The organism is Sphingopyxis sp. 22461, from assembly GCF_052044915.1.
Lineage (GTDB): Bacteria > Pseudomonadota > Alphaproteobacteria > Sphingomonadales > Sphingomonadaceae > Sphingopyxis.
Genome location: NZ_JBQENY010000003.1, coordinates 229,994 through 341,732, shown reverse-complemented (window position 1 = coordinate 341,732; position 111,739 = coordinate 229,994). Strand labels below are relative to the sequence as shown.

Sequence of the window (111,739 nt, the reverse complement as noted above, 5' to 3'; positions counted from 1 at the left end):
CACGCAGATCGTCCATGCCATATTTCAGCATCGCGAGCCGGTCGACGCCGACCCCGAAGGCGAAACCCTGCCACTCGTCGGGGTCTAGCCCGCAGTTCGCGATCACGCGGCGGTTGACCATGCCGCTGCCGAGCAGCTCCATCCACGCATGGCCTTCGTCGTCGCCATTGCCGCCGACGATGCGGCGGCCCTTTTCCTGCTTATAGCCGACATCGACCTCGGCCGAGGGTTCGGTGAAGGGGAAATAGGAGGGACGCAGGCGGAGCACGATGTCGTCGCGCTCGAAATAGGCTTTGAGGAAGGTTTCGAGCGTCCATTTGAGGTGGCCCATATGGATGCCGCGGTCGATGACGAGCCCTTCGACCTGGTGGAACATCGGCGTGTGCGTCGCGTCGCTGTCGCTGCGATAGACGCGGCCGGGCGCGATGATGCGGATCGGCGGCTCCTGCGACATCATCGTGCGGATCTGCACCGGCGAGGTGTGCGTGCGCAGCAGCATGCGGCCGCCTTCACCCGGACCGGCGTCGGCGCCCCCGCGCATCTGGTCGGGGAAATAGAAGGTGTCGTGCATCGCGCGCGCCGGATGCGTTTCGGGAATGTTGAGCGCGGTGAAGTTGCGCCAGTCGTCCTCGATCTCGGGGCCCGTCGCGACGGCAAAGCCCATGTCGGCGAAGATTTCGGCGAGCTCGTCCATCACCTGGCTGACCGGATGCACGCTGCCGCGTGGGCCTGCGTCGGCGGGCAGCGACATGTCGATCGCTTCGGCGGCAAGCTTGATGTCGAGCGCCGCGGCATCGAGCGCCGCCTTGCGCGCGCCGAGCGCCGCGGTAACCGTTTCGCGCAGCGCGTGGATTTCGGGGCCTTTCGCCTGCCGCTCATCGGGGGTCATCCCGCCCAGCGTCTTGAGCAGCGCGGTGATCGCCCCCGCCTTGCCGAGCGCCGACACGCGCAGTGCCTCGATCGTATCGAGGTCGGCCGCCGCCGCTATCTCGTCCACCAGCCGGGTCTGAATGGCCTGAATGTCGCTCATTGTCGTTCGTCCTGTTCCGGCGGCGCTGGCGCTGCCGGCCTGCATTTCTCTGGTTCTATGGATAGGGCGGCTAGCCGCGCGTCCGTCGCCTGCCGCTTGCACCGAACGCGCCGCGCGGGTCAAGTCACTTGGCGGAAAACGGGGCTATCCGGCCGGCTTGTGCAGACCCTGCACCGCGGCGCCGGCAGCGGCAGCCCGCGCAAACGCCGCAGCGCCCAAGATCGGCTTGGCGCGCGCGGCATAGTCGCGCGGGCTCATCCCCATAAAGCGCTGGAAGTCGCGCGTGAACTGCGCCTGGTCGTAATAATGGTGATCCATCGTATCGATCCACGCCATCGACGGGTCGAGCATGAAGCGACCGAGCGAGCGCAGGAAGCGCTGGCGCCGCAACAGCAATTTGGGCGAAAAGCCGAAGGCACGGTGGCACAGCCGCTCGATCGAACGTTCGGAGAGCGACAATTTGGCCGACAGATCGGCGACACTCGTCACCTCGTCGTCGACCAGCGCCCGATGCGCGGCAAGGATCGCCGGGTCGTCGGGCGGCGCATCGGCGAGGAGGGTGCAGGCATGGCCGTCGATCAGCGCCGCCGCGGCGTCGACATCCTTCACTTGCCGCAAGGCGCCCAGCAACGGCGCGAAGGGAGCAAAGGCCGGATGGGTGCCGCCGTCGGTCATGCGGTCGGCCAGGTCTTCGGCGGACAAGGGAATGAACTTGGCCCAGCCCATCGGCAGGATGCCGATACCCCAGGCACGCATGTTGCCCGCCGCGAAATAGGTCGCGGTGCTTGTCGGACCCGTGGCGACGAAGCGGGGTGCCTTGATCACCGGGCTGTCACCGATCGCCGCGAGCGGCCGGTCGCCCTCGATGAATCGCAGGTTCGCCCATTCGGGGTGCAGATAATCCTCGACCCGGCTGCCGTCGGTTCCGGCGACTTCGCTCAGATAGATGGTGCTGACATAGGGGCGTAAGGCGGGCGACAGCGGAAAAAAGCGCGTGGCGACGCGCGCGCCGGCCGGAAGAAGAGGAGATGCGTCGCTGTGCGGCATGCTGTCCCATTCCTAGAGGGCGAAGTGCATGAAAAACAATGCCCCCGCGCCAATATTTGTCGGGTTCTTACAATTTTATACGCGGCTGCTGCTGCATAGTTGCGCGGTCCGCTCCGAAGGGGGCGTGTGAGGAGAATCGCCGCGTGACGCCAAGGGATGGGGCTTGGCGGGGACCTGAAATAAACGACTGATTTTCCGAGCTTCGTTCCGGCCGTCAGCTTTCTGCGACCCACGGCTATTCGGATCGGGCGGGGGGGCGATGGTTTCCACTGGAACCATTGTCGAGGCGGCGCGGGGCGAGAGCCCGGCGCCGCCTCTTCGTTTGGGCGGGTGACGGTAGATTTCCGCTTCGGGTGGGAAGCGGACGGCGCTTCATTTTCCTTCGTCATCCCGGACTTGATCCGGGATCCCGCTTTTTGACGCACAGGCTGGCTTCGACCTCAAGCGGGACCCCGGATCAAGTCCGGGGTGACGATGATGGATAGGACATCGTTAGCCGCCATTGCGATCCCAAAGAAAAAGGGCGGCCCCGGCGGGACCGCCCTTGTTTCGTTTGCCTTGGCTGAAAAGCGTCAGGCTGCCTTGGGCAGCGCCGCCTTTGCCTGGGCGATGATCGCCCCGAAGACATTGCCTTCGTTCATCGCGAGGTCGGCCATGACCTTGCGGTCGAGTTCGATCCCGGCCAGCTTCACGCCGTGCATGAACTGCGAATAGGTGAGGCCCTCGGCGCGGACCGCGGCATTGATACGCTGAATCCACAAACCGCGGAAATTCCGCTTCTTAACCTTGCGGTCGCGATAAGCGTACTGGCCGGCCTTTTCGACCGCCTGCTTGGCGACGCGGATGGTGTTCTTGCGACGGCCATAATAGCCCTTCGCCTGTTCCAATACGCGTTTATGCTTGGCGCGCGTGGTGACGCCGCGTTTGATGCGTGACATGCCTTAGCGCTCCTTACTTCAGGCCGTAGGGCGCCCAGAGGCGCACATGGGCCACATCCGAATCGCTGAGCACGCTGGTGCCGCGGTTGGTGCGGATATATTTTGCATTGTGGCTGCTCAGGCGGTGACGCTTGCCGACGACGCCGTGCTTCACCTTGCCCGAAGCGGTGAATTTGAAGCGTTTCTTCACACCGCTCTTGGTCTTCATTTTGGGCATTTTGGTCTCCTTTGGAAGTCCGTTTGCGTATCGGCCTGGCAGCCCTTTCAGCCAGCCGACACAATCGGAAGCGGGGCGCTTAGGGGGATTCGCCCGGAAATGCAAGCGATTCGGGGATTAAAAGCTGGCGCCGTCGACCTTCTGGATATTGAGTGCATCAAGGTCGGCGTCGGGGACGCAGCGTAGGTTGACCGCGGCCATCTTTGAGCCGTCTGGACCGGTGCCGACAGAGAAACCCTGGCACCCGCAATCGGTGCAGAATTGATGGTCGATATTATGCTTGTTGAACTTGTAGCTCCCGAGCTTGTCGGCGCCGCTCTCCAGCCGGAACTGGTCGATGGGCACGAAGGCGAGCAGGAAGCCTTTGCGCCGACAGTGCGAGCAATTGCAGCTCATCGCCGTGCCCGGAATGTCGCCCTCGACCGTATAGGTCACCGCGCCGCAATGGCAGCTTCCTTGAAAAGCCATGTCCGTTCCTCTCCTTGTCAGTGGTGACAGGCGAGTCCCTCTATCACATCCTCGAGCCGTGCGGGGTCGCCGATTGCGATGACATGCCCCGAACTGTCGGCGCTCAACGGATCGCCGTTCCAGTCGCACATTGTCCCGCCCGCGCCTTCGACAATGGGAGCAAGCGCGGCGAAATCATGGAGCTTCAACCCCGCCTCGACGACGAGGTCGATATGACCGCTCGCGAGCAGGCCATAATTATAGCAATCGCCGCCGAAGACCATGCGCTTGTGCGACGTCTTCGCCGCGAGCGCCATGAAATGCTCGGCGTCATGGTCGGCGAAATATTGCGGGCCGGTCGTCGCGAGCACGGCATCGGCAAGGGTGCGGCAGGGGCGCGTGCGCGCCGGCGTCCCATTGAACAAGGTCGGCTGTCCGAGTGCGCCGACCCAGCGTTCGCCATTGATCGGCTGGTCGATGATGCCGAGGATCGGCCAGCCATCCTGGAGCAGCGCGATCAGCGTGCCGAAGATCGGGCGACCCGCCATGAAGCTGACGGTGCCGTCGATCGGGTCGAGCACCCATTGGCGCGACGCGTCGGGGCGCTCGGCGCCATATTCCTCGCCGATGATCCCGTCGCGCGGCGCCTCGGCATCGAGCAGGCGGCGCATCGCGGCCTCGGCGGCGCGGTCGGCCTCGGTCACGGGCGAGGCATCGGCCTTGGCCTCGTGCGTCCAGTTGGAGCGGAAGAGCGGACGGATCGCTTCGCCGGCGGCGTCGGCAAGGCGATTGGCGAGGGTAAGGTCTGATGTGATCGACATGGCCCTGCGCTAGCTCAGCCGGCCTCCGGCCGCCAGTCCATGCAAACCTATTGCACCGACCGAAGCCTGATTTTATCAATTTTACAATATTGGTATAAACTGTAAAATCACTCATATGCCGGGTGACTTTCCCCTCGATCCGATTGTCGCGACCTTCGCGCGCTACGGATTGCGCAAGACGTCGATGGAGGACGTCGCGCGCGCACTCGGTGTGTCGCGGCAAGCACTCTATAACCGGCATGGATCGAAGGGGGCACTGGTCGATTGGGCGACCAAATGCCTGATCGACAGCTCGCTGGCCGCCGCGCTCGCCAGCATCGACCAGCCCGCAAAGACGCTCGTCGAACGTCTGACCGACGCGCTCGACGCATGGGCAGGCCGGCACATGGACGCCCTTCACGCCTCGCCACAAGGCACCGAGATCGTGGCGACGCTCCAGCGCGATCCGCCGGAGGCGGTCCGGGCGGCCGAGCGCCGACTCGTCGCCGCGATGGCCGAAGCGATCCGCTTCAGCGGGCCGGGCTCGGCGGTGTCGCGCGCGGGCAGCATGGCGCAGGCTCTATGCTGGACGGCGCGCGGGCTGGTGCATGCCGTGCCCGATCATGCGACCTTCCGGCGGCAGCTCGATCATATCGTCGGCGCGCTCGTCGCGCGCTGACGCGATCAGTCGAACAGCGAGGAGACGCTCGATTCGTCGGCGATGCGCTTGATTGCTTCGCCGAGCAAAGGTGCGACGGTGAGCGCGCGAACCTTGCTGCTGTCGTTCACCGCGTCGGTCGGCTGGATCGAATCGGTGATGACGAGTTCGGTAAGCTCGCTCGCATCGACGCGCGCGACTGCGCCGCCCGACAGGACGCCGTGCGTACAATAGGCGACGACGCCCTCGGCGCCCGCGGCCTTCAGCGCGGCGGCGGCGTTGCAGAGCGTGCCCGCCGAATCGACGATATCGTCGATCAGGATGCAGAAGCGGCCCTTCACGTCGCCGATGATGTTCATCACTTCCGATTCGCCGGCGCGCTCGCGGCGCTTGTCGACGATCGCCAGCGGCGCGTTGTCGAGCCGCTTGGCGAGCGCGCGCGCGCGGACCACGCCGCCGACGTCGGGCGACACGACCATCAGATTCTTGCCCGCAAAGCGCGCCTGGATGTCGGCGCTCATCACCGGCGCGGCATAGAGGTTGTCGGTCGGGATATCGAAGAAGCCCTGGATCTGCCCGGCGTGCAGGTCGATCGCGAGGACGCGGTCGGCGCCCGAAGTGGTGATCAGGTTCGCGACGAGCTTTGCCGAGATGGGGGTGCGCGGGCCGGGCTTCCGGTCCTGGCGGGCATAGCCGAAATAGGGGACGACCGCGGTGATGCGTTTCGCCGAGGCGCGGCGCAGCGCGTCGTTGATGATGAGCAGCTCCATCAGATTGTCGTTCGCGGGGAAATTCGTCGGCTGAACGACGAAGACATCCTGACCGCGGACATTCTCATGGATTTCGACGAAGACCTCTTCGTCGGCGAAGCGGCGTACGCTGGTGTCGGTCAGCGGCAGTTCCAGATAGTCCGCGATCGCGCGGGCGAGGGGGAGGTTGCTGTTGCCGGAGATGAGTTTCATGCGCTGCGAAGCCCTTTCGCGCGGAGTGGGATTGCGCGCCCCCTTAGCCAGCGCGGGCCGATAGGGGAAGGGGTTAAAGCCCGATCCGCCGCGCGCGCCGCAGTTGAAATCGGCGCGCGTCGGCCTAAACCACCGGCATGACACAAAAGCTCACCATCGTTCTTTCGCAAATGACGCAGGTCGTGGGCGACCTCGCCGCCAACGCCGCCGCGATGCGCGACGTCCGCGCGCGGCATCCGGGCGCCGACCTGATTCTGTATCCCGAGCTCCAGCTGATCGGTTATCCGCCCGAGGATCTGGTGCTCAAGCCCGCGCTCGCGGAGCGCGCCGCGACGATGCTCGCCGAACTTGCTGCCGATACCGCCGACGGCGGCCCGGCGATTCTCGTCGGCTCGGTCGAGTGGGAGGAGGGCAGCCTCTATAATATCGTCGCGTTGCTCGACGGCGGCCGGATCGTCGCGACGCGGCGCAAGCACGAGCTCCCCAATTACGGCACCTTCGACGAAAAGCGCGTCTTCGTCCCCGGGCCGCTCCCCGATATCGTCGAATGGCGCGGCGTGAGGCTTGGCCTGCCGATCTGCGAGGATGGCTGGTTGCCGAAGGTTTGCCAGCACCTGGTGGGGCAGGGCGCCGAACTGCTCATCTCGGTCAACGGCAGCCCCTATGAGATCGACAAGGACGAGCGGCGTCTGACGCAGGTGTTCGCGGGCCGCGTCGCCGAAACCTCGCTGCCCGTTATTTTTCTCAACCGCGTCGGCGGGCAGGACGAGATCGTGTTCGACGGCTGCTCGTTCGTGCTGAACAGCGACGGGACGACGGCGCACCGGTTGACCGACTGGGAGCCCGAGGAGCGGGTCACGCACTGGACCAAGGGCGCCGACGGCTGGACGTGCGCGACGGGCGCGATCGCCGAATGGGAATCGCATCCCGCCGATATCTACAGCGCGATGATCATATCCTTGCGCGATTATGTCGAACGCAACCGTTTCCCCGGCGTCGTGCTCGGCCTGTCGGGCGGAATCGATTCGGCGATCTGCGCGGCGATCGCCGCCGATGCGCTCGGTCCCGACAAGGTGTGGTGCGTGATGATGCCGAGCCGCTTCACCAGCCAGACCAGCCTCGACGATGCCGCGGGCTGCGCGGCGATGATCGGGTGCAAGCTCGACACCATCTCGATCGTCCCCGCGGTCGAGGCGTTCGACGCGATGCTCGCGGGCAGCTTCGCCGACAAGGACGTCGACATCACCGAGGAAAATGTCCAGTCGCGCATCCGCGGCGTCACCCTGATGGCGCTCAGCAACAAATTCGGCCCGATGCTGCTCACGACGGGCAACAAGAGCGAGATGAGCGTCGGCTATGCGACGATCTATGGCGACATGGCGGGCGGCTATAATCCGCTGAAGGACGCGTATAAAATGACGGTGTTCGCGGTGGCGAAATGGCGCAACGAAAATGTGCCGCGCTTGTCGCGCAACCCGGTGACCCCCGTGATGCCCGATACCATCATCACCAAGCCGCCGAGCGCCGAGCTGCGCCCCGACCAGAAGGACGAGGACAGCCTGCCGCCCTATGCCGACCTCGACCGCATGCTGCATATGCTCGTCGAGGAGGAAGCGAGCGTCGATGATGTCGTGGCGAAATATGGCTTCGATCGCGATGCGGTGGCGCGGATCGAACGCCTGTTGATGCTCGCCGAGTATAAGCGCCGCCAAGCGCCGCCGGGGGTGAAGCTGTCGACGCGTAATTTTGGGCGCGACCGGCGCTATCCGATTACGCACGGCTTCCGGACGGCGTAGCGCAGCGTGGCGAACTGGCTCACCGGGATTGGGTATGCGCTGTCGATCGTCAGTGTGGCGCTGCTCGCGTGGGCCGCATGGCCCGCGCCCGATGAGGATCGCGCGTTGGTCGGCGCCGTGATCGCCGGCGCCGCGCTATCGGTCGTCGGCATGGCGCTGCGCTGGGCCGCGCACATCGTCCAGAACCGCAAGATCGCGGAAGACGACTGACGGCGGCCGAATATGCGGTTATAGGCGCGGCGCATGACCGTCGTTACCCGTTTCGCCCCTTCGCCGACCGGCACCCTGCATGTCGGCAATGTCCGCACCGCGCTGCACAATTGGCTGTGGGCGCGAAAGCATGGCGGGCGTTTCCTGCTGCGCATCGACGACACCGACCTCGAACGCTCGAAAGAGGAATATGTCGACGCGATTCGCGCCGACCTCGCGTGGCTCGGCTTCGACATCGACGGCGAGGAACGCCAGTCGGCGCGTTTCGCGCTCTATGAGGCCGAGTTCGAAAAGCTGAAGGCGGCGGGGCGCGTCTATGCGTGTTACGAGACGCCCGAAGAGCTCGACATTCGCCGCAAGATATTGCTCTCGCGCGGCCTGCCGCCGGTTTACGAGCGCAAACCCGAGGGTGCGCCGATCCCCGAGGGCGCTCAGCCGCACTGGCGCTTCCGGCTCGACCAGGACGCGGCGATCGAGTGGACCGACATGGTCCGCGGACCGCAGCATTTCGAGCCGAAGACGATGTCCGACCCGGTGGTGCGGCGCGCCGACGGCAGCTGGCTCTACCTGCTGCCGAGCGTGATCGACGATATCGCGATGGGGATCACGCATGTCGTGCGCGGCGAGGATCACGTCTCGAACACCGCTTCGCAGGTCCAGATGTTCGCCGCGCTCGGCGCGACGCCGCCCGCCTTTGCGCACGAGGCGCTGCTCGTCGGGACCGAGGGCAAATTGTCGAAGCGGCTGGGTTCGCTCGGCATGGCCAGCCTGCGCGAAGACGGGATCGAACCGATCGCGCTCGTTGCGTTGCTCGCGCGGCTCGGGACAAGCGATCCGGTCGAGCCGGTGACGCAGGTTGCGCCGTTGGTCGAAAGCATCGATTTCGCGCGCTTCGGCCGCGCCCCCGCGCGCTTCGACGAGGCCGAGCTGGCGCTGCTCAACCAGAAGATATTGCATCACATCGACCATGCGGCGATCGCGGACCGCCTGCCCGCCGCGATCACCGAAGCGCGCTGGAATGCGATTCGCCCGAACCTGACGACGGTGGCCGAGGCAGCCGAGTGGGTGCCCGTGTTCGATGGCCCCTTCGCGCCGCCACCCGTCGAAGCGGCCGACCGGGCGGTGCTGGGCGCCGCGGCGCAGGCCACACCCGCGATCGACTGGGGCTCCGACCCCTGGCATGCGCTCACCGGCGCGGTGAAGGAGGCGACGGGGGCAAAGGGCCGCGCGCTCTTCCTGCCGCTGCGCCGCGCGCTCACCGGGCGCGACCATGGCCCCGACATGGCCGAGCTGTTGCCGCTGATCGACAAGGATCAGGCGGTGGTGCGGCTTTCCGCCGCCTAGGTCTCCCACAGCATCGCGTGAAAGCTTGTTTACCGATCCACTTGACATGTGACGTGATGTTATAATATCACTTCATTCTGACCTGGCCGACAACAACGGTCGGAACGCGGCGGGGCCGGGTCATACAGGCAAGGAGAGAGGCCATGACCCTGATACCCCTGATTTCGGCGATTATGACGGCGCCCGAGGCGACCACCGCGCCCGCCGGCGCGGCGGTGCCGCTGCCCCGCAACAGCTATGGCAGCGACGCCCGCCACCACCCCGTCGCGGCGCTGTTCGCCGTCGGGCTGCCCGCCGCGCTCGTCGTCGCGGTCGCGCTGTCGCCGATGATTATTGAGATGGCGCCGAAGAGCAAGCCGATGACCGGCACGCTGGTCGAGCTCCAGAAACCGATTGATCCGCCGCCCCCCAAACAGGCCGACGATGTCGAGCCAACGCCGCGGACCGCATCGACGCCCGACGTCGTCGTCCCGGTCTTTCCGACAACACCGCTGACGGAACCCTGGGCCGATACGGGCCCCTCGATACCCGACGTCGGCCCCGTTGATCCCGGCCCGCCGGCGCGCGCAGCCGATCCGCCAACGATACCCAAGCTGGTGCTCGCGCAGCTCGACCAACGTTATGCGGATCTCTTCCAGCCCGATTATCCCGCGCGCGCCCAGCGCGAGGGGATCGAGGGCGTCGCGGTCGTCCGCGTGCTGATCGGCACCGACGGACGGGTGAAGGCGGTCGAGCTGATCAGCGCCGACGATCCGGCGTTTTTCGAGGCGACGAAACGGCGTGCGCTGGCCAAGTGGCGCTTCAAGCCCGCGACGCGCGGCGGGGTGGCCGAGGAAAGCTGGAAGGAAATGCGCGTCCGTTTCGAGATCAAGAACGCCTAAGGCCATAAACCTGACCCCTCCGGACGGGCGGCCGATGTGCCGCCCGTCCTTCCTTTCGCTTGACAGAAAGGCCGAATCCCGCCAAAGGCGCCCGGATATTGAGGGGCGGCGCGGCGTCGCGCGGCCCTTTCATGTTTTTCACACCAACGTCGGGGCCCTAGTCCCGCCGCATCCCTCGGACCTCCGGTGGATGTGCAGTTAATTCGAGGAACAGGGCCATGGCCAAGCCGACGACCGTCAAGATCAAGCTGGTGAGCACCGCCGACACGGGCTTTTTCTATGTCACGAAAAAGAACCCGCGCACGATGACCGAAAAAATGTCGGTGCGGAAGTACGACCCGCGTGTCCGCAAGCACGTCGAGTTCAAGGAAGCCAAGATCAAGTGATGCATTTCCTCGTGCGCTGAAGCGCGCGGGTTAGAAATGCGTCATCCCGGCGAAAGCCGGGATCCCGAAGGGCGGCCGCGTGCCGCCCTTTTTCGTGCCCGGAGAATGGCGGCTTTGGGTGGGAAGCGGCCACCCCAACGTTCGTCATTCCCGCGAAAGCGGGAACCCAGTAGCAACGGCAGCTCGCTGGGTCCCCCGCTTTCGCGGGGATGACGAAGTAGAGGTGGAGCGGCAACTAACGGCCGTTCGCCCGGCGCCGCCACGCCCCCGCCCGCCCGCGGTCGGCGTCAGAAATCGCGCAGCGGCCGGCGCGCGACGTCATTCTCGATGATGTGCCGGATCGTGATCAGCGTCTTGAACGAATGCACACCCTTGTCCTCGCCCAGCGCGCGGCGCGTGAAGGCGTCATATTCCTCCATTGAGCCGATCTGCACCTTCAGCAGGAAATCATCGTCGCCGGTCACGTCCCACGCCCCCGTGATTTCGGGGTGGCGGGCGATCTCGCGCGCGAATGCGTCCATAGTCTGCGGCCCGGCCTGTTGCATCCGGACGAGGATATGCATGGTGAGCGCCGATCCGGTCAGCGCCGGATCGACCACCGCGATATCGGCAACGATCACTTTTTCCTCGCGCATCCGGCGCAGGCGGCGGAGCACCGCCGACAGCGACAGCCCGACCTTGTCGGCAAGGATTCGCGCGGGCTGGAGATTGTCGTGCCGCACCAGCGCGAGCAGCCGGCGGTCGAAATCGTCGAGGTCGATCATTTTTCGCATGAACTAAACAATAGCGCGAAAATTGGTCGCCCGCACGATCAATTTCGGCGCCGATCGCCGCATTTGCCGGGGTAGATGGGATTCGTCCGGGCCGCCCCCTCCCCATCTTCCGCGGACCCGGATGAAGGAGACATAAGATGACCCATAACACCCCCGAAACGCGCTGGATCACCCGCATCTGGACCGCCGCCGTCACGGCCTCGGAGGCCGCCGTCGCTATCCACTATTCGGCGCCGTGGCTGCGCACCGCCGCACCGCGGCGTTCGGAACGGACCGCCCGCGACGCTTGCGCCGCCTGACGGTCCTTTCCTTCCCCCGCGGCGGTCAGCAGCGACGCTTGCGGTCGATCTCGCGGCCGAGCAGCGCGCCGCCGGCGGCACCGAGGATCGTGCCCGTCGCGCGGTCGCCCCGGCTATCGATTTCGCGGCCCAGCAGGGCGCCGGCGGCACCGCCGACGATCAGCCCCGTCGTGCCGCTGGTACGGCAGTTCCGATAATATCGGCCTTCGCGGTGACGCCGATATTCGCGGCGATCCTGCCAGCGGTCATGGTCGCGGTCGTAATGCCCGTGCCGATGGTGGCGGCTGCGCGCCTCGGCTTCGGTCGGCATGGCGGCCAGCGTCGTCGCGCCGATCAACGCCGTCAAGGCCAGCCTCTTCATCAAAAACATCTTATGTCCTTCCATCCTGAACCCCCGCGATCAGGATTAGGAAAAGAAAGCTGGCCGGTGGCTGAACCGGCCGTGCGCTCACCGCCCGCGCCAGCGACTCGCCGATGATTTTGGGCGGCCCGTCGCAATCGACGTCGGGCGATCGAAAAAAGGCTAGGCGAAGGCTCCGACGCTTTCGATGAACTTGATCACCGAAATCGGTTTGGACACATAGGCTTCGGCGCCCGCCGCCTTGATCTGCTCCTCGTCGCCCTTCCCCGCATAGGCGGTGACCGCCATGATCGGCACCGCGCGCAAGGTCAGGTCGGCCTTCATCTGGCCGATCAGGTCGAGCCCGCTGACATGCGGCAACTGGATGTCCATGATGATCAGGTCGGGCGACACTTCGCGCGCCTTGGCCAGCGCGTCGCGTCCGTCGCGCACCGGATGCGCGCTATAGCCATGGGCGTTGAGCAGGTCGCAGAAGAGGCGAAGGTTGAGCTCATTATCTTCGACGACCAGGATGGTCTTGCCCATGTTACTTATGTTCCCCACCTTGCGTACGCGGCCCGTTTAGGCGAATCGGCGGCATGACACAATTAGGGACACACGACTTGCACGATGGCGATGCCGCGCTGGCGCTTCAGGCGCTCGGCTGGATTTTGAGCGACGAACCGCGCGCCGAACGGCTGCTTGGCCTGACCGGGCTCGCCCCCGACGAACTGCGCGCCTCGCTCGGTGAGCAGGCGACGCTCGCGGCGATCCTGTCGTTCCTCACGGGCCACGAAAACGACCTTGTCGCCTGCGCCGATGCGTTGCAGGTGCCGCCTGCCAGCATCGCTGCCGCCGCCCAGAGACTTGAAGGAACCACCGCATGAACCGCCCGCTCGTCATCACCGATTGCGACGAGGTGCTGATGCACATGGTCGTCCCCTTCGCCGAATGGGTCGACGCCGAACATGGCGTGATCTTCCGCATCGAAGACGCGAGCTTCGCGAACGCGCTGAAACGCAAGGAATGCGGCACACCGCTCGAGGCCGCCGAAGTGTGGCCGTTGCTCGATGGTTTCTTCCGCCGGGAAATGACGCGGCAATATCCGATCGCCGGTGCGCTCGCGGCGATGGCGGCGATCGGCGCCGAGGCCGATATCGTTGTGCTCACCAACGTCGGCCCCGAACATCAGCAGGCGCGCATCGAACAGCTCGCGCTCCACGATTTCCACGCGCCGGTTATCGGCAGCCGCGGGGGCAAGGGCGAACCGGTGCGCCGCCTGATCGAGCAATATCAGCCTTCGGTCGCTGTCTTCATCGATGACCTTGCGGGCCATCATATGTCGGTCGCGCAGGAGGCGCCCGACGTGTGGCGGCTCCATCTCGTCGGCGAGCCGGCGATCGCGGGCAAGATCGCGCCCGCGAAGCACGCGCATGCGCGCATCGACGACTGGACGGCGGCGCGCGACTGGATCCTGGCGCGCCTCGCCGAAAACATCCCCGCCCCGGCCCCCGAACCGGTTTAAGACAAGGACAGATCATGGATATCGCCGCCAAAATCGCCGAACTCGGCCTCGAACTCCCCAAGCCCGCCGCGCCGGTCGCCGCCTATGTGCCCGTCGTCGAGCATAATGGCCTGCTCTATGTCAGTGGCCAGTTGCCGTTCCGCGACGGGCAGGTCGTCACCGGCCGTCTGGGCGAAGATGTCGACGTCGCGGGCGGGCAGGATGCCGCGCAGCGCGTCGCGCTGATGCTCGTTGCCCAGATCGGGCAGGCGCTCGGCGGCGACTGGTCGCGTGTCGAGCGCGTCGTCAAGCTCGGTGTGTTCGTCAACAGCACCCCCGGCTTCACCGATCAGGCGAAGGTCGCCAATGGCGCCTCGGACCTGTTCGAAGCGCTGTTCGGCGAAGCGGGCCGCCACGCGCGCGCCGCGGTCGGCGTCACGGTGCTGCCGCTCGGCGCCGCGGTCGAGGCCGACGCGATCGTCGCGGTGAAGCCCGCGTAAGAATCCCGGTGGCAGAGGCCGACCCACCCGCGCGCACGATATCGCTCGGAACCGGCGTCGCCGCCATCGACGCCGCGGCATGGGACGCGTTGCACGATGGCGGCAATCCGTTCGTCGGCCACGCCTTCCTGTCGCTGCTCGAGCAATCGGGCAGCGTCGGGGCGGGTACGGGCTGGCAGGCGGCGCCCTTGCTCGTCGAGGATGCCGGCGGCGCGCTCGTCGCCGCGGCGCCCGCGTACCTCAAGTCGCACAGCCAGGGCGAATATGTGTTCGACCATGCCTGGGCCGACGCCTGGGCACGCGCGGGCGGCGATTATTATCCGAAACTGCAGATCGCGGCGCCCTTCACCCCCGTGCCGGGGCCGCGCTTGCTGTCCAACGACCGAGGGGACGCACTGTTGCTGCTCCGCGCCGCCGAGGCGGTCGTGCGGCAGAACGGGCTGTCGTCGGCGCACGCCACTTTTGTGGCGCCCGAGCAGATGCCGCTGTTCGAGGAAGCGGGCTGGCTCGTCCGCCGCGATATCCAGTTTCATTTTGCGAACGCGGGCTACCACAGTTTCGACGACTTCCTCGCCACGCTGAATTCGGCGAAGCGCAAGCAGCTCCGCAAGGAACGGCTGCGCGCGGTCGACGGTCTGCGGATCGAGGAGCTGACGGGCGACGCGATCGGTCCCGAACATTGGGACGCGATGTGGCTTTTCTATCAGGACACCGGTGCGCGCAAATGGGGGCATCCGTACCTCACGCGCGAAGCGTTCGACCTGATGGGCGAGCGGATGGCGGAGCAGATCATCCTGCTGATCGCTTATGACGGCGAGGAAAGGCCGGTCGCGGGTGCGCTGCACTTCGTCGGCGCCGACACGCTCTACGGCCGCTATTGGGGCTGTCTCGTCGAGATTCCCTATCTGCATTTCGAATTATGTTATTATCGCGCGATCGACATTGCGATCGCGCACGGCCTGCGGCGCGTCGAGGCGGGCGCGCAGGGCGGGCACAAGCTCGCGCGCGGCTATGGCCCCGTCGCGACATGGTCGGCGCATTTCATCGCCGATCCGGGATTTCGCCGCGCGGTCGCCGATTATCTCGAACAGGAACGCCGCGCCGAAGAAAGTGAAATGGAGTGGCTGGAAGGGCAGACGCCCTTCAAGCGAAAGGATTAGGCCGCGAAACGGCGCGCGGCAGGACGGCGGGCGGTCTCGTCGAGCCAGGCGCGCGCCTGGCGCTGCGCCTCGGCGATTTCGCCCGGCGACATCTCGTCCGACAAGTCGGCGCGGCACTGCTGGCCTTCGATATTGCCGCCGAGCGCGGCGAGGTTGAACCATTTATGCGCCTGGATCAGGTCGACATCGACCCCGCCGGTGCCGGTCGAAAAAGCGATGCCGAGATCGAAATAGGCATTGGCGTCGCCGCGCGCGGCGTCGAGCAGACGGCTCTCGATCAGATATTGGGCAGACTTCAGACTGTTCGCCATGATAACCCCCTTTGCCTCCACCCCACATGGAGACCTCGGGGTCCAAAGTTGCGGTTTATGGTCAACAAAGCGTTAACGGCGATCCGACTTTTTTGTGGATATCGTCCGAAGCTCCCGGAAATCCGTGGGTTTTGGCGTTAATCGCCGACCGGAAGATTGTCGATCAGCCGCGTTTTTCCGATCCGTGCCGCCGCCAGAAGCCGCGCGGGCTTGTGAAAAGCGTCCAGTCTCTCGAGGCTGTCGGCATCGGCGAGCGCGACATAGTCGACGCTGTCGAAGCCCCCCCCGACGATCACCGTCTCGGCCCTGGCGAGCGCTTCGTCGACATCGGCGCCGCCCGCGATCGCTTGCGCCGCGGTGTTCAGCGCACGCGGAAAGATGGTTGCCGCCGTGCGCTGTTCGGGGGAGAGATAGGCGTTGCGCGATGACAGCGCGAGGCCGTCGGTGTCGCGCGCGATCGGCGCCCCCAAAATGTCGATGCCGAAGTCGAGGTCGCGCGCCATGCGGCGGATGATCGCGAGCTGCTGCCAGTCCTTTTCGCCGAAGATCGCCACGTCGGGCCGCACCTGGTTGAACAATTTGGCAACGACGGTCGCGACGCCGTCGAAATGGCCGGGGCGCGCGGCGCCGCAATAATCGGCGCCGAGTTCGGCGACCTCGATATGCGTGCTGTGTCCGCCGGGATACATGACGCTGACATCGGGCGCCCAAAGCAGGCTGGTGCCTTCCTCGACCAGCATCGCCGCATCGCGCGCCTCGTCGCGCGGATAAGCGGCGAAATCCTCGTTGGGGCCGAATTGCGTCGGATTGACGAAAATCGACACCACCGCGTGGTCGGCGACGCGCTTTGCCATGCGCACGAGCGAGAGGTGGCCATCGTGCAGCGACCCCATCGTCGGGACCAGAGCGACGCTCTTTCCTCCCTGCTTTAGTGCCGTAACGGCACGGTGCAGCATCGCGATGTCACGGATGATTTGCACGGCTGGTCGCCCTCCGATATTGGCGCGACTATATCACTTCGCGCGCCGGCCGCCATGCCGCGCAAACAGGAAAATCGCAACGCCCCATGACGACCTCAGCGACGAAGCCCGCACCGCACCGCATCATCTTTGCCAATGAAAAGGGCGGGACGGGGAAATCGACTTGCGCCGTGCATTTCGCGGTCGCGCTGGCGAGCCAGGGCTGGCGCGTCGCAGGCATCGATCTCGACCCGCGTCAGCGCACCTTCCACCGCTATCTCGAAAATCGCGAGAATACCGCGAAGCGCCGCGAGATCGCGCTGCCGACCCCGCGCTTCGAGGTGTTCACCGGCTCGACGATCGAAGAACTCGACGACCAGGTCGCGGCGCTGAGCGAAGACGTCGATTATCTAATCGCCGACACCCCGGGCCGCGACGATGTCTTTGCGCGCCACCTCGCGACGAGCGCCGACACGCTCGTCACCCCGATCAACGACAGCTTCATCGATTTCGACCTGATCGGACAGGTCGATCCCGAAACCTTTCAGGTCACCCGCCCCAGCTTCTATTCCGAACTGATCTGGGACGCGCGCAAGACGCGCGCGAAGACCGACGGGCGGACGATGGACTGGATCATCCTGCGCAACCGTCTCCAGCATGTCGACGCGCACAATATGCGCCGCGTCGGCGAGGCATTGACCCAGTTGTCGCGTCGCGTCGGTTTCCGCGTCATCCCGGGGCTCGGCGAGCGCGTCATCTATCGCGAGCTTTTCCCGGCTGGCCTCACCCTGCTCGACAAGGCGCACCTTGGCGGCATGGGGATTGGCCACGTCGTCGCGCGGCAGGAACTCCGTGAGGCGATGGGTGGACTGAACCTCCCGGTGCGCGAAAGATTGCATCCGGACGGGGATTTGTTCGCCGCCGCCTGACCCTTTCTCTCCCCAAGAGGATCAAAGATGACGCACAATTTCCACCCGACGATGCTGCGCGAATATGACATCCGCGGGGTCGTTGGCGACACGCTGTCCGACAAGGATGCCTATGCCATCGGCCGCAGCTTCGCGACGCTGGTCCGCCGCGCGGGCGGCAAGCGCATTGCCGTCGGCTATGACGGCCGCCTCTCGTCGCCGATGCTCGCCGACGCGCTGATTGCCGGGATCAACGACGCGGGCGCCGACGCGCTCAATGTCGGGCTCGGGCCGACGCCGATGCTCTATTATGCCGCGTCAACCGAGGATGTGGAGGGCGGCATACAAATAACCGGCAGCCACAATCCCCCCGACTATAATGGCTTCAAATTTGTGATGCAGGGGCGTCCCTTCTACGGCGCCGATATCCTGGGCATCGGTGAAATGGCCGCCGCGGGCGACTGGGAGGCGGGCGAAGGCACGTCGCAGAGCATCGATATCGTCGACGCCTATGTCGACCGGCTGGTCGAGGGCTTCGCCGGCGGCGCCTTCCGCATCGGCTGGGACGCCGGCAACGGCGCCGCGGGCACCGTCATCGAGAAACTCACCGCGCGCCTTCCGGGCGAGCACCACCTGCTTTTTACCGACATCGACGGCCATTTTCCGAACCACCATCCCGATCCCACCGAAGAGAAGAATCTCGCCGATCTGCGCAAGCTCGTCGCGGAGAAGAGCCTCGACTTCGGCGTCGCTTTCGATGGAGACGGCGACCGCATCGGCGCGATCGACGGCGAAGGCCGCGTGATCTGGGGCGACCAGCTCCTGCAAATCTATGCCGCGGCGGTGCTGAAGGACCTGCCCGGTGCGACCGTCATCGCCGACGTGAAGGCGAGCCAGGCGCTGTTCGACCGCGTCGCCGAACTTGGTGGCAAACCGCTGATGTGGAAGACCGGCCACAGCCTGATCAAGGCGAAGATGAAGGAAACCGGCAGTCCGCTCGCGGGCGAGATGAGCGGGCATATCTTCTTCGCCGACCGCTATTATGGTTATGACGATGCACCCTATGCCGCGGTGCGGTTGATCGAGGCGGCGACGAAGCTCGGGCAGAGCGTCACCGAATTGCGCGGCAATATGGCGCCGATGGTCAACACCCCCGAAATGCGCTTCCAGGTCGACGAGAGCCGCAAATTCGCCATTGTGGATGAAGTCCTCGACCGGCTCACGGCATCGGGCGCGCAGGTCGACCGCACCGACGGCGCGCGCGTGCTCACCGACGACGGCTGGTGGCTGCTCCGCGCCTCGAACACGCAGGATGTGCTCGTCGCGCGCGCCGAAGCCAAGGACGAGGCGGCACTGACGCGGCTGCTCGCGGCGATCGACGAGCAGCTTGCGCTGTCGGGGATCGTGCGCGGGCCGCAGGCGGCGCACTAGGCTCCTGCTCCCCTCCCTTTCAGGGAGGGGTCGGGGGTGGGTATGCGGATGGAAAGAACGCCTTCGGCGACCCACCCCTAACCCCTCCCTGAAAGGGAGGGGAACGGCCCTGCAAAAATCTTGCCAGATTGACCTTGGCCGCGTCGCTGGGGTAACGCCGCCCGGGGGCTAGAAACGGAACCGACCGACCTATGACCGACGACGAATCCAATGCGGGCACGCTGACCGAGAGTGATCATGGCGTCACCGAGCACAAGGCGCATGTCCGCGAGGATGCCGCCGCGGGCAACGGTCTCGCGGTCATTTCGATCGCCAAAAGCTATGACAAGCGCACCGTCCTCTCCGACGTGTCGCTGTCGGTCGGCAAGGGCGAGGTGGTCGGCCTGCTCGGTCCCAACGGCGCGGGCAAGACGACCTGCTTCTATTCGATCATGGGGCTGGTGAAGCCCGACGCCGGGCGCATCATGCTCGACGGCGCCGACATCACCGCGCTGCCGATGTATCGCCGCGCGATCCTCGGCCTCGGCTATCTGCCGCAGGAAACCTCGATCTTTCGCGGCATGACGGTCGAGCAGAATATCGGCGCGGTGCTCGAACTCAGCGAGCCCGACAAGATCGCGCGCGAACGGCGCATGGAAGAATTGCTCGACGAATTCGGCCTCACGCGCCTCCGCGATTCGGCGGCGATGGCGCTTTCGGGCGGCGAACGGCGCCGCGCCGAAATCGCCCGCGCGCTCGCGGCCAACCCGTCGATCATGCTGCTCGACGAACCTTTTGCTGGCATCGACCCCTTGTCGATCAGCGACATTCGCGATCTGGTCGTGGACCTCAAGACGCGCGGCATCGGCGTGCTGATCACCGACCATAATGTGCGCGAGACGCTCGACCTCGTCGACCGCGCCTGCATCATCTACGACGGCAAGGTGCTGCTTGCCGGCTCCCCGGAAGAGCTCGTCGCCGACCCCGAGGTGCGTCGCCTCTATCTCGGCGAGGGCTTCTCTTTGTAATGTTATGACACGCTGATGGCGTTGGGACCGCGCCTCGATCTCCGCCAGTCGCAATCGCTGGTGATGACGCCGCAGCTGCAGCAAGCGATCAAGCTGCTGGCACTGTCGAATCTCGAACTCGAAGCCTATCTGGCCGAGGCGCTCGAAGGCAATCCGCTGCTCGATACGGCGTCGGCCGACAGCGACGGCAGCGCGGGCGATCCCGATGGCGTGCCTGGCGGCGACGCACCGGCGGCCGAGGCCGCGACGCTCGACGCCGATCAGGCGCTGGCGGCCGACGGTGGCACCGCGAACGATCTCGACGTCGACCTTGCCGCCGAAAGCTTCCACCACGACAGCGCGAGCGACAATGTCGGCCTGTCGGGGAGCGGCGAGGATATCGATTTCGACAGCTTCGCCGAGCATGAGGGCACGCTGCACGACCATCTGCTCGCGCAGGTCGGCGAACGTTTCAGCGGGATCGAGGCGATCGTCGCGGGGCAACTTGTCGCGCTGATCGACGAGGCGGGCTATCTGCGCGCCGACCTCACTGAACTCGCCGCGCAGCTCGGCGTTCCGCTCGCCTTGCTCGAAGAGATACTCGCGGGCATCCAATGCTTCGACCCGTCGGGCGTCGGCGGGCGCGACCTCGCCGAATGCATCGCGATCCAGGCGCGCGAGGCCGACCGCTACGACCCGGCGATGGCAACGATGATCGCGCACCTCGATCTCGTCGCGAAGGGCGCCTTTCCGCAACTGAAGCGCATCTGCGGGGTCGACGACGAGGATCTTACCGACATGATTCGCGAACTGCGCGGCTATGATCCCAAGCCCGGGCTCAAATTCGGCGGCGATGGCGCCCCGGCGGTCGTCCCCGACCTCTATATCCGCCAGACCGCGAAGGGCTGGGCGGTCGAGATCAACAGCGGCACGCTGCCGCGCCTTCTCGTCAACCGCCGCTATTATACCGAACTCGCGCAGGGCGCCGCGGCGAAGAACAAGGCGTGGCTCTCCGAACAGCTCGCGGGCGCCAACTGGCTCGTCCGCGCGCTCGACCAGCGCCAGCGCACGATCGTCAGGGTCGCGAGCGCAATCGTGAAGCAGCAGGAAGGCTTCTTCCTCCACGGCGTCGCGCATATGCGCCCGCTGACCCTGCGTCAGGTCGCCGAGGAAATCGGCATGCACGAATCGACCGTCAGCCGCGTCACGAGCAACAAATATCTGAGCTGCGCGCGCGGGCTGTTCGAGCTCAAATATTTCTTCTCGAGCGGCATTTCGGACACGCAAGGCGACGGTGCGGTGTCGGCGGAGGCGGTGAAGAGCCGGATCAAGGCGATGATCGAGGCCGAGGACGGCAAGGCGATTCTGTCGGATGAAACGATCGCGCAGAAACTCTCGGCCGAGGGCCACGACATCGCGCGGCGCACCGTCGTCAAATATCGTGAGGCGATGGGTTATGGCTCGTCGGTGCAGCGGCGGCGGCAAAAGGCGCTGGCGGGGTAGCATATCGTCGCCCCCGCGAAGGCGGGGGCCGCAGGCGGTGTAGCGCGAGGCCGATGGCGGTCCCCGCCTTCGCGGGGACGACGTTTTCTCCTCGCAGCCGGTTGACTTTTTACCCGCTTCCCCATAGTTGCGCCGCTTCGCGTCAATACGCCAAGATTTACGGACAGAGATCATGAAGATTCGCAACAGCCTGAAGTCGCTGAAGGACCGCCACCGGGATAACCGCGTTATCCGCCGCCGTGGCCGCACCTATGTGATCAACAAGACCAACCGCCGCTTCAAGGCGCGCCAGGGCTAATGCCCCTGCGCGGGGTGATTTCGCCCCGTTTGTTTTTGATGAACAGCGTTACGCCGTCGGAGGCTTCCGGCGGCGCTTTCGCGTGTCTGGAGGCTGCATGATTCGGCAGAGTGTGATCTTCGACGTCGGCCGCGTCCTGTTCGACTGGGACCTGCGCTATCTGTTCGCCAAGCTGATCGCCGACGAGGGCCAGCTCGAATGGTTCGTGACGAATGTCGTCACGCCCGGATGGCATTTCCAGCACGACGCGGGCCGCCCGCTCGCCGAGATGGTGCCCGAACGGAAAGCTGAGTTTCCCGATCATGCGCCGCTGATCGACGCCTATGCGACGCGCTTCAACGAGACGATTCCGGGGCCGATGCCCGGCAGCCTCCAACTCGTCGAGCGCCTCGACGCCGCGGGCGTGCCGCTGTTCGCGATCACCAACTTCGGCCATGAATTCTGGGAAGGCTTCTGCCCCACCCAGCCGATCTTTGACCGCTTCCGCGATATCATCGTGTCGGGCACCGAGAAGTTGATGAAACCCGACCCCGCCATCTACCGCCTCGCGATCGAACGATTCGGCATCGACCCCGCGGGTGCGCTTTTCATCGACGACAATGCTGCGAATGTCGCGGGTGCCGAATCGGTTGGTATCGCGGCCCATCGGTTCGAGGATGCGGCGACGCTGGAGGCCGAACTGGTCGCGCGCGGATATTTGCCGGCCTGATGAGCAGGGCGGATCGCCTCGAGCGCCTCGACACCCGCCGTGTCGAGCTGGAAGCCGAATATGAGGCCGTCCTGCTAGACGCGTTGCGCCGGGTTGCTGCCGGCTCATGGGGCTTGTTTGGCCACACCAAGGATCGCGCGGCGCACGCCAAATGGGAACCCGTCGTTATGGACCTGTGCGACCGGGGCGAAGAAATCGATCAAGTGCGCGATCAACTGGGCTTGCAGCCCTTCGCGCTGCACGAAGAATTCGAGGCGTCTCGCGGACCCGTCGCATCGAACGCGCCGGGCGAACCCAAGCAGGCGAAGGCATGGCTGGAGCGACTGGGTGAGGGCGTCTAGGCGCTTACGCGCCATCCAAAATATCGTCATTCCCGCGAAAGCGGGGACCCAGCGAGCAACCGTCTGAACTGGGTTCCCGCTTTCGCGGGAATGACGACGTTTGTGATTACTTCTCGACCCCCAACTGCGTCAGCACGAACGCAAACTCCTCGGCATCCTCGCGCAGCGCGCCCCAGCGGCCCGACTTGCCGGCGTGGCCCGCGCCCATGTTGGTGCGCAGCAGCAGCGCCGCGTCGTTGGTGCGCGTCGCGCGCAGCTTCGCGACCCATTTGGCGGGCTCCCAATAGGTCACGCGCGGGTCGTTGAGCCCCGCCGACACGAGCATCGGCGGATAGGCTTTCGCGGTGACATTGTCGTACGGGCTGTAGCTCAGCATATAGTCGAACGCCGCCTTGTCGGTGATCGGATTGCCCCATTCGGGCCATTCGCCGGGGGTCAGCGGCAGCGTTTCGTCGACCATCGTGTTGATCACGTCGACGAAGGGCACGCCCGCGAGCACCGCGCCCCACAGCTCGGGCGCCTGATTAGTGACCGCGCCCATCACCTGCCCGCCCGCCGAGCGGCCCTCGATCGAAATCTTGCCAGCGCTCGTATATTTCGCCGCGATCAGGCCCTTGGCGACGTCGATGAAATCGTTGAACGTATTCTTGCGCTCGGTCGTCTTGCCCGCGAGATACCAGGCGCGGCCGAGGTCGTCGCCGCCGCGGACATGCGCGATCGCATAGATCATCCCGCGATCGACGAGGCTGAGCCGCGTCGTCGAGAAGCCTGGCGGGACGCGATACCCATAAGAACCATAGACATAGAGGTGCATCGGCGCACTGCCGTCGCGCGGCGTGCCCTTCTTGTAGACGAGCGAGACCGGCACCGGCGTGCCGTCGCGCGAAGGCATGTTTACCAATTCGGTTACATAGTCATCATGATTGTAACCGGATGGAATTTCCTGCACCTTCAGCGTTTCGAGCTTGCCGTTCGCAAGGTCGTAATCGAACACGGTGTCGGGGGTGACCATCGATTCATAATCGAGGCGCAGCTTGTCCTGATGATATTCGGGATTGTCGCCGAGCCCCGCCACATAGGTCGACTCGGGGAACTGGATCCGGCCGGGGGTCAGCGGCGCGTCATATTGGCGGATATCGACCTGATCGACGCCCTTCTCGCGCGTTTCGAGCACGAAATAGTCGCGGAAGACCGAAAGCCCGGTGATGTAGCTCGCATCCGATCCGGGGATCAGCGTCTTCCACGTTCCCGGCGCCTTGATGTCGGCAGTCGCGACGCGGAAATTGGGATGCTCGTCGTTGGTGTAGACATAGAGCGTGCCGTTGCGCTCATCGACGCTATATTCGCGGCCCTTCTTGCGCGCCGACACGAGCTGCATCTTCGCTTCGGGATTGTCGGCGGGGAGCAGGTAAACCTCGCTCGTCTCGTTATCGCCCGTCGCGATCACGATATAATTGTCGGCCGCGGTCTTCCCGATCCCGACCCCGAAACCGATGTCGGCTTCCTTATAGAGCAATTTGTCCGCGCTCACCGGGGTACCCAGCTTGTGCAGCCGGACATTGTCGGTGCGCCAATTCTCGTTCGCGAGGCCATAGAGGATCGCATCGTTCTGCGCCGTCCATATCAGTGACGACAGCGTGCCGGGGATCACGTCGGGCAGCATTTCGCCGGTATCGAGATTGCGGATGCGCACCTCGAACCGTTCGGAGCCATTGTCGTCGAACGAATAGGCCATCAGCTTGCCGTTCGGGCTGACCGATACCTCCGCGAGACGGAAATAATCCTTGCCCGCGGCCATCGCGACCTCGTCGAGGATCAGGATCGCGTCGCCGCCCGCGGCGGGTTTACGATACCATTTCTTATATTCGGCGCCCTCTTCAAATTCGACCCAATAGACCCAGTCGCCGTCCTTCTGCGGCACGGAAGAATCGGCTTCCTTGATCCGGCCCTTCATCTCCTGGAAGATCGTTTCGACGAGCGCCGCATGCGGCTTCATCGCGGCGTCGAAATAGGCATTCTCGGCCTTCACATAGTCGAGCACATCCTTGTCATCGATCGTCGGATAGCTCTCGTCCTTCAGCCAGTGATACGGGTCGGAGAGTTTTTTGCCGTGCAGCGTCACTTCGTGCGGGCGCTTTTCCGCGACCGGGGCAGCGGGCAGGGCAGGGGTCGGGCTGGTCAATGCGGCATCTTTCTCTTTGGCGAACAGGGCAGGCGATGCGACAAGCGGGGTGGCAATTGCTGCCAGAAACATCCAAATAGCGCGCATCGAAAAATCCCCCGCGGTGTCGCCCGATTGGGCGGGATCGCCTACGATGTAGGAACAAGGAAGCGACCATGTCCAGCCCCGTCCCCCAATCGGTCTATGCAGAGCGCCTCGCCCGCGTCCGCGCCGAACTTGCCGCGCGCGGTCTCGACGGCTTCGTCGTGCCGATCAGCGACGAGCATATGAGCGAATATGTCGGCGACTATGCGCAGCGCATGGCGTGGCTGACGGGCTTCGGCGGGTCGGCGGGAACCGCAGCGGTGCTGCCGTCAAAGGCCGCGGTGTTCGTCGACGGGCGCTATACGGTGCAGGTCCGCGATCAGGTCGATGGATCGCTGTTCGACTATGTCGGCGTGCCGCAGTCGAGCGTCGCCGAATGGCTGGGCGTCAACGTCAGCGCGGGGCAGAAGATCGGTTTCGACCCCTGGCTCCACGGCATCGACTGGGCGCGCGGGCTGGGCAAGGCGCTCGCCGACAAGGGCGCGCAGCTCGTCGCGGTCGACGCCAACCCGCTCGACGCCGCGTGGGACGACCGGCCCGCGCCGAGCGCCGCCGCGGTGACGGTTTATGACACGCAGCTCGCGGGGCAGGCGGCGACCGACAAGCGCGCCGTGATCGCCGACTGGCTGAAGGCCAGGGGGCTCGACACGACGGTGATGACCGCGCTCGATTCGGTTGCGTGGACCTTCAACATCCGCGGGTCGGACGTCAGCCACACGCCGGTCGGGCTCGCCTTTGCATTGCTCCATGCCGACGCGACCGCCGACCTGTTCATCGCGCCCGAGAAGGTCACCGACGCGGTGCGCGCGCATCTCGGCAACAGCGTGCGCGTCCACGACCGCGACGCGTTCGAGGCCGCGCTCGCCGATCTCAAGGACAAGAAGGTCGCGGTCGACCCCGACCGCGCGGTTGCGGCGATCTTCACCGCATTGGAAGCGGCCGGCGCGAAGATCGAACGCCACCGCGACCCCGCGGTGCTGCCCAAGGCGATCAAGAACGACACCGAGCTGAACGGCACGCGCGCCGCGCACGTCCGCGACGGCGTCGCGGTGTCGCGCTTCCTGCAATGGATGGAGGATGTCGCGCCGCAGGGCGGGCTCGACGAACTCGGCGCCGCGGCGAAGCTGCGCGAATTTCGCGACCAGAATGGCGCGCTTGTCGATCTGAGCTTCGACACCATCTCGGCGGCGGGTCCGAACGGCGCGCTGCCGCATTACAAGGTCGACGCGACCACGAACCGCGCGATCGAGACGGGCACGCTCTATCTCGTCGATTCGGGCGGGCAGTACGCCGACGGCACGACCGACATCACGCGCACGATCGCGATCGGCGCGCCGACCGCCGAAATGCGCCGCCGCTTCACGCAGGTGCTGAAGGGGCATATCGCGCTCGCGACCGCGCGCTTCCCGAAGGGCACGCGCGGCAGCCAGCTCGACATTCTTGCGCGCCAATATCTGTGGGCCGACGGGGTCGATTATGCCCACGGCACCGGCCACGGCGTCGGCGCTTATCTGGCGGTCCACGAAGGCCCGCAGCGTATCGCCAAGCCGTCGGGCGGGCAGGCGGGGACCGAGGAGGCGCTCCACGCGGGCATGATCCTCTCGAACGAGCCCGGCTATTACAAGGCGGGCGCGTTCGGCATCCGCATCGAAAATCTGGTGATCGTGGTGCCGCAGAGCATCGACGGCGCCGAAGAGGATATGCTGGGGTTCGAGACGATCACCTTCGCCCCGATCGCGCAGAACCTCATCGACGCCGCGCTGCTGTCGGGTGCCGAGGCCGATTGGCTCGACGCCTATCATGCGGCGGTGTTCGAAAAACTCGCGCCCGGGATGGCCGGCGACGACCGGGGCTGGCTCGAAGCCGCGTGCGCGCCGCTCGACCGCGCCCCCGCGGCGCTCGCGGCTTGATCGCCACATGACCGACCTTCGCAGCGACGTGCCGCTCGCCGATTTCCGTGTGCAGGAGCGCGTCCGCGTCCGTTTCAACGAGATCGACGGCCAGAATATCGTCTTCAACGCCAATTATCTCGTCTACGCCGACATCGGCGTGACCGAATATTTCCGGGCGCTCGGCGAGGGGCAGCCCGGACCCTATTTTCACCAATATGGTACAGATATTCACGAGACGCATTGCGAGATCGACTATCATGCGCCCGCGCGACTCGACGAACTGATCACGATCGCGGCGCGAATCAATCGCTTCGGGCGGACGAGCTTCACGGTTCATTGCGGGATTTTCCGCGAAAACGAGCGGCTCACCGATATCGAGATCAGCTATGCCCATCTCGACACCGACAGCGGGACGCCGACGCCGCTGCCGGGCAGCTTCATTGCCGAAGTCAGGCGATTCGAAGCAAGGACGCCCGTACAGGACTGATTCGCGATCGCCCGATTCGAACCGGATCGTATTTCTCGACTAAAAAAGTCAGGTTTTTAGCCCGAAAATGGGCAAAAAAAAAGGGCCACCCGAAGGTGGCCCGTGAAAGTTTTGGGAGAGGATGCCTAAAAGGCATGCTCATATTGCACTGCACCAAAAATGTTGCAACTGCGAAATGGACATCTGCTATTGCATTTTTTGCAATCGAGAACGCTCCCATTCTTCATCTGACGCAATCCCTCGCGCGCGTCGCTTCCCCTCGCAAATTGCCGCGACATCGCCTAAATTGGGCCAATGGGAATGTTCAACAAAGTGGATGTCGGCGGCGGCCTGTCCGATTTCTGGGCCTATATCCGCGAACCGCGCCCGCATCGCTGGGCGATCTGGGGTGTCGCGCTGGCGCTGACCTGGCTGATTTTCACCGGGGTCGAGAAATATCTGATCCCTTATGAAAAGCCGAAAGAGCAGATTATCTATTTCGAAAACTGGACCGCGAACCGCAGCGCCGCCGAGATCCGCGCCGACTGGGTTGCGCGCGCCAAGGAAACGACGCTGCACAACGCCCAGAAGCGCGCCGAATATCAGCGTTTCGCCGACAGCCTCGGCATCGAATATGATTCGGCCGAGGCGGACAAGGTGACGCGCGAGACGCTGGGCGAAGAGGCGGCCGCGGCGGCGAAGAAAAAGCCCGAGCCGGTGGCGACGCGCTCGACGCTCGCCGAACGCGCGGCGCGCGGCGCGCAGCCCAAAGCCGCCGACTGACCATATGCAGCGCGGCCCCGCCGATGCCGACTGGATGGCGGTCGCCCTCGCGCTCTCGCGGCGCGGCCGCCCGGCGTCGGCACCCAACCCGAATGTCGGCTGTCTGATCGTCCAGCAGGGCAAGGTTCTCGCGCGCGGCTGGACCCAGCCCGGCGGACGGCCGCATGCCGAGGCGGCAGCGCTCGCGGCGGCTGGCGACGCGGCGCGCGGCGCGACCGCTTATGTCACGCTCGAACCGTGCGCCCACGCGAGTCCGCGCGGGCCGGCGTGCAGCGATTCGCTGATCGCCGCGGGCGTTGCGCGCGTCGTGATCGCGGCGCAGGACCCCGATCCGCGCACCAACGGCAAGGGCATCGCGCGGTTGCAGGCGGCGGGGATCGAGGTCGTCTTCAACGTCCTTCCCGCCGCAGCGCGCGCCGCGATGGCGCCCTGGTGGACGCGGCACACCGAAGGGCGCCCGTTCGTGACACTCAAGCTCGCGACCTCGCTCGACGGCTGTATCGCCCGCGCCGACGGGTCGAGTCGCTGGATCACCGGCGAACGTGCCCGCGCGCACGGCCATCTCGAACGCGCGCAGCATCAGGCGATCCTCGTCGGACGCGGGACGCTTGAAGCCGACGCACCGAAACTCGACGTGCGGCTGCCGGGGCTCGAAGGCCGCAGCCCCCGCAAATTCTTGCTCACCCGCGGCAAAGCGCCCGAAGGCTGGACCGCCGTCGCCTCGCCCGAAGCGGTGGGCGATGTCGATTCGTTGCTCGTTGAGGGCGGCGCCGGCGCGGCGTCGGCCTTCCTCGCCGCCGACCGCGTCGACCGGCTTCTGCTCTATCGCGCGCCGATCCTGATCGGCGGTGGCAAGCCCGTGCTCGGCGACATCGGGCTGACCGATCTTGCCGATGCGCACGGCCGCTGGCGCCTTACCGACAGCCGCCTGCTTGGCAGCGACCGGCTCGACGTCTACGAGCGCGTCAGAGAAGGATAACGCACCCCATGTTCACCGGCATCATCACCGACATCGGCACCATCCGCAGCCGTGAGGACCGCGGCGATACGCGGCTCGTCATCGACACCGCCTATGATGTCGGCAGCATCGATATCGGCGCGTCGATCGCCTGCTCGGGCGCGTGCCTCACCGTCGTCGAAAAGGGCGTCGACGACGGCAGCAACGGGCCCGGCGGCTGGTTCGCGATCGACGCGAGCGGCGAAACCCTCGCGCGCACCGCGCCGGGGATGTGGGACCAGGGGCGCCGCCTCAACCTCGAACGCGCGCTCAAGATCGGCGACGAGCTTGGCGGGCATATCGTCACCGGGCATGTCGACGATATCGGGCGCATCGTGTCGGTCGAACCCGTCGGCGACAGCGTGACGGTCACCGTCGCCGCGCCCGCATCGCTCGCGCCGCATATCGCGCCCAAAGGCTCGATCACCGTCGACGGCGTGTCGCTGACCGTCAACGAAGTGACCGACCAGCCGGACGGCGAGGCGCATTTCACGCTCAACATCATCCCGCACACGCAGGAGATGACGACGCTGAACGAAGCCGCGGCGGGGCGTCCGGTCAATCTCGAGATCGATATCCTCGCGCGCTATCTCGCGCGGATGCAGGCGCGGGGATAAAGGGCGCAGCAAACGGGGAAGGAAGGTCGGCTATGGTAACGGCGATACGGGGTTCCTGTTTGTGCGGCGAAATCCGTTTCGAAATCGACGGAAAAATTGGCCCCGCCGGCCAATGTCACTGCTCCAAATGCCGCAAGGTATCGGGCACGGACGGCAACGCCGTCTTCTATGCGTCGGCCGCCGGTTTCCGCTGGCTGGCGGGCGAGGATTTGATCGAGCGTTTCGCCGTTCCCGATGGCGGCGGCTGGACGTCGCATTTCTGCCGACGATGCGGCAGTCCGGCGCCGCTGAGTGACGCGAACGGCAAGTTTTTCTTCGTCCCGGCGGGCCTGCTCGACGACGATCCGGGCTTTCGCGGCTATGCGGCCCATATTTTCGTTGGATCGAAGGCGCCCTGGGTTTGTATCGCCGATTCCGCGCCGCAATATGAAGCGGGCTTTGATTCGGCACCGATCGACCGCAGCTAACCCTCGACCCAGCCCGCCGCCAGCTCGGGATCGGCGGCGATCATCGACCGCCGCATCGCGAGCCGCCCGATGCGCAGCAGCTCGGCCTTGCGCCGCGCGGGCGCAAGGTTGCAACTCGCCGCTTCGCGTACGACCGCCGCGCCATAACGGTCGGCGACGATCAGCCCCGATGTTTCGCGGCGATAGCCCTCGGTCTCGAGGATCGCGGGGTCGAGCCCCGACGCGAGCGCCCAGTAAAAACGGTCGCACCAGTCGCAATAGTCGGGCCATTTGCCGTCGCCGTGCAGGTCGGCGCGGCTGACCTTGATCTCGACGATGGTGATCTGGCCCCTGGCGTCGATCGCGGTGAGGTCGGTGCGCCGCCCGTTGGGCAGCGGCACCTCGGGGATCGCGACCAGCCCCGCCTGCGCGAACAGCCGGCATACGCCGCGCGCGACATCCGCGGCGGTGATCATATCCGTCATCGCTTAAAGTCCGTCCTCAGAACGGAACGTCGTCGTCCAGATCGTCGTCGAAGGGCGGGCGTCCGCCGCCGCTCGAACCGCCGCCAAAGCCGCCGCCGGACGATCCGCCCGACGAACCGCCGCCGCCCTGGTTCCAGCCGCCGCCCGAGCCACCGCCCGACGAGCCGCCGCTCCATTCGTCACCGCCGCCGCTGCCGCCACGCGATCCGCCGCCGCCCGGCGCACCGTCGAGCATGGTCAGCGTGCCGCCCATGCCCGCGATCACGATCTCGGTCGTATATTTGTCGTTGCCGTCGCGGTCCTGCCATTTGCGGGTGCGCAGCGAGCCTTCGATGTAAACCTTCGAGCCTTTTTTCAGATAACGCTCGACGACGCCGATCAGCCCTTCGCCGTTGATCACGACCTGGTGCCACTCGGTGCGCTCCTTGCGCTCGCCGGTCATCCGGTCCTTCCACTGCTCGGACGTCGCGATGCGGAGATTCGCGACCTTGCCGCCGTTCTGGAACGACTTGATTTCGGGATCGGCGCCGAGGTTGCCGATCAAAATTACCTTGTTGACGCTGCCAGCCATTGCCGCTCCGCTCCGCTAGAAAATGTGGAGGATCAGCCTAGTCCAAAGGCGACGGCTGTCCAGTAAGTGATTCCGGCAGCGGCATAGGCGAGCAGGAACAAATAGCCAACCATGAACATGGGCCATTTCCACCCATTGGTCTCGCGGCGGGTGATCGCGATCGTCGAAATGCACTGCGGCGCAAAGACGAACCAGGCGAGGAAGGCGAGTGCGGTCGCGAGGCTCCACTTGCCCTGCAATCGTTCGCCCAGCGACTGCGCCATCGCCTCTTCGTCGCCGCTGGCGTCGATCGCGTTGGCGGTCGCCATAGCCGACACCGCGACCTCGCGCGCCGCCATTGCGGGGATCAGCGCGAGCGCGATATCATGGTTGAAGCCGATCGGCTTGACGACGACCTCCAGCCCGCTCGCGATGCGCCCGGCGACACTATATTCGACCTGGCTTTCGCCCTCGGGTGCCTGCGGGAAGGTAAGCAACAGCCACAGTATGACGGTGGTCATCGCGATGATCGTACCCGCGCGGCGGAGGAAGATCCACGCGCGCTGCCACAGGCCGATCGCGATGTCGCGCCAGCGCGGCATCTGGTATCGCGGCATTTCCATCATAAAGCCGGCGCCCGCACCCTTTGCCACCGTGCGGCGCAGGACATAGGCGACGACGAGCGCGCCGACGATCCCCGACAGATAGAGGCCGAAGAGCACCAGCCCCTGCAGCCCCACCGGCGATCCGCCGACATTGGTGTTGGGGATGAAGGCGGCGATGATCAGCGCATAGACGGGAAGCCGCGCCGAACAGGTCATCAGCGGCGCGATCAATATCGTCGTCAGCCGGTCCTTTTCGTCCGGAATCGCGCGCGTCGCCATGATGCCGGGGACCGCGCAGGCGAAACTCGACAGCAGCGGGATGAAACCGCGCCCCGACAATCCGACCTTGCCCATCAGCCCGTCCATCAGGAAGGCGGCGCGCGTCATATAGCCCGATGCTTCCAAAAGCAGGATGAAGAGGAAGAGGATCAGGATCTGCGGCAGGAAGACGACGACCGCGCCGACCCCCGCGAGCAGGCCTTCGACGACCAGCCCGCGCAGGAAATTGTCGGGGAAGGTCGCGACGACCCATTGCTGGACCACGCCGATCCCGCCTTCGAGGAAGTCCGCAGGTGCCTCGGCGGCGGCATAGACCGCCTGGAACATCACGAACATCAGCGCGAGCAGGATGATCATCCCGGCGACCGGATGCAGCACGACATTGTCGACGCGCTGTGTCCAGCGGCGCACTGGCGTTTCGCTGAGAATCGCGGCGCGCGCGAGTGTGCGGGCGCGCTGGTGGAGCGACGCGTCATTGGCTTTGGCGGGCACGGCGACTTCGCCCGCGCTGTGCGACCGGATCGCGCCATCGACGGCGGCGAGCAGTTCGGCCATCCCGCGCTTGCGCACCGCGACGGTCGGGACGACCGGGACGCCCAGCTCCTTCGACAGGCGTTCGGCGTCGAGCGTCAGCCCGTCGCGGGTCGCGAGGTCGACCATGTTGAGCGCGACGACGGTGGGCAGGTTCAGCGCGAGCAACTCGAGCGCGAAGCTGAGATGATTGTCGAGGTTCGCCGCGTCGAGCACGACGATCAGCGCGTCGGGGCGCTTCTCGCCGTCCTGCCTGCCGAGCACGACGTCGCGGGTGACGGCTTCGTCAAGGCTCGCGGGGGTCAGGCTGTACGTGCCGGGCAGGTCGATCAGCGAGATCGGGCGGCCGTCGGCAAAGCTCGCGTGCCCCGCCTTTCGCTCGACGGTGACGCCGGGGTAGTTGGCGATTTTTTGCCGCGCGCCAGTCAGCGCGTTGAACAGGCTCGACTTGCCGGCGTTGGGATTGCCGACGAGCGCGATCGAGGGAATCGCGCCGGTCATGCGACGGGCTCGATTTCGATCGCCGCAGCCTGCCGCGCGCGGATGATCACCTTCATGCGTCCGACGATGAGCGCGAGCGGATCGCGCGAGAAGATGCTGCCGCGGTGGAGCGGGGTGACTTCGCATCCTTCCATCAGGCCGAATTCGCGCAGGCGGCGCCCCTCGTCCTCGGACATCGCAGTCCAATCGATGCGGGCGATCCGCACCGCAACACCCAGCGGCGCACGATCCAGCACATTTTCGAGCAAAGCAGTCATTTGCGAGCGATTATCAATAACAATCGCCGAGCGCCAGTCCTTTATCGAAACGCGTCACCGCCCCGGGTAACGCAGCCGCCCGACGAAGCGCGCGAGGCTCGGCCGTTCGATGCTGCGCGCGGCGCGGCGGTGCTTCCAGCTTTCGAAACGCATCACCTGGTCGATACGGCGTGCGAGGAAGGTGCGCGTATCGGTCAGATCCTCGCTTTCGTCGCTCAGGAACACCGCCATCGTCGAACCATAGACGGCGCCAAGGATCGCGCGCTTGCTATAGTGATTGTAGTCGGTCGCGGTGTCGCCCGCGAGCCGCCACATATGGTCGGCGGCGCGCCAGCCGAGCTTGGCGGCGTGCGGTGCATTGGTCGGCAGCGCGAGCAGCGCCAGTGCGCGGCGCAGCGATTCGCGATGCGGCGCGAGCAGATCGATACGCGTCTCGACGAGAGTGGTGATGCGCTCGCGAATCTTCAGCGTCGCGAGCTTCTCGGCGGGCCAGCGCGCTTCCATCGCCGCGTCGATATCGGCGAACCAGGCGTCGACCATGTCGCGGCCGCCGCCGGGAAAGGCGAGGCGTGCGACATCGGTGTCGATGCCGACGCGCGCCGCGGCATCGGCGAGCGCGGCGTCGCCAAAACCGTCGAACGCCGCCGATGCCGCAATCAGCGGCGCCAGCGCGGCGCGAATCTCGTCGAGGGTCGGGTCGGCGGGAAGGATCGAAGCCATAGCTTCAGATAGGCCGCGCCGCGCGGTTCGGCAACCGGATCAGCACCAGCGCCGCGCCGACCATCATCCCGCCGAAAATGTCGATCGCCGACAGCGTCTCGCCGAACCCGATCCAGCCGGTGAGCGCGGCGAAGGCGGGCTGGATCAGCAGCGTCAGCCCGATCACCAGCGGCGAGAAGCGCGGCAGCGACCAGATCATCAGCCCCTGCCCGATAACCTGGCTTACCAATGCGAGCAGGATCAGCGGGGTCCAGTTATGCGGCATCACCGTTTCGCCGAGCGCAAGCGCGGTGCCGAGCAGGATGGGAACGCAGACCGCCGAGGCGATGGCGAGCGCAGACCACGGCGCGAGCGTATCGCGCACCCGCTGCATCAGGATGACATAGACCGTATAGAGCACCCCCGCGAGCAGGCTGAGCAGGTCACCGACGAGATAGTCGGGTGACAGTTCGTAACTTTGCCCCATGAGCAGCGCCGATCCGGCGAAGGCGAGCAGGATCGCCGCCGCCTGCCAGCCGCGCGGCATTTCGCGGGTCAGGAAGATCGTCCAGAGGACGAGCAGCAGGCTGGCGCAATTGCCGAACAGGGTCGCGTTGGCGACTTTCGTCTGCAGGATGCCGAGGTGCCAGGCGGCGAGGTCGAGCGCGAAGAAGATGCCCGCCGCCGCGGCGATCAGCAGCGCGGGGCGCGGCGGCATCCGTCCGCCCGTTTCGCGCCATGCGAAGATCAGCAGCAGCGGCAGCGCGAGCGTCATCCGCCAGAAGGCCGAGGCGGTGGGCCCCACGCCGTCGGCTTCGGCCATCCGCACGAGCATCGCGCCGAGCGACAGCGCGATATTGCCGCCGAGCAGCGCGGCAAAGGCCCAGCGTCCGGCTCCAACGCCGGCGACCGATTCGCTGTCGATGCTGTCCATCTTCGCTGTCATTTAGATTTTCTTTTGATACTTACCATTGTGCCGGCGCCGCGGCGTCCATAGCTTCGCGGGCCATAGCGGCGACCAGTGGGGTCGCCCATGAAAAAAGTGCGACGTGGAGGAAAGATGACTCTATCCCTGTTCGATCCGATCAAATTGGGCGCCATCGAAGCGCCGAACCGCATCATCATGGCGCCGCTGACGCGCGGCCGCGCCGGGCCGGGTTTCGTGCCGAACGAACTTGCGCGCGACTATTATCGCCAGCGCGCGTCGGCGGGGCTGATCATTTCCGAAGCCACCGGCATTTCGCAGGAGGGCCTCGGCTGGCCGAGCGCGCCGGGCCTGTGGACCGACGCGCAGGTCGAAGGCTGGAAGCCGGTGACCGACGCCGTGCATGAAGCGGGCGGGCGCATCGTCGCGCAGCTCTGGCACATGGGCCGCGTCGTCCATTCGGTGTTCAACGACGGCAAGCCGCCGGTTTCGGCGTCGGCGACGCAGGCGCCGGGCAAGGCGCACACTCCCGTCGGCCGGATGGAATATGAGGTCGCGCGCCCGCTCGAGCTCGCGGAAATCCCGCGCGTGATCGCCGATTATGTCAAGGCCGCCGAAAATGCGAAGCGCGCCGGCTTCGACGGCGTCCAGCTCCACGGCGCGAACGGCTATCTGATCGACCAGTTCCTGCGCGACGGCAGCAACCTGCGCGACGATGATTATGGCGGTCCGATCGAGAATCGCATCCGTTTGCTCCGCGAAGTCACCGAGGCGCTGATCGGCGTGTGGGGTGCCGACCGCGTGGGCGTGCGCCTGTCGCCCAATGGCGACACGCAGGGCGTCGACGACAGCGCCCCCGAACGGCTGTTCCCGATCGCCGCGGCGGCGCTCGACGCGCTCGGTATTGCCTTCCTCGAACTGCGCGAACCCGGTCCCGACGGCACCTTCGGGCGCACCGACGTTCCGAAGCAGTCGCCGTCGATCCGCGCCGCGTTCAAGGGACCGCTGATCCTCAACAGCGACTATGACGTCGCGCTGGCCGAGGCCGCGCTGGTGAGCGGCACCGCCGACGCGGTCGCGTTCGGCCGCCCCTTTATCGGCAACCCCGATCTGGTCGAGCGCATCCGGAACGGCGCTGAATGGGCCGCCGACAATCCGCAGACCTGGTATTCGCCGGGCCCCGCGGGCTACACCGACTATCCTGCGCTGCAAACGGCGTAGGGTTTCCATGATCCGGGCGGCGCTGTGCTGTCCGGATCATCCCTTTTCGGCAATCGCCTTGTCGATGATCCCGGCGCCGATCGGCCCGAGAACATTGCCGCCGAAGCGGAACAGCACGAACGCGCCGGCGAAGAGTAGCAATGGCTCGATGAAGCCCACGACGATTGCCGCGATAACGAGCGCGACGAACAGCGTGACGAAGCCGTTACTCAATGCCTGCTGACCCTTGGGCCCCAGTTCGATCGTGCGCGGTCCTTTGGCGTCCCACCATTTGCCCGTAACAATCGTCTTGCGGGTGCTTCCGGCTTGCGGCGCCGGACGGCTCGCGATCTGCGCGGGCTCGGGGTTGGATTTCAGCGCGGGCCGGTCATTCGGCTGCGGATTCTTCCATGGCCGTTTGTTACGCTCGGCAACAGCCGCCGCCACGCGATCTTTGCCGCTATTCGCCGCAGTGCTGGGCGTGGCAAGCCGTTGTGTGGGCGCGGGCCGCGCGCTCAGCCCCGATTCGGTGCGCGCCGCGGCGGACATATCGGGGACGGCGCTTGTCTTCGCCGGCCGAATCGGCTCGACCCCCATCTTGCGGTCGTGAATATCCATGCGCTCGGCCGCGCTCAGCGGGGTCTGTCCGGTTTCCCTGTCGATCACCACCAGCCGACCGCCGCGCTCGACGACGGAAAAACGGCTGGGAGGCGGGCGATCAACCAATGCCGAATTGTTCCTTCAGCGCGAGCATGGCGAGCGCGGCCTTTGCCGCTTCGCCGCCCTTGTCCTTGCGCGTCTTGTCGGCGCGCGCAAGCGCCTGTTCTTCGTTCTCGACGGTGAGGATGCCGTTGCCGATCGCGAGCCCGTCGAGCGTCAACGCCATGATGCCGCGCGCGCTTTCGTTCGACACGACCTCGAAATGATAGGTCTCGCCGCGGATCACGACGCCGAGCGCGACATAGGCGTCGTAGCGGCCGCTGTCGGCGGCGAGCGAAATCGCCGCGGGGACTTCCAATGCGCCGGGGATGGTCACCGTGTCATGGCTATGCCCCGCGGCGTCGAGCGCGCTGCGCACGCCGTCGAGCAGCATGTCGTTGAGGTGAGAATAAAAGCGGGCTTCGACGATCAGAACATGTGCCATGACGGCCTCCTTAGGTGGATGGGGGAAGATGCGAAAGCAGCAAAAGCAATGCCCCTGCGGCAATCAGGATGGCGGCCGTCAGACTGTGCGGCGTGATGCGCTCTTTCATGGCGATCCACGCTATCACTATGCTGACCAGGATACATGTTTCGCGCAGCGCGCTGACGACGGCAACGGGCGCGTATCGCAGAGCGACAAGCGTCGAACCGAAGCTGACGATAGCGAGCGAGCCCGCCGCCAGGCCCGGCCGCAGATTGTTCCGCATACGCTTGGCGGCGGCGGAGCCCGCCGCCGCCCGGAACTGGATCACCAGCGCTATCCCGGTCGCGAAGAAGAACCAGCAGAGAAAGGGCAGAATACCCTCGCTCGCCCGCATCCCGCCCGCATCGACGATCGTATAGGCGGCGGTCAGGGTTCCTGCCGTCAGTGCGGCGACAAGCCCGGCGGTCCCGATACGACCGCCGGCTGATAGCGATAATATCCCGGCACAGATCGCAGCGACTCCGGCAATCTCCCCGAAACCGGGAATTTCGCTGAACAACAATGCGCCGCCGACCGTTGCGATGAGCGGCGCCGTTCCGCGCGCGATCGGAAAGGCTACCGAAAAATCGTTAAGCGTATAGGAGCGCGTCAACACCAGCGAATAGACGCTGTGCAGGACGACCGCTCCGCCAAGCCACGGCAGCATAGCCGGAGTGGGCAAGCCTGTGAACATCAGCGGAATGGCGGCGGCGCCAGCCCATGTTGCGCCGCACAGCGCGCGAACCGCTGCTTGATCCTCGCCCGATTTTGACAGGGCGTGAGAGGAAGCGGTGGTCAGTGCGGCGACAAGCGCGAAGCCGATGCCCAGCGACTGGCTCAATGCCCGATCACGCCTCTCCGGGGATGGGGCGTTCGCCGACGACCGACAGGCCATAGCCTTCGAGTCCGACGATATTGCTGTGGGTGGGGGTGAGCAGTTCCATCGCATGGACGCCAAGGTCGGCGAGGATCTGCGCGCCGATCCCGTAAGTGCGCAGGTCCATGCCGCCGGTCGGCGCCGGGAGGGCATCGGCCTCGGCCGACCCGGGAAGCGGACGCATCAGCATCACGATCACACCCGCGCCGGCTTCGCCGATCGCATCCATCGAACGCTGCAGGCGGCGCTTCTTCGGTCCGGGGCGGCCCATGATATCGTCGAAGATCGACACCGGGTGCATGCGCACCAGCGTCACCCCCTCGGGGTCGATCGCGCCCTTCTGGAGCACGAGATTGACCGTGCCGTCGATCTTGTTGCGATAGGATTTGAGGCGCCAGTCGCCACCATAATCCGATTCGAACGGGTCGTCGGACACGCATTCGACCAGCCGGTCGTTGCGGTGGCGATAGGCGATCAGGTCGGCGATCGTCCCGATCTTGAGCCCGTGGCGGCGCGCAAAGGGGATGAGGTCGTCGAGCCGGGCCATCGTGCCGTCGTCGTTCATGATTTCGCAGATCACGCCCGAGGGGTTGAGCCCCGCCAGCCGGCTGATGTCGACCGCCGCCTCGGTGTGGCCGGCGCGCACGAGCACGCCGCCGTCGCGCGCGATCAGCGGGAAGATATGGCCCGGGGTGACGATGTCGTCGCGGGTCTTGCCGGCGTCGATCGCGACCGAAACGGTGCGCGCACGGTCGCCCGCCGAAATGCCGGTGGTCACCCCCTCGCGCGCCTCGATCGAGGTGGTGAAGGCGGTTTCGTGCCGCGTGCCGTTGTTCCGGCTCATCAGTTCGAGCCCGAGCTGGTCGACACGCTCGCGGGTCAGCGTCAGGCAGACGAGACCGCGGCCGTGGGTGACCATGAAGTTGATCGCATCGGGAGTCGCCATCTGCGCCGGGATGACCAGGTCGCCCTCATTTTCGCGATCCTCGTCGTCGACGAGGATGAACATGCGGCCGTTGCGCGCCTCGGCGATGATTTCCTCTGGCGTAGCCATCGGCGACAGGTCGCTGCCGTTCGCGAGCCAGTTTTCGAGCTTGCGCAGCGTTTCGGCGGTGGGGTTCCAGCCGGGCGAATCGAGGTCGCGCAAACTGTTGGCGTGGAGGCCCGCGGCACGGGCGAGACCCGAGCGGGACATGGTCCCGTCGTCGACGATGGCGCGGATGCGATCGATGAGCTGTGTAGACATGATCGCCATGTCTCACATCATAATGTGATTGTCAATCCAGATATCACATTGCACTGATCAATTGGGCCCGAACTTCGGGCCGAGGTCGCGGATCGGGCCATCGGGCTTGGCGTCGAGCAGCGCGACAATCTGTCCGGTGCGGTCGTCGCGCTTGGCATAGGCGCGCGCCGACATGCCGGCGACATGGTCGGCCTTGTCGGGGTTGGCGCCGCGCTTGACGAGCAGGCGCACCATGCCGACATTCTTCGACTGCACCGCCAGGATCAGCGCGGTTTCGCCGCGCCGGTTGGCCTGGTCGACGGGCGCCTTTTCCTTGAGCAGCTCTTCGGCGCCGTCGGTGAAATTGATTAGCGCGGCGTGCATCAGCGGGGTTACGCCCTGGCGATCGCCGATCGAGGGATCGGCGTCCTTGGCGAGCAGGAAGCGCAGCCAGCTGATGTCGCGGCGTTTGGTGACGATGATCAGCGCGGTTTGGCCGGTGTCGGGATTGCGCGTGTTGATGAACGACGGATCGTCCTTCAGTGCCTCGGTCGCCTTGGTCCCGTCGCGGTTTTCGACCGCCTGCAAAAAGGCATAGCCGCCGCGGAACTGCGCCTGCGCGGGGCTGAGCAACAGACCCGTCGCGGCGACCAGCGCGGCGAGGAAAGCGGCGAAGCGGAATTCCGCACGGCGAAACATGATCGGCGACCCCTGGGGCAATTTGTCCGCCGCTGACGCGACGACAAAGGTTGATTTTCCGAGGCTAGCCGATCAAGGCTGGCCAGATGATGAATATCGCAAATATGGGACAAAGGTTCGTCCGCGCAAGCCTGATGATCGCTTTTGGCGCCGCGCTCGCGGGTTGCAGCGGCGGCGGCGATGCGCCCGCGGCCAAACCGCCGCTCGAAGGCGCGCGCATCGGCGGCGCCTTCACCCTCACCGACCAGGATGGCAAGACCGTCCGCGAAAGTGATTTTGCAGGCAAATATCGCCTGATCTATTTCGGCTACAGCTTCTGCCCCGACATCTGCCCGGTCGACCTGCAAAAGCTGATGCGCGGCCTGTCGCAGTTCGAAAAGGCCGACGCCGCGCGCGGCGCGAAGGTCCAGCCGCTCTTCATCACCGTCGATCCGGCGCGCGATACGCCCGCGGCATTGAAGCCCTTCGTCGCGCGCTATCATCCGCGCCTGCTCGGCCTCACCGGCACCCCCGAACAGATTGCCGCGGTCGCGAAAGCCTATGTCGTGACGTACAACAAGGTCGAGGGTTCGGCGCCCGACCGCTATCTGATGGCGCACAGCCAGCTCGCCTTTCTGATGGATCCCGACGGCAAGCCGGTTGCGCTGCTGCCGCTCGACGATCCATCGTCCGACGTTGACGAAGGCTCCCCCGACAATGTCGCCGCCGAGCTGGCGAAGTGGGTCAAGTAATGGCCCGCGAGGCGCAACCCTTCTGGGAAGCGCCGCTTGCCACTCTCGACGCGGGGCAATGGGAAGCGCTGTGCGACGGCTGCGGCAAATGTTGCCTGCACAAGCTGGAGGATGAGGATACGGGCCGCATCTATCCGACCAATGTCGCGTGCCGCCTGCTCGACCTCAAAACCGCGCGCTGCGGCGATTACAAGCATCGCCGCCGCCACGTTCCCGATTGCCTGACGCTGACCAAGGGCAAGATCGCCGACATTGAATGGCTGCCGCAGACCTGCGCCTATCGTCTGCGCGCCGAGGGCGAACCGCTGCCCGACTGGCATTATCTCGTCTGCGGCGACCGCGATGCGGTTCACCGCGCGGGCGAGTCGATCGTCGGCTGGACGGTCGGTGAGGACATGGCCGGGCCGCTCGAGAATCATCTTGTCGAACGCGTCGTTTGATCCTGCGGCCGAGGGGCCGCACATCTGGGTTGGCGACGAAGCCTGGCCGGTGCGCGTCGTGCGGCACGCCCAGTCGCGCCGCTACCGCCTCGTTTTCGACGGCGCGCGCGGCGAATTGCGGCTGACCGTTCCGCGCCGCACCAACGAGCGCGCGGCACTGAAATGGGCCGGCGAACAGCAGGCGTGGCTCGTCGAACAGGTGGGCAAGGCCGCGCTGCCGGTGATCGTCGGTCCCGGCGCCGCGGTGCCCGTTTTTGGCGTCGAGCGTCATATCGACTGGACCGCGACCGCGCCGCGCGCGATCCGTCTCGGCGGCGATAGCCTGCACGTCGGTGGCCCGCTCGAAACCGTCGGGCGGCGCATCGAACGCTGGCTGAAGGGACAGGCGCTGGGTCTGATGGAGCGCGAAAGCCACGAAATCGCGGCGGCTGCGGGCCTGTCGGTCGGCCGCGTCGGGGTCGGCGATCCGCGCAGCCGCTGGGGCAGCTGCACGCATGATGGCGACCTGCGCTACAGCTGGCGGCTCGTCATGGCGCCCGATCATGTTCGCCGCGCCACGGTCGCGCACGAGGTCGCGCACCTTCGGCATATGGACCATGGCGCGGCCTTCCACGCGCTCGTCGACGAGCTGCACGATGGCGATGTCGCCGCGGCACGCGGCTGGCTGCGCCGCGAAGGACGCGCTCTCCACCGCTACCGCTTCGCTGTCTGAGCGCTAGTCGAAATCGTCCGGTTGCGGCTGGGGTTGCGATCGCGGCGTGGGCGTCTTGACGACCGGCGGTGCGGTTTTCGGCACCGTCACGATCTTGGGCTGACCGCCATTCTTCGGCGCCCCGCCGTTTTCGGGCGGCGGCCGCCGCCCGGTCTGCTCCTCGATCCATTGCTGGTCGAGCACCGGTCCATCCTCGGTCGGCGGCGGTGCCGGGTCCGCGCCCTCGGGCGGGCGGCTGTCATAGGGCAGCTCGATCGGCATGCCATTCTCGTCGACGAAGCCCTCCTGGCCCGGCTCGCCCATATAGGCCTCGCCCTCGTCCTCGAGCTGCCATTCGGGCAGCACGACCTCGGTGTCGAACTGCTCGACCGGGCGCCGCGCGACCGCGACGCGCATATAATCGGCAAAAGCCTTCGCGGGTGCGCGGCCGCCCTGCAGCCCGCCGACGGCCTTCGCATCGTCGCGGCCCATCCACACCCCGGTTGTGATCCCGCTCGAAAAGCCGAGGAACCAGCCGTCCTTATTGCTCGACGTCGTCCCGGTCTTGCCCGCGACGGGGCGGCCGATCTGCGCCGCCTTGCCGGTGCCGGTGTTGACCGCGGTCTGGAGAAGATCGGTGATGCCCGCCGCGACCCAATGGTCGACCAGCGTCGTCCCGCGCTCGGCGGGGCGCTGATAGAGCAGCTCGCCGCTCGCGGTCGTCACCTTGGTGATGCCATAGGGCTGCACCGACACGCCGCCGCGCGACACCGCGGCAAAGGCCGCGGTCATGTCGATCACGCGCACCTCGGCGCTGCCGAGCACCATAGAGGGATGCGTATTGACCGGCGTCGTGATGCCAAAGCGGCGCGCCATATTGGCGACCGCCGAAAAGCCGACCTCATCGCCCAGCTTCGCCGCAACCGTATTGACCGAATAGGCAAAGGCGCTGCGCAAATCCATCGTGCCCGAAAAACGCCCCGATGAGTTGCGTGGGCTCCAGCCGTTGATCGTCACCGGCTCGTCGACCACCGGATCGCTGACCTTATAGCCCGCCTCGAGCGCCGCCATATAGACGAAGAGCTTCCACGCCGACCCCGGCTGGCGCAGCGCCTGCGTCGCGCGGTTGTAGTTCGACGACACATAATCCCTGCCGCCGACCATCGCGCGCACCGCGCCGTCGCGGTCGAGCGAAACGAGCGCGCCCTGCACATTCTTCGGCGTGTTCGCCTGGATCGACGCGGTCGCCGCGCGCTGCATGCCCAGATCGATGGTGGTATAGACGTCGAGCGCCTCGCTGCCCTCGTCGATCAGCATATCGAGCTGCGGCAGCGCCCAGTCGCTGAAATAGCGCGCGCTATTCTGTCCGGTTTCCTTGGCGAGCTGCACATTGGCGGGCTCGGCGCTGTCGGCCTGCGCGCGCGTGATGACGCCCGCGTCGACCATGACGTCGAGCACGACCCCGGCGCGGCCCAATGCCGCCTGCGCGTCGGCGGTCGGCGAATAGCGCGACGGCGCCTTGACGAGGCCCGCGACGACGGCCGCCTCGGACAGCGACATTTCGGTCGCGCTATGCCCGAAAAAGCTGTTCGACGCGGCGTCGATGCCATAGCTGCCGCCGCCGAAATAGACCTTGTTGAGATAGAGTTCGAGCAGCTCGTCCTTCGAGAATTTCCATTCGAGCGCCAGCGCGAGGATCATTTCGCGCATCTTGCGCGTCCAGGTGTAGCTGTTCGACAGGAAGATATTGCGCGCAAGCTGCTGGGTGATCGTCGAAGCGCCCTGCATGCGGCGGCCGGTGCCGTAATTCTGTACCGCGAACGCGGCGGCGCGCGCCATGCCGACCGGATCGACGCCGGGGTGATAGCGAAAGCGCCGGTCCTCGACCGCGACCATCGCGTCCTGCATCACCTGCGGCGTTTCCCTGAGGGTCAGCCAGCGGCCATAATTGGGGCCGAGCGACAGGAAGACGGTGCCGTCGGCGGCGCGGACGCGGATCGTCTGCCCCGCTGGCGATTTCTTGAGCTCCTCAAAGCTCGGCATGCGCTGCACCGCGATGCCGACCGCAACGCCCAGCGCGACGAGGACCACGACCGCGAGGCCGAGGCCCCAGCGAAAGGCGCGGCGCAGCCACACGCGCCAGCCTGACGGCTCGCCGCCGGGCGTGCCGCTGCGCTTGCTGGACGATGACGATTTATTCGACGAAGCCTGCTGTCTTTCACGGCGCAAAGCCGGTGTTCCTTCCCTCACTGCGCCCCTGATGCGTCAGTCCGGGAAGGAGGTTTCAGCCTTCGCCGGTCTGCGCCTCATCCGGCGAGCGGTCCGCGAAGTCAAGCGCCGCGCTGTTGATGCAATAGCGCAGCCCGGTCGGTCCGGGGCCGTCGGGGAAGACATGGCCGAGATGGCCTTCGCATTTGGCGCAGCGCACTTCGGTGCGGACCATGCCGTGGCTGGTATCGGTCAGTTCGATCACCGCGCCACCCTCGGCGGGCGCGGTATAGCTTGGCCAGCCCGACCCGCTGTCGAACTTGGTACGGCTGTCGAACAGGGGTTCGCCGCAGCCGGCGCAGCGGTACATGCCGTCGCCCTTGTGATCGGTATATTTGCCGGTGAACGCCCGCTCGGTGCCGCCTTCGCGCAGCACATGGTGCGCCATCGGGTCGAGCGTCTTTTCGGTTTTCGGGTCGGTCATGGAGGATCTCCTTCGGACGGGCTGTTTCGTTCCCATCGCTGTTGGCACCAATATCGGCGCGGCGCCGCACTATCGCAAGAGGGAGCGGGGTGAGCCGTTAGCGGGGCTCGATCCGCGTCGCCTCTGACATCATTCGCACCAACGCCGGAAAAAGTGACGCCATGCTCGTCATGGCTCCCGCTGTGTGCCGATTTTCGCCCATTCGCCAGATGAGATTGGCGAGTGCGAAGGGGCGCGTCATCCTCATCGCGAGGCGCTTCTGATATGTGGGCGCCGCATTGCCGCCGCCGTGACGCCACGCCGCCACCGCCGCCTCGGCGCTCGCTAGCGCGAGTCCCATGCCCTCGCCTGCAAGGCTGGGGATTACCCCGGCCTGATCGCCGAGCCGGAACAACCCCGGCGCCGTATCGCGTGCGCGCCAGCCATAAGGGACATGCCCGATCGCATCGACGGCGCGCGACCAGTCGGCATGCGCCAACCGTTCGCCGAGATGCGGAAGCGTGTCGCCCAGCATGCGCAGCAGTGCCGCCGGATCGCCCCCCGCGTCATCGAGCCGCGACTTGTGCACCGCGAGGCACAGGTTGCCGCTGCCATCCTCCTGCCGCACCAGTCCGGCATAGCCGCGATCGAACAGGTGGAGTTCGACCGCATCGCCAATCAGCCTATCGAGCGCGGGATGCGCGGGAAGGCGGAGGCGCAATCCGATCGCGGGGTCGGCGCGCTGCCATTCGGCGGGCTCGCGCGGAAAGCCGCGAAACCCGTGCTTGCCCGCGGCGAGGAAGATCGACGATGCGGCCAGCATCGCACCGTCGCGCGTCTGCACCGTGCCGCCTTCGAGCGCCGTCGCATGGATGCCGCGTTCGAGGCCGGCGCCCGCCGCCACTGCTGCCGCTTGCAAAGCGCCGTCGAGCCGGCGGCGCGACACCCCCATCGCCTCGCCGGGCAGCGCGGTCTCGCTCTGCCGCTGGCCCGCGAACAGGCGCACGCGGCGAACCGCCTGCCCGCCGAGCGCCGCGCGCTCGATCCCGAGCGCATCGAGCCGCTGCAACGTCTGCCAGCTCAGGAAACCGCCGCACAGCGCGTCGCCCGTTTCGCGCGTGCGTTCGAGTAGCAGTGTCGTGGCACCGCTGCGCGCCAGCCCGATCGCCGCGGCCGACCCGGCGGGGCCGGCGCCGACGACGATCGCATCGCTCACCGGATACGCTCGACGCAAAGCCGGTACGGAAAGCTGCGGAAGATCCGGCATTCGCTTGCCGCCTCGGGCAAGGCTTCGGCCAGCATCGCCCGCCATTCGGCGCGGCGAAAGCTGCGCCCGACCGATAGCTGTCCGTCGCGCCGCACGATCGGATCGACGAGAGCGAGAGTCGCGAGCAAGGGATAGCCCGCAAAGGGCAGGCGCCGACGGTGGAGGTCGTTGACCAGCCAGCCGCGCGCCGCCTCGCCTTCCATGAAGCGGAGGAATTCGGTGCGCTGCGCGGGCGTCATATGGTGGGTGACGAGGCTGGAGAGGATGATGTCCCACCCCTGCCCCGCGAGCGCGCGATAATCGCCGGTGATCAGCCGCGCCCGCGTACCCAGCCGCATCGCCGCCACCGCCTCGCTCTTGCGATTGAGGTCGACGCCGACCAGGTCGAGCGCGACCCCGCGTTTCTCGCCCCAGCGTGCGATCCGCGCGAGCATGTCGCCCGCGCCGAACCCGACGTCGAGAATGCGCCACGGCCGGTCGCCAACGCCGCGCGCACGCACCCGATCGAGAAAGTTCAGCGTCGGGCGCGGCGCCATCGTCAGACCGTTGATCCGCGACAGGTCGGCAAGCACGCGCGCATAGCGTTCGGGCGGCAGCTCGGCGGCGTCCATCTCCTCCTCGCGGACGATCGGGACACGAAGGCTGGCGAAGGGGTTCATGGCGCGGTGAAGCCGATCGCTTCGGCGGCGAGCCCGGGGCCGAATGCGATCGCGACCCCCTCGCCCGCCGCGCCGCGCGCCATCATGTCGGCGAGTACGAACAAGATCGTCGCCGACGACATATTGCCGAAACGCGCGAGCACCGCGCGGCTGTCGGCGAGGGTGTCCGGATCGACGCCGAGCGCATGCTCGACCGCGTCGAGTACCGAGCGCCCCCCGGCATGGACCGCGAGCAGGGGCGGCGGACCGGCCGCGCCGAACAGTGTGCGCTGCACATCGGGCCTCGCCAATGTTTCGCGCAGCCGCCCGGGCACTTCGCCCGATAGCTGCATCTCGAACCCCTTGTCGCCGATGTCCCAGCGGATCAGGTCTGCGCTGTCCGCGAGCGCGAGGCTGCGCCCTTCGCCGAGCTCAAGCCCGTGCGGCGCGGCCGACACGATCCCTGCCGCCGCGCCGTCGCTGAACTGCAGCATCATCAGCAGGGGTTCGGCCTCGTCGGCGGCCGACAGGTGCAGGCTCGACAGCTCGACGCTGACCACCAGCACGACGGCGCCGGGTTCGGACCGCACGATATGCCGCGCGGTGCGCAGCGCGGTGACCCCGGCGTAGCAGCCCATGAAGCCGATCAGCACGCGCTCGACCGTCGCGGGCAGGCCCAGCCGCTGCGCGATGATCTGATCGATCCCCGGCGCGACGAAGCCGGTGCAACTCGCGACGACGATATGCGTGACGCGCGCCGGGTCGAGCGCGTCGCCGAGCGCCGCGATCGCCTGCATCGCGAGGTCGGGGGCATATTCTGCATAGGCCGCCATCCGCGCCGAAGTCGGCGGCAGGCCGGGGACGTCGTAAAATCCGCCCGCGCCGACGGGCGATCCGCCGTCGGCAGTCGGCGGCAGCACCGACCAGCGGTGGTCGATCCCCGATCGCGCCGCCATCCGCGCAAAGAGCGCTCGCATGCGCGGGTCGGCGAGGCGCGGCGTCGCCCAGTCGATGAACGACTGATGGATGTCGTGCCCCGGCACCGCGGTGGCGAGGGCGTTGAGCCGGACGGGCGGAGGGCTGCTCATGGCGCGGGTTTGACCCAAAAGCGCGGCGCTGGCCAGCGGATAAGGTGCTGCGCCATTTTACCCGGGATTAACCATGCTGTGGCAAGGGGAAGATGTGAAACTGCGTCTTTTCCTTGGCTTGGGCCTGTTGTTCGGCGCCGCACCTGCCGCAGCGGCGCAATGCATGCTCTGCGCGCAGGACAGAGCGGCGGGAATCGCGGCGCGCAAGGCCGAGGTGCCGCTGCGCGTCGATGTCGAAACCCGGCTCGACATGGGCCGCGTCGCGGTCGGCGCGATGGGGGGCGAGATCGAAATCGATCCCGCCTCGGGCGTCCGCCGCGTGCGCGGCGATGTCGTCGATCTCGGCGGCTTCGCGCTGACCGGCACCGTCACCGTGCGCGGCGAACCGGGGGCCGAGGTGCGCGTGATCCTTCCCGCAAGCGTCGACCTCGAAAGCAGCCACGGCCGCACCGCGCGCGTCACCGGCCTCGTCACCGACCTATCGGCCGCGCCGCGTCTCGGCGCCGACGGCCGGCTTCAGTTCCGCTTCGGCGGCCGGCTACAGATCGCCGGGCTCGACGACGGCGACTATCGCGGGCGCGTCCCGGTTACGGTCGAATATCAATAGGGCGAGGTGGAAAGCGAACCGTCGCTTCCCCCCCCCCCCGGATCAACGCGATTGCCAGCCGCTCCACAACTCGCGCAGGCCGGCGATATCGCTGCTGCATAAGTGCGGCATCGCCTCGCGCAGTCGTTCATCGGGCCAATGCCACCATTGCATGTCCAGCAACGCCGCGATGTCGCCATCGGCGAAGCGCTTGCGAATCGGGGCTGCCGGATTCCCGCCGACGATTGTGTAGGGGGCAACGTCGCGGGTCACGACCGCCCGTGTGCCAATGACGGCGCCGTCGCCGATCCGGATGCCCGGCATCACGATCGCTTCCGAACCGATCCAGACATCGTGGCCGATTACGGTATCGCCTGCCGGGAGAAAGCCGTTCCCGGCACCGCCGAACGCCGGAACCTCGGGCATCCAGAAAAAGGGAAAGGTGCTGATCCAGTCGTTCCGGTGCCCCTGATTGCCCGCCATGATGAAGGCGGCGCCCGACCCGATCGAGCAGAAGCTGCCGATGATCAGCTTGTCGGCACCCTCGTCGGGAAGGATGAAGCGGGCGCAGTCGTCGAAGCTGTGTCCGTGATAATAGCCCGAATAATAGCTGAAGCGACCGACCCGAATATTCGGCTGCGTAACTTGTTTGTCGAGCGTTATCCCCTTGAAGGGGCTTTCGAAAAAATTGTCCATTGTGAACACCTGCGGTGTCGATGGCCTGTCGGCCAACGAAGGATGAAGATGATATTCATCAACAGGCGCGACCGGGCGGTGCGCCTTCGTCGTTCCTCGCGTCAGTGGCGCGGGAACCCCATGCAGGCGGTACACGGTGCGGACTTCATCGAAGACAAGCTAAAACGTCAGGAGCGCCGTGGCAACATCGCGGCACCGAAATTGGCATTCACTGGTTCAGCTTCGCGACCCGAACAGCGCCGTCCCGACGCGCACATGCGTCGCGCCCAGCATCACCGCGGTTTCGTAATCGCCGCTCATCCCCATCGAACGCCCCGTCAGCCCATGGCGTTCGGCGAGTTCGTCGAGCAGCGCGAAAAAGGGGGCGGGCTCGATCTCGGCGGGGGGGATCGCCATCAGGCCGTCGATCGTCAGCCCGGCGTGCTGCGCTTCGGCCAGCAGCGCCGGCAGGTCGCGGGTCGCGCAGCCGCCCTTCTGCTCCTCGTCGCCGATATTGACCTGGACGAACAGTTGCGGCTGCTTGCCTGCCTTTTGGCACGCCTTCGCGATGGCCTGTACCAGCGAGCTGCGATCGAGCGAGTGGATCGCATCGAACAGCGCCACCGCTTCCTCGGCCTTGTTCGACTGCAACTGGCCGATCAGGTGGAGCACGACATCGGGGGTTTCGGCGCGCAGTTCGGGCCATTTCGCCGCGGCTTCCTGCACGCGATTCTCGCCGAAGTGGCGCTGGCCCGCGGCGATCAGCGGGCGGATCGCGCCCGCGTCGTGGGTCTTCGACACGGCGATCAGGCAGATATCATCGGTCCGCCGCTGCGCGCGCTTTGCCGCGCCCGCGATATTGGCATTTACCTCGGCCAGCCGGTCTGCTGCTTCGCTCATCGTCTCGCTTCCATCCCGCGCGTTGCGCGCGCTCGCGACGCGCCTATAGAAAGGGCGATGCGCCCGCGCCACCCCCTGTCCCCCAAATCGCCAAACGCATTGCCGAACGCATGGCTGTTCAGCGACGAGCGGACCGCGGCTGGTATCGCCGAACTCGCGGCGCTGCTTCCGCCCGGCAGCGGCATCGTCCTTCGCCACGACAATATGGCACCCGGTGCGCGCTGGCGCCTGCTGCGGCGGTTGATGCGCACCGCACGCGCGCGCGGGCTTACGGTACTGCTCGCTGGACAGCCCGCGACGGCGCGCCGCTGGGGCGCCGACGGCGTCCACCTTCGCCAGCGCGATGTAAAGCGGGCGGGGCAGGCGCATCGGCTCGGCCTGTTGCTGACGATGCCCGTCCATGGTGCGCGCGAGGCGCGCCGCNCAAGGCCGGCGCCGGCGCCGTCTTCATCTCGCCGCTCCATCCGACGCGGTCGCATCCCGGCGCAGCGGTGCTCGGGCGCGCGATGTGGCTGCGGCTCGCGCGGCTATCGGACGCACGGCCGATAGCGCTCGGCGGAATGACGGCGGCGCGCGCGCGCGCGCTAAGCCGCGCAAGCGGAATCAGGCCCGGCTGGGCGGCGATCGATGCCTGGGCGGATAGGCGGGAAGAAAAGGCGACAAAGCGCCGACGGCAATCTGCGTCGATATTTGGGTCTGGGTGAGTCGAAAATGACGGCGTTCCGTGACCCCGGCGCGCAGCGCACTTAATGTGCGTGAGCACCGGAAGCGCGGAAGGTCGCCATTTGCAGGCCGCCCTGATCCAAATAGCGATGCAGATTTAGAAGCGGAACGCGGTTCCGACATAGACCGCCTGGCTGTCGCGGCGCGTATCGGTCAGCGGTTCGATGCGGTCGTCGCTCTTGTACCGAACGCCCGCGGTGACGTCGATGTTCTTGGTCAGGCGATAGCTGCTGACGACATCGACGGCCGACGCTTCGCCAGGAGCGGTGACGCGATCGGTTGCCCCGCTTGGGTCGCTTGGGCGGTTGACCATACGCGTGGCGAAGCGCGACTTTTTCTCGTCCTGTTCCGGGGCCTTCGCGACCGGCAGGTTGCGAAGGTCGGTGCCGCGCGGCAGCGCCGGCGTGACGAATTTCTCGAATCCGACCGAGGCGCCGAGATTATAGGCGACCGGAGTAATCGCAATCGGCGCGGTCCGGCCCGCAGCCAGTGCAGAGGTGCGCGCGGCGCTCGACGCGTCGTCGCGGGCGCGAATCACGACAGTGATCGCGCGATTCTTGCGCCCGTCGTCGGGAAGCGCGGGGGTGAAGCTGAAGCTGCCGCGCTGTTCGGCCGACATTTTGTTATAGCGTGCGATCAGCCGCTCATCGCCCGATGCTGGGGTGAACTGGCCAAGCAGGGTTTCCGAAAGATTGGTGTCGCGGATGCGGTCGCTGCTCGACATCGCGGCGAGCGCTGGCGGAAGCGCAAGCGAAACCACCGCCAAAGCGGTGAGGCTTCCTTTCCAAAAATGTCGCGATGTCCGCGCCATTGCCCTGCGACTCCAACCCCAATCGATTCTTCAGATAGGACTCCCGGGCCAACATTGCCAGTGAATCCCGTCAAATTGTTGCAACGATTCCGATTTTTGCCAAAATTGTTGCGGGATCGTCACAGTGCATTTCGAATCTGACCAGAATCTGAACCGCGGCAAAGCCGAAATTGCCGCGCTTGCGGGGCGGCGACAAGGGCGATAGAGACGCTGGCAATATCGTTCCGCGCGGCCGATTTTCCACGTCGGACGGGCTCAAGAGATAAGGTGTACCCGCATGTCCCAGCTTTCCGTCCTTGCCACGCTCGGTCGCCGTCCGGCCGCGCTCGCGCTGCTTGGGCTCGCGGCGCTTGGTCTTTCGGCCTGCGCGAACAAGGAACGGCCGCGCGCCGATCTCGCCGCCAGCCAGGTGACGACGATTGGCGTCAACAGCTATTTGTGGCGCGCCTCGCTCGACGCGCTGTCGTTCATGCCGCTGCTCCAGGCCGATTCGGCCGGCGGCGTCGTGATCACCGACTGGTATGCGAACCCGGCGAACCCGGGCGAGCGGATGAAGGTTACCGTCTCGATCCTCGACCAGGATCTGCGCGCCGACGCGCTGCGCATCGCGGCCTCGCGCCAGGTCGCGCAGGGCGGCAGCTGGGTCGACGCACCGGTACAGGCGGCGACGGTGCAGAAGCTCGAGGAAATCATCCTCACCCGCGCCCGCGACCTGCGTCGCTCGGCCATCAGGGACTAATCCGGCGGCGCGCTTTCCGCGCCTGCCCACACAGACTAACGGGGTAACCGACGAATGACCCGCGAACCGCGCTTTGGCGCCCTCGCCGCCGACGCCCGCTGGCAAAAGGCGTGGGAGGCGGCGAACAGCTTTGCCACGACCGATAGCGAAGATCGGCCCAAGGCCTATATCCTAGAGATGTTCCCCTATCCGTCGGGGCGCATCCATATGGGTCACGTCCGCAACTATGCGATGGGTGATGTCCTCGCGCGCTTCAAGCGGATGACGGGGCACGACGTGCTCCACCCGATGGGCTGGGACGCGTTCGGCATGCCCGCGGAGAACGCCGCGATGGAAAAGGGCGTCCACCCCGGCGGCTGGACGCGCGACAATATCGCGTCGATGCGCGCGCAGCTGAAGCGCCTCGGCCTCGCGATCGACTGGAGCCGCGAGCTCGCGACGTGCGAGCCCGATTATTACGGGCAGGAACAGGCCTTGTTCCTCGACCTGTTTGCCGCGGGGCTCGTCACGCGCAAGCACAGCTATGTGAACTGGGACCCCGTCGACATGACCGTGCTCGCGAACGAGCAGGTGATCGACGGCCGCGGCTGGCGCTCGGGCGCACTCGTCGAGAAGAAAAAGCTGTCGCAGTGGTTTTTGAAGATCACCGACTTCGCCGACGAACTGCTCGAAGGGCTGGGCGCACTCGACAGCTGGCCCGACAAGGTGCGGCTGATGCAGGAAAACTGGATCGGCAAGTCGCAGGGGCTGGAGTTCAGCTTCAAGCTCGCTGGCGGCGCGCCCGGTTTCGACGTCTTCACGACGCGCCCCGACACGCTTTACGGCGCAAGCTTCGCGGCGATCTCGCCCGACCATCCGCTCGCCGAGCGGCTGGCGAAAGATTCGCCCGAGCTCGCGGCGTTCATCGAGGACTGTCGCCGCCAGGGCACCGCCGCCGAACAGATCGACACCGCCGAGAAGATGGGATTCGACACCGGCATCGCGGTCGAGCACCCGCTCGATGCGAACTGGCACCTGCCCGTCTGGGTCGTGAACTATGTGCTGATGGACTATGGCACCGGCGCGATCTTCGGTTGCCCGGCGCACGACCAGCGCGACCTCGACTTCGCGCATAAATATGAGCTGCAGGTCCATCGCGTGATCGCCGATGGCGACGAGACCGCGCAGCATTTCACCGGAACCGAAGCCTACACCGGCCCCGGAAAGCTCGTGAACAGCCACTTCCTCGACGGCATGACGATCGACGAGGCGAAGGCCGCCGTCATCACGCGCGCCGAGCATGAGGGCTGGGGCAAGGGCACGACCGTGTGGCGCCTCCGCGACTGGGGCGTCTCGCGCCAGCGCTACTGGGGCACGCCGATCCCCTTCATCCACTGCCATGCGTGCGGCACCGTGCCGGTGCCCAAGGACCAGCTTCCCGTCATCCTGCCCGAGGATGTCGATTTCTCGGTCCCGGGCAATCCTTTGGATCGCCATCCGACGTGGAAACATGTCCATTGCCCCGGCTGCGGCGGTGACGCGGTGCGCGAAACCGACACGCTCGACACCTTCGTCGATTCGTCCTGGTATTTCCTGCGTTTCGCGAGCTCGCCGTCGGACAAGCCGTTCGATCCCGAGGTGATCCGCCGCTGGCTGCCCGTCGACCAATATATCGGCGGTATCGAGCATGCGATCCTTCACCTGCTTTATGCGCGCTTCTGGACGCGCGCGCTCAAGCATATGGGCATGATCGACATCGCCGAGCCCTTCGCGAGCCTTTTCACGCAGGGCATGGTGACGCACGAAACCTACAGCCGCGTGCAGGGCGAAGGTCTGCCGCCGCTCTACTTCACCCCCGAGGAGATCGAGCGTCGTCCCGACGGCGCGACGCTCACCGCCGACGGCTATTCGGTCGACGTCGGCCGCGTGATCAAGATGTCGAAATCGAAAAAGAATGTCGTCGATCCCGACGCCATCCTCGACCAGTATGGCGCCGATGCCGCGCGCTGGTTCATGCTGTCGGACAGCCCGCCCGAACGCGACCTGCCGTGGAGCGAGGCGGGCATCGAGGGCGCATGGCGCTTCGTCCAGCGCTTGTGGCGGATCTTCGGCGACACCGAAAATGTCGGTGACGGTGCCGAAGACCTGGGCCTTGCGCGCAAGCTGCATCAGGCGATTGCCGGCGTCGCCGCCGACATCGAATCGCTTGGCTTCAACAAGGCCGTCGCCAAGGTCCACGCGCTCGCGAACGAAATCGAGAAGGCCAAGCCCTCGGCGACCCGCGCCGAGGCGTGCCGCACCCTCATCCTGCTCGTCGCACCGATGCTGCCGCACCTCGCCGAAGAGGCATGGTCCGCGCTTCCCGCCGGCCAGCGCACGACCGCGATGATCGCCGATGCCGCATGGCCCGCCGCCGATCCGGCACTGCTCGTCGATGACGAGGTGACAATTGCCATCCAGATGGCGGGTAAGCTGCGCGATACGATGACGCTCGCCAAAGGTCTCGACAAGGATGCAGTGGAAGCCGCGGCGCTCGCGCGCCCGCGCATCGTCGAGCTGCTCGCCGGCGCCGCGCCGAAGAAGGTCATTGTGGTCCCCGACCGTTTGGTGAATATCGTTCCCTGATGCGTAATCTCCTGACCTCTTGCCTCGTCGCTGCTTCGCTGCTTGTCGGCGGCTGCGGGCTCCGCCCGCTCTACGCGAACGGCAGCAAGGGGGCGGTGGCGCAGGTGCTCGCCGACGTCGACGTCGCGGCGATCGAGGGACATAACGGCTGGCTCGTCCGCAACGCGCTCCGCGACCGGCTGCAGGCGACGCAGGGCGGCGCGGGTGCGGGCAAGCGCCTCCGCCTCGACGTTCGACTCGAGGATTCGATCACCGGCTTCGGCGTCCGCGCCGACGATACGGTAACGCGCGAGCGGCGGACACTGCGCGCACGCTACCAGCTCGTCGACGCGGCGACCGGCGAAGTGTTGCTCGACGCGACGGCGTTCTCCGACGCGGGGATCGACGTCGTCGGCAGCGAATATGCGACGATCGCCGCCGAATCCTCGGCGCTCGAACGGCTGTCCTCGGCGGTCGCCGACCAGATCGTCGCGCGCCTCGCCGTCTTTGCGAACCGCGGCGGCGGACAACCGGCTGCTGTGCCCGCCGGGCAATGAAGACGGTCAAACCGAACGAACTCGAACGCCTCTCGCGCCTCGACCCCGCGGTTCGTTTCACCCTCCTCACCGGCCCCGACGAAGCGACGATGGAAGCCGTCGCGAGCCATTTGATCGGGCTGGCGGGCAAGGATGCCGAACGGCTCGACCTTTCGGGATCGCAACTCTCGCAGGACCCGTCGCTGCTCGCCGCCGAAGCCGCGTCGATGTCGCTCTTTTCGTCCGCGCGCGTGATCAGGGTCGAACTGTCGGGCAGCGGCGACGACGGCCTTGCGGCGGTCGAGGCGCTGCTCGCCGCCGAAACCGCGATCAACCCGGTAATCGCGACCGGCGCGTCGGTCACCGCCAAGTCGAAACTCGTCAAGCTCGTCGAAGGCTCGGATCATGCCGTTGCGGCGATCTGCTACCAGCCCGACCGCCGCGCGCTCGTCGGCATCGCGATGACGGCGGGGCAGGAACAGGGGCTGCGGCTCGCCAATGCCGAGGCACAATTGCTCGTCGACCTCGTCTCGGGCGACCAGGCGCTGATGCGGCGCGAGATCGAGAAGATCGCGCTCTACCTCGACGCGGGGCCCGACCGCCAGCGGCAGGTGACCGCGGCCGACATCGCCGCGCTCGGCGCCGCGACGCACGAGGAGGATGTCAGCGAGTGCATCAATGTCGCGCTCGGCGGCAAGGTACGCGAAATGCCCGAGATGCTGGCCAAGGCGACGGCGGTCGGCGTCGCCGAAATCCGCATCATCCGCGCGCTCGCGATCCGCGCGATGGCGCTTGCGCGCCTGCGCGCCGAGGTCGACGGCGGCGCGCACCCGGCCACCGTGGTATCGGCGCGCACCAGCGGTATTTTCTGGAAGGAGCGCGACGCGGTGACCGCGCAGCTCCATATCTGGGATTCGGTCCGCATCGCACGGCTGATGAGCCGCTTGCTCGACTGCGAACGCGCGCTCAAGGCGTCGGGCACCGCGGGCGCCGTGCTGTTCCGCAAGCTGATGACCGACATCGCGCACCAGGCCGCGCGGGCGCGGTAGGTTCAGGCAGCTTTCGACCGGAGCCGCCCTTCCTTTCATCGTCATCCCGGACTTGATCCGGGATCCATAGCTGCGCCGTCGTCGTGGATCCGGGATCAAGTCCGGGATGACGACGCGGGGGTAGTTTGCCGTCTGCTCCCACCGTTGGGACATCACCCAAAAGGAAAGGGCCTGACGCGACAGTGCCCGGCCGCGGCAGGCCCTCCCTACGCCCTCCCCAAAGCGGGGAGGGGGAGAGACGGTCAGAACTGGCCGCGCAATGTCACGCCATAGGTGCGCGGTTCGCCGGGGAAGCCGACGAACAGCTGATTCGCGGTGCCCGCCAGCCCCGATGAAGCGGGCGCCGCGACGGCGCGGAAGGTGCCGCCGCCTTGCAGCGGCATGTCCGCGCCGATCTGGTAATATCGCTTGTTGAGCAGATTCTGGCCCCACAGCTCGATGCCCCAGCGCCGCTCGGGTCCATAGAGGCCGATGCGGCCGTTGAAGATCGCGAAACCGTCCTGGATCTTTTCGACGTCGAGGTCGGAGCCGGTGTTGGTGTCGCTTTGCAGGCGCGTGTCGAGATAGACGAGCGCGCTCATCCCCGAACTGCCGATCGGCGGCGTCCAGCTGATCCCCGCGGTCGCGACATAGCGCGGCGCGTTCGACACACCGCGGCCGGGAAGCTGGAACAGCACCGGCGACAGCGGCCGCCCGCCCGTGCCCACCAGATTGCGGCGATAGAGCGTGTCGACCCAGGTCAGCCCCATATTGACCGACACATAACGCGCGGGGCGCATGAATGCCTCGATCTCGATCCCCTTCGACCGCACGCCGGGTTTCAGCCGGTCGGACGGGCAGGCGCCTGTCGCCGCGAACCCGTCGGAATCGGCGCCGTTCAGATCGTCCTTGCACGCCTGAATGTTGGTGACCTCGAAATTGACGCCGTTGAAGGTGTTGAGCTGATAATTGCTATATTCCTGATAGAAAGCCGCGACATTGACGTCGATCCCGGGGCCGTCCCATTTGATGCCGAGTTCATAGGCATCGACCTTTTCGCTCGCGAACTGCAGGTCGCTCGCCTCGGGCCGGCCGTTGCCGCTCGTGTTCGCGGGCAGCGCCAGCCGCGCCGCGCAGGCCGGGTCGAAGGCCGTGTTGCATGTCCGGTCGAGCGCCGAGAAATCGAGGTTGAAGCCGCCCGCTTTATATCCCTTCGACGCCGATCCATAGACGAGCCATTCGGGGGCGGGTTTCCAGCTCAGCACCGCGGTTCCGGTCCATTCATTGTCCTTGAACTTCGTCCCCGCGCTGCCGCGCGGCAGGTCGGGCGCGGTGCTGTTGATGACGCAGGGCAAGGTCGCGAGCGACTGGAAGGGCGAATTGACGATCAGCGGGCAGATCGTATTGTTGAAATTCGCGTCGGCATCGAGGGTCTTGCGCTCGCTCGTGTAGCGCGCGCCGATCGTGAAGGTCAGCACGTCGGGCACGATATCGAAGCTGTTGTGCGTAAAGACCGCGAAGTTGCGGCTGCGCTGCGCAAAGGTCGATCCCTGATTGCCAGTGCCGTTGATCGCGAGCGCCGGCTGGCCGAGCGCCGCGGCGAGCGAGCCGAAGCCCGGGCGCGCGGGATTGGCGATCAGCGCCTGCAGCAGCGAGCGCGTCGCACCCGGGGGCAGGACGGCGATCGTCCCCTGCACCACGGGCACGTTCACGCACGAGGGGTTCGAGGGCAGCACCGCCGAGGGCAATGCGCTCGCGAAGAGCAGGCAGTTGGCGAATTGCTCGTAATTATTGCCGTAAACAATGTCGTCGTCGACATCGAGTTTCTCGTTCGCATAATAGCCGCCGACCAGCCAGTCGAGCCGCCCGTCGAACGCCTCGCCCTGCAACCGGACCTCCTGCGTGAACAGGCGGAACCGGCGGTCGAGGTCGGTGCGGCGCAGTATGTCGAGCGCGCTGAAGTCGGCGTCCTGCCCCTGCGCATTCTTGTAATCGCGATAGGCGGTGATCGAGGTCAATGTCGCCGCGCCAAGCTCCCAGTTCAGCTCGCCCGACACACCCCAGTCCTTGGTGTCCGAGCGATAGGTGACTCCGGGCGTCGTCGACTGCCGCCGGACGAAGGGCGTACCCGCCGGCGGGACCTGATGGTTCGCGCCCAAGGCTTGGAGGATCGGCAGCAATGTGTTCGCCGATGCGACGGGAAAGCCGTCGGGTCCGCGCGTCAGGTTGCGCACGGGGTTCAGCAGGACGCCGCCGCAGCAATTTTCGTTGCGCTTGCTGTAATCGGCGATCAGGCGGAATTTCAGCGTCTCGCTCGGTTCGAACAGCAATTGCCCGCGCGCCAGCCAGCGGTCGCGGTCGTTGATGTCGGGTTCGCCCGCCGTCGCATTGTCGATGAAACCGTCGCGCTTCTGCCAGACGCCGTCGATACGAGCCGCCACCTTGTCGCCCAGCGGCGCATTGATCATCCCGTCGACGCGCCAATAATCGTAATTGCCATAGGATATCGAACCCTTGGCGCCGAAGCGGCCGAGCTCGGGACCTTTGGTGACGATGTTGATCAGCCCCGCGGTCGAGTTGCGCCCGAACAAGGTGCCCTGCGGCCCGCGCAGCACCTCGACGCGTTCGATGTCGCCGAGTTCGGACAGGCCGACTCCGGTGCGGCTGCGATAGACGCCGTCGATGAACAGGCCGACCGACGATTCGAGGCCGGGATTTTCGCCGACCGTGCCGATGCCGCGAATACGCGCCGAGAAATTGACCTCGCTCGTCGCGCCCGACACGAGCAGCGACGGCGCGACCTGTCCCAGCGCACGCACGTCGGTCGCGCCGGTCTTTTCCAGCGTCTCGCCGGTGACCGCCGAAACCGCGATCGGGACATCGGACAGCGCCTCGCTGCGCCGCGTCGCGGTGACGATGATCGTTTCGTCATTCGCCTCGGCGCCGGCTTCCTGCGCCGCGGCGGGCGCGGCCCACAGGGCGAGGACAAGCGGCAGGCCCGCGGCGTTGCTACGCAGCAGGCGGGTACGGCGGGAACAGTTTTTCATGGGTCAGGCCCTCCTCCACAGGTGTTTTTTCGCGGGAGAGCGTCACGATATTCTATTTGTGCAGCAGCCTATCATGACCGGGCCGCGCCAAGCCAGCGCAACCCCGTTCGGTAACCTCATTGTCCGGCGTGCCGCGGCATTTATGTCACAGCTGTCAGATGTGACGGGTTGACTTGTCCGGCCAAAAGAAAGGGGGCGGAACAGCATGTGTCCCGCCCCCGATAGTCTGTCATTCGCTGGTGTTTAGAACTTACCGCGCAACGTCACGCCATAGGTCCTCGGTTCGGCAAGGAACTGCGAGAAGATCTGGCGGCCGCCCGGATATTGCGGGTCGGCAAAGGCGGCGGTCGCCGACGTCGCACCTTCCTGGAAGGGCGAGTTGAACGCGACCTGGGCATATTGCTTGTTGAAGATATTCTGGCCCCAGAATTCGATTCCCCATTTCTCGTCGGGGCCGCGAATGCCGATGCGCGCGTTGAACAGCGCATAGCCATTCTGTTCCTTCTGCGGGAACAGGTCCGAACCGGTGTTGTAATCGCCGGTCATGCGGCCGTCGACATAGACGAGGCCGGTCAGCCCGCTGCTGCCGATGTCGGGCGTCCAGGCGATGCTGCCGGTCGCGACCAGTTCGGGCGCGTTCGACAGATTGTTGCCCGGCAGCAGGCGCAGCGCCTGGTCGAGCGGGGCGCCCGAATTATTGCCGACCAGCTGACCGCGATATTTGGTCTTCGCATAGGTCAGGCCGGCGGTCATGCGGAAGCTGCGCGCCGGAACGAGCGAGGCTTCGAGTTCGAAGCCTTCCGACCGGACGCCATGGCTGACGTCGTCGCTGGGACAGGCGCCGGTGGTCGCCGCCGCGGCGTTGAAGTTCGGCGCACCGGTGAACTTGCTCTGGTCGCGGTCGCCGCCGTTCAGGTCGCTGTCGCAGCCATTGACGTTCTGGACGAGGAAGACGGTGCCGTTGAACGTGTTGAGCTGGAAGCTCGAAAAGTCCGACCGGAAGAAGGTCAGGCCGAGGCCGAACGGACCGGTCGCATATTTGGCGCCGAGTTCATAGCTGTCGACCTTTTCGGGGTCGAACTGCAGGTTGCCGACCAGCCCCTGCGCGCCGCCGGGGGTCGCCGCGAACGGCAGGATCGGCGATTTCAGCGCCGAGCGGTCGAGGTTGAAGCCGCCCGCCTTGTAGCCGCGCGAATAGCTCGCATAGACCATCAGGTCGTCGACCGGCTTGTACGACAGGATCGCGGTGCCGGTCCATTCGTCCTCGCTCCGTTTGTCGTTGATCGACACATTGTTGAGCTCGGCGGTCGAATTGCCCTGGCAGCCGAGGCCGATCAGGCCGCCCGCGACGGCGCGGATGGTGGCGTTCGGGCTCGACAGATCGTCGAGCAACCGGCCCTGGATCACCTGACAGGCGGTGTTGTCGTTGGTGAAGGTCGCCGAGAACTTCTTCTTGTCGTTGGTGTAACGGACGCCGAAGGTGAAATCGAGCTTGTCGGTGATGTGGAAGATATTGTGCGTGAACAGCGCCCAGTTCTTGCCATTCTGGCGATAGACGTCGTTGATGCTGCCCTTGTCGCTGATCCCATCGAGCGCCGCGAGGCTCGCGACGATATCGGGGCCGGCGGCGGGACCGAAGGCGCCCAGCAGGGTCGCCTGGCCGACGCCCGGGATGATGCACGACGGGCTGGCCGGCGAATAGAGGCCCGAGAGCGCCGTGCCCGTGATCAGGCGGCACGCCGCGAACCGGCCATAGTCTTTGCCGAAGCGCAGATTGTCACGCACCCGCAGCTTTTCATCGGCATAGAAGCCGCCGACGAGCCAGTCGAGCTTGCCGTCGAACGCTTCGCCCTGCAGGCGCAGTTCCTGCGTGAAGGTGTGGAACTGGCGATAGGCGTCCTTGTCGGGGGCGCGATAGAGGATGTCGACCGTGCCGTAATCGACGTCGCCCGCCTGGCTCGACCGGTACTCGCGGTACGCGGTGATCGAGGTCAGCGTCGCGCCGCCGAAATCATAGTCGATCTGGCCCGAGAAGCCGTAATCCTTCGTCTTGCCGGCAAAGCTGCGGCCCGGGGTGACCGAAATGTCGCGGCTGTAACCCTGGTTGAACGCACCGACCGACTGGCCGAGGTCGCGCAGCACGTTGATGATATTGTTCGACGTCGGGGTCGCACCCGCGCCGACGGTGCTCGGCGTGTTGAGATTGCCGATATATTGGTTGACGCTCGGCCCGACATAGGTCGCCGCGCAGCATTCCTCGTCGCGCGAGGTATAGTCGGCGATCAGGCGGACCGACAGCGCATCGGTCGGTTCGAACAGCAATTGCCCGCGCAGGAAATAGCGGTCGCGGTTGTTGACGTCGCGATTGTTCGCGGTGTCCTTGTAGAAACCGTCGCGCTTGACCCACACGCCGTCGAGGCGCGCCGCGAGCGTTTCGCCGAGCGGGCCGGTGACGCTGCCGCCGAGACGCCAATAATCATAATTGCCATAGGTGACCTCACCCGTGGCGCCGAAGTTGAAATCGGGCTTTTTCGAATAGATGCTGATCAGGCCCGCCGACGAGTTGCGGCCGCCGAGCGTGCCCTGCGGGCCGCGCTGGACTTCGATTCGGTCGAGTTCGCCGAGCTCGTTGAGCCCGATGCCCGAACGCGAACGGTAGACGCCGTCGATGAAGACGGGGACCGAGCTTTCGAGGCCGGGGTTGTCGCCGACGGTGCCGATGCCGCGGATACGCGCCGAGCCGTTGGCTTCCGAGCCGGTCGACGACACGAGCAGCGACGGCGCGAGCTGATTCAGCTGGCGAATGTCGTTCGCGCCGCTGTTCTGCAGCGTTTCGGCGCTGACCGCCGAGATTGCGACCGGCACGTCGGAGAGCAGCTGCGAGCGGCCCTGCGCGGTGACGATGATCGGGGTGTTGTCGCTGTCGTCGGTCGCGGTGTCGGCCGGCGCGTCTTGCGCAAAGGCGGGAACCGAGAACGCTGCCATGGCAAGCGATACGCCGAGCGCGCTGGTGCGCATAAATCGGGCAGCACGAAGGGAAGATGATTTCATATCGGGCACTCCTCTCAACATTTATTTATTTTTGTTGCGGTCGGAGCATAACTCAATTGCGCGGCCGATCCAGCGGGGGGCACGTATTTGCGTCGTTTTTGACGGGGTGATGCTTTTTGGCCACAGGCGGAAAAGCGCCTGTTCGGCGGGGCTTAGGGCCTAGCGAGTGGCAACCGCGCGGCTTGCCGTAGCGTCATCGGCCGCCCGGCCGGGGCAAGGAAAGCAGAGCCGGCGGCCGCGCGCGACCAGCATCGCCTCATACGCACCGGAAAAATTCGCAGCGATGACCACGTCGTCGACCGCGAGCCCGCCCGTCAGCGCACCGAAAGCGGGAAGGATCAGGCGCTGTCCATCGCCCGCGAAACAGGGGCGGGATACCGAACGGCCGCGGATGTTGAGCCGCAATTTGGGATGGAAATGCCCCGAAATTTCCGGCCGCGCTTCGCGGCCTATGCTTTGGTGGCGAAAAACGATGCCGTCGATCACCAGCTCGTCGGCGACCTCGCCGCCCCACGCGCCGCCGGTCAGCCCGTCGTGATTGCCCGCGATCCACAGCAGCTTCGCCGACGCCGCCTGCCCGAACAGGCGATCGGCGACCGCGGGGACGATGCGCTCCGCCGCGCCCTGGTCGTGAAAACTGTCGCCGAGGCACCAGATCGCGCGCGCGCCGGTTTCGGCCGCGAGCGCGGCGAGCCGGTCGAGCGTGTCATGGCTGTCATAAGGCGGCAGCGGCTGGCCGAGCGCGGCGTACCAGCTTGCTTTCTCCAGATGCAGGTCGGCGACGATCAGCGCGCCGTGGCGCGGCCAGAACAGCGCCCGGTCGGGCAGCATCTGAAACTGCTGGCCTGCAAAATCGAAGGTCGCGGCGGCGGACATACATCCGCTATGGCTGCGGCGGCACCCCGCCGCAAGCGCCCTAGCCTCCTGCGGCGATCCCATTTGCGGCGAAGCGTTGGCCGGACTCGCGATGCGCCCCGTCGGGCAGGTCGAACACGACGCGCTTGTTCGGGAAATCGATTTCGACCCGGTCGAACATCGACAGGCTGTCCATCCCCAACAGCAGGGCGGGCCGTTCGTGCAGGCCCAGCGCGCGGAACGCCTGGCCGTCGGCGAAACTCACCGGCAGGTCGTTGACGTCCATGCCGTTGATCACGATGCGTTTGATCGCGGTGCGCGTTGCGGGCACCGCCTCGCCCGTGACCGCGTCGAGGATCGTCGCCTCAAAGGGAAAACGGTTGGCGCGCTTACTCGCGACCAGCCTTTGCAACGCCATATTGCCGACGCTCGTCTGCGCTCCGGTGTCGACGATCACGTCGATGCGTTTGCCGTTCAACCGCGCGTCGGACAGGATCAGGCGCCCCGCCGAATTGCGCGCGGTGACGACGATCGCGTCATCGTCCTTGATGAGCGACGGCGCGCGGCGGCGCGTTTCCAATATCTGCATGCTTTCCTTGCGGAAATCGATCAGCACGCGCCGTTCTTCGAGCATGTCGACCCCGATCAGCCCCGCGGCGCCGATATGCCTCCCGAAAAAGGCGGGCGCTTCGACTGAGGCGAGGTGCAGGTTCGACATCTGCAGCGCGGCGACGCGGTAGCTGGGCACCGTCGCCGCGCCGCCGATCGTGGCGAGCCGTAACTTCGCTCCCTCGGCCAGTCCCAGCCTTTGGGCAAGTTCGCGGGCGATCACCGTTCGCTCGGCGCCGGTGTCGACGAGGAAGGAGAAGGGGCCCTTGCCCCCAACCATGACCTTTACCGACATGCGCCGCGATGCATCAAGGTCGAACGGCTGGATAAAGGGCACCACCGTCACCGGCGGCGCGACGATGTCGCCGGCCGGTGCCGGAACGGGGGGCGGATCGGCGGGAGCCGGGGTCGCGCCAATCAGCGCGGGGGCGGCGAGCAGCAGCGCGAACAGGACGGACCGCTGGATAGCTTGGGTCATCGCTGGCATCCTCATTATGTTTAGGCGTAATCTACGCCTCATCGGGCGTCGCAGCAAGCGAAACGCCGGATGCCCCGCGCCGCCTTATCCGGGGCGCATGGCTTCTTCCGCCAAGCTGTCTGCCAATTCGCCCAGCAGCGCGTCGTCGATGTCCGCCGCCGCGACATTTTCGCGCCCGATCAGCACGAGCACCGGGATCGCGAGCGGACTGATCCGGTCGAGCGTCCGGTGCAGCATCGTTCCCGCCGCGCGGTCGAGCAGGTCGCCGAGCCGCGCCACGTCGGTCAGCCGTTCGCGTGCATCGGCCCAGGCGGCTTCGAGCAGCAGATGGTCGGGTTCATATTTGCGCAGCACGTCGAAGATCAGGTCGGTCGAAAAGGTCACCTGCTTGCCCGTCTTGCGCTTGCCCGGATGCTGGCGCTCGATCAGCCCGCCGATCACCGCGACTTCGCGGAAGGCGCGCTTCAGGAGGTGCGACCGCTCGACCCATTCGACGAACTCTTCGGACAGGATCTCGGCATCGAACAGATTCTGCGGATACGCGACGGGCCGCAGCGACCAGATCGCGATCGCATAGTCCGACGCGACGAAGCCCAGCGGCTGCAACCCCGCGCGCTCCATGCGCTTGGTGATCAGCATGCCCAGCGACTGGTGCGCGTTCCATCCCTCGAACGGATAGCAGACGAGATAATGATTGCCCTCGTGCGGGAAGGTCTCGACGAGCAGCTCGCCGGGGCGCGGCAGCGCCGATCGCAGCGCCTGCATCTCCAGCCAGAAGCGGACATCCTCGGGAAAGCGCTGCCAGCTCGCCGGGTCGGCGAGGAACAGCCGCACCCGGTCGGCGAGGCGCGTCGAGATCGCGAGGCGCGCGCCCATATAGCTCGGGATGCGCGCCGGACGCGTCGTCGCGCGTACGATCAGGTCGGTGTCGCGGATCGCCTCGACCTCGAGGCTGAGGCCGGCGAAGGCGAAGGTGTCGCCGGGTGACAGCGTGCTCGCGAAATATTCCTCGACCTTGCCGAGCCGCCGGCCGTTTTTGAACCGCACATCGGCCATCGGCGCCTCGACGATGATCCCGGCGTTGAGCCGGTGCTGCGCCGCCAGCCGCGGATGCGCGATGCGCCAGCCGCCCTGCCCGTCGGGCGCGAGGCGGCGGAAGCGATCATAGCTTTTGAGCGCATAGCCCCCATCGCGCACAAAGCCGAGCAACCGCGCGAAGGTCGGCGCATCGATCCATCGATAGGACGTCGCCGAGCGGATTTCGGCGAGCAGCGCATCCTCCTTGAACGGCGCCGCGCACGCGAGCGCCATCACATGCTGCGCGAGCACGTCGAGCGCGCCGGGGCGAAAGCGGTCGGCGTCGCGCTCTCCCGCCTCGACGGCATCCAAAGCCGCGCGCGCCTCGAGATATTCGAAGCGGTTGCCCGGAACGATCAGCGCCTTGCTCGGCTCGTCGAGCCGGTGGTTCGCGCGCCCGATACGCTGGAGCAGCCGCGACGAGCCCTTCGGCGCCCCCATCTGGATCACGCAATCGACGTCGCCCCAGTCGAGCCCGAGGTCGAGGCTCGACGTCGCGACGAGCGCGCGCAGCCGTCCTTCGGCCATCGCCGCCTCGGCGCGCAGCCGCGCCTCGCGGTCGAGGCTGCCGTGGTGGATCGCGATCGGAAGCGACAGGTCGTTGACCTTCCACAGCTCCTGAAAAATCAGCTCGGCGAGCCCGCGCGTATTACAGAAGATGATCGTCGTGCGGTTCTTCGCGACCTCGTCCATCACCTGATGCACCGCCCAACGCCCCGAATGCCCGGCCCAAGGCACCGCACCCTCGGGCAGCAATATGCCGATCTCGGGATCGGCGCCGGCCTCGCCCTCGACGAGCGTCACCGCCTCCGCATCGCCGTTCGGCGCGAGCCAGCTGCGATAGGCGGTGGTGTCGGCGATCGTCGCCGACAGGCCGACGCGGCGCAGCCCCGGCGCGATCGCCTGGAGCCGCGACAGCGCGAGGCTGAGCAGGTCGCCGCGCTTGCCGGGCGCAAAAGCGTGGATTTCGTCGATCACCACGGTCTTCAAATCGGCGAACATCGTGAAACTGTCGGGATAGGACAGCAGCAGCGACAGCGATTCGGGGGTCGTCAGCAGGATGTTCGGTGGCCGGCTGCGCTGGCGCGCCTTCTTGTCCGACGATGTGTCGCCGCTGCGGCTCTCGACGCTGATGTCGAGTTCCATCTCGGCGATCGGGCCGAGGAGGTTGCGCTCGACGTCGGCCGCAAGGGCTTTGAGCGGCGATACGTACAGCGTGTGCAGCCGGTCGGTCGGATGCTGTGCCAGATCGACGAGCGTCGGCAGAAACCCCGACAGCGTCTTGCCCGCCCCCGTCGCGGCGACGAGCAATGCGCTTTCGCCGCGTTCGCCTGCGGCGAGCATGTCGGCCTGATGCCGCCTGAGCCGCCACCCGCGCGCGGCGAACCAGTCGATGAAAGGGGCGGGGAGGGGCATATGTGGAACGTGGGGCGCGCGCGAGGCGCGCGCAATCTTTCTCTCGTCGTCAGCTAACGACCGGTTGCGGACGCCTCTTCTCCCCTCCCGCTTGCGGGAGGGGTCGGGGGAGGGCCTGTTTCGGCCGCGACCGCTATTTGACATGCCCTCCCCTAGCCCCTCCCGCAAAGCGGGAGGGGGACTAAAGCCCCGCTTCCATCTCCTTGAGCAACCCTCGCCAAAACTCGCCCAGCCGCCGCTGGAACAGCATCAGCTCGAAGCCGTGCCGCGCGACATGTTTCTGCGGGATCGCATCCCAGCCGCGATGCTCGACCGTCACGCGCGTTTCGTCGCCGACCGCCTCGAACCGCACATCGACCTCGGTCGCCTGATCGGCCTTGAAACTCGGCAGTCGCCAGCCGAACGCCAACCGCTCGCCGGGCAGCCAGTGATGCACCGCGCCAATCTCCCACTCTTTGCCGTCGTCGAAGCGCGTCACGAGCCGCCCGTCCGGCCCCGTGGGGTCGAAGCGCAAAGCGCCGTCGCCGCGCCGCGACAGCTGGAACAGGGGATGGCTCTTCCACCATAGCCCGATATCGCGCGTGAAGGCGGTAAAGGCGACGTCGGGCGTCACACCGATACGCAAGGCGACGATCACCGCAGCGGTCATGCGCCGCCCTCGACATGGCGTTTGAAAGACGCGAGCTGGTGCGACCACAGCGCCTCGGTCTCGACCAGCCATTGTTTGAGCTCGGTGGTCGCACCGTCCTTGAGCGAATAGATGCGCACGCGCGCGTCGAATGCCGGATGGCCGTCCTCGACGAGCCCGCCTTCCTTCAGCGCGCGCAAATGGCGGCTCATCGCGGGCGGCGCGAGGCCGAGTTCGCCCGCGAGTTCGCCCGCGCTGCGCGGGCGCTCGCCCAGCAGCTCGATCGCGCGCCGCCGTTTCGGATCGGCGAGCGCGCCCAGCATCCGGTCGAGCGCGGCGCTCAATCGTCGAGCCGCGTCTTCGTCGTGAACCCGCCCTCGGCGTCCCATTGTTCGGCGGTTTTCGCCTCGACCGTCACGCCAAAGGTCCAGATATGCCCTTCGGGGTCTTTCGCGCGGTAGCTGCGGTCGCCGTAGAATTGCGTCTCGGGCTCGGCGATGATGTCGGCCCCCGCCGCGCGCGCCTTTTCGCAATGCGCGTCGATATCCTCGCCCACTGCCAACTGGATATGCACCGACTGCGTGTTCTTGCCGCCAATCGATTTGGGGCTCTTGTGATCGTCGGACCATTCGCTGCCGACCATCAACGTCGATGTGCCAAAGCCCATTTCCGAATGGGCGAGATTGCCGTCGGCGTCGAGCAGCACGAAAAGCGGTTCGAAACCGAACGCCTCTTCCAGCCAGCGGAACGCCGCCTTTGGGTCCTGATAGCTGACGGCGCTTGAAAGGCCCTTGCCGCGTGGATGATCGACCATGTCTCATTCTCCCGATTCGCTGCATTTGATTTCCAATATATAGAATATTTCTAGAAAAATGAAAATAAATGCTTTGCGCGGCGATTATGCTAGGCGAAGCGCCATGACCGACGATCTGCGCAACCATATCGACGAGGCGATGAAGCTCGCTGCGGCGCATCTCGGCCAGGGGCGTGTCGCCGACTATATTCCGGCACTCGCCAAGGTCGATCCGAACAAGCTCGGCTTCGCGCTCGCGCTCCCCGACGGCACCGTCCACACCTCGGGCGACGCCGACGAGCCCTTCTCGATCCAGTCGGTGTCAAAGGTCTTTACGCTCGCGCTCGCGCTGCGCCGTGTCGGCAGTTCGCTGTGGGACAGCGTCGGGCGCGAGCCTTCGGGATCGGCGTTCAACTCGATCGTCCAGCTTGAAAGCGAGCATGGCATTCCGCGCAATCCGCTGATCAACGCCGGCGCGCTGGCAACCACCGACCGGCTGATCGACGGGCGCAGCGGCGACGCCGTCGCCGACGAGATCGTCGATTTCATGCGCGCGCGGGCAAACGACGAAGACGTCGGGATCGATTTCGACGTCGCTTTCTCCGAATCCGAAACGGGCGCGCGCAACCGCAGCCTGTCGCATTTCATGGACGCGTTCGGAAACCTGAAGCACCCCGTGGAAACGGTGGTCGGCGTCTATTTCCGCCAATGTGCGATCGCCATGTCGTGCCGCCAGCTCGCGCGCGCCGGACTCTTCCTCGCAATGGAGGGCCGCGATCCACGCACCGGCGAGCAACTGATCGAGGCGCACCGTGCGCGGCGCATCAACGCGATCATGATGCTCTGCGGCCACTACGACAATAGCGGCGAATTCGCCTTTCGCGTCGGCCTGCCGGGCAAGAGCGGCGTCGGCGGCGGCATCCTCTGCATCGCGCCGGGGCAGGGATCGATCGCGGTCTGGTCGCCCGCGCTCAACGAGGCGGGGACGTCACTCGCGGGCGCGGTTGCGCTCGAACATTTTGCTTATGCGGCGGGGTGGTCGGTGTTCGATTAGCGGGGAGCGGGAGCTGGGGGGTGGTGAGCGGACGTTTGCTATCCCAACTTCGTCATCCCGGACTTGATCCGGGATCCACGACGACGGCGCGGCTATGGATCCCGGATCAAGTCCGGGATGACGATGAGAAGAAGGTCCACAATCGGTCGGTAGGAGCCGGTTGCCAGCATGGCTTAATCGTCGTTGAGAAGCGCCAGCTTCACGCGCGCGGTGCCGCTGCGTTGCATGCCGATTTCGCGTGCCGCGGCGTGGCTGACGTCGATCACGCGGCCGCGCGAAAAGGGGCCGCGGTCGTTGATGCGTACCACGACGCTGTCGCCGTTCGAGGTGTTGGTGACGCGCACCATGCTGCCGAAGGGAAGCGAGCGATGCGCTGCGGTGAACTGGCCGGGGTCGAAGCGTTCACCGCTCGCGGTGCGGTTTCCGGCAAGTTCGTTGCCGTAATAGCTCGCCACGCCGCCGCCGATTTCGGTTTCTGTTTCGTCGACAATGTCGGCGATCGGATTGTCGGTGACTTCGACTTCTTGCGCCGCGGCCGAGACCGTGAGCAGAAGCGGCATCATCATGGCAGAAAAGACCCGCATGACATCATCCCCTTGTCAGAGGAGGCGCCAAAAGCAGCGGCGGCCTGCCAAGGCAAGCCGCCGCGCGTTGGATTGAAGTGATTTTGCGTCCGGATGTGCGATTTGTTCGGTTTTAACCGAATAATAACTGAACTTAGACGTCCAGATTCGCCACCGACAGTGCGTTCGTCTGAATGAAATCGCGCCGCGGTTCGACCTCGTCGCCCATCAATCGTTCGAAGATTTCGTGCGCGACATCGGCTTGTTCGGCCTCGACGCGGAGCAGCGAACGGTTCGACGGGTCGAGCGTCGTTTCCCAGAGCTGCTCGGCATTCATCTCGCCCAACCCCTTGTAGCGGCTGATCGCGAGACCCTTGCGGCTGTGCGCGAAAATCGCCTCGAGCAGTTCGGACGGCCGCGTGATCGGCGTGACCTTGCCGGCGGTCGCGGCGGGCAGGTCGCTGTCGCTCGCTTCGGCAGCGTCTTCGGCCGCGTCGGCGGCAGCCAGCGCGGCGGCGTCGGCGGCCATCGCCGCGGCGCTGCTGCCCTTCACCAAACGGCCCGGATGGGCGTAGGTGTCGGCCTGTTCGCCCGCGAGCTTGTGCAGGCGGCGTGCCTCCTGGCTCGCGAGGAAAGCGGCGTCGACCGCGTGATGGTCGCTCACCCCGCGCCAGCGCTTTTCGAGCGTATAACCGCCGCCCGCCGCGACGATCGTCCATTTCGCTTCGGCGCCCCCGGTCAGCGCGCGTTCGGCGGCGTTGAGCCATTCGGCCGCGCGCACGCCCGCCGCGGTGCGGCCAGCGCTGTCGAGCTCGGGATCGAGCGCGCCGTTCAGCGCCAGGGCTTCGATGAGTTCATAATTATGGCCGCGCGGGACATAGCGCATCAGCGCGCGCAGACGCCGGCCATGCTCGATCAGATCGCGGAGGTCCGCGCCCGACCGCGCCCCGCCCGTGGTCTCTAACATCAGCGCATCGATACCGCCGTCGACAAGGTAATTTTCGAGCGCGGTATCATCCTTCAGATACACTTCGCTGCGCCCCTTCGCGACTTTATAGAGCGGCGGCTGGGCGATGTAGAGGTGGCCGCCCTCGATGATCTCGGGCATCTGGCGATAGAAGAAGGTGAGCAAGAGCGTGCGGATATGCGCGCCGTCGACGTCGGCGTCGGTCATGATGACGATCTTGTGATAGCGCAGTTTCTCGAGGTTGAACTCGTCGCGGATCCCGGTGCCGAGCGCCTGGATCAACGTCCCGACTTCCTTCGACGAGATGATGCGGTCGAAACGCGCGCGCTCGACGTTCAAAATCTTGCCCTTGAGCGGCAGGATTGCCTGAACCTTGCGGTCACGACCCTGCTTCGCCGATCCGCCTGCCGAATCGCCCTCGACGAGGAAGAGTTCGCATTTGGTGGGGTCGCGTTCCTGGCAGTCGGCGAGCTTGCCGGGGAGCGAGGCGATGTCCATCGCGCCCTTGCGCCGCGTCAGTTCGCGCGCCTTTTTCGCAGCTTCGCGCGCGGCGGCGGCGTCGATGACCTTCTGGATTACCGCCTTGGCATAGGCGGGATTTTCCTCGAGCCATTCGGTCATCCGGTCGGCCATCAGGCTTTCGAGCGGCTGGCGCACCTCCGACGAGACGAGCTTGTCTTTGGTCTGCGACGAGAATTTCGGATCGGGCAGCTTGACCGAGACGATTGCGGTCAGCCCTTCGCGCATATCCTCGCCGGTCAGCGAGACTTTTTCCTTCTTCAGGATGCCCGACTTGTCGCCATAGCCGTTGAGCGTACGTGTCAGCGCGGCGCGGAACGCCGCGAGGTGCGTGCCGCCGTCGCGCTGCGGGATATTGTTCGTGAAGCAGAGGACATTTTCGTAATAGCTGTCGTTCCACTCGAGCGCGACGTCGATGCCGATGCCGTCGCGCTCGCTGCTGATCGCGATCGGGTCGGGGAGCAGCGCGGTCTTGTTGCGGTCGAGATAGCGCACGAACGCGCCGATGCCGCCTTCGTAGAACAGATCATGGCTGACATGCTCGGCATGGCGTGCGTCGACGAGCTTGATGCGGACGCCGGAGTTGAGGAAGGCGAGTTCGCGATAGCGATGCTCAAGCTTCTCGAAATCGAATTCGAGAACATTCTTGAACGTCTCGGTCGACGCCTGAAAGGTGACGCGCGTGCCCTTCTTGCCCGCGGGGGCAGGGCCGTTGACCTTGAGCGGGCCGACCGAATCGCCATGTTCGAAGCGCATCCAATGCTCTTCGCCGTCGCGCCAGATCGTGAGTTCGAGCCATTCGCTGAGCGCGTTGACGACGCTGACGCCGACGCCATGCAGTCCGCCCGACACCTTGTACGCATTGTCGTCGCTGGTGTTCTCGAACTTCCCGCCGGCGTGGAGCTGGGTCATGATGACCTCGGCCGCCGAAATGCCTTCCTCGGCGTGGATACCCGTCGGGATGCCGCGGCCATTGTCCTCGACGCTGACCGATCCGTCGCTGTTGAGCGTGATCAGCACAAGGTCGCAATGCCCCGCGAGCGCCTCGTCGATCGCATTGTCCGAAACCTCGAACACCATATGGTGCAGGCCCGACCCGTCGTCGGTGTCGCCGATATACATGCCCGGGCGTTTGCGGACCGCGTCGAGGCCCTTGAGAACCTTGATCGAATCGGCGCCATAGGCGTTGGTGTTGGGCTGGTTGGCGGGCGCGACCGGCGCCGTATTTTCTGGGGTGTCCGTCATAGCGATTATATAGGGTCGAAGGCAGCAAAACCCAAGCGAAAATGCGGCTCTCGGTCGTGTCGCGACGAGCGTTGCGCGGGGGCGTCGTGGCGGCTAGTTTCAGAGGCATGAAACATCGTCTCGTCTTCCCCGCCGCCGCCCTTCTGACCGCCGCGCTCGCCGCGTGCAGCCAGCCCGCGCCACCCGCCGAAAACGCCCCCGCGGTTGCCGGCGAACCCATTGCTACGCGCGCGGTGATGATCGGCACCGAAGGGCCGAGCCTGCCCGCCTGTTCGAGCATCAGCCGCGTCAAGACGGGCGGCACCGACGTCTATTGGGCGCCGGCCGAAACGCGTGCGGTCAAGGCGAAGCTCGCCGGCGGCGCAAATGTGTCGCTCTGCGAAGCCGCCGAGAATGACGCGTGGTTCGGCGTCGTCTTCGCCGCGCCCGGCACCGATCCCGACATGTGCGGCGTCGGCAAGTCGGTGCCCAATGCCCGCGAATATCAGGGGCCGTGCCGCTGGGGCTGGATCAAGGGCGGCACGGTGCAGCTGGGCGGCTAAAGCCACAAAAACCCCGCATGCGCGGGTTCGATCTGTGTCTTTTGTGGCTTTAAGGGCGTGATGCGGAACGTGTCGTGCCGGGCGATGATCGACGATTCAAAGAGCCAGCGATCAGGCTGGCACAGCCGGATAATGTAGGAAAGCGGGGTTTTCCTTCGTCACCCCGGGCTTGACCCGGGGTCCCGCTACCCTTCCTCGGATGGGTCGAGACGTGACAGCTGGAGAAAAAAAAGAAGCGGGACCCCGGATCAAGTCCGGGGTGACGATGTTGGATGGGTCAGCTCGCGGAGCGAATGCCGGCTACCGGCAATCCTCGATCACGCGGCCGATTTCGGACTGCACGGGCAGCGTCATCGCGCCGCCGCCGGGCGTTTCGAGCGCGAAGCGGCCGCGGCTGAAGGCGATGCGGTCGAGCCGCGGGTCGCGGTTCGCGAGGTTGGCGCTGCCGTTATCGAAGCGGATCCGGTCGGTCCCCGCGCTCGTCCGCAGGCTGACATCGCCCGCGAGCGCCGATGTCATCCGGATGCCGCCGCCGCTGCACGTCAGGCTGAGCAGCGGGTTCGCGCTGCCCGTCGGGACGAACGCGGCGGTACGGCTGCCGCTATCGTAACGCCATGCGCCGGCGTTGACCGCGCGGTCTTCCCAGCCTGCCGTGGGGGTCGGCAGCGGAGCCGGAGTTGGCGCGGGTGCGACGGGTTGCGGGGGCGGCGGTGCGACGGGTTTCGGGATCGCGGTGCAACCCGCGATAACGAGCATCAGCGCGCCCAGGGCGCCATAGCGAAAACCCGGTTGCTTGCTGATCATCTTTAAAATCCTTGCCAATCAATCACGTCTTCGATCGATGCGCGCGGCACCGGCCACTGGTTCACCGCCGCTTCGGTATCGGCATAGCCGATCGCGAGCCCGGTGAACAAAATCTGCCCGTCGTCCAGCGCCAGCGTGCGGCGGATCGTTGCGCCGTACATTGCCCAGCATTCCTGCGGGCAACTGGCAAGGCCATGTTCGACGAGCAGCAGCATCACCGATTGCAGCCACATGCCCATGTCCGACCATTGCGGCGGGCCCATGATGCGCGAACAGTGGAGGAAAAGCATCACCGGTGCGCCGAAACCCCGGTAATTGTCCATGAACTGAGCGATACGCCCGCGCTTGTCCTCGCGCGGGATGCCGAGCGAGGCGTAGAGCGCTTCACCGACGCCGAAGCGGCGCGCTTCCCACGGTTCGGTCAGCCCCTTCGGATAGATATCATATTCGGGCTCATAGCCCTCGCGCCCCATCGCGGTTCGCGCGGCGACCGCATCCTTCACCGCCTGCCACGGCGCGCCGGTCACCAGCGTTGCCTGCCACGGCTGGAGGTTGCCGCCCGAGGGCGCACGCTGCGCGGCGGCGAAGATGTCCTTGAGCAAAGCCTGATCGACCGCCCGATCGGTAAAGGCGCGCACCGAACGGCGCGCGTGGAGCGCATGGGCCACGCCATTCTCAGTTGCGGGGGTGTCAGTCGCTGGCATATTTATCCTCTCGCCGCTTGCCGAACAGCAATTTGCGTTCGAGCCGGGCTTTCAACTGGCGGTAGTAGGAAAGCAGGAAGACGTCATCCTCTTCGGCGATCGCGCGCCCGATCTTGGCGCGGATCGCGTCGGCGACCTCGCGCATCGCGCGCGGATCGCGGCCGCGAAGCACGCGCTCGAGTTCCTGAAGCTCGAAAATGCCATAGACGGCGAGTTCGGCCTCGGTGAACGCGATCGCCTCGCCCGCGGCCTCGACCCCGATATCGGCGTCGAGCTTCACGCGCTGCGCCATCACGACCCAGGTTCCCGCGATCAGGTCGCCCATCCGCATCCGGTCGCGGTTGAACAGCAGGAACAGGCTGAGCGTCAGTGACCAGAGCACGCCAGCCAGCATGAGCCAGCCCGACACCGCATCCTCGGCCACGCCCACGCCCAGCATCATCAGCGGCAAAAAGATTTCGAGCTCGCGGATCAAATTGCGCGCGACGACCGCATCGGCGGTAAGGCGCCCGCCGTCGCGCGCGACGACGCGGATGCCCATCAGCCTTTTGCCCGGGGTCGCCGCGCGCGAACCCAGCTCGAACCCGATGAACCAGAAGGTGCGCAGCAGAAAGGCGCCGAGCATCCAGATGACCTCGGTGACATCCGACTGCGAGGCGACGCCGATCCACAGCATGGCCAGCCAGAAGAGCAGGAGCGCGAGCTGGATCAGGATCAGGTCGATCAGCAGGGCGCCGAACCGCAGCCCCGAGCCCGCGATCTTCAATTCGAGGTCGACGCCTTCGGGCGTGATGAACTGACGGATTTTTTTTGCGCGCGCGGCGCGCTGTCTGGCATTGGCCTCTGCAGCGGCGCTCATGTCACATCCTCGCGTCGCGGGATGTAATAATAAGCGAGCCAGAACAGCAGCATCAGCGAACCGATCGCATAGCGCAGCATCGTATCGGTGATCAGCTGGCGGCCGAAGCCTTCGAGCAGGCCCGCGGCGAACAGCATCAATATGACCCCGACCATCACCTTGCCCGCGGTGCGCCCTGCATCCGCCGCCGCCTGCAGCCGTCCGCGCGCGCCGGGAAAGACGACCGCGGCGCCGATCCTGAGGCCCGCGGCGCCCGACAGCGCGGCGGCGAACAGCTCGGTGGTGCCGTGGATGAACAGCCAGCCGCCGAAATCATAGCCCAGCCCCTTGGCCGAAAAGACCGCCATCATCGCGCCGAGCCCGATGCCCTGATAATATTCGAGCATCATTGTCGGCACGCCGAATGCGAAGCCCAGCGCGAAGGACAGGATCGACACCTGGCTGTTGTGCGTGAACAAATAGGTCGCGAAGACGTGCAGCCCGCTCTCGCCCTTGCTCGCCGCCGCCTTGCCATGGCCCAGCGTCGATTGCAGGAACTCGGCCGTCGCACGCGGGTCGCGGCCGCCCGACATCTCTTCGGGGACGAAGTTGAAATACCATTCGGGGTTGCTCGCGACGAGCGAATAGCTGGTCAGCGCGCCGAGCAGAATGATCAGCGCGATGATGATCGTTTCCTTCCACACCGATCGCACCGCGGCGGGCCAGTCGTAGAGGAAAAAGCGGCGGAGGCGGTTCCAGCGGCTTTCGCGCACGCCATAGACGAGGAAATAGCCGCGGATCGACAGCGCCTCGAGATGATCGAGCAGCGCCTTGTCGAGGCTCGTCGCGCGCGCGATCGACAGCGATGACAAGGTGGCGCGATAGAGCAGCGGCAGTTGCAGCAGCTCGTCGCTGGTCAGCGCGGCGGCGCCCTTTTTCTCGAGCTTGGAAAGCAGCAGGTCGAAGGCGATCCAGTCGGCCTCGCGCTCGGCGCGAAAGCGGCTCGTCGAAAAGCTCGGGGCGTCGAGCGCGCGCGCCGGGGCTGCGGGCGGGATCACAGGCTGCCCGCCCGCTTGATGCCGAGATAGGCTTCGACCGCGCTCGCCCCCATCGCGTCGGCGGGCACTTCGATGACGTCGGCGCCGAGGCGCTGGAGCCGCGCGATGACGAGCTGCCGGTCGCGCAGCATCGCCGCGGCGACGTTCGCGCGCGTGACGTCGGCGCCGCTTTCGGGACGGCGGCGCTCCTCGGCCTCGACCTCTTCGTCCTTGATCACGACGAACAGCAGGCGGTGCTTCTTCACCAGCCGGCCGGCGGCGCGGATCATCAGGTCGGCGCTCGTCGCGTCGGTGAATTCGGTGAACAATATGATCAGCGAGCGGCGGTTGAGCTGCGTCGACAAGGTCGTCAGCGCGAGAGTGAAATTGCTCTCGACATGCGCATAGTCGATCAGGCTCGCGGCGCGCTGCAACGCCGGGAAATCCTGCGTATGCATATAGGCGGGGGTCAGCGTCTGCGGCTTTGCGGCAAAGGAAAAGAAGCTGATCCGGTCGTTGAGTTTCAGCCCGACATAGGCGAGCAGCAGCGCCGCCGACACCGCGCGGTCGACGCGCGGCATGCCGCCGACGGGCTCGGCCATCGTCCGTCCGCTGTCGATCGCGAGCACGACGCGGTTGTCGCGCTCGACGCGATATTCCTTGGCGAGCAGTTTGACGTGGCGCGCCGACGCATTCCAGTCGATCGCGCGCCGGTCCATCCCCGGCTGATATTCGGCGAGCGCCTCATATTCGGTGCCTTCGCCGCGAAAGCGTTGTTGGCGAAGGCCAAACCAGCTGTTGCGCTGGAACAGGCGGCTGCCCTCGTCGGTCACCGCGCGCAGGCTGGGAACGATTTGGATTGCGCCGTCGATCGCGAATTTGCGTTGTTTCCAGACGAGCCCGAGCGGCCCCGCCCAGCGGATCCATAGCGCCTCGACCCGTGCCTGCCCGCGCCGCGATGCGGTGAGCGTCAAGGTGCGGGCGAGCGCGTCGCCCACGGCCGTACGGCGCATATCGTTCGCGAGCCGCCCGCCCTCGGCAAGCCGTTCGTCGAGTGCGAGCGCGAGTTCGGCGCGCGGGGGCACCGCTCTCCCGGTCGCGGTGAGCGACAGGTCGAACGGGTCGCCGACCCCGACCTGATGCGGAAAGCGCGCATCGAGGCTCAGGTGACGCGGATTGGCGCCCGCGATCGTGTCAAGGATCAGGCAGGCGACGATCACCCCGATCCAGCCGGGCGCGACGAGCCACAGCTCGGGCCGGATCAGCCCGAGCGCGAGCGCCATCGGGGCGCCCGCGAGCAGCAGATAGATCGCGCGCCGGGTGGGGTAGATCACCGCGGCACGTCCTCGCGTTCGAGCAAGGCCGCGACGACCTGCTCGACGTTGCGCCCTTCGATTTCGGCGGCGGCCGACAGGATGACGCGGTGGCGCAGGACGCCGGCGGCGAGGCGCTGGACGTCGTCGGGGATCACATAGTCGCGCCCGTCGAGCGCCGCCGCGGCGCAGGCGGCGCGCGCGAGCAGGGTCGCGGCGCGCGGGGATGCGCCGCATTCGAGGTCGGCGCTCTCGCGCGTCGCGCGGACGATGCGGACGATATAATCGACGATCTCGTCAGCCAGCCGCACCGTGGCGATCGTGTCGATCGCGGCTTCGATCGTCTTGGCGTTCGCCACCTCGGTGACGCCGAAATCGGCGACCGCGGGGCTTTTGAAGCGCCCGCCATGGTCGGCGACGATGCGTCGTTCCTCGTCGGCGGCGGGATAATCGACCACGAGCTTGAACAGGAAGCGGTCGAGCTGCGCCTCGGGCAGGGGATAGACGCCCTGCTGTTCGATCGGGTTCTGCGTCGCGAGCACGGTAAAGCGCGGGCTCATCGCATGCGCCTCGCCATTGATCGTCACGCGCCGCTCCTGCATCGCCTCGAGCAGTGCGGCCTGCGTCTTGGGCGGGGTGCGGTTGATTTCGTCGGCGAGCAACAGCTCGGTGAAGATCGGCCCCTTGGTCAAGGTAAAGCTCGACGTCTGGAAGTTGAACAGGTTCGACCCCAAAATGTCGCCGGGCATCAGGTCGGGGGTGAACTGGATGCGCCCGAACCCGAGCCCCGTCGCGCGCGCAAACGCCTGCGCGAGCAGGGTCTTCGCGGTGCCCGGCGGGCCTTCGAGCAGGACATGCCCGCCTGCGAGCAGCGCGATCGTCACCATGCGGGTGAGCGGCCCCTGCCCGAACACGACCTTGGCGACCTCGCCCTCGATCGCTGCGCCGAGGGCCCGAACGCTCTCGATATTAGCTGTCACGGAGTAGATCCTTCCTGATGTCGTGCAGCGCTTGCGCGCCCTCTAGAAACTCATGCGTATTGCGCGCGAGCGGCAGGCGCCGCGCGAGGCTGGAGAACAATTCGCTTCCCGCGTCCAGATGCCTGTCGATCCAGCGGTCGGTCGCTTCGGCGTCGAGCCCGCCGGGAGCATGCAGCCGCCGCGCGATCGCGATGCGCTGGCTCTTCACAAAGGCGTCGGCGCCGTCGAGTTCGCGCCGGGCCTGCCGGATCAGGTCGGCGCTGTTCGCGATCAATGCCGCCTTCGACACCGGGATCGCACGGCGAGGATTGAGCGCCGGGCCGAACCGCATCCACGCCTGCCACAGCGCGAGCAGCCCCGCGGCGATCAGGCAGAGGGTGATGCCGATGAAGGGCGGGACGAAGGCGAAGCGCAGCAGCGAGCGCTGGCCGCCGAATCCGTTCAGCGTCAGGTCGAACGCCAGCGCGTCGGTGTCGGCATCCTCGGCAACCGCGTCGATCAGCATGGCGGCGCCAAGCGCGCCGTCGCGCGACGCAAAGGCGAAATTGTCGACAAGGTCGGGGTCGGCGAGGATATAGAGATCGCCCTCGCTGACCCGGGCAAGCACCGCGCCGCCGCTCGGCCCCGCGATCAGCGTTTCTAGAACCTGGCCTTCGACCGTTTGTACATTGGCCGGCAGGTGCGCGGTGAAACTGCGCCCGGCAATATGGGCCGGCACCGCCTGCGCCTTGCTCGGCCGCGCCTCGATACGCACGCTGCCGAAACGACCGGCGGGAAACATCTTGGCCGGCGGTTTGACAGGAAAACCCAGGCTGACCCAGCCCGGTTTCGGCGTATGGCCCGGGATCGCGGCGGTCTGCCATTTGGGCAGCACGACGATCGCGCGGGCGCCCCCCTGCATGTCGAGCAATTCGGCCAGTTCCTCGACACGGGTGCGGTGCGTCGGGGTCAGGATCAGCAGCGGCTGGTTCTCGCCATAGCGCGAGGCGGCGACGCGGCGGCGAAGCTCGACATCGGCACCGGCGCGTTCGAGCAGGTCGACGATGCCGGCATAGCCGGGCGCCGCCTTGGACAAGGCGTGGCCGCCGCCGTCCTTGCCGCTGCTGATTTGCGGACCGAGCGCTATCAACGCCCAAAGTGCGATGAAGGCGACGATGCCGATCGCCACCACCCCCGCGATCAGGCGCGGATTAAAGCCGTGATCGCCCGCGGCGTCGTCGGTCATGCCCGCGCCCAATTCTTTGGCACCGTCAGTTCGGCATAAGCATTGCGACACCGCTCCCACGCCGTCGCGTCGATGGCGCGTCCCCCGAACAGGCTGATCTCGACCGCGCGCGCGATGCGGCTGAACGCGCCCCGTGCGACCGCGGGCAGGTCGTGCGCTTCGGCGAGGTCGCGCGAAGTCATCGCGGGTTTGACGAGCCCGGGGCGGCGTCCTTCGATATCCTCGACGCTGCGATAGAGCAGAAGGTGCACCGCTTCGGCATAACGCCCCTCGGCGGCGAGCGCGTCGGCTTCGGCGAGGAGCGCGCGCGCCGCGCCGGCTTCGGCCAGCCCGGCGGCGTCCTCGGCGTCGTCACCGCCGGCCTTGCGGCGGAACGGCAGATTGTCGACCCAGCGCGCGAAGGCGGGGACGAAATGATAAAGAAGGAAGAGCAGTACCAGCGCCACCGCGATCCACATCAGCGGCTTGGCGGCGGGGGCGCTCCAGTTAAAAAAGCTGCCGATCGCGTCGAGCAGCGACTTCAGCCACTCGGGCGTCGGTGGCGGGGGCGGCGGTGGGGGTGGAAAGGCGGTCTGGATCTCGCCGCCTGCGATCGTCTGGCTATAGCCCGGATCGACGAGTTCGGGGTCGATCAGCCATCCCCCGCCCGCATCGGCGCTCGATGGTTCGGACGCGGCCGACGCCTGGGCGATCCACATCGACATCATGTTGAAATTATTGTCCCGCCCCGGTCGATCATCGCGGTAAGTGGTAGCGCGAGCCTCGTCGGGAAGGCAAGACATGCTTGCGTGCGAAACTACCCCGTTCTAGCGCGCGACAATATCAGACGGAGGACCAAGGTGGACGCAGCGCAGGCGGTGCATGAAAAATTCCTGGCGGCGCTGGCCGAAGGACGATTGCCCGATCGCGCCGACGCGCCCGATCCCGCAGTGGTCGGCCTGTCGCGCGCCGAGGCGACCGATATCTTCCTGTCGCAGCTGACCAGCCGCCAGATGGACCGGCTGTCGCGCCATTTGCAGGCGCGCGGCGAAGGCTTTTATACGATCGGATCGTCGGGGCACGAAGGCAATGCCGCGGTCGCCGCGGCGCTGCGCGTCACCGACATGGCGTTTCTCCATTATCGCTCGAACGCGTTTCAGCTCCACCGGTCGCGCCAGCTTCCCGGCGGGACGCCGACGTGGGACATGCTGCTGAGCTTCGCCGCGTCGTCCGAAGACCCGATCTCGGGCGGACGGCACAAGGTGATCGGATCGAAGCCGCTCAATATCCCGCCGCAAACCTCGACGATCGCCTCGCACCTGCCCAAAGCGGTCGGCGCCGCCTTCTCGATCGGCATCGCGCGCCGCCTCGGTATGACCGGGCTGCCGCTGCCCGATGATGCCGTCGTGCTGACGAGCTTTGGCGACGCGTCGGCGAACCATTCGACCGCGCAGGGCGCGTTCAACACCGCGGGCTGGGCGGCGTTCCAGGGTTCGCCGATGCCGCTCATTTTCCTCTGCGAAGACAATGGTATCGGGATTTCGACGCGTACCCCGACGGGCTGGATCGAGGCGCAGTTCCGCCACCGCGCTGGGCTGCACTATATCAAATGCGACGGCACCGATTTGGTGTCGGCCTATGCCGGGGCTGCCGAAGCCGCCGACTATGCGCGCCGATACCGTAAGCCGGTCTTCCTCCATATGGCGACGGTGCGCCTCTATGGCCACGCCGGCTCAGACGTGCAGGGCGCGTATCTGCCCAAAGCCTTGATCGAGGCCGATGAGGCGCGAGATCCGCTGCTCGCGGGCGCCGCGCTGATGGCCGAACATGGCTGGATGTCGCCCGCCGAGATCGCCGACGCCTATGAGGAGATCGGCGGCACGCTCGCGCGGCAGGCCGAGGCGGCGATCCTGCGCCCGAAGATCACGACCCCGAAGCATGTGATGGAAAGCCTGATCCCGCCGAAGCGCGAGGTCGCTCGTGTCAACACGCCGACCGACGAAGACCGCAAGGCGATGTTCGGCAGCGACGCCGGCGCGATGGACAAGCCGCAGCATATGGCCCGGCTTTTGAGCTGGGCGCTCGCCGACCTCATGCTCGCGCACAAGGAAATTATCGTCGCGGGCGAGGATGTCGGGCCGAAGGGGGGCGTCTATAACGTCACCGCGAAGCTCCACCAGCGCTTCGGTTCGGCGCGCGTCATCAACACCTTGCTCGACGAACAGGCGATTCTCGGGCTCGCGATCGGCATGGCGCACAACGACTTCCTGCCGATGCCCGAGATCCAGTTCCTCGCCTATGTCCACAATGCCGAGGACCAGATCCGCGGCGAGGCGGCGACGCTCAGCTTCTTCTCCGACGGGCAATATACCAACCCGATGGTGCTGCGCATCGCGGGGCTCGGTTATCAGAAGGGCTTCGGCGGCCATTTCCACAACGACAACAGCCTCGCGGTTTTTCGCGACATTCCCGGCGTCATCCTCGCGGTGCCGTCGAACGGGCGCGATGCGGTCGCGATGCTGCGCGAGTGCGTGCGGCTCGCGCGCGAGGAACAGCGCGTCGTCGTCTTCGTCGAACCGATCGCGCTCTATATGACGCGCGACCTGCACGAAGAGGGCGATGGCCTGTGGACGAGCGCCTATGAGGCGCCGGGCTCGGGCACGCCGGTCCGTTTCGGCGACGTCGGGGTGCATGGCAACGGCACCGACTTGGCGATCGTCACTTATGGCAATGGCTATTACCTGTCGCGTCAGGCCGAGAAATTGCTCGCCGCCGACGGCGTCAAGGCACGCGTGATCGACCTGCGCTGGCTCGGCCCGGTCGACGAGGAGAAGCTGGTCGCTGCGGTCGGCGATGCCAGCCGCATCCTGATCGTCGACGAATGCCGCATCACCGGATCGCAGAGCGAGGCGCTGATGGCGACCTTCGTCGAGCGCACCCCGGGCAAGAAACTCGCGCGCATCGCCGCCGACGACAGCTTCATCCCCTTGGGCCGCGCGGCCACGCTGACCCTGCCGAGCCGCGATTCCATCTATGCCGCCGCGAAGGAGCTGCTGGCATGAGCGCGCGGAAGACCGCGATCGTCGTCGCGCCGGGTCGCGGCACCTATGGCAAGGGCGAGCTTGGCAGCATCGCGCGGCTGCACGGCGCACGCTTCGGCGCGCTGATCGCGAATTTCGATGCGCAGCGCCGCGAGCGCGGCCAGCCGACGGTGAGCGAACTCGATGGCGCCGACCGCTTCAGCGTGAGCACGCACATGCGCGGCGATGTCGCGGCGCCGCTGATCTACACCGCAACCGCGCTCGATTGGCTCAGCATCGACCGCGACCGATATGATGTCGTTGCGATCGCGGGCAATTCGATGGGCTGGTACAGCGCGCTCGCGCTCGGCGGCGCGGTTTCGGTCGAGGACGGCTTTCGCATTTCGAACGCGATGGGACTCAACAGCCAGACGCACGGGCCGGGCGGGCAAATCCTGCTGCAAGTCGTCGACGAGGATTGGCGGCCGGTGCCCGGGCTGCGCGAGACTTTGTCTGCCCTTGTCGCCGAGATCGGCGCGCGTCCTGGCCACGCGCTCGCGCTCTCGATCGACCTTGCCGGGATGCTCGTGCTCGCGGGCAATGAGGAAGGGCTCGCCGCCCTCCTCGCCGAAGCGCCGCCGACGCCGGGGCGCGATCCGCTGCGCCTCGCGGGCCACGGCCCCTTCCACACCCCGCTGATGTTCGGCAGCTCGGACAAGGCGATGGCCGAACTGCCGCATTCGCTCTTCCACCGCCCCGCGCTGCCGCTGGTCGACGGGCGCGGGCATATCTGGCGGCGCCATGCGAGCGATCCGGCGATGCTGTGGGATTATACCTTCGGCCACCAGATCCTCGCGCCCTATGATTTCGCGCTGTCGGTGCAGGTCGCGGTGAAGGAATATGCCCCCGACGTCATCATCCTGCCGGGGCCCGGCGACACGCTCGGCGGCGCGATTGCGCAATCGCTGATTGGCATCGGCTGGCAGGGAATCCGGAGCAAGGCCGATTTCGCGGCGCGGCAGGCGGCCGACCCGATCCTGCTGTCGATGGGCCGCGCCGAACAGCGTGCGCTGGTCACGGGATAAGATAGGGCCGGCAGGGGAGGAACATCCCCTGCCGGCCCGTTCGCATGGAATCAGGTGGGGTTGACCCCATGCGGATGAACGGCAGCGCCAATGGGGACCAACTCAAGGGCGGTACACCGTTCATGTCCCTTATAGGCGCGCTGCGCCGCATCCGGCCGGGGCTCCTGCACAATCAAGCGCCAAAACGGAGCGGATTGCCCGGCGCGCCGCGCGCGAACTCGGCGATGAACTGGAGCCGGAGCAATTCGGCGACATTGCCGGCGCCGGCGCGGCGCATGATATTCGCGCGGTGCACTTCGACCGTGCGCGGGCTGAGTTCCAGCTGACGCGCGATCGCCTTGTTGCCGAGCCCCGCCGCGATCGCATCCAATATGTCGCGCTCGCGCGGCGTCAGCGCCGCCAGCCGTGCCTCGGCCTCGCGGTGCCGGTCGAGCGCGTGCTGCCGTGTGCGCCAGTCGGCGAGCGCCGCATCGATCGTGCGGCGGACGAGGCGCGGGTCGAGCGGCGCGGGAAGCAGATCCTGCGCCCCGCCGCGCAGGATCGCGCGCGATTCGGCGATGCTCAGCTGTTCGGCGGCGACAAAGGCGACGATCGCGGCGCGCGCCGCGACGCGGTCGAGCAGCGCGGCGCCGCCGGTTCGCCCGGGCTGGCGCCAGTGAAAGAGCAGGATTCCGCAACTATCCTCACCCTCGGCTTCGATCCACGCGTCGGCGCTGGCAAAGCTGCGTACGATCCGTTCGGACCCCGCCGCGAGCATGCGGAAACAGGCCGCCCGCTCGGTCGGGTCGGGCAGGATCAGATGGATATGGCCCCCGCTTTCGGTCACGATAATCGGGATGCCGGTTAAGGCTGCGCGCGAACAGCGGCGAAGGGTCGGCGATGGCGCCATTTTGGAGCCGCCGATGGTCTGCGATTGCCCCCGCGGGTCAGTCGGCCGGATTATGCTTGGCGAGAAAGGTTTTGATCGAGGTCAGCAACGTCATTCGAGCGGCCTGGCGCGTGAAATAATGGTCGGCGAGCGGGACCGACACGAACTCGACCGTCTTGCCGTGGATGAGCAGCAGCGGCGCCTTGATTGTCAGGCAATACTTTCTTCAGTTAGATAAAAAATCAAATGTTACCGGTTACGTAGCCTTGTTCTCCCGCGCGCGTGTCGATCTTCTGGAGATCAGGGGCCGGGGCATTTGAATATTCAGACCTCTACGCGACTTGAGCGGGAGCCTGCGCCGAAAAAAACGGGGCGCATTTGGCCCGGATAGCCGTCTTGTTTTTTGGAGAGGGAAAAAAGGGAGAGACGTGACGGCGGAACCCGCCTCCGAACTGGAGCGGTTGACCCGGAAGTTCCGGCCGCCGCTGATCGCCTTTTTTTCCCGACGCGTTGCCAGCCTCGCGGAAGCCGAAGACATGACCCAGGAGGTTTTTTTGCGGTTATCGAACGCGCAAAGGGGCGACGAAGAGACGAGTGCCGCCTATATTTTCCGGATCGCCGCCAATCTGGTGACGGATCGGGCGCGCCACGACCGTGTGCGCCGGAACTTCGCGGACGCGGTACGAAGCGACGCCAGCGCCGGCGTTGACGGCTTTGACCCCTTTCGGATCGCTTCGGCGCGCGAATCGATTTCGATCCTGTGGGCCGCGATCCAGGCGCTTCCCGAGCCGACGCAGCAGATTTTCATATTGTACCGGGTAGAGAATATTCCGAAGCAGACGATCGCCGATAATTTCGGATTTCACCTCCGCACCGTCGACAAGCATATTTCGCGCGCCCTCGTTTTTCTGGCCCGCCGGATGGAGCGACGGCCATGATCGTTCCGCAGAATGACAATGATCGCGTCGCCGAGCGGGAGGAGCAGGCGGCCGCCTGGTGCCTGCTCATCGCCGACCGGGCGCTGACCGTCAGCGAACAAAGTGCCTTCGACGAATGGCTGGCGGCGGACGAGCGCCACGCCCACCATTTCGAGCAGATGGTAACAGTGTGGCAGGGAACCGATGCGATCGCCGAAATGCCCGGCTTCCTGTCGCTCCGTGCCGAGGCTTTGACCGCGATGGAAAAAGCGCGCCGCGCGGCAGAGCCCGCTCCGACGCGCCGCCGGGCGATCGCGACGATGGCCGCGCTCGCGATGGTCACGGGCATGGGCGCCTGGTATTGGAGCGAGGGGCCCGACGTCTATTCCACCGAGGTCGGCGAGCGGCGGATCGTCCGGCTCGACGATGGGTCGAGCGTCTCGCTCGATGCCGCCAGCCAGATGTCGGTGTCCTTCACCGACCATCGCCGCGCGATCATACTCGATCGCGGCCGGGCAAAGTTCGACGTCGCAAAGGACCCGCTCCGGCCGTTTACCGTGACCGCGGGGTCGCAATCGGTGGTGGCGATCGGGACGAGTTTCAGCGTCGAACTGCTGCGCGATCAGCTTCGTGTCCTGTTGTTTGAAGGACAGGTCGCCGTCGTTCCGCGCGGCGCGGTCGCAGGGCATATCAAGGCGCGGCGACCAGTCGCGCAGGCGACGACCCAGCTTTTGCCCGGGCAGGAACTGGTCGCCAGCCTTTCATCGGGCGCGACAGAAATCCTTCCCGTCGATGCGGGGCGCTCGCTGGGATGGGAAGGGGGGCAGGTCGATTTCGTTGATATGCCGCTGAGCGATGCGGTCGAGCGGGTCAATCGGTACGCGGCATCGCCGATCGTCCTTCGCGATGCGGCCGCCGGCCGTCATCTCGTCAATGGCGTATTCGATGCGGGCGACGCCGACAGTTTCGTTAAGGGCGTGACGTCGCTCTATCCGTTGGCCGCGCACGAAGAGGGCGGCAAAATCATTATCGAAACTGTAAATTTGAGTAATGACGAATAAAAAATGGACCAAAGATAAAAATCCGGGGCGCAATCTTGTGGGTGGTTCGTCTTTATGACAGAGGGGCAGCAATATCGATCCCTCGCATAGAGGGAGAGGGTATGTCAAAACGTCGTTATTTGTTGTCGAGTCTTGCGCTCGGCGCGTTGGTTGCCGTGTCGGCACCTGCCTATGCTGAAGTGCGCCAGGTTCAGCAGTTTGATATTCCGGCCCAGGATCTGGGCGGCGCATTGCGCGCTTTTGCGCGTGCATCGGGCGCGCAGGTGATTTTCGACGGCAAGGCGGTGCGGGGCAAGCGCAGCGAAGGCTTGCGGCACCGGTCGGGCGCCGAGGAGGCGCTCCGCGAACTGCTGCGCGGGACGGGCATGACCTATCGGCGCAATGGCAAGATCTTCATCGTAAGCCCGATGCGCCGGATCGCGCAGCTTCCGGTCGAGATGGCGAGCGCCGCGCCGGTCGCGGCCGCGTCCGCCGCGCCGGGGCAGGAGATCAGCGACGGCAGCGAAATCATCGTGACGGCGCAGAAGAAAGAAGAAAAGATCATCGACGTGCCGATCGCGCTTACGGCGCTGTCCTCCGCGGCGCTCGACGACCGCAAGATCGAGGGCGGCTCCGAACTTCTTCGCGCGGTTCCGAACATGAACTTCTCGAAGGGCAATTTCAGCATGTACAACATCGCGATCCGCGGGATCGGGACGAAGGCGGTATCCGCCTCGACCGACCCTGCGGTGGCGGTGAGCTTCAACAACACGCCGCTGATCCGCAACCGCCTGTTCGAATCCGAATTTTTCGACATGCAGCGGGTCGAGGTGCTGCGCGGACCGCAGGGAACGCTCTATGGCCGCAATGCGACCGGCGGTGTGGTCAATCTGATACCGGCGCTGCCCGAGCTTCAGGATTTCGGGCTCGATGCGAAGGTGGAGGTCGGCAATTATAAGACGATGCGCGCATCGGCGATGGTCAACGTGCCATTGGGCGACACGCTGGCGGTGCGCGTCGCGGGTGCGCTGACCAGCCGCGACGGGTTCGACTATAACAGTTTTACGGAAAAGCGCGTGAACGGCCGCGAGCTGTGGTCGACGCGCGCCTCGATTGCGTGGGAGCCGGGCGACCGTTTCCGCGCCAATGCGATCTGGCAGCATTTCGACGAGGATGACAATCGGTCGCGCACCGGAAAGCAGTTATGCGCGCGCGATCCCGGGCCGGCGACGGTGGGCGGTATCCGGGTGCCCGACGGGACCCGGAACGAGACGGCCACTCGCCAGGAACTCGATTTGCGGTCGCGGCTCAGTCAGGGCTGCCTGCCCGTTTCACTCTATGACGATCAATCTTATGGCGCGCCTAATGCGGGGGGCTATGCCGCTATCGTCGCCGGCTCCACCGACTATGTCAAAATGGGCTATCGCGGCAGTGATCTTCTGCGCGGATTGGTCCGCGGCGATCCGTTCGCGGGGGTCCAACAATCGCGCAACCTGCGCGAAATCGCAACGAGCATCGATCCGGTCTTCCGCGCGAAGAATGATGTCTTCCAGCTCAACATGGAATTCGACCTCAGCGACGGGTTGAAGCTGGTGTCGCAGACCGCCTATGCGCGCGATCGCTATTATTCGTCGCAGGACTATAATCGTTTCGTCTCGGCGCCCGTGTTCGTGAACACATCGGGATTGATGGATGGGCTGCCGGGCACGCCGGACATCATCATCCCGCGACCAGGCCGGCCGCCTCTCGTCATTCCCGGGCGACCCAGTCCCAATCCGATCGACCAGTCATATGCTGCGCCGGGCGGGATATATTGCGACCCGCAGCTCGGCTGCTCGGACCGGATGCTGTCGATGGATCTCAGCCGGTCGCGCAATCGCCAATGGTCGCAGGAGTTTCGCCTGCAATCGGCGTTCGACGGACCGCTCAATTTCAGCCTTGGCGTCAACTATCTGAACTTCAAATCGCAAGACGACTATTTTGTCTTCAACAATCTCTATTCATTCATCGCCTATAACCGGTACAACCGGGCGACCGGTACGGCAGCGGGGAGCGAGTTCAAATATCGCGATTGTCCGCCCGATGTGACGGATCGGGATTGCATCTATGTCGACCCTAATCCGATATCGTCACTCGACGAAAACGGGCATAATTATTTCCGTAGCCGCAATAATGTCCAGACCAAATCCTGGGCGATCTTCGGTGAAGCCTATTGGAACGTCACCGACGAACTGAAGGTCACCGCCGGGCTGCGGTTCACGCGCGATGACAAGAGCGCGACGCTCTATCCGAGCCAGCTCCTCCTCGGGGGCGGTGCGAACGGCACCAGCGGCGGGAGCATCAGCGGCGGATATCAGGCCAGTGACCCGATCGATCAGCGTTGGTCGAAGCCGACCGGGCGACTGGTGGTCGACTGGAAACCCGACCTTGCGTTCACCGACGACACGCTAATCTATGCCTCGGCGTCGCATGGCTACAAAGGTGGCGGAGCCAACCCGGCGCGCCCCGCGATTAGCGATACGAATGTCCAGTTCGGTGACATTCCCGCGACCTTCAAGCCCGAATATGTCAATGCATTCGAGATCGGGACGAAGAACAGCTTCGACGGCGGGCGGCTGACGCTCAATGCCACCGGCTTCTTCTATGACTATACCGGTTATCAGGTTTCGCAGATCGTCGACCGCATCGCGCTCAACGAGAATTTCGATGCGACGAGCTGGGGGCTGGAGTTTGAGGCAGCCTGGCGCCCGTCACGCGCGTTTCGCGTCGATGCCAATCTCGGCTATCTGCAGACGCGGCTGAAGAAGGGCGCAAGGTCGATCGACGTGATGGACCGCACGCAGGGCAATCCCGACTGGGTTCTGCTTCGTCCCTTCCTGCAGGTCCCCTCGAACTGCATCGCGCCGCGCGCCTATGTCGAGCGGATTCTGCAAAGATCGGCGAATGACAGCGCGTCCGCCGGCGCCGCGCTCTACGGGCTGTGCGGCCAGTCCAGCGGGTTCGGCAATTTCGACCCCAGCAAGCCGGCGGGCTTCTATGCGCAGCAATATGGTTTCACTTACGACCCCTTCGCGCCTTATGACCCGACCAAGGTTGGCGCGATCGTTCCCTATGATCCGGCGAACCCCAATGCGTGGCGGAGCCAGGTCAGCGGTGCGCCCAACGGCGGACGCGGTTTCCAGGCCGATCTTGCCGGGAACGAGCTGCCCAATTCGCCGCGGATCACGGCCAATATCGGGGCGCAATATACATTCTTCTTCGGCGACTGGGACCTCACCGTCCGCGGCGATTATTATCGCCAGTCGAAGAGCTTCGCGCGTGTCTATAACACCGAATATGACCGGCTGAAGGCTTGGGACAATGTCAACGTGGCAGTGACGCTGGCGCGGCCCGATTCAGATCTGACCTTCCAATTCTATGTCAAGAATCTGTTCAACGACGCACCGGTCACCGACTTCTTCACCAACAGCGACGACTCCCTGCTCAGTACCAACGTCTTCACGCTTGATCCGCGCATCATCGGGTTCAGCGCCATGAAGCGTTTCTGATCCAGCGCAGGCTTTACTTCTCCTCCCGCGTAAGCGGAGGAGAAGTTGGGAGCGGGCATGATAATATTGGAACTTTTACTGTTACTTCGGATGGGAAAAGATAATTTATCGGAACAATTAATATAGTTCAAATAAAATATCAATATTCATATGTAGTAGACGGCATTACACTGTCTATTATAGGGGGGAGTTGTTGCCCGATAATGCTGCCAATTAAATAGTAGGTATAATACTTATCAGATTCAGTATTGACCTGATGTGAATCCATACTAAAAAGCAAAATGCATCGATTCGATTGATGCTTAAATAAAATCCAAACAGTAAACAGGAGAGATAATATGAAGAATATTATTGCCCTTTGCGCAACTGCGCTTGCGCTTGCCAGTCCGGCAGTTGCCCAGGCCGCCACTTTTTCTCCGGACGGAACCTATGTGTTCACGGGTTCGGTCGAGGTGAAGAAGAACCTGCCCGTCTGGACGACCTGCGGCCTGACGCTCACGATCAACGTGACGGGCGGCGTCGCCACCTCGTCGGCCAGCCTCTCCGGAGCTTTTCCTTGCACGGGCATCACCTTTACGGGCGGCCCTTTCGCGACCGACGGGCTTGGCTCGCCGGTCACAGTGCTGGAGATGCTTGGCGTGACAACCAATATCCCGGCGATCCCGACGATGCCCCCGATTCCTGCCGATTCCTGTTCTGGCGATCTGCTGGCTCTCTGGAATGCCGGCACGATCGAGTTTCAGGACGGCGTGTCGGACACCCCTGACGCCAGCGCGCCCGGGACGGAGCCCAACTGCAAGATCAAGGGAACCCTCACCCAGACTTCGCCCGCAACGCCGCTCGTCATCACCTGAACGACCACTCCCGGAGGCCGCCATCGACTCCTGATGGCGGCCCCAACCTGGCGGGCGCCCGTTAACGGCGCCTGCCTTTTGCGTCAGGCAGGATGTTTCGGGATTGTCCTTTGCGTCGTGATGGCAAGTTTGCGCTGCTAGGATGCGCGCGTAGCGGGCGGGCGACGGACTCGCCCGGCTGTCCCGGACTTTTCCGGACCCCGAAGCTCTGGATCGCAGTGGCTTCGCTGGCCGCGTCGGGTGTCGATCAGGCGCGCGCGCAAACACTTGTCCAAAGCGCGGGAATGGATTCGGCCGCGGCAGCCGGACGACCCGATCCGTCAACGATCGCCGCCACCGCCGATTCAGAGATCGTCGTCACGGCCGGTCGCCGCGGCGAAGCCAGGGTCGCGGCCGAAACCGAATTCGGCGAAGGGGAAATCGCCAGTCAAGGCGCCGACAGCATCCAGGATCTGCTGAAGCGGCTTGCCCCTTTTATAGACGATGGCGGTGAAGAGCCTGTCCTGCTGATCAACGGCAAGCCCGCAGGCTTCGACCGTTCGATCCTCACCTATCCCGCCGAGGCACTCGACCGGCTCGCCGTGTTGAAGCCCGAGGCCGCAGCGCAATATGGCGAACCCGCAGGAAAACGTGTCATCAATCTGGTGCTCAAGAAAAATTTCTCGACGCTGAACGCCGACGCGGGCGCGAGTTTTGCGACGGCCGGCGGCCAATATGGCGGCATCCTGTCGGCAACGCGGACCGCGATCAGCGGCGACATGCGCTGGAACGCGCAAGCGCGGATCGGCGCGGATAGCGCATTTCGCAAAACTGCGCGCAATATCCCGCCGCGCGACGGGACATTCGACAGTGTCGGATTCATCGCGGCCCCGGACGGCGGAGAGATCGACCCCGCGCTCAGCCGGTCAGCCGGACATCTGGTGACGGCCGCCGCCCTCCCGTCCGGCGCGCTGACGGGGACGCCCCGCATCGACGACTTCGTCGCGACCGCCGGCGCGCTTCATCCCGTCGATCCCAACCGCTTCGAAACGCTGCAATCGTCGCGTCGCAATGCCTCGGTCAAGATCGGCGTCACGCGTCCGCTGGGCGGTTTTTCCGCCTCGCTGAACCTCAATGCCGGCCGGAGCGACAGCGGGGGGGAGCGGGGTTTGCCGATGGCATCGGTAGTCGTTCCCGCGGGCCATCCCTGGTCGCCCTTTGCGGACGACATCGTCCTGACCCGGCCCTTTGCAGGCGAGCGCGCGCTTCGCTCTGACAACGGCTCCACCTCGCTCGGTGCGTCGCTGATGCTGAACGGGCGTATCGGCGGTTGGCAAACCAGCCTCGCGATCAGCTATTTGCGCAACCACGCCGACAATTTCCTCGAAAGCGGTATCGACGTCGCGCGCGTCCAGCGATTGATCGACGACCGCGATCCCGCATTCAATCCCTATGGCGAGTGGGACGAAGGGCTGATGATCGCGACGCGCACCCGGACGAAAAGCGAAAATATCAGCGCCCGGCTCAACGTGCGAAAGACGATCGTCGATCTGCCGGCGGGGCCGCTCACCTGGAATCTCACCGCCCATACCGGCCGCAATCGCGCGGAAAGCCGGCAAAGCGATGCCGCGGGCAACCGAATCGCCTCGAACAGCATGACGCGCAGCCAGTCGAACGGGCTGATGTCGCTCAGCATACCGGTTTCGCGCGCGGGCGGTGCGGAAGCGGGCTGGCTGGGCGACCTGACCATCGACCTGTCGGCCAGCGCGCAGCTGCTGACGGACAGCCGGCCGCAGAAGGGATATGGCGGCAGTATCAGCTGGTCGCCCTCGCCGGTGATCCTGTTCCGCGGGACGATCGATTTCAGCGAAGCCGCACCCTCGTTCGACCAGCTCGATGCGCCGATCGTTACCACGATCATTCGCGTTTTCGACTATGCGCGCCAGGCGATTGCCGACCCCGTCTGGATCACCGGCGGCAATCCCGACCTGAAGAGTGGCCGCCGGCAAAGCGTGACGCTGACGGCCCTGGTGCGGCCGCTGGGCAACGAGGTGCTGACGCTCAATCTTGGCTATCGCCAGTCGGTCGCAAAGGGGGGCTTGGCGGCCTTTCCCGAACTGACACCCGCCATCGAGGCCGCGTTCCCCGCACGGGTTACGCGCGATGCGGAAGGGCGGCTCGTTGCAGTCGACGCGCGCGCGATCAACCTGGCGCGTGACACCAATGTCGACCTGTCCGCCGGCATCGCGCTCCGGCTGATGCTTGGGGGCGGTGAAGGGCAAAGCGAAACCGCCGCGAATCCGTGGCAGCTCAACCTGTCGCTCGATCACGGCTTGCGGTTGAAAAATGAACTTCTGACGCATCCCGGCGTCCCGGTGATCGACCTGCTGCGCGCCGGCGGGCAATCGCTTCACAGCCTGTCGTTTCAGGCGTCGATCGGCCGGCGGGGGATCGGCAGCACGCTGAGCGGCAGCTGGAGCAGCTCGGGACGATTGCGGGGCGGCGATGAAGTCTTTGTCTTCAAGCCGCCGCTGAAGCTCAATCTTTCGGCCTTCATCGAACCCGACCGCATATTCGCGGTTCCGGCCAAGAAGGGTTTGATGAGCGGGCTCAAACTGTCCGTCGATATCAACGATCTCCTGGCCGGGTATCGCCGGGTGACGCGCGAAGACGGGACGGTGCCTGCGGGCTATAGCCGCAACGAAATCGAGCCCCTCGGCCGCGTGGTGCGATTGACGGTGCGAAAGAAGTTTTGATGGCGCGCCCTGACCGAGCGCCTTGCCGCTGGTGACCCCTACGGGAATCGAACCCGTGTTTCAGCCGTGAGAGGGCCGCGTCCTGACCGCTAGACGAAGGGGCCTTATGGGTCGGAAAATTTGCGGAAAGGGGAGCCGACCGCTCCCGTGCCCGATGGTGACCCCTACGGGACTCGAACCCGTGTTTTCGCCGTGAAAGGGCGACGTCCTAGACCGCTAGACGAAGGGGCCGTCTGATCGGTGAAGCGGCGCATTAGCCGTGCGTGTTCCCCCGGTCAAGGACTCAATCGGCGCTAATTTAACCGTGCCGCGAATGGCATACCGCCTGCAGCTTGTTGCCCTCCGGATCGCGGACATAGGCGCCGTAATAGTTGGCGTGATAATGGGGGCGGAGCCCCGGCGCGCCCTCGTCGCTGCCGCCATTGGCAAGCGCCGCGGCATGAAAGGCATCGACCGTCGCCCGGTCGGCGGCGATGAAGGCGATATGGGTGCCATTGCCGACCGACACCGGTTCGCCATTGAAGGCCGGGCCGACGAAGACCTTGGGGCCGGTCGGCGTGCCATAGCCCTTGCCTTCGCTCTGCCGCACGAATCCGGGATGCCCGAGCACCGCCATGATCGCGTCGTAAAAGGGTTCGGCGCGGGCGAAATCTTCGATGCCGATTGTGATGTGGCTGTACATCGTCGCTCTTCCCTTCGTGCCTTCAGTCGGCCCAGGCCGCGTCTTCGAGGTGGAGTTCGGCGGCCGGCCGGCTGCCCCAGTCGTCGCGTTTCGCGCGGCCCGCAAGCCATAGTTTGCGGCTGCCGCGTGCGTGGAGCAACGCCTGACCCAGCTCGGTCTCGGCGCTGCGGAACGCGACCGCCTTGAAGCGCGCGCCGTCGTCGCCCGACACGATCAGGCGGACATGGTCGGTGCCGACGATCCCCGATTCGACGATCCGCACCGGCCCGGTCGCGACGCGCGGCGCGGGCCATCCGGCGCCGTAAGGTCCCGCGCTCTCGATTGCGTCGCACCAGAGCGGGTTGATCCCGCGCGGCGCGAGCACCGCGTCAATGAGCAGCGACTTGTCGCCGCTCGCGCGCTCGACATCGGCGGCGAGCCGGTCGTTCAAATAAGCGCCGAGCGCGTCGACCTTGTCCGCCGTCACGGTCAGCCCGGCCGCCATCGCATGCCCGCCGCCCGCGACGAGCAGCCCCGTCTCCTTCGCGGCGAGGATCGCGGCGCCAAGGTCGACGCCGCTGATCGAGCGGCCCGACCCCTTGCCGACGCCATCCTCGTCGAGCGCGATGACGATCGCGGGGCGGTGCAGCCGTTCTTTCAGGCGCCCGGCGACGATGCCGATCACCCCGGGGTGCCAGCCCTGCCCCGCGACGATCGCGACGGGCGCATTGCCGCACGCCGCGCTCGCATCGATCGCCTGTTCGAGCACCGCGGCCTCGATCGCGCGGCGTTCCTCGTTCAGCCGGTTGAGTTCGACCGCGATGTCGGCGGCTTCCTGCGGGTCCGATGTCGTGAGCAAGCGCACGCCGAGATCGGATTTGCCGACGCGCCCGCCGGCGTTGATGCGCGGGCCGAGCGCAAAGCCCATGTCGCTCGCGCTCGGCGGCTTGGTGAGGCGCGCGGCGTCCATCAGCGCGGCGAGGCCGGTGTTACCGCGCCGCGCCATCACCTTCAGCCCCTGCGTCACGAGCGCGCGGTTGAAGCCGGTGAGCCGCGCAACGTCGGCGACGGTGCCGAGCGCGACGAGGTCGAGCAGGTCGATCAGCGCGGGCTCGTCGCGCGTCGCGAAAAATCCGCGCGCGCGCAGCGTGCGGAGTAGCGCGGCGCCGAGCAGGAAGGCGACCCCGACCGCGGCGAGATTGCCGTGGGTCGCGGCGTCGGGCTCTTCGTCGAGCCGGTTGGGGTTCACCAGCGCGAAGGCCGCGGGCAGCGTCGTCGCGCATTGGTGATGGTCGACAACGATCACCTCGACCCCCGCCGCTTTGGCCTCGGCGATCGCGTCGAACGCCTGCGCGCCGCAATCGACGGTGACGACGAGCTTCGAGCCCGCCTCGCCGATCTTGACGAGCGCCGCGCCCGAGGGGCCATAACCTTCCATCAACCGGTCGGGGATATAGGCGCCCGCGGGCAGCCCCAGCCCGCGCAGCAGCCGGACGAGCAGGGCGGCTGAGGTCGCGCCGTCGACGTCATAATCGCCGAAGATCGTCACCGCCTCCTTGCGCTCGACCGCGTCGGCGAGCCGCGCGGCGGCGGCGTCCATGTCGCGGAACAGCGACGGGTCGGGCATGAATCCGCGCAAGGTCGGCGTGCGCTGGCGATCGAGGTCGTCGCGCGTCACCCCGCGCGCGAGCAGCAATTGCGTGACGAGATCGTCGGGCGCGAGATTTTCGGACGCCATGTCGGCGCTCGCGCGCCGCCAGTGCCACGGCTGGCCCTTGATCGAGTGCGTAATCCCCAGCGCCGTTTCGCTCATGACCGCGCCCTCGCGGCGAGGATGCGGGTGCGCAGGTCCTGTGCGGCGGCCAGCGGGATCGCTGGGATCTCGTGCGCGCCAAGCGAACTGCCGCCGGGGACGCCGAACACCAAAGTCGCAAGGCCGAGCGGGCGGAGGATGAAGTCGCTCTTGAGGTCGACGCTCTGCACCGAGGCGTGCGGCAGCAGCGTCGTCTTGGGTTTCCACGCCCCGCGCCGGATCGCGACCTGCTCGCCAAGGTCGGCCCAGCGATGGAAGCGCGCGCCGAACAAGGATCCGGCACCGATGAGCAGCCCCAGGGCCGGACCGAACCAGCCGAGATTCTGCCCGAATGAAACGGCGACAAGGCCGCCAATGGTTGCGCCGACGGCACCGATCAGCCCGCCGAGCGCGACGATGCCGTGGCTGCGCTGCCACGATTGGCCGGCATCGGGGCGCCGGATCGCGACCTCGTCCAGCACCGGGTCGATCACATCGAGCTTCGCAAAGGGAACGACCTGATGGTCATTTTCCTTCCCGCCGTCGCTCGCCAGGCTTTGCAGCCGGAGTTCGTGCCAGCCGAAGCGCTGGCGGAACCAGCCGGTGACGAGGATCGCCGCCTGCACGCGCTTCACCGGCACCGCGACGTCGGTACGCGTCGTGAGGCCGCGGGTGCGGCGCAGCGCGCGCGGCTCGCGCGTCAGGCGGAAACCCCAGTTGGCGAAAAACATCGTCGCGATCCCGCTCGCAAAACCGATGAAGAGGAGCGAGATGGCCGCGCCGACGCCCGCGACCCAGCGATGCGCGATCACCCACTGGTCGAGCCCGTAATCCTCGGCGATATCGATCCAGTCCCGGGGGTCGAAGACGTTGAAATCGAACGGCAGCAGCCCGTCGAAAAACTGCATGCCCGCGCCGACCACCGCGAGCGCGGCGAGCGAGAAGTTGAACAGCCCCGCGAGCAGCAACTGGCGCGGCCCCATCGCAAAGAGCAACCGGTCCTCGGTCGCGGGCGGTGCCTCGGGCGCATCGGCTACGACGGGCGCCGCCGCCTCGCCGCTGCGATGCGCGCGGATCGTTGTGCGCAGCGCCTGCGCCGAATCGAGCGCAATCGCGTCGAGGCTTGCGTCATTCTCCTTGCCGCCCGCGCCGGTCTCGAACCCGACCTTGGCGATGCCGAGCGCGCGCGAGACCAGCCCCTGCTCGATGCTGACGTCTTGGATGCGGTCGAAGGGGATGGTGCGATGCTGGCGCGCGAAAACGCCGCTTTCGATCACGACCTCGTCGTCGCCGACGAGAAAGCGGAAGCGCAGCCACTGGAACCACGCTGCGAGCAGCGAGAAGAGCAGAAAAGCGCCGATCGCGGGCACGATATACACCCAGTTGCCGGTGAACCCCAATGCGGCCACCGCGGGCAGGAAGTTGAGCGAGCGTGGCCCGAGCTTGACGATGGCGAGCGCGAGCGTCGCGGGGTGCAGCCGCTGCCAGTCCGGCTCGTCCCCAAAATCGGTTGAGGGGGTGGCGGCGCGCGCTGCCGCGGCGTCGCTCATGCGAAGTCGGTCTGGATATGACGGCGGATCGTCTCGCGCATCGCGGCCGCCAGGTCAGCGTGGAGCCCGGGCAGCGTCACCGTGCTGTTGTGCGTGCCCGAGGTGTGGACGATCAGGTGCGACAGCCCGAACCAGCGCTCGATCGGCCCCTGCCCGACGTCGATATGCTGGACGCGCACAAAGGGGACGATCGTATCGGTGCGGAACAGCCAGCCGCGCGCGACGCGTAGCTGTCCCTCGCCGATCTTGTACCCCCAGCGCGACACGCGGCGCGAAGGAAAGCTGACGATCACGATCGCCGCGATCACCCACGCGGCGGCGGTGATCAGCCCGTACGGTCCCTCGATATGGCGGATCAGCAGCGCGTCGAACACGCTCGCGCCGATCGCGAGCGGGATCAGGTTGAGCGCGGTCGCGATGCGCAGCACCTGCGCATAGGCGGGATTGACCGGATCGAGCCCCTCGGTGGCATTGAGCGCCTCTGCGTCAAAGGGGTCGGTCGGGTGCGCGGGGGTGTCGGTCATATTCCTCCGATAGTCGGTGGCGGCCCTATGGCACAACCACATTGAAGCGCGGGTCGGCGGGCGGGTGGAGCGCGAACCACGACAGGAACGCCGCACGGTCGCCGTCGATCTTGATCGCGCCCGACTGGAGCAGCGCCGGAAACTGCGCCTGCCCCAGCATCACATCGTCGAGCGTCGTCCGGTTTATCGTGATCGTCGCGGTGGGCGCGGGGTCGGTCAGGCCGTACCGCGGCACCTCGACCCCGCCGCCGACGACGATCGCGACCGTTTCCTTGCTGTCGGGCAGGTTGAACTGGAACGTGCCTTTGACTGCGCTCGCTTTCGCGGCGTCGAAGCGCGTCGCGAGCGCGTCGAAAAACACCGCGGTCGGGATTGCGCTGACGAACGACCGGCTTTGGCCATTGCTCGTCGCGCCCGGAACCGCATTGCCGCGCAGCGTCGCGGCGGCGGCGAGATAATAGTTGCGCCACGCGCCTGACTCGGCCTGATACCCCATCTGGTCATAGGCCGAGGCGAGCGCCGCGCGCGCGTCCCTGTTGTCGGGCTCGGCAAACACCAGCTTGTTCAACAGCTCGGCCGCCCAGCGATAATCGCCAGCCTTGATTGCCGCCCTGCCCGCCGCGAGCAGCTTGTCGGCACCGCCCGCAAGCGCGACATATTTGGGCGCCGATTGCTCGGGCGGCAGCGGGTTGAAATTCGCCGGATTGCCGTCCCACCAGCCGAAATAGCGCTGGTACGTCGCCTTCATGTCGTGGTTGAGCGTGCCATAATAATTGCGGGTCGAGAAATCCTTGCCCTGCACCGGCGCCTCGGCGGTCTGGTCGGCGAGTTCGTGCAGCGTCGCGCCGCGATTGGCGAGAAACAGAGTGCGGTCGTGGACATAACGATAAGCGTCGCGCTGGTTGGCGAGCAGGCTGCTCACCTCGCCCGCGCCCCATGTCGGCCAGTGATGCGACGCCAGCGCGACCTCGGCCTTGCCGCCCCAGCGGACGAGCGCGGCGTCGATCACCTTCGACCAGTGCAGCGCATCGCGCACCTGCGCGCCGCGCAGCGTGAGCACATTGTGCAGCGTGTGCGTGACGACCTCGGTCGTGTGCAGTGCTTTATACGCGGGGATATAAAAGACGAACTCCGACGGCGCCTCGGTGCCGCCCGCATCGAGGAATTCGAACGCCAGCCCGTCGATCGTCAGCGTGCCGCCCGTCGCGGCGACGCTCTCGGTCGGCTCCATATATCCGATGGTGCCCGACGACAGCTTCGGCCCCAGCCCGGTGTCGACCTGGCCCGCGGCCCCGGGGGCGAGGATCGACCCGAACATATAGAGCGCGCGGCGTCCCATCGCGGTGCCGGCAAGGACATTCTCCGACGTCGCTTCCTCCGAAAAGCCGTGCGGCGCGATGATGCGGATCTTCTCGCGCTTGACCTGTTCGGGGGTGACGATGCCGCCGACGCCGCCGAAATGGTCGCTGTGGCTGTGGCTGAAGATCACCGCCTTGACCGGCAGCCTGCCCGACTTCGCCTCGACCGTGTCGGCGAACAGCTTCCAGCTCGCCGCCGCGGCTTCTTCGGACAGCAAGGGATCGACGACGATCCATCCGGTCTTGCCGCGGATGATCGTCATCACCGAAATATCGTAACCACGGACCTGCCAGATCTTGCCCGGCACGACCTCGAACAACCCATGCACCGCATTCAGCCGCGCCTGCCGCCACAGCGACGGGTTTACCGTATCGGGCGCCGCCTTGGCGTCGAGGAAGGCGTAAGGCCGCCGGTCCCACACCGTCTTGCCGTCCTTGCCCAAAATCACGCCGCCCGGAATTTCGGCGAGCTTGCCGCGCAGCACATTGGCCTCGTCGCGCGGATCATCGAGTGGCAGGCGCTTGGCGATCTCCGCTTGCGCGGTGCGCGTCGCCTCGCTCGCGGCATCCTGCGCGGTGGCGGCGAAGGGCAGGGTCCCGGCAAGCAGCAGGGCGGTCAGTCGGCGCATGTCATGTCTCCCCTATGTTTCGGGCAGCTTGCGCCGCGTGCCGGTGCTTGGCAAGCATCGGCCCATGACCGACGCACCGCACCTCCTGATCGCCTGGCACAGCCGCACCGGTGGCAGCGAGGCGCTCGCGCGTGCCGCGGCCGAAGGTGCCGGTACGGCGGCAAGGCTTATCGCCGCGGCCGATGTCACGCCCGACGATCTCCACGCCGCCGGCGGCTATCTGTTTGTCGGCCCCGAAAATCTCGCCGCGCTGTCGGGTGCGATGAAGGAGATGTTCGACCGCTGCTATTATCCGTGTCTCGGGAAGCTTGAGGGCCGCCCCTATGCGACGATCATCTGCGCGGGGTCCGACGGCGAAAACGCGCAGCGTCAGCTCGACCGGATCGCGACCGGGTGGCGGCTGAAGCGGGTGGCGGATCATGTCATCGTCAACACCGATGCGCAGACGCCCGAAGCGATCCTTGCGGCCAAGACGATAGCCGCGGATCGCCTCGCCGAAGCGCGCGACCTCGGCGCGGCACTCGCCGAAGGATTGGCGGCGGGAATATTTTGAACAACTTTTTCTCGTTTATTGCCGGAGCTTGACGCCTCCGACAGTGTATTGATACGGCGAGAAAAACGTACTTGATATACTCCTCAAGCTTTAGGACCATCAAATAATGCTGAATAGAATTTCTGCCGCAATCGGCCTGATTGCGGTCATGGGCGGGCTTGGTGATAGTGTGAGTGCCCGCTCAGCGTCTGTAGCGGAGGCTGAAAACAAGGCAGCCATTGAACAGCTGGTCCAAAGCGAGATGAGCTCGCGCGGCATTCCGGGGCTCCAGTTGACGGTCGTGCGGCAGGGCAAGATCCTGTTCACCGGCGCCTATGGTCAGGCCAATGTCGAGGCATCGACCCCCGTCACCGAACAAACCACCTTTCCGATCAACTCGATCAGCAAGGCCGTTGCCGGCGTCGCGGCGATGCAGCTCGTCGAGGCGGGCAAACTGGATCTCGATGCGCCTGTTACGACCTATCTCGAAACGCTTCCCGCGACGTGGAGCGGCATTACCGTTCGGAATATCCTGACCCACATGTCGGGCCTGGCCGAGATTTCGGATGACAATCTGCGCCTGATCGATGGCGCCGAACCCGATGCCGCCTGGGCAAAGGTGCAGGAGCTTCCCCTGAGATCATCGCCCGGTACGAAATTCGCCTATACCCAGACCAACTATGTCGTGATGGGGAAGATTATCGAGAAGATCACGGGGAAATCCTACGCCGATTTCGTGCGCGATCGGCAGTTCGATGCCGTGGGGATGAAGCGCACGCGCTTTGCCGATGTTACCGGCGCCAAAGCCGGGCCCCACGCGGCGGCGCTCTATACGCATCTGACGCTGCGGATCGAGGGAATGAAGACCGTCGGCGCCGAACGAAGCGAGGTGCCGTTCGCGCGGCATGAACCGTGGACGGAAATTCTATTCCCGGCCGGGGGTGTCCGAACGACGTCCACCGATTTGGCAAAGTGGGTCATCGCTCTGCAAAAGCAGAAGCTTGTCAGCAAGGACGGCCTGCAGCAGCTTTGGAAGCCGCAGCCGCAAGCGGACGGCACGTATCGCGGCTTTGGCTCGCCCGTAAATGGCTATGGATTGGGTTGGCCCTCGGCTCGGCGTGCCGATCATCCGGCCATCACGCCCGTCGGCGGAGCCCGCGCCGCCATATTCATCTATCCCGGTGACGATCTCTCTATTGTCGTTCTGACCAATCTGATGGGCGCTTCGCCCGAGAAATTCGTCGATAAGATTGCTGCATTATATATTCCCGGCCTGACCGCCGGGAATTGATGGCAGCTCCCCGCGCAAGGCCGGGCGAAAAGCTGACGCGGGCCGCGTAGCAATACCGTCGCCCCCGCCTTGGCAGGGGCGACGAATGGTGACGGTCGGCAGCGGCCCTCCGTCCGCCGGTTTCGCGGTCAGTGCGAGCGATGCTCGCCCTTCACCCAGCGCACCGTGCCCGACGAGGCGCGCATCACCACCGTCTCGGTGGTCATCACGCCGTTGCGGCGGCGCTTGACGCCGCGCAGCAGCGATCCGTCGGTGACGCCCGTGGCGGCAAAGATCACGTCGCCCTTGGCAAGGTCTTCGAGGTCGTAAACGCGGTCGAGGTCCTCGATGCCCCATTTCTTCGCGCGCAGCCGCTCGTCGTCGTTGCGGAACAAGAGGCGGCCCTTGAACTGGCCGCCGACGCAGCGCAGCGCCGCGGCGGCGAGCACGCCCTCGGGGGCGCCGCCCGACCCCATATAGATGTCGATATTGGTGTCGGGGTTGGTCGTCGCGATCACGCCGGCGACGTCGCCGTCGGGGATCAGCGCGACGCCGCAGCCGATCGCGCGCAGCTCGGTGATGATCGCTTCGTGGCGCGGGCGGTCGAGCACGCAGACGATGATCTGTTCGGGCTTGCAGCCCTTTTCGCGCGCGACGGCTTCGACATTCTCGCGCACGCTATTGTCGAAATTGACGATGCCGGGCGAATAGCCCGCGCCGACCGCGAGCTTGTCCATATAGACGTCGGGGGCGTTGAGCAGGCAGCCTTCCTCGGCGATCGCGAGCACCGCGAGCGCGTTGGGGCCGGCCTTGGCGGTGATCGTCGTGCCTTCGAGCGGGTCGACCGCGATGTCGATCTTCGGACCCTTGCCCGGCGCGTTGCCGACCTTTTCGCCGATATAGAGCATCGGCGCCTCGTCGCGCTCGCCTTCGCCGATGACGATCGTGCCGTCCATATAGAGCGTGTTGAACGCGGTGCGCATCGCCTCGACCGCGGCGGCGTCGGCGGCTTTCTCGTCGCCGCGGCCGATCAGCTTCGCGGCGGCGATCGCCGCGGCTTCGGTGACGCGCACCATCTCGAGCACGAGCACCCGGTCGAGGTTGCTGCTATTCGTCATGTCGGCCACTCTCCGTCTTTACTTGTTCCGCCGCGTGGGCATGGTGGGCGCCATATGGTCGCCCGCGCCGCTTGTCGAGAATACTTCGCCCGATTCGGTGCCGCTTTCGCCATGAGCTGTGTCATCGCGATGACGGCGGTGGCACCCGCCGCGGCGCAGACGCAGGGACCACCCGCGCCGCCGCCGCCGCGCGATGCCGAAAGCGCCGCCGCGAAGGCAAAGGAAATGGTCGACCCGATCAAGCGCTGCAAACCCGCCGACGACGGTTCGATCAATGTGTGCGGCTCCGACACCGATCTGCACCGCCTGTCGCCCGAACTGCGCGCGATCGCGAAGGAGGGCCGCGAGGCGCCGCCGAAGCTGCCGCGCGCCGAGGCGCAGGCGATGACGCTCGACAAGCTGCCGTACAATTGGATGTCGCTCGGCGGGCGCTACAAACCGGGCCCCGAATATAATGCGCTCTACGAAGCGGTGAAGCGTGCGACTGATCCCGAAACGGGCACGCCGCCGACCCCCGAAGAGCCCGAGCCCTAGGCGAAGACTTCCGCCGCTGCGCGGCGCGGACCGGCGGCGCGGAGGAACCCAGCCGCAACAAGGATCTTCCCCAGAAAATAGGCCGCGAGAAGCAGGATCCACGCGAAGCTCATGGCGATTTCGAGCGCGCTTCCGGGCGCTTGCGCATTCTTCCAGATGACCGCGCTGTGGACGAGGATAAGCCCGCCGAGCATGAGGCCGAAGACTGTACCGAAAGCCAGATAAAAGCCGAAGAGACGCCATTGCGCCTGCCCGGTCGCCCGCCACGATTCGGCGATAGTCGAAAAGGGATTGAGCCGCCCGCCCGCGCCCATGATCGCACCGGTCAGGCAGAGCCGGGCCTCGATCCATGTGCCAAGGACGACGAGCGCCAGCCGGTAGGCCCCGTCGACGAAACTCCCGGCCAGTGCGTTCCACTCGGCGATACCGATCGTGAGCAGGATCGGCAGCGTCGCGATTACGCCGATGCTGAAATAGAGCAGGATAATGACGATCAGATACGCCGCGCCTGCGACCATTCCGTACATGATCTCCGAAATATAGCCTTCGCGAAACTCGGCGAGGATCGCGTTCCACGCCGCGAACATCGCGCCCGCGACGATCACCGACACGATGCCGAGCAGATAAAGCGGTCCGGTGATCGAGCCGCTGATATAGGTGCCATAGGTGTTGACCATCAGCGCGATGATGGTGCGAAGATTGAAGATCGGCTCGCTCGACAGCAGCAGGAACGGCACCAGCACGCCCAGCCCGATATAGGCGAGCAGCGCCCGCCAATGTTCGGCCGCCAGCGCACGCGCCTCGGCCAGCCCCTGCCTGATTTCGATATCCATGTCCGCCCCCTCTTCCCCTCATCAGGGCTAACAGCGGGGCGGGCGATTGCAAGTCGGCGTTACCGCCCTTTACAGCGCGAGGATCGGCATATGCATCGGCGCGCCGACGACATGGTCCGACGCGGCGAGGATAGCGAGCGCGGCGTGGATCGTACTGGCCGGGCCTTCGTGGGTGACGAGCACGATGACGACGCCGCTGCCGTCCTCGCTGCCGCGCTGGATCAGGCTTTCGATCGAGACGCCGGCATCGCGCATCGCCGTCGCGATCTCGGCGAGCACGCCGATGCGGTCCTCGACGATCAGACGGACATAATGTTTGCCGATCCGCGCGCCGGCGTCGGCGACGGGTGCCTGGTCGAGCGAATCGACCGGCATCGCAAAGGCGGGGCCATATTCGTCGCGCGCGATGTCGATGATGTCGGCGACGATCGCCGACGCCGTCGGCCCCGCGCCCGCGCCCGCGCCCTCGAAAAACAGGCGCCCGACGAAATTGCCCTCGGCGACGACGGCGTTCAATGCGCCCGGAACATAAGCGAGCGGATGATCGGCGGGGACGAGGCACGGCTGGACATGCTGGTAGAGGGCGCCCCCGTTCTTGGCGGCATCGCGCTCGGCCATGCCGATCAGGCGGACGCGGTGGCCGAGCGCTTCGGCCTCGCGAATGTCGGCGGCGATCAGCCCGCGGATCCCGTCGGCGGTCACCGCGCCGATATCGAGCCGCGTCCCGAAACACAGCGCAGCGAGGATCGACAATTTATGCGCGGCGTCGATCCCGTCGACGTCGAAGGTCGGGTCGGCCTCGGCATAACCCTCGGCCTGCGCCGCGGCGAGCGCATCGGCGAAGCTCGCGCCGTTCCGCTCCATCTGCGTCAGGATATAATTGCAGGTGCCGTTGAGGATGCCATAGACGCGCGCGATCTCGTTCGCCGATGCGCCCTCGCGGATCGCCTTGATCACCGGGATGCCGCCCGCGACCGCGGCTTCATATTTCAGCGGCGTGTCTTTCTCTTCGGCGAGCCGCGCGAGGTCGAGCCCGTGGTGCGCGATCATCGCCTTGTTCGCGGTGACCAGCGCCTTGCCCGCGCCGAGCGCATGGCGCGCCAGCGTCAGCGCCGGGCCGTCGGCGCCGCCGATCATCTCGACGATGACATCGACGTCGTCCGCCGCGACGAGCGCGTCCATATCGTCTTCCCAGCGATAGGGCGACAGGTCGACGCCGCGATCCTTGTGCCGGTCGCGCGCCGACAGCGCGACGATCTCGATCGCGCGCCCGGCGCGGCGCGCGATCAGGTCGCGGTTCGCCTCGAGCAGCCGCACCACGCCGCCGCCGACGACGCCAATCCCCGCGAGCGCGACACGCAGCGGCGGGCGAGGGGCGGTCGGGGCGGAATAGGGCGACATGCGAGGAGCTCCGTATAGACGCGGAGCCGCGCCCCGCCGTTGCGAGCGCCCTATCGGCTTTTGCCATGGAAACAAGCCCGGCGCGCCTAGGGCGCGCCGAAGCTGAGCTTTATCCGGTCATGGAAAGCGGCACCGGNGGCCGGTGCCGCCTCCGACGTCAGTCGGAGAAACAGAAATCAGTCCACCGGCTTGCGCGTGCGCGTGCATTCGCCGAGCGCGCCGAGGACGACACTATAGTCCGACGCCGCCTTGCGCCGATCCTCGGGGGCGGTTCCCGCCAGCTTGCTCAGCGGCAGCTGGCGCGGCAATCCGCAAGCGAGCCGATACCAGGCGAGCGTATTGCGCTGTGGCACCGCCGCCGACGCGTCGACGATCTCGCCGAACGCCGCCGCCCAGCGCCGCGACCCGTCGGCAGCGGTCAGGATGGTCAGCGACACGGGCTCTCCGGTCCTGGTGTTGAGGAACAGCTGCGTCTCGCCCTCGCCGGGCAAAGTGCCCGGAACGTGGAAGCCGTTCGCGACGCCGGTGATCGCCGGCGGCGCGCCGGGCTTGACCAGTTCGGTGAGCACGGCGCGCAATTGCGCCTCGGTCGCCGGATCCCACGGCAGCTGCGCATCGGGCGCGATCAGCTGGACGCTGCCGGTGTTGCTGCTGCCTGCCGTCGCACCGGCGACGGGCCGGGCAAAGAGCAGGACGGGCTGTTTCTTCTTCAGCTTCGCCGGCTTTCCCTTCGCGTCGAGGGGCAGGTCGACGAGGTAGGAGATTCGCGCCGCGAGCGGTCCCGCGCCGCGAATCAGGCTGACAACGTCGGACTCGACATAGAATCGGGTGTGGCCCGCCGCGACTCCGGGGGCTCGCTCGGGTTTGAGCGCGGTGGCCTTATATATACGCGCGTGCAGTACGGTCGGCGCCGCGGTCGCCAGATCGGCGATATCGGCATAGCTGTACGGACTGGCCGCGGCGGCGGCCGGGGGCGCCTGCATCGCGGAAACGCTGGGGATTCCAAGAGTTAAGGCGAGAATGCCGGCGATAGCGGCCGGGTGGGGGAGGCGCATGATCGTTCCACTTTCCGTCGTTTATGACACCGGTATCGGCGTTGAAATCCCCATCATGGGACAAGGCACATTAACCGCTGATAAAGGGTTTGCGAATGTGCCGCCACCGCGATAGGACGGGCCGCGAAGCGTCCGGCAAAAACATAATAAGCCGAACGTAGCGCCGTCGGGTCTCGCACAACGCATCGGAAATCATCCGGGCATTTGGCAACCGAACCCGCCGGCAGGGAATTGGTGTCAGGATGATCTAGCAAGGAGCGTCGTCCCTGAATGGCTTATGGTGATAATGTCGACCCTAAAAACAGGGTAGTGGCGATTGTCTTGGTTGGTCTGCTTACAGCGGTTCTGGGCTACGGCCTGGTCAACGGCTTGAATATCAGTATCGTCAAGAAACTCGCCGAAAAATTGGATGTGGTGGACGTAGAAGAGCCGCCGCCGCCGGAGGAACCCCCGCCGCCGCCGCCGCCGGACAATAAATTGCCGCCGCCGCCGCCGGTTGTGACGCCGCCGTCGCCCATTCCGCCGCCGGTGACGACCAACACGGTCCAGTCGGTGCCGAAGGCGCCGCCGACGCCGCCCCCGCCCGTCTATACGCCGCCGGCACCGCCGGCGCCGCCGCCGACGCCTGATCTCAGCGCTGCCGGTACGCCCAAGGGCAACCCGGGCCGCTGGGCGACGAACGACGACTATCCGGCCCGTGCCATGCGCGAAGAGCGTGAAGGCACCACCGGGTTCCGCGTCACCTATGGCGTCGATGGCCGCATCACCTCGTGCGATGTGACCGCGTCGAGCGGTCATGCCGATCTCGATGCCGAAACCTGCAAACTTATCCAGCGCCGTGGCCGGTTCAATCCGGGCAAGGATCGCGCGGGTAACCCCGTGGGCGGCAGCTACAGCAATCGTATCCGTTGGCAGATTCCGCGCTGATCGCGCGACCGGATCTGTGTTTCGAACTTATCGAATATTTTGAGAGGGATTTTCCAGTATGTTTAATCTGATCGCAAATGCCGCCGCTGCGGCAGCACCGGCCCACGAAGCGGGGCTCAGCCTGATGCCCGCCGCGATGTGCGTGAAGGAAGAAGGCGCGAGCCCCTATGGTCTCGTCCCCGCACTGTGCGAAGGCGGCATCGTCTCGCAGGTCACCTTCCTCGTCCTGCTGATCATGTTCGTCGGCACGCTCTACATCCTGTTCACCAAGCTGTTCGAACAGAATAAGGTGATGAACCAGGGCAAGGCCGTCGACGCCAATTTCTGGCGCGCCCCGACGCTCGCCGACGGCGCTTCGAAGCTCGAAAAGAACAGCGCCTATCGCCAGGTCGTCGAAGACGGTCTGCGCGCCAACGAAGAGCATAACAAGCTCGCCAACCCCGTCGAAGCCCACGACTGGATGCACGGCACGCTCGAGCGTTCGCAGAACCACATCAACTCGAAGCTGAACTCGGGCCTCGCCTTCCTCGCGACCGTCGGTTCGACCGCTCCGTTCGTCGGTCTGTTCGGTACCGTTATCGGTATTCTTCGCGCGCTCGTGAAGATCGGTGCGTCGGGCCAGGCTTCGATCGACACCGTCGCCGGTCCGGTCGGTGAAGCTCTGATCATGACCGCCATCGGTCTGATCGTGGCGGTTCCCGCGGTGCTCGCGTTCAACTGGCTCCAGAGCCGCAACAAGGCGATTGCCCGCCGTCTGTCGACCTTCTCGAACGACGTGCTCGGCTCGATCATGTCGAACGGCCAGGTGAAGCCGGCGTCGCTGACCCCGGCGAAGGCTGCTGCTCCGGCCGCGGCACCGAAGAAGGCCTGATCGGTCTCCTGGACCCCCGCCTTGTCGTTGCGTGGCGAGTCGCCGCGTGGCGAAAGGCGGGGTCCGTTGGACAGGGAAGGCGGGCTCAAGGCACGCCGTCCCGATGTCCGTGACAGAAATTTTGTGACAGGATGCTAATCCTATGGCGATGAGTGTAGGCGACAAGGGTGGCGAAGACGCCCCGATGTCCGAAATCAACACGACTCCGCTCGTGGACATCATGCTTGTGTTGCTCATCATCTTCCTCATCACGGTTCCCGTGGTGCTGGAGACGGTGAACCTGAAACTGCCCGACGTGGCGTTTGAGGTAACGACGACGAAGCCTGAGAATGTGCTGCTTTCGATCCGTTCGGCTGATACCGACGGCGATGGCGAGCCCAACCCCGAGAGCACGGCGTGTGAAGTATATTGGGGCCAGACCCCGGTGGATTCCAAGCAGTTGCTGGAACGTGGACAAAAGAAGCTCGAGCAGCTGCTCGAAGATATCGGCGGTCCGCAGAATATCACCGAGGAAAACTTCCCCGAAGTGCACATCCGCGGCGACGTCAACACGCCGTACCAGTGCATCGGTGGCGTGATCTACACGATGCAATATGCCGGCTTCCAGAAGATCGGGTTCATTTCGGAACCGGCTCCTGGTTCGGGTACGGTGGGCCGCCTGTAAGGGCGCGCTCCGTTTAGGAACGAAGGAATAATCGCATGTCCATGGCAGTTGGAGATCGGGACGAAAATGAACCGATGATGGACATGAACACGACGCCGTTGATCGACGTCATGCTCGTGCTCCTCATCATGTTCATCATCACCATCCCGGTCCAGACCCACGCGGTAAAGATCGACCTGCCGGTCCCGACCGACAGCCAGAGCAATGTCGACCCCGAAAAGAACAAGGTGATGATCGATCCCGCGGGAACGATCACCTGGAACGGTTCGCCGGTCGACCTTGCGCAGCTGGCAAATTATCTGGAACAGACCAAGGCACTGCCGGTCGAACCCGAGCTGCAGGTCCAGCCCGACCCCTATGCACGCTATATCGTCGTCGACAATGTCATGGCGGTGATCAAGCGCAGCGGCGTCGGCAAGCTGGGCTTCGTCGGCAACGAGCAATACGCCCGCGTCTTCTGATCTTCTGATCGAAGCCGTCAGGCAAAAAATACGGGGCCGCGAAGCAATTCGCGGCCCTTTTTTTGTCCGTCCGATCTGGGGCGAATGGCGGCTAGCGAGCGATCGCTGCCCTCTTTAGCGTCGTCACCCCGGACTTGATCCGGGGTCCCGCTTGAAGTGGAAACCTGCTCTCGCGTCATAAGAAGCGGGATCCCGGGTCAAGCCCGGGATGACGAATGACTGGAACCGACCGATTGCGGACAGGCGCGTAGCTCAAATCGTACGCTTGGGGAGGTCTCGGTAAACGAAGTGGCGTTCGGGGCGTGGCGCGTATCTCGGGTGCCTTTGGCTTCGCATTTACCGTCCGACGACGAACCAATGCCACGTGCCTGATCGCTCCTTAGTGAAATCCGGAGGTGGTAGGCCGGTTGAATAGTGCCCCACGCCCGAGTAGCGTTCGCCTCTTGAAAAGGGGGCGCACTTGAAAAATTTGGCTATTGGCGCGGCGTTGGCAATTGCGCTCGCGGTCCCTTCGGTGTCCGAGGACACAACGCCGAAGATATCCAAGCAGATGAAGAAGCTGCTCGCCATGACTCCGAACCAGTTCGCCAGCTGCTCGAAACTGTCCGACGACAGCCTCGACATGATCGCCACCATAACGACCGAGCCTTGTTTCAAAGATTCGCGGGGCCTGATCAAGGTCGTTTGGAATGACAATTTCGTCCGGGCGTACGTCGACAAGAAAACCGGCGCGGCCACGTATCAGATCTATCAATTCATGACTTACGACCAAAAGCCGCGCCTCTATCACACGGCATATTATGAGACGTCGAGCGGTCCAAGGAGCGTTCCGGTCATCGAAATCTCCAGCGACATCGGCTCCTGCGGCGGTCCCTATGGCGACTGCACGTTCGTCGAGCACATCGCGTTCCCAGTCGACGAGCTACTTCTTCGTGACATCGCAGGCAAGTGGCAACCAGGTGTGGGCGCGGGGTGGCGCTTCATGTTCAGCGCGCCGCCCGCGCAGGATTGGCAGGACGGGATGTCGGTGGCCGAGATAGCGGGCATACTGCAGGCAGTGGACAAATACAGGGTGTCCAAAGGCTTGGCGAAGTAGGGCATCGGTGATCTTCGACGATACGAGATCGTGATAAGTTTCTTTAAGCCCTCCGCATATCCCCATGCCCGATTTCCGTAAAGATTGTCGCTGCCAAAGGTAATATCTCCCGTGCGGAAAGAACGTCCGCTTCCCACCCCAAAGCTGACTATCCCCTTGGAACTGGAAGCGATTGCGGGCATCACCGGCGCACCGGGATCGAAACGCGCCGTGACGACGTTCTGATTCCGATCCGGATCAAAGGGAGCAGCAAGATGACGATGGGTTCGCACCGTAAACAGATCATGGCCCAGGGGGCCGTCGTCATCGGGGCGCTGGCGCTCGCCGGCTGCGCCGGGATGGGCAAGAAAGCGACCACGACG

General features: G+C 65.9%; 112 protein-coding genes and 2 tRNA genes (2 of these 114 cut by a window edge). 52 read left to right on the top strand and 62 right to left on the bottom strand.

All coding sequences use genetic code 11. From position 1 onward, the window contains the following. From pheS to hisN, 6 genes are all read right to left on the bottom strand, one after another. Positions 1–1,030 carry the 5' portion of a phenylalanine--tRNA ligase subunit alpha gene (gene pheS, locus ACTJI5_RS06565; protein WP_310250080.1) on the bottom strand. It extends 89 nt beyond the left edge of the window, so 1,030 of the gene's 1,119 nt are visible here — the first part of the coding sequence; the start codon lies at positions 1,028–1,030; its stop codon lies beyond the left edge, outside the window. Between the two features lie 144 nt (positions 1,031–1,174). Then, positions 1,175–2,077, bottom strand: a complete 903-nt coding sequence (locus tag ACTJI5_RS06560) for a helix-turn-helix domain-containing protein (protein WP_440859760.1) — start codon at positions 2,075–2,077, stop codon at positions 1,175–1,177. Positions 2,078–2,649: 572 nt separating this feature from the next. Then, on the bottom strand, positions 2,650–3,015 hold the full coding sequence (rplT, locus tag ACTJI5_RS06555; RefSeq protein ID WP_037515683.1) for a 50S ribosomal protein L20: 366 nt from the start codon (positions 3,013–3,015) through the stop codon (positions 2,650–2,652). 13 nt (positions 3,016–3,028) lie between these two features. Then, positions 3,029–3,232, bottom strand: a complete 204-nt coding sequence (gene rpmI / locus ACTJI5_RS06550) for a 50S ribosomal protein L35 (RefSeq protein ID WP_037515684.1) — start codon at positions 3,230–3,232, stop codon at positions 3,029–3,031. Between the two features lie 117 nt (positions 3,233–3,349). Beyond that, positions 3,350–3,700 (bottom strand): GFA family protein, encoded by a 351-nt coding sequence (locus ACTJI5_RS06545; RefSeq protein ID WP_439512742.1) that lies wholly within the window; start codon positions 3,698–3,700, stop codon positions 3,350–3,352. 17 nt (positions 3,701–3,717) lie between these two features. After that, entirely contained in the window at positions 3,718–4,500 is a 783-nt protein-coding gene (gene hisN, locus ACTJI5_RS06540) for a histidinol-phosphatase (protein WP_440859759.1), read from the bottom strand. Between the two features lie 115 nt (positions 4,501–4,615). Between hisN and ACTJI5_RS06535 the strand changes: the two genes are divergently transcribed. Next, positions 4,616–5,158, top strand: coding sequence for a TetR/AcrR family transcriptional regulator (locus ACTJI5_RS06535; RefSeq protein ID WP_440859758.1), 543 nt, complete (start codon positions 4,616–4,618; stop codon positions 5,156–5,158). Positions 5,159–5,163: 5 nt separating this feature from the next. On the opposite strand, the gene ACTJI5_RS06530 is transcribed toward ACTJI5_RS06535, so the two are convergent. Then, complete coding sequence (locus ACTJI5_RS06530; protein ID WP_037515690.1) at positions 5,164–6,099, bottom strand: ribose-phosphate pyrophosphokinase; 936 nt, start codon at positions 6,097–6,099, stop codon at positions 5,164–5,166. A 137-nt stretch (positions 6,100–6,236) separates the two neighbouring features. Between ACTJI5_RS06530 and ACTJI5_RS06525 the strand changes: the two genes are divergently transcribed. The 5 genes from ACTJI5_RS06525 to rpmG all read left to right on the top strand — a co-directional run bounded on the left by ACTJI5_RS06525 (position 6,237) and on the right by rpmG (position 10,716). Next, on the top strand, positions 6,237–7,895 hold the full coding sequence (locus ACTJI5_RS06525; RefSeq protein ID WP_440859757.1) for an NAD+ synthase: 1,659 nt from the start codon (positions 6,237–6,239) through the stop codon (positions 7,893–7,895). 6 nt (positions 7,896–7,901) lie between these two features. Beyond that, positions 7,902–8,105: a hypothetical protein gene (locus tag ACTJI5_RS06520; RefSeq protein ID WP_058539560.1), complete on the top strand. Its 204-nt coding sequence runs from the start codon at positions 7,902–7,904 to the stop codon at positions 8,103–8,105. 33 nt (positions 8,106–8,138) lie between these two features. Next, positions 8,139–9,449 (top strand): glutamate--tRNA ligase, encoded by a 1,311-nt coding sequence (gene gltX, locus ACTJI5_RS06515; protein ID WP_440859756.1) that lies wholly within the window; start codon positions 8,139–8,141, stop codon positions 9,447–9,449. A 143-nt stretch (positions 9,450–9,592) separates the two neighbouring features. Continuing rightward, complete coding sequence (locus ACTJI5_RS06510) at positions 9,593–10,330, top strand: TonB family protein (protein WP_440859755.1); 738 nt, start codon at positions 9,593–9,595, stop codon at positions 10,328–10,330. Between the two features lie 218 nt (positions 10,331–10,548). Then, positions 10,549–10,716 carry a 50S ribosomal protein L33 gene (gene rpmG, locus ACTJI5_RS06505; RefSeq protein ID WP_037515700.1) on the top strand — a complete coding sequence of 56 codons (168 nt, stop codon included), beginning with the start codon at positions 10,549–10,551 and terminating at the stop codon, positions 10,714–10,716. A gap of 287 nt (positions 10,717–11,003) precedes the next feature. Here the strand turns inward: rpmG and ACTJI5_RS06500 are convergent, their stop codons facing one another. Then, positions 11,004–11,489 carry an Lrp/AsnC family transcriptional regulator gene (locus ACTJI5_RS06500; protein WP_058539557.1) on the bottom strand — a complete coding sequence of 162 codons (486 nt, stop codon included), beginning with the start codon at positions 11,487–11,489 and terminating at the stop codon, positions 11,004–11,006. 137 nt (positions 11,490–11,626) lie between these two features. Between ACTJI5_RS06500 and ACTJI5_RS06495 the strand changes: the two genes are divergently transcribed. Next, on the top strand, positions 11,627–11,788 hold the full coding sequence (locus ACTJI5_RS06495; protein ID WP_156419787.1) for a hypothetical protein: 162 nt from the start codon (positions 11,627–11,629) through the stop codon (positions 11,786–11,788). Between the two features lie 25 nt (positions 11,789–11,813). On the opposite strand, the gene ACTJI5_RS06490 is transcribed toward ACTJI5_RS06495, so the two are convergent. Beyond that, positions 11,814–12,149 (bottom strand): glycine zipper 2TM domain-containing protein, encoded by a 336-nt coding sequence (locus ACTJI5_RS06490; RefSeq protein WP_037515849.1) that lies wholly within the window; start codon positions 12,147–12,149, stop codon positions 11,814–11,816. A gap of 162 nt (positions 12,150–12,311) precedes the next feature. Further along, positions 12,312–12,674: a response regulator gene (locus ACTJI5_RS06485; protein ID WP_037515703.1), complete on the bottom strand. Its 363-nt coding sequence runs from the start codon at positions 12,672–12,674 to the stop codon at positions 12,312–12,314. Between the two features lie 77 nt (positions 12,675–12,751). Here ACTJI5_RS06485 and ACTJI5_RS06480 point away from each other — a divergent pair, with 77 nt between their 5' ends. Genes ACTJI5_RS06480 through ACTJI5_RS06465 form a run of 4 tightly spaced genes read left to right on the top strand, consistent with a single transcriptional unit; the run spans position 12,752 to position 15,292 of the window. Beyond that, complete coding sequence (locus tag ACTJI5_RS06480) at positions 12,752–13,015, top strand: DUF3572 family protein (protein ID WP_439512749.1); 264 nt, start codon at positions 12,752–12,754, stop codon at positions 13,013–13,015. Next, the gene (locus ACTJI5_RS06475) at positions 13,012–13,653 is read left to right on the top strand and encodes an HAD family hydrolase (RefSeq protein WP_440859754.1); all 642 of its coding nucleotides are present in this window, start codon (positions 13,012–13,014) and stop codon (positions 13,651–13,653) included. Before ACTJI5_RS06480 ends, ACTJI5_RS06475 begins: the two co-directional genes overlap by 4 nt. Before the next feature lie 14 nt (positions 13,654–13,667). Further along, positions 13,668–14,132, top strand: coding sequence for a RidA family protein (locus tag ACTJI5_RS06470; protein ID WP_440859753.1), 465 nt, complete (start codon positions 13,668–13,670; stop codon positions 14,130–14,132). An 8-nt stretch (positions 14,133–14,140) separates the two neighbouring features. Further along, positions 14,141–15,292, top strand: a complete 1,152-nt coding sequence (locus ACTJI5_RS06465; protein ID WP_440859752.1) for a GNAT family N-acetyltransferase — start codon at positions 14,141–14,143, stop codon at positions 15,290–15,292. On the opposite strand, the gene ACTJI5_RS06460 is transcribed toward ACTJI5_RS06465, so the two are convergent. Next, positions 15,289–15,603 (bottom strand): sel1 repeat family protein, encoded by a 315-nt coding sequence (locus ACTJI5_RS06460; RefSeq protein ID WP_056373095.1) that lies wholly within the window; start codon positions 15,601–15,603, stop codon positions 15,289–15,291. The two genes, ACTJI5_RS06465 and ACTJI5_RS06460, sit on opposite strands and share 4 nt — an antisense overlap. A 137-nt stretch (positions 15,604–15,740) precedes the next feature. Then, a complete protein-coding gene (panC, locus tag ACTJI5_RS06455; RefSeq protein ID WP_440859751.1) occupies positions 15,741–16,583 on the bottom strand; it encodes a pantoate--beta-alanine ligase in 843 nt (280 codons plus the stop codon). 86 nt (positions 16,584–16,669) lie between these two features. Between panC and ACTJI5_RS06450 the strand changes: the two genes are divergently transcribed. The 7 genes from ACTJI5_RS06450 (at position 16,670) to ACTJI5_RS06420 (ending at position 22,738) form a co-directional block, all read left to right on the top strand. Continuing rightward, positions 16,670–17,491, top strand: a complete 822-nt coding sequence (locus tag ACTJI5_RS06450) for a division plane positioning ATPase MipZ (RefSeq protein ID WP_137892187.1) — start codon at positions 16,670–16,672, stop codon at positions 17,489–17,491. Between the two features lie 27 nt (positions 17,492–17,518). After that, positions 17,519–18,901 carry a phosphoglucomutase/phosphomannomutase PgmG gene (gene pgmG / locus ACTJI5_RS06445; protein WP_440859750.1) on the top strand — a complete coding sequence of 461 codons (1,383 nt, stop codon included), beginning with the start codon at positions 17,519–17,521 and terminating at the stop codon, positions 18,899–18,901. A 191-nt stretch (positions 18,902–19,092) separates the two neighbouring features. Beyond that, positions 19,093–19,908, top strand: a complete 816-nt coding sequence (gene lptB, locus ACTJI5_RS06440; RefSeq protein ID WP_058539549.1) for an LPS export ABC transporter ATP-binding protein — start codon at positions 19,093–19,095, stop codon at positions 19,906–19,908. 15 nt (positions 19,909–19,923) lie between these two features. Continuing rightward, complete coding sequence (rpoN, locus tag ACTJI5_RS06435) at positions 19,924–21,390, top strand: RNA polymerase factor sigma-54 (RefSeq protein ID WP_440859749.1); 1,467 nt, start codon at positions 19,924–19,926, stop codon at positions 21,388–21,390. Positions 21,391–21,562: 172 nt separating this feature from the next. After that, entirely contained in the window at positions 21,563–21,688 is a 126-nt protein-coding gene (gene ykgO / locus ACTJI5_RS06430; protein ID WP_003046794.1) for a type B 50S ribosomal protein L36, read from the top strand. 97 nt (positions 21,689–21,785) lie between these two features. Further along, positions 21,786–22,397, top strand: a complete 612-nt coding sequence (locus tag ACTJI5_RS06425; RefSeq protein WP_440859748.1) for an HAD family hydrolase — start codon at positions 21,786–21,788, stop codon at positions 22,395–22,397. Continuing rightward, complete coding sequence (locus tag ACTJI5_RS06420) at positions 22,397–22,738, top strand: hypothetical protein (RefSeq protein WP_440859747.1); 342 nt, start codon at positions 22,397–22,399, stop codon at positions 22,736–22,738. The genes ACTJI5_RS06425 and ACTJI5_RS06420 overlap by 1 nt, the downstream gene beginning before the upstream one ends. A 106-nt stretch (positions 22,739–22,844) precedes the next feature. Here ACTJI5_RS06420 and ACTJI5_RS06415 read toward each other — a convergent pair whose 3' ends face one another. Further along, positions 22,845–25,007, bottom strand: a complete 2,163-nt coding sequence (locus ACTJI5_RS06415; protein ID WP_440859746.1) for a S9 family peptidase — start codon at positions 25,005–25,007, stop codon at positions 22,845–22,847. 68 nt (positions 25,008–25,075) lie between these two features. On the opposite strand from ACTJI5_RS06415, the gene ACTJI5_RS06410 reads away from it, so the two are divergent. The 6 genes from ACTJI5_RS06410 (at position 25,076) to ACTJI5_RS06385 (ending at position 30,226) form a co-directional block, all read left to right on the top strand. Continuing rightward, the gene (locus ACTJI5_RS06410; protein ID WP_440859745.1) at positions 25,076–26,914 is read left to right on the top strand and encodes an aminopeptidase P family protein; all 1,839 of its coding nucleotides are present in this window, start codon (positions 25,076–25,078) and stop codon (positions 26,912–26,914) included. Positions 26,915–26,921: 7 nt separating this feature from the next. Next, positions 26,922–27,383, top strand: coding sequence for an acyl-CoA thioesterase (locus tag ACTJI5_RS06405; protein ID WP_058539544.1), 462 nt, complete (start codon positions 26,922–26,924; stop codon positions 27,381–27,383). Positions 27,384–27,683: 300 nt separating this feature from the next. Further along, positions 27,684–28,145, top strand: coding sequence for a hypothetical protein (locus ACTJI5_RS06400; protein ID WP_231732720.1), 462 nt, complete (start codon positions 27,684–27,686; stop codon positions 28,143–28,145). Between the two features lie 34 nt (positions 28,146–28,179). Then, entirely contained in the window at positions 28,180–29,124 is a 945-nt protein-coding gene (gene ribD, locus ACTJI5_RS06395; protein WP_440859835.1) for a bifunctional diaminohydroxyphosphoribosylaminopyrimidine deaminase/5-amino-6-(5-phosphoribosylamino)uracil reductase RibD, read from the top strand. 8 nt (positions 29,125–29,132) lie between these two features. After that, entirely contained in the window at positions 29,133–29,759 is a 627-nt protein-coding gene (locus ACTJI5_RS06390) for a riboflavin synthase (RefSeq protein ID WP_058539542.1), read from the top strand. Positions 29,760–29,791: 32 nt separating this feature from the next. Continuing rightward, positions 29,792–30,226 carry a GFA family protein gene (locus ACTJI5_RS06385; RefSeq protein ID WP_082639966.1) on the top strand — a complete coding sequence of 145 codons (435 nt, stop codon included), beginning with the start codon at positions 29,792–29,794 and terminating at the stop codon, positions 30,224–30,226. Here ACTJI5_RS06385 and ACTJI5_RS06380 read toward each other — a convergent pair. Genes ACTJI5_RS06380 through ACTJI5_RS06355 form a run of 6 tightly spaced genes read right to left on the bottom strand, consistent with a single transcriptional unit; the run spans position 30,223 to position 35,058 of the window. Then, complete coding sequence (locus tag ACTJI5_RS06380; RefSeq protein WP_310250160.1) at positions 30,223–30,690, bottom strand: MmcB family DNA repair protein; 468 nt, start codon at positions 30,688–30,690, stop codon at positions 30,223–30,225. The genes ACTJI5_RS06385 and ACTJI5_RS06380 overlap by 4 nt on opposite strands. A 16-nt stretch (positions 30,691–30,706) precedes the next feature. Further along, positions 30,707–31,261, bottom strand: a complete 555-nt coding sequence (ssb, locus tag ACTJI5_RS06375; protein WP_058539539.1) for a single-stranded DNA-binding protein — start codon at positions 31,259–31,261, stop codon at positions 30,707–30,709. Between the two features lie 32 nt (positions 31,262–31,293). Then, positions 31,294–33,156, bottom strand: a complete 1,863-nt coding sequence (gene feoB / locus ACTJI5_RS06370; RefSeq protein WP_058539538.1) for a ferrous iron transporter B — start codon at positions 33,154–33,156, stop codon at positions 31,294–31,296. Further along, a complete protein-coding gene (locus ACTJI5_RS06365; protein WP_058539537.1) occupies positions 33,153–33,413 on the bottom strand; it encodes a FeoA family protein in 261 nt (86 codons plus the stop codon). The genes feoB and ACTJI5_RS06365 overlap by 4 nt, the downstream gene beginning before the upstream one ends. 54 nt (positions 33,414–33,467) lie before the next feature. Next, positions 33,468–34,133, bottom strand: a complete 666-nt coding sequence (locus tag ACTJI5_RS06360; protein WP_440859744.1) for a COQ9 family protein — start codon at positions 34,131–34,133, stop codon at positions 33,468–33,470. 4 nt (positions 34,134–34,137) lie between these two features. Further along, positions 34,138–35,058, bottom strand: coding sequence for a DMT family transporter (locus tag ACTJI5_RS06355; protein WP_231732719.1), 921 nt, complete (start codon positions 35,056–35,058; stop codon positions 34,138–34,140). A 114-nt stretch (positions 35,059–35,172) separates the two neighbouring features. Here ACTJI5_RS06355 and ACTJI5_RS06350 point away from each other — a divergent pair, with 114 nt between their 5' ends. Then, on the top strand, positions 35,173–36,258 hold the full coding sequence (locus tag ACTJI5_RS06350) for an alkene reductase (RefSeq protein ID WP_440859743.1): 1,086 nt from the start codon (positions 35,173–35,175) through the stop codon (positions 36,256–36,258). 36 nt (positions 36,259–36,294) lie between these two features. Here ACTJI5_RS06350 and ACTJI5_RS06345 read toward each other — a convergent pair whose 3' ends face one another. The 5 genes from ACTJI5_RS06345 to ACTJI5_RS06325 are packed head-to-tail and all read right to left on the bottom strand — an operon-like array spanning position 36,295 to position 40,203. Beyond that, positions 36,295–36,963, bottom strand: coding sequence for a hypothetical protein (locus tag ACTJI5_RS06345; RefSeq protein WP_440859742.1), 669 nt, complete (start codon positions 36,961–36,963; stop codon positions 36,295–36,297). Continuing rightward, complete coding sequence (gene ribH / locus ACTJI5_RS06340) at positions 36,956–37,381, bottom strand: 6,7-dimethyl-8-ribityllumazine synthase (RefSeq protein WP_440859741.1); 426 nt, start codon at positions 37,379–37,381, stop codon at positions 36,956–36,958. The genes ACTJI5_RS06345 and ribH overlap by 8 nt, the downstream gene beginning before the upstream one ends. Before the next feature lie 10 nt (positions 37,382–37,391). Next, positions 37,392–38,243, bottom strand: coding sequence for an EamA family transporter (locus ACTJI5_RS06335; RefSeq protein WP_440859740.1), 852 nt, complete (start codon positions 38,241–38,243; stop codon positions 37,392–37,394). A gap of 7 nt (positions 38,244–38,250) precedes the next feature. Beyond that, entirely contained in the window at positions 38,251–39,525 is a 1,275-nt protein-coding gene (ribB, locus tag ACTJI5_RS06330) for a 3,4-dihydroxy-2-butanone-4-phosphate synthase (RefSeq protein ID WP_058539593.1), read from the bottom strand. 57 nt (positions 39,526–39,582) lie between these two features. After that, complete coding sequence (locus ACTJI5_RS06325) at positions 39,583–40,203, bottom strand: ankyrin repeat domain-containing protein (RefSeq protein WP_058539592.1); 621 nt, start codon at positions 40,201–40,203, stop codon at positions 39,583–39,585. Between the two features lie 86 nt (positions 40,204–40,289). On the opposite strand from ACTJI5_RS06325, the gene ACTJI5_RS06320 reads away from it, so the two are divergent. The 3 genes from ACTJI5_RS06320 to ACTJI5_RS06310 are packed head-to-tail and all read left to right on the top strand — an operon-like array spanning position 40,290 to position 42,086. After that, positions 40,290–40,934, top strand: coding sequence for an SCO family protein (locus ACTJI5_RS06320; RefSeq protein WP_440859739.1), 645 nt, complete (start codon positions 40,290–40,292; stop codon positions 40,932–40,934). Then, positions 40,934–41,374, top strand: coding sequence for a YcgN family cysteine cluster protein (locus tag ACTJI5_RS06315; protein WP_440859738.1), 441 nt, complete (start codon positions 40,934–40,936; stop codon positions 41,372–41,374). Before ACTJI5_RS06320 ends, ACTJI5_RS06315 begins: the two co-directional genes overlap by 1 nt. Further along, on the top strand, positions 41,355–42,086 hold the full coding sequence (locus ACTJI5_RS06310; protein ID WP_440859737.1) for a M48 family metallopeptidase: 732 nt from the start codon (positions 41,355–41,357) through the stop codon (positions 42,084–42,086). Before ACTJI5_RS06315 ends, ACTJI5_RS06310 begins: the two co-directional genes overlap by 20 nt. A gap of 3 nt (positions 42,087–42,089) precedes the next feature. On the opposite strand, the gene ACTJI5_RS06305 is transcribed toward ACTJI5_RS06310, so the two are convergent. The 5 genes from ACTJI5_RS06305 to ACTJI5_RS06285 form a co-directional block, all read right to left on the bottom strand. Continuing rightward, a complete protein-coding gene (locus ACTJI5_RS06305; RefSeq protein ID WP_440859736.1) occupies positions 42,090–44,294 on the bottom strand; it encodes a PBP1A family penicillin-binding protein in 2,205 nt (734 codons plus the stop codon). A gap of 55 nt (positions 44,295–44,349) precedes the next feature. After that, on the bottom strand, positions 44,350–44,757 hold the full coding sequence (msrB, locus tag ACTJI5_RS06300; protein WP_440859735.1) for a peptide-methionine (R)-S-oxide reductase MsrB: 408 nt from the start codon (positions 44,755–44,757) through the stop codon (positions 44,350–44,352). 97 nt (positions 44,758–44,854) lie between these two features. Next, positions 44,855–45,952 (bottom strand): NAD(P)/FAD-dependent oxidoreductase, encoded by a 1,098-nt coding sequence (locus ACTJI5_RS06295; RefSeq protein ID WP_440859734.1) that lies wholly within the window; start codon positions 45,950–45,952, stop codon positions 44,855–44,857. Continuing rightward, a complete protein-coding gene (locus ACTJI5_RS06290; RefSeq protein ID WP_440859733.1) occupies positions 45,949–46,662 on the bottom strand; it encodes a methyltransferase domain-containing protein in 714 nt (237 codons plus the stop codon). Before ACTJI5_RS06290 ends, ACTJI5_RS06295 begins: the two co-directional genes overlap by 4 nt. After that, positions 46,659–47,729: a type III polyketide synthase gene (locus tag ACTJI5_RS06285; protein ID WP_058539527.1), complete on the bottom strand. Its 1,071-nt coding sequence runs from the start codon at positions 47,727–47,729 to the stop codon at positions 46,659–46,661. The genes ACTJI5_RS06290 and ACTJI5_RS06285 overlap by 4 nt, the downstream gene beginning before the upstream one ends. 94 nt (positions 47,730–47,823) lie before the next feature. On the opposite strand from ACTJI5_RS06285, the gene ACTJI5_RS06280 reads away from it, so the two are divergent. Then, positions 47,824–48,336 carry a DUF4402 domain-containing protein gene (locus ACTJI5_RS06280; RefSeq protein ID WP_440859732.1) on the top strand — a complete coding sequence of 171 codons (513 nt, stop codon included), beginning with the start codon at positions 47,824–47,826 and terminating at the stop codon, positions 48,334–48,336. Positions 48,337–48,378: 42 nt separating this feature from the next. Here ACTJI5_RS06280 and catB read toward each other — a convergent pair whose 3' ends face one another. Then, positions 48,379–49,011, bottom strand: coding sequence for a type B chloramphenicol O-acetyltransferase (gene catB, locus ACTJI5_RS06275; RefSeq protein WP_440859731.1), 633 nt, complete (start codon positions 49,009–49,011; stop codon positions 48,379–48,381). A 216-nt stretch (positions 49,012–49,227) separates the two neighbouring features. Continuing rightward, positions 49,228–49,890 (bottom strand): YggS family pyridoxal phosphate-dependent enzyme, encoded by a 663-nt coding sequence (locus tag ACTJI5_RS06270; RefSeq protein WP_440859730.1) that lies wholly within the window; start codon positions 49,888–49,890, stop codon positions 49,228–49,230. Between the two features lie 57 nt (positions 49,891–49,947). Between ACTJI5_RS06270 and ACTJI5_RS06265 the strand changes: the two genes are divergently transcribed. Further along, positions 49,948–50,439 carry a thiamine phosphate synthase gene (locus ACTJI5_RS06265; protein ID WP_440859729.1) on the top strand — a complete coding sequence of 164 codons (492 nt, stop codon included), beginning with the start codon at positions 49,948–49,950 and terminating at the stop codon, positions 50,437–50,439. Between the two features lie 271 nt (positions 50,440–50,710). On the opposite strand, the gene ACTJI5_RS06260 is transcribed toward ACTJI5_RS06265, so the two are convergent. Then, a complete protein-coding gene (locus ACTJI5_RS06260; RefSeq protein WP_231732727.1) occupies positions 50,711–51,373 on the bottom strand; it encodes a hypothetical protein in 663 nt (220 codons plus the stop codon). Between the two features lie 328 nt (positions 51,374–51,701). Here ACTJI5_RS06260 and ACTJI5_RS06255 point away from each other — a divergent pair, with 328 nt between their 5' ends. From ACTJI5_RS06255 to holA, 4 genes are read left to right on the top strand one after another with little or no spacing between them, the layout of a single operon-like run. Next, positions 51,702–52,163, top strand: coding sequence for a DUF3576 domain-containing protein (locus ACTJI5_RS06255; RefSeq protein ID WP_056373063.1), 462 nt, complete (start codon positions 51,702–51,704; stop codon positions 52,161–52,163). 54 nt (positions 52,164–52,217) lie between these two features. Next, the gene (gene leuS / locus ACTJI5_RS06250) at positions 52,218–54,767 is read left to right on the top strand and encodes a leucine--tRNA ligase (protein ID WP_440859728.1); all 2,550 of its coding nucleotides are present in this window, start codon (positions 52,218–52,220) and stop codon (positions 54,765–54,767) included. Then, positions 54,767–55,303 carry an LPS assembly lipoprotein LptE gene (gene lptE, locus ACTJI5_RS06245; protein WP_440859727.1) on the top strand — a complete coding sequence of 179 codons (537 nt, stop codon included), beginning with the start codon at positions 54,767–54,769 and terminating at the stop codon, positions 55,301–55,303. The genes leuS and lptE overlap by 1 nt, the downstream gene beginning before the upstream one ends. Further along, positions 55,300–56,331, top strand: coding sequence for a DNA polymerase III subunit delta (gene holA / locus ACTJI5_RS06240; protein WP_058539520.1), 1,032 nt, complete (start codon positions 55,300–55,302; stop codon positions 56,329–56,331). Before lptE ends, holA begins: the two co-directional genes overlap by 4 nt. A gap of 242 nt (positions 56,332–56,573) precedes the next feature. On the opposite strand, the gene ACTJI5_RS06235 is transcribed toward holA, so the two are convergent. The 8 genes from ACTJI5_RS06235 to ACTJI5_RS06200 all read right to left on the bottom strand — a co-directional run bounded on the left by ACTJI5_RS06235 (position 56,574) and on the right by ACTJI5_RS06200 (position 68,285). Continuing rightward, positions 56,574–59,357 (bottom strand): TonB-dependent receptor, encoded by a 2,784-nt coding sequence (locus ACTJI5_RS06235; RefSeq protein ID WP_440859726.1) that lies wholly within the window; start codon positions 59,355–59,357, stop codon positions 56,574–56,576. A 243-nt stretch (positions 59,358–59,600) separates the two neighbouring features. Continuing rightward, positions 59,601–62,408 (bottom strand): TonB-dependent receptor, encoded by a 2,808-nt coding sequence (locus ACTJI5_RS06230; RefSeq protein ID WP_440859725.1) that lies wholly within the window; start codon positions 62,406–62,408, stop codon positions 59,601–59,603. Positions 62,409–62,567: 159 nt separating this feature from the next. After that, on the bottom strand, positions 62,568–63,284 hold the full coding sequence (pdeM, locus tag ACTJI5_RS06225; RefSeq protein WP_440859724.1) for a ligase-associated DNA damage response endonuclease PdeM: 717 nt from the start codon (positions 63,282–63,284) through the stop codon (positions 62,568–62,570). A 40-nt stretch (positions 63,285–63,324) separates the two neighbouring features. Beyond that, positions 63,325–64,350: a retroviral-like aspartic protease family protein gene (locus ACTJI5_RS06220; RefSeq protein WP_058539517.1), complete on the bottom strand. Its 1,026-nt coding sequence runs from the start codon at positions 64,348–64,350 to the stop codon at positions 63,325–63,327. Positions 64,351–64,434: 84 nt separating this feature from the next. Then, positions 64,435–66,843 carry a ligase-associated DNA damage response DEXH box helicase gene (locus ACTJI5_RS06215; RefSeq protein ID WP_440859723.1) on the bottom strand — a complete coding sequence of 803 codons (2,409 nt, stop codon included), beginning with the start codon at positions 66,841–66,843 and terminating at the stop codon, positions 64,435–64,437. 181 nt (positions 66,844–67,024) lie between these two features. Next, positions 67,025–67,492 (bottom strand): SRPBCC domain-containing protein, encoded by a 468-nt coding sequence (locus ACTJI5_RS06210; RefSeq protein WP_440859722.1) that lies wholly within the window; start codon positions 67,490–67,492, stop codon positions 67,025–67,027. Beyond that, positions 67,489–67,815, bottom strand: a complete 327-nt coding sequence (locus ACTJI5_RS06205) for an ArsR/SmtB family transcription factor (protein WP_440859721.1) — start codon at positions 67,813–67,815, stop codon at positions 67,489–67,491. The genes ACTJI5_RS06210 and ACTJI5_RS06205 overlap by 4 nt, the downstream gene beginning before the upstream one ends. Then, complete coding sequence (locus tag ACTJI5_RS06200) at positions 67,812–68,285, bottom strand: VOC family protein (protein WP_440859720.1); 474 nt, start codon at positions 68,283–68,285, stop codon at positions 67,812–67,814. Before ACTJI5_RS06200 ends, ACTJI5_RS06205 begins: the two co-directional genes overlap by 4 nt. 103 nt (positions 68,286–68,388) lie before the next feature. On the opposite strand from ACTJI5_RS06200, the gene ACTJI5_RS06195 reads away from it, so the two are divergent. Continuing rightward, positions 68,389–69,318, top strand: a complete 930-nt coding sequence (locus tag ACTJI5_RS06195) for a glutaminase (RefSeq protein WP_440859719.1) — start codon at positions 68,389–68,391, stop codon at positions 69,316–69,318. 173 nt (positions 69,319–69,491) lie between these two features. Here the strand turns inward: ACTJI5_RS06195 and ACTJI5_RS06190 are convergent, their stop codons facing one another. Both ACTJI5_RS06190 and gyrB read right to left on the bottom strand, forming a co-directional pair. Then, positions 69,492–69,902: a septal ring lytic transglycosylase RlpA family protein gene (locus ACTJI5_RS06190; protein ID WP_439512216.1), complete on the bottom strand. Its 411-nt coding sequence runs from the start codon at positions 69,900–69,902 to the stop codon at positions 69,492–69,494. A gap of 133 nt (positions 69,903–70,035) precedes the next feature. Next, positions 70,036–72,612 carry a DNA topoisomerase (ATP-hydrolyzing) subunit B gene (gene gyrB / locus ACTJI5_RS06185; RefSeq protein ID WP_440859718.1) on the bottom strand — a complete coding sequence of 859 codons (2,577 nt, stop codon included), beginning with the start codon at positions 72,610–72,612 and terminating at the stop codon, positions 70,036–70,038. A 107-nt stretch (positions 72,613–72,719) separates the two neighbouring features. Between gyrB and ACTJI5_RS06180 the strand changes: the two genes are divergently transcribed. Further along, positions 72,720–73,154, top strand: a complete 435-nt coding sequence (locus ACTJI5_RS06180) for a hypothetical protein (RefSeq protein ID WP_439512217.1) — start codon at positions 72,720–72,722, stop codon at positions 73,152–73,154. A 300-nt stretch (positions 73,155–73,454) separates the two neighbouring features. Here the strand turns inward: ACTJI5_RS06180 and ACTJI5_RS06175 are convergent, their stop codons facing one another. Genes ACTJI5_RS06175 through ACTJI5_RS06140 form a run of 8 tightly spaced genes read right to left on the bottom strand, consistent with a single transcriptional unit; the run spans position 73,455 to position 80,762 of the window. Continuing rightward, complete coding sequence (locus ACTJI5_RS06175) at positions 73,455–73,958, bottom strand: hypothetical protein (RefSeq protein WP_440859717.1); 504 nt, start codon at positions 73,956–73,958, stop codon at positions 73,455–73,457. Between the two features lie 2 nt (positions 73,959–73,960). After that, entirely contained in the window at positions 73,961–74,662 is a 702-nt protein-coding gene (locus tag ACTJI5_RS06170) for a nitroreductase (protein ID WP_440859716.1), read from the bottom strand. After that, positions 74,649–75,521 (bottom strand): RDD family protein, encoded by an 873-nt coding sequence (locus ACTJI5_RS06165; RefSeq protein ID WP_440859715.1) that lies wholly within the window; start codon positions 75,519–75,521, stop codon positions 74,649–74,651. The genes ACTJI5_RS06170 and ACTJI5_RS06165 overlap by 14 nt, the downstream gene beginning before the upstream one ends. Further along, a complete protein-coding gene (locus ACTJI5_RS06160) occupies positions 75,518–76,558 on the bottom strand; it encodes a stage II sporulation protein M (RefSeq protein WP_440859714.1) in 1,041 nt (346 codons plus the stop codon). Before ACTJI5_RS06160 ends, ACTJI5_RS06165 begins: the two co-directional genes overlap by 4 nt. Then, positions 76,555–77,871 (bottom strand): DUF58 domain-containing protein, encoded by a 1,317-nt coding sequence (locus tag ACTJI5_RS06155; RefSeq protein WP_440859713.1) that lies wholly within the window; start codon positions 77,869–77,871, stop codon positions 76,555–76,557. Before ACTJI5_RS06155 ends, ACTJI5_RS06160 begins: the two co-directional genes overlap by 4 nt. After that, positions 77,868–78,830 (bottom strand): AAA family ATPase, encoded by a 963-nt coding sequence (locus ACTJI5_RS06150; RefSeq protein ID WP_439512222.1) that lies wholly within the window; start codon positions 78,828–78,830, stop codon positions 77,868–77,870. Before ACTJI5_RS06150 ends, ACTJI5_RS06155 begins: the two co-directional genes overlap by 4 nt. Next, entirely contained in the window at positions 78,820–80,055 is a 1,236-nt protein-coding gene (locus tag ACTJI5_RS06145; protein ID WP_440859712.1) for a DUF4350 domain-containing protein, read from the bottom strand. Before ACTJI5_RS06145 ends, ACTJI5_RS06150 begins: the two co-directional genes overlap by 11 nt. Then, entirely contained in the window at positions 80,052–80,762 is a 711-nt protein-coding gene (locus ACTJI5_RS06140; protein ID WP_310250281.1) for a DUF4129 domain-containing protein, read from the bottom strand. The genes ACTJI5_RS06145 and ACTJI5_RS06140 overlap by 4 nt, the downstream gene beginning before the upstream one ends. A gap of 132 nt (positions 80,763–80,894) precedes the next feature. Between ACTJI5_RS06140 and ACTJI5_RS06135 the strand changes: the two genes are divergently transcribed. Then, positions 80,895–83,096, top strand: coding sequence for a thiamine pyrophosphate-dependent enzyme (locus tag ACTJI5_RS06135; protein WP_440859711.1), 2,202 nt, complete (start codon positions 80,895–80,897; stop codon positions 83,094–83,096). After that, positions 83,093–84,139: an ACP S-malonyltransferase gene (locus tag ACTJI5_RS06130; RefSeq protein ID WP_440859710.1), complete on the top strand. Its 1,047-nt coding sequence runs from the start codon at positions 83,093–83,095 to the stop codon at positions 84,137–84,139. The genes ACTJI5_RS06135 and ACTJI5_RS06130 overlap by 4 nt, the downstream gene beginning before the upstream one ends. Positions 84,140–84,311: 172 nt before the next feature. Here ACTJI5_RS06130 and ACTJI5_RS06125 read toward each other — a convergent pair whose 3' ends face one another. After that, positions 84,312–84,965, bottom strand: a complete 654-nt coding sequence (locus ACTJI5_RS06125; RefSeq protein WP_440859709.1) for a response regulator transcription factor — start codon at positions 84,963–84,965, stop codon at positions 84,312–84,314. Between the two features lie 383 nt (positions 84,966–85,348). Here ACTJI5_RS06125 and ACTJI5_RS06120 point away from each other — a divergent pair, with 383 nt between their 5' ends. The 5 genes from ACTJI5_RS06120 to ACTJI5_RS06100 all read left to right on the top strand — a co-directional run bounded on the left by ACTJI5_RS06120 (position 85,349) and on the right by ACTJI5_RS06100 (position 94,101). After that, entirely contained in the window at positions 85,349–85,945 is a 597-nt protein-coding gene (locus ACTJI5_RS06120; protein WP_310250294.1) for an RNA polymerase sigma factor, read from the top strand. Further along, complete coding sequence (locus tag ACTJI5_RS06115) at positions 85,942–86,985, top strand: FecR family protein (RefSeq protein WP_440859708.1); 1,044 nt, start codon at positions 85,942–85,944, stop codon at positions 86,983–86,985. The genes ACTJI5_RS06120 and ACTJI5_RS06115 overlap by 4 nt, the downstream gene beginning before the upstream one ends. Positions 86,986–87,086: 101 nt before the next feature. Then, positions 87,087–90,512, top strand: a complete 3,426-nt coding sequence (locus ACTJI5_RS06110; RefSeq protein WP_439512228.1) for a TonB-dependent receptor domain-containing protein — start codon at positions 87,087–87,089, stop codon at positions 90,510–90,512. Positions 90,513–90,850: 338 nt separating this feature from the next. Continuing rightward, the gene (locus ACTJI5_RS06105; RefSeq protein WP_440859707.1) at positions 90,851–91,366 is read left to right on the top strand and encodes a hypothetical protein; all 516 of its coding nucleotides are present in this window, start codon (positions 90,851–90,853) and stop codon (positions 91,364–91,366) included. A 218-nt stretch (positions 91,367–91,584) separates the two neighbouring features. Continuing rightward, complete coding sequence (locus tag ACTJI5_RS06100; protein WP_440859706.1) at positions 91,585–94,101, top strand: hypothetical protein; 2,517 nt, start codon at positions 91,585–91,587, stop codon at positions 94,099–94,101. A gap of 29 nt (positions 94,102–94,130) precedes the next feature. On the opposite strand, the gene ACTJI5_RS06095 is transcribed toward ACTJI5_RS06100, so the two are convergent. The 7 genes from ACTJI5_RS06095 to ACTJI5_RS06065 all read right to left on the bottom strand — a co-directional run bounded on the left by ACTJI5_RS06095 (position 94,131) and on the right by ACTJI5_RS06065 (position 100,615). After that, positions 94,131–94,205, bottom strand: a tRNA-Glu gene (locus ACTJI5_RS06095). Between the two features lie 51 nt (positions 94,206–94,256). Beyond that, positions 94,257–94,332, bottom strand: a tRNA-Glu gene (locus tag ACTJI5_RS06090). Between the two features lie 67 nt (positions 94,333–94,399). Continuing rightward, entirely contained in the window at positions 94,400–94,783 is a 384-nt protein-coding gene (locus ACTJI5_RS06085; protein WP_440859705.1) for a VOC family protein, read from the bottom strand. Positions 94,784–94,805: 22 nt separating this feature from the next. Beyond that, a complete protein-coding gene (recJ, locus tag ACTJI5_RS06080) occupies positions 94,806–96,575 on the bottom strand; it encodes a single-stranded-DNA-specific exonuclease RecJ (RefSeq protein ID WP_440859704.1) in 1,770 nt (589 codons plus the stop codon). Further along, a complete protein-coding gene (locus tag ACTJI5_RS06075) occupies positions 96,572–98,104 on the bottom strand; it encodes a PH domain-containing protein (protein ID WP_440859703.1) in 1,533 nt (510 codons plus the stop codon). The genes recJ and ACTJI5_RS06075 overlap by 4 nt, the downstream gene beginning before the upstream one ends. Next, a complete protein-coding gene (locus ACTJI5_RS06070) occupies positions 98,101–98,628 on the bottom strand; it encodes a PH domain-containing protein (protein ID WP_440859702.1) in 528 nt (175 codons plus the stop codon). Before ACTJI5_RS06070 ends, ACTJI5_RS06075 begins: the two co-directional genes overlap by 4 nt. Before the next feature lie 25 nt (positions 98,629–98,653). Continuing rightward, positions 98,654–100,615 carry an alkyl/aryl-sulfatase gene (locus tag ACTJI5_RS06065; RefSeq protein ID WP_440859701.1) on the bottom strand — a complete coding sequence of 654 codons (1,962 nt, stop codon included), beginning with the start codon at positions 100,613–100,615 and terminating at the stop codon, positions 98,654–98,656. A gap of 64 nt (positions 100,616–100,679) precedes the next feature. Between ACTJI5_RS06065 and ACTJI5_RS06060 the strand changes: the two genes are divergently transcribed. Together ACTJI5_RS06060 and ACTJI5_RS06055 are read left to right on the top strand one after the other, a co-directional pair. Further along, positions 100,680–101,168: an NAD(P)H-dependent oxidoreductase gene (locus tag ACTJI5_RS06060; protein WP_440859700.1), complete on the top strand. Its 489-nt coding sequence runs from the start codon at positions 100,680–100,682 to the stop codon at positions 101,166–101,168. A 106-nt stretch (positions 101,169–101,274) separates the two neighbouring features. Then, positions 101,275–102,438, top strand: a complete 1,164-nt coding sequence (locus ACTJI5_RS06055) for a serine hydrolase domain-containing protein (protein ID WP_440859699.1) — start codon at positions 101,275–101,277, stop codon at positions 102,436–102,438. A gap of 128 nt (positions 102,439–102,566) precedes the next feature. Here ACTJI5_RS06055 and glpX read toward each other — a convergent pair whose 3' ends face one another. Next, a complete protein-coding gene (gene glpX / locus ACTJI5_RS06050) occupies positions 102,567–103,535 on the bottom strand; it encodes a class II fructose-bisphosphatase (protein ID WP_440859698.1) in 969 nt (322 codons plus the stop codon). Between the two features lie 111 nt (positions 103,536–103,646). On the opposite strand from glpX, the gene ACTJI5_RS06045 reads away from it, so the two are divergent. After that, positions 103,647–104,069: a hypothetical protein gene (locus ACTJI5_RS06045; protein ID WP_440859697.1), complete on the top strand. Its 423-nt coding sequence runs from the start codon at positions 103,647–103,649 to the stop codon at positions 104,067–104,069. On the opposite strand, the gene ACTJI5_RS06040 is transcribed toward ACTJI5_RS06045, so the two are convergent. The 3 genes from ACTJI5_RS06040 to ACTJI5_RS06030 form a co-directional block, all read right to left on the bottom strand. After that, positions 104,066–104,902: a hypothetical protein gene (locus ACTJI5_RS06040; protein WP_440859696.1), complete on the bottom strand. Its 837-nt coding sequence runs from the start codon at positions 104,900–104,902 to the stop codon at positions 104,066–104,068. The genes ACTJI5_RS06045 and ACTJI5_RS06040 overlap by 4 nt on opposite strands. A 69-nt stretch (positions 104,903–104,971) precedes the next feature. After that, on the bottom strand, positions 104,972–106,303 hold the full coding sequence (locus ACTJI5_RS06035) for a homoserine dehydrogenase (RefSeq protein WP_310250405.1): 1,332 nt from the start codon (positions 106,301–106,303) through the stop codon (positions 104,972–104,974). Positions 106,304–106,479: 176 nt separating this feature from the next. Further along, entirely contained in the window at positions 106,480–107,358 is an 879-nt protein-coding gene (locus ACTJI5_RS06030) for a hypothetical protein (protein ID WP_440859695.1), read from the bottom strand. Positions 107,359–107,628: 270 nt separating this feature from the next. Here ACTJI5_RS06030 and ACTJI5_RS06025 point away from each other — a divergent pair, with 270 nt between their 5' ends. From ACTJI5_RS06025 to ACTJI5_RS06000, 6 genes are all read left to right on the top strand, one after another. Next, a complete protein-coding gene (locus ACTJI5_RS06025; protein ID WP_058539196.1) occupies positions 107,629–108,285 on the top strand; it encodes an energy transducer TonB in 657 nt (218 codons plus the stop codon). A gap of 58 nt (positions 108,286–108,343) precedes the next feature. Further along, the gene (locus ACTJI5_RS06020) at positions 108,344–109,156 is read left to right on the top strand and encodes a MotA/TolQ/ExbB proton channel family protein (RefSeq protein WP_197411515.1); all 813 of its coding nucleotides are present in this window, start codon (positions 108,344–108,346) and stop codon (positions 109,154–109,156) included. Between the two features lie 142 nt (positions 109,157–109,298). Then, complete coding sequence (locus ACTJI5_RS06015) at positions 109,299–109,820, top strand: ExbD/TolR family protein (RefSeq protein ID WP_037517271.1); 522 nt, start codon at positions 109,299–109,301, stop codon at positions 109,818–109,820. 35 nt (positions 109,821–109,855) lie between these two features. Beyond that, on the top strand, positions 109,856–110,281 hold the full coding sequence (locus ACTJI5_RS06010) for an ExbD/TolR family protein (protein WP_037517269.1): 426 nt from the start codon (positions 109,856–109,858) through the stop codon (positions 110,279–110,281). A gap of 460 nt (positions 110,282–110,741) precedes the next feature. After that, entirely contained in the window at positions 110,742–111,377 is a 636-nt protein-coding gene (locus tag ACTJI5_RS06005) for a hypothetical protein (protein ID WP_440859694.1), read from the top strand. A 254-nt stretch (positions 111,378–111,631) separates the two neighbouring features. Further along, positions 111,632–111,739, top strand: the 5' end (the start) of a protein-coding gene (locus ACTJI5_RS06000) for a superoxide dismutase family protein (protein ID WP_440859693.1). The gene runs 465 nt beyond the window's last position; the window shows 108 of its 573 coding nt (coding positions 1–108); the start codon lies at positions 111,632–111,634; its stop codon lies off the right edge, out of view.

Coding starts and splice junctions, on each gene's coding strand:
- rplT (WP_037515683.1), bottom strand. CDS start 3,015: ATGTCACGCATCAAACGCGGCGTCACCACGCGCGCCAAGCATAAACGC.
- ACTJI5_RS06105 (WP_440859707.1), top strand. CDS start 90,851: ATGAAGAATATTATTGCCCTTTGCGCAACTGCGCTTGCGCTTGCCAGT.
- ACTJI5_RS06025 (WP_058539196.1), top strand. CDS start 107,629: ATGGCTTATGGTGATAATGTCGACCCTAAAAACAGGGTAGTGGCGATT.
- ACTJI5_RS06085 (WP_440859705.1), bottom strand. CDS start 94,783: ATGTACAGCCACATCACAATCGGCATCGAAGATTTCGCCCGCGCCGAA.
- ACTJI5_RS06270 (WP_440859730.1), bottom strand. CDS start 49,890: ATGAGCGAAGCAGCAGACCGGCTGGCCGAGGTAAATGCCAATATCGCG.
- ACTJI5_RS06140 (WP_310250281.1), bottom strand. CDS start 80,762: ATGATGTCGATGTGGATCGCCCAGGCGTCGGCCGCGTCCGAACCATCG.
- hisN (WP_440859759.1), bottom strand. CDS start 4,500: ATGTCGATCACATCAGACCTTACCCTCGCCAATCGCCTTGCCGACGCC.
- ACTJI5_RS06130 (WP_440859710.1), top strand. CDS start 83,093: ATGAGCGCGCGGAAGACCGCGATCGTCGTCGCGCCGGGTCGCGGCACC.
- ACTJI5_RS06560 (WP_440859760.1), bottom strand. CDS start 2,077: ATGCCGCACAGCGACGCATCTCCTCTTCTTCCGGCCGGCGCGCGCGTC.
- ACTJI5_RS06405 (WP_058539544.1), top strand. CDS start 26,922: ATGACCGACCTTCGCAGCGACGTGCCGCTCGCCGATTTCCGTGTGCAG.
- ACTJI5_RS06045 (WP_440859697.1), top strand. CDS start 103,647: ATGAGCTGTGTCATCGCGATGACGGCGGTGGCACCCGCCGCGGCGCAG.
- lptE (WP_440859727.1), top strand. CDS start 54,767: ATGCGTAATCTCCTGACCTCTTGCCTCGTCGCTGCTTCGCTGCTTGTC.
- pgmG (WP_440859750.1), top strand. CDS start 17,519: ATGACGCACAATTTCCACCCGACGATGCTGCGCGAATATGACATCCGC.
- ACTJI5_RS06460 (WP_056373095.1), bottom strand. CDS start 15,603: ATGGCGAACAGTCTGAAGTCTGCCCAATATCTGATCGAGAGCCGTCTG.
- ACTJI5_RS06425 (WP_440859748.1), top strand. CDS start 21,786: ATGATTCGGCAGAGTGTGATCTTCGACGTCGGCCGCGTCCTGTTCGAC.
- recJ (WP_440859704.1), bottom strand. CDS start 96,575: ATGAGCGAAACGGCGCTGGGGATTACGCACTCGATCAAGGGCCAGCCG.
- ACTJI5_RS06070 (WP_440859702.1), bottom strand. CDS start 98,628: ATGACCGACACCCCCGCGCACCCGACCGACCCCTTTGACGCAGAGGCG.
- ssb (WP_058539539.1), bottom strand. CDS start 31,261: ATGGCTGGCAGCGTCAACAAGGTAATTTTGATCGGCAACCTCGGCGCC.
- ACTJI5_RS06115 (WP_440859708.1), top strand. CDS start 85,942: ATGATCGTTCCGCAGAATGACAATGATCGCGTCGCCGAGCGGGAGGAG.
- ACTJI5_RS06355 (WP_231732719.1), bottom strand. CDS start 35,058: ATGACAGCGAAGATGGACAGCATCGACAGCGAATCGGTCGCCGGCGTT.
- ACTJI5_RS06525 (WP_440859757.1), top strand. CDS start 6,237: ATGACACAAAAGCTCACCATCGTTCTTTCGCAAATGACGCAGGTCGTG.
- ACTJI5_RS06390 (WP_058539542.1), top strand. CDS start 29,133: ATGTTCACCGGCATCATCACCGACATCGGCACCATCCGCAGCCGTGAG.
- gltX (WP_440859756.1), top strand. CDS start 8,139: ATGACCGTCGTTACCCGTTTCGCCCCTTCGCCGACCGGCACCCTGCAT.
- ACTJI5_RS06535 (WP_440859758.1), top strand. CDS start 4,616: ATGCCGGGTGACTTTCCCCTCGATCCGATTGTCGCGACCTTCGCGCGC.
- ACTJI5_RS06450 (WP_137892187.1), top strand. CDS start 16,670: ATGACGACCTCAGCGACGAAGCCCGCACCGCACCGCATCATCTTTGCC.
- ACTJI5_RS06285 (WP_058539527.1), bottom strand. CDS start 47,729: ATGAGCAGCCCTCCGCCCGTCCGGCTCAACGCCCTCGCCACCGCGGTG.
- ACTJI5_RS06200 (WP_440859720.1), bottom strand. CDS start 68,285: ATGGTCGATCATCCACGCGGCAAGGGCCTTTCAAGCGCCGTCAGCTAT.
- ACTJI5_RS06290 (WP_440859733.1), bottom strand. CDS start 46,662: ATGAACCCCTTCGCCAGCCTTCGTGTCCCGATCGTCCGCGAGGAGGAG.
- gyrB (WP_440859718.1), bottom strand. CDS start 72,612: ATGACGGACACCCCAGAAAATACGGCGCCGGTCGCGCCCGCCAACCAG.
- ACTJI5_RS06180 (WP_439512217.1), top strand. CDS start 72,720: ATGAAACATCGTCTCGTCTTCCCCGCCGCCGCCCTTCTGACCGCCGCG.
- ACTJI5_RS06210 (WP_440859722.1), bottom strand. CDS start 67,492: ATGACCGCTGCGGTGATCGTCGCCTTGCGTATCGGTGTGACGCCCGAC.
- rpoN (WP_440859749.1), top strand. CDS start 19,924: ATGGCGTTGGGACCGCGCCTCGATCTCCGCCAGTCGCAATCGCTGGTG.
- rpmG (WP_037515700.1), top strand. CDS start 10,549: ATGGCCAAGCCGACGACCGTCAAGATCAAGCTGGTGAGCACCGCCGAC.
- ACTJI5_RS06470 (WP_440859753.1), top strand. CDS start 13,668: ATGGATATCGCCGCCAAAATCGCCGAACTCGGCCTCGAACTCCCCAAG.
- ACTJI5_RS06415 (WP_440859746.1), bottom strand. CDS start 25,007: ATGCGCGCTATTTGGATGTTTCTGGCAGCAATTGCCACCCCGCTTGTC.
- ACTJI5_RS06325 (WP_058539592.1), bottom strand. CDS start 40,203: ATGTTTCGCCGTGCGGAATTCCGCTTCGCCGCTTTCCTCGCCGCGCTG.
- ribH (WP_440859741.1), bottom strand. CDS start 37,381: ATGGCACATGTTCTGATCGTCGAAGCCCGCTTTTATTCTCACCTCAAC.
- glpX (WP_440859698.1), bottom strand. CDS start 103,535: ATGACGAATAGCAGCAACCTCGACCGGGTGCTCGTGCTCGAGATGGTG.
- holA (WP_058539520.1), top strand. CDS start 55,300: ATGAAGACGGTCAAACCGAACGAACTCGAACGCCTCTCGCGCCTCGAC.
- rpmI (WP_037515684.1), bottom strand. CDS start 3,232: ATGCCCAAAATGAAGACCAAGAGCGGTGTGAAGAAACGCTTCAAATTC.
- ACTJI5_RS06530 (WP_037515690.1), bottom strand. CDS start 6,099: ATGAAACTCATCTCCGGCAACAGCAACCTCCCCCTCGCCCGCGCGATC.
- ACTJI5_RS06380 (WP_310250160.1), bottom strand. CDS start 30,690: ATGACGGATATGATCACCGCCGCGGATGTCGCGCGCGGCGTATGCCGG.
- ACTJI5_RS06230 (WP_440859725.1), bottom strand. CDS start 62,408: ATGAAATCATCTTCCCTTCGTGCTGCCCGATTTATGCGCACCAGCGCG.
- ACTJI5_RS06475 (WP_440859754.1), top strand. CDS start 13,012: ATGAACCGCCCGCTCGTCATCACCGATTGCGACGAGGTGCTGATGCAC.
- pdeM (WP_440859724.1), bottom strand. CDS start 63,284: ATGTCCGCCGCCGCGACCTTCGATTTTGCAGGCCAGCAGTTTCAGATG.
- feoB (WP_058539538.1), bottom strand. CDS start 33,156: ATGACCGGCGCGATTCCCTCGATCGCGCTCGTCGGCAATCCCAACGCC.
- ACTJI5_RS06510 (WP_440859755.1), top strand. CDS start 9,593: ATGACCCTGATACCCCTGATTTCGGCGATTATGACGGCGCCCGAGGCG.
- ACTJI5_RS06490 (WP_037515849.1), bottom strand. CDS start 12,149: ATGAAGAGGCTGGCCTTGACGGCGTTGATCGGCGCGACGACGCTGGCC.
- ACTJI5_RS06365 (WP_058539537.1), bottom strand. CDS start 33,413: ATGACTGCTTTGCTCGAAAATGTGCTGGATCGTGCGCCGCTGGGTGTT.
- ACTJI5_RS06315 (WP_440859738.1), top strand. CDS start 40,934: ATGGCCCGCGAGGCGCAACCCTTCTGGGAAGCGCCGCTTGCCACTCTC.
- catB (WP_440859731.1), bottom strand. CDS start 49,011: ATGGACAATTTTTTCGAAAGCCCCTTCAAGGGGATAACGCTCGACAAA.
- msrB (WP_440859735.1), bottom strand. CDS start 44,757: ATGACCGACCCGAAAACCGAAAAGACGCTCGACCCGATGGCGCACCAT.
- ACTJI5_RS06410 (WP_440859745.1), top strand. CDS start 25,076: ATGTCCAGCCCCGTCCCCCAATCGGTCTATGCAGAGCGCCTCGCCCGC.
- ACTJI5_RS06015 (WP_037517271.1), top strand. CDS start 109,299: ATGGCGATGAGTGTAGGCGACAAGGGTGGCGAAGACGCCCCGATGTCC.
- ACTJI5_RS06030 (WP_440859695.1), bottom strand. CDS start 107,358: ATGCGCCTCCCCCACCCGGCCGCTATCGCCGGCATTCTCGCCTTAACT.
- ACTJI5_RS06010 (WP_037517269.1), top strand. CDS start 109,856: ATGTCCATGGCAGTTGGAGATCGGGACGAAAATGAACCGATGATGGAC.
- ACTJI5_RS06170 (WP_440859716.1), bottom strand. CDS start 74,662: ATGCCAGCGACTGACACCCCCGCAACTGAGAATGGCGTGGCCCATGCG.
- ACTJI5_RS06040 (WP_440859696.1), bottom strand. CDS start 104,902: ATGGATATCGAAATCAGGCAGGGGCTGGCCGAGGCGCGTGCGCTGGCG.
- lptB (WP_058539549.1), top strand. CDS start 19,093: ATGACCGACGACGAATCCAATGCGGGCACGCTGACCGAGAGTGATCAT.
- ACTJI5_RS06215 (WP_440859723.1), bottom strand. CDS start 66,843: ATGCCCCTCCCCGCCCCTTTCATCGACTGGTTCGCCGCGCGCGGGTGG.
- ACTJI5_RS06420 (WP_440859747.1), top strand. CDS start 22,397: ATGAGCAGGGCGGATCGCCTCGAGCGCCTCGACACCCGCCGTGTCGAG.
- ACTJI5_RS06385 (WP_082639966.1), top strand. CDS start 29,792: ATGGTAACGGCGATACGGGGTTCCTGTTTGTGCGGCGAAATCCGTTTC.
- ACTJI5_RS06075 (WP_440859703.1), bottom strand. CDS start 98,104: ATGAGCGACGCCGCGGCAGCGCGCGCCGCCACCCCCTCAACCGATTTT.
- ACTJI5_RS06500 (WP_058539557.1), bottom strand. CDS start 11,489: ATGCGAAAAATGATCGACCTCGACGATTTCGACCGCCGGCTGCTCGCG.
- ACTJI5_RS06190 (WP_439512216.1), bottom strand. CDS start 69,902: ATGCGGGTCTTTTCTGCCATGATGATGCCGCTTCTGCTCACGGTCTCG.
- ACTJI5_RS06175 (WP_440859717.1), bottom strand. CDS start 73,958: ATGATCAGCAAGCAACCGGGTTTTCGCTATGGCGCCCTGGGCGCGCTG.
- ACTJI5_RS06495 (WP_156419787.1), top strand. CDS start 11,627: ATGACCCATAACACCCCCGAAACGCGCTGGATCACCCGCATCTGGACC.
- ACTJI5_RS06360 (WP_440859744.1), bottom strand. CDS start 34,133: ATGGCTTCGATCCTTCCCGCCGACCCGACCCTCGACGAGATTCGCGCC.
- ACTJI5_RS06485 (WP_037515703.1), bottom strand. CDS start 12,674: ATGGGCAAGACCATCCTGGTCGTCGAAGATAATGAGCTCAACCTTCGC.
- ACTJI5_RS06545 (WP_439512742.1), bottom strand. CDS start 3,700: ATGGCTTTTCAAGGAAGCTGCCATTGCGGCGCGGTGACCTATACGGTC.
- ACTJI5_RS06035 (WP_310250405.1), bottom strand. CDS start 106,303: ATGTCGCCCTATTCCGCCCCGACCGCCCCTCGCCCGCCGCTGCGTGTC.
- leuS (WP_440859728.1), top strand. CDS start 52,218: ATGACCCGCGAACCGCGCTTTGGCGCCCTCGCCGCCGACGCCCGCTGG.
- ykgO (WP_003046794.1), top strand. CDS start 21,563: ATGAAGATTCGCAACAGCCTGAAGTCGCTGAAGGACCGCCACCGGGAT.
- ACTJI5_RS06110 (WP_439512228.1), top strand. CDS start 87,087: ATGTCAAAACGTCGTTATTTGTTGTCGAGTCTTGCGCTCGGCGCGTTG.
- ACTJI5_RS06065 (WP_440859701.1), bottom strand. CDS start 100,615: ATGCGCCGACTGACCGCCCTGCTGCTTGCCGGGACCCTGCCCTTCGCC.
- ACTJI5_RS06020 (WP_197411515.1), top strand. CDS start 108,344: ATGTTTAATCTGATCGCAAATGCCGCCGCTGCGGCAGCACCGGCCCAC.
- ACTJI5_RS06220 (WP_058539517.1), bottom strand. CDS start 64,350: ATGACCCAAGCTATCCAGCGGTCCGTCCTGTTCGCGCTGCTGCTCGCC.
- ACTJI5_RS06165 (WP_440859715.1), bottom strand. CDS start 75,521: ATGAGCGCCGCTGCAGAGGCCAATGCCAGACAGCGCGCCGCGCGCGCA.
- ACTJI5_RS06145 (WP_440859712.1), bottom strand. CDS start 80,055: ATGACCGACGACGCCGCGGGCGATCACGGCTTTAATCCGCGCCTGATC.
- ribB (WP_058539593.1), bottom strand. CDS start 39,525: ATGTCTACACAGCTCATCGATCGCATCCGCGCCATCGTCGACGACGGG.
- ACTJI5_RS06350 (WP_440859743.1), top strand. CDS start 35,173: ATGACTCTATCCCTGTTCGATCCGATCAAATTGGGCGCCATCGAAGCG.
- ribD (WP_440859835.1), top strand. CDS start 28,180: ATGGCGGTCGCCCTCGCGCTCTCGCGGCGCGGCCGCCCGGCGTCGGCA.
- ACTJI5_RS06235 (WP_440859726.1), bottom strand. CDS start 59,357: ATGAAAAACTGTTCCCGCCGTACCCGCCTGCTGCGTAGCAACGCCGCG.
- ACTJI5_RS06060 (WP_440859700.1), top strand. CDS start 100,680: ATGACCGACGCACCGCACCTCCTGATCGCCTGGCACAGCCGCACCGGT.
- ACTJI5_RS06255 (WP_056373063.1), top strand. CDS start 51,702: ATGTCCCAGCTTTCCGTCCTTGCCACGCTCGGTCGCCGTCCGGCCGCG.
- ACTJI5_RS06320 (WP_440859739.1), top strand. CDS start 40,290: ATGATGAATATCGCAAATATGGGACAAAGGTTCGTCCGCGCAAGCCTG.
- ACTJI5_RS06400 (WP_231732720.1), top strand. CDS start 27,684: ATGTTCAACAAAGTGGATGTCGGCGGCGGCCTGTCCGATTTCTGGGCC.
- ACTJI5_RS06055 (WP_440859699.1), top strand. CDS start 101,275: ATGCTGAATAGAATTTCTGCCGCAATCGGCCTGATTGCGGTCATGGGC.
- ACTJI5_RS06195 (WP_440859719.1), top strand. CDS start 68,389: ATGACCGACGATCTGCGCAACCATATCGACGAGGCGATGAAGCTCGCT.